Source organism: Photobacterium sp. GB-50 (assembly GCF_003026755.1).
Taxonomy (GTDB): domain Bacteria; phylum Pseudomonadota; class Gammaproteobacteria; order Enterobacterales; family Vibrionaceae; genus Photobacterium.
This window is the reverse complement of the sequence record NZ_PYNX01000004.1, coordinates 1-115,343: the sequence shown is the minus strand read 5'-3', so window position 1 is coordinate 115,343 and position 115,343 is coordinate 1. Positions and strand designations below refer to the sequence as shown.

At 39.1% G+C, this 115,343-nt stretch carries 113 protein-coding genes, 4 tRNA genes and 1 pseudogene (1 of these 118 running past the window's edge); 39 read left to right on the top strand and 79 right to left on the bottom strand.

Annotated elements, in window-relative coordinates; all coding sequences use genetic code 11:
- The 3 genes from C9J41_RS07670 to C9J41_RS07660 all read right to left on the bottom strand — a co-directional run.
- Positions 1-2,404 carry the 5' portion of a glycosyl hydrolase family 18 protein gene (locus C9J41_RS07670; protein WP_107294429.1) on the bottom strand. Its footprint begins 152 nt before the window's first position, so the window shows 2,404 of its 2,556 coding nt (coding positions 1-2,404); the start codon lies at positions 2,402-2,404; its stop codon lies off the left edge, out of view.
- 388 nt (positions 2,405-2,792) lie between these two features.
- Positions 2,793-3,341 (bottom strand): rhodanese-like domain-containing protein, encoded by a 549-nt coding sequence (locus C9J41_RS07665; protein ID WP_107294428.1) that lies wholly within the window; start codon positions 3,339-3,341, stop codon positions 2,793-2,795.
- A gap of 149 nt (positions 3,342-3,490) precedes the next feature.
- Positions 3,491-4,924: a helicase HerA-like domain-containing protein gene (locus C9J41_RS07660; RefSeq protein ID WP_107294427.1), complete on the bottom strand. Its 1,434-nt coding sequence runs from the start codon at positions 4,922-4,924 to the stop codon at positions 3,491-3,493.
- Between the two features lie 722 nt (positions 4,925-5,646).
- On the opposite strand from C9J41_RS07660, the gene C9J41_RS07655 reads away from it, so the two are divergent.
- Entirely contained in the window at positions 5,647-6,492 is an 846-nt protein-coding gene (locus C9J41_RS07655) for a mechanosensitive ion channel family protein (protein WP_107207058.1), read from the top strand.
- Positions 6,493-6,551: 59 nt separating this feature from the next.
- Here C9J41_RS07655 and C9J41_RS07650 read toward each other — a convergent pair whose 3' ends face one another.
- The 5 genes from C9J41_RS07650 to C9J41_RS07630 form a co-directional block, all read right to left on the bottom strand.
- Positions 6,552-7,340: a ParA family protein gene (locus C9J41_RS07650; protein WP_107259872.1), complete on the bottom strand. Its 789-nt coding sequence runs from the start codon at positions 7,338-7,340 to the stop codon at positions 6,552-6,554.
- 88 nt (positions 7,341-7,428) lie between these two features.
- A complete protein-coding gene (locus tag C9J41_RS07645) occupies positions 7,429-7,812 on the bottom strand; it encodes a VOC family protein (RefSeq protein ID WP_107294426.1) in 384 nt (127 codons plus the stop codon).
- 31 nt (positions 7,813-7,843) lie between these two features.
- Positions 7,844-8,365, bottom strand: coding sequence for a hypothetical protein (locus C9J41_RS07640; protein ID WP_107294425.1), 522 nt, complete (start codon positions 8,363-8,365; stop codon positions 7,844-7,846).
- A gap of 37 nt (positions 8,366-8,402) precedes the next feature.
- Positions 8,403-8,618 carry a DUF3820 family protein gene (locus tag C9J41_RS07635; protein WP_107207062.1) on the bottom strand — a complete coding sequence of 72 codons (216 nt, stop codon included), beginning with the start codon at positions 8,616-8,618 and terminating at the stop codon, positions 8,403-8,405.
- A 96-nt stretch (positions 8,619-8,714) separates the two neighbouring features.
- The gene (locus C9J41_RS07630; protein ID WP_107207063.1) at positions 8,715-9,344 is read right to left on the bottom strand and encodes a fumarylacetoacetate hydrolase family protein; all 630 of its coding nucleotides are present in this window, start codon (positions 9,342-9,344) and stop codon (positions 8,715-8,717) included.
- Between the two features lie 276 nt (positions 9,345-9,620).
- On the opposite strand from C9J41_RS07630, the gene C9J41_RS07625 reads away from it, so the two are divergent.
- Positions 9,621-10,031: an META domain-containing protein gene (locus C9J41_RS07625; protein ID WP_107207064.1), complete on the top strand. Its 411-nt coding sequence runs from the start codon at positions 9,621-9,623 to the stop codon at positions 10,029-10,031.
- A gap of 48 nt (positions 10,032-10,079) precedes the next feature.
- Here C9J41_RS07625 and C9J41_RS07620 read toward each other — a convergent pair whose 3' ends face one another.
- The 3 genes from C9J41_RS07620 to C9J41_RS07610 form a co-directional block, all read right to left on the bottom strand.
- Positions 10,080-10,622 (bottom strand): NUDIX domain-containing protein, encoded by a 543-nt coding sequence (locus C9J41_RS07620; protein ID WP_107207065.1) that lies wholly within the window; start codon positions 10,620-10,622, stop codon positions 10,080-10,082.
- Positions 10,623-10,687: 65 nt separating this feature from the next.
- Entirely contained in the window at positions 10,688-12,376 is a 1,689-nt protein-coding gene (locus C9J41_RS07615; RefSeq protein ID WP_107290718.1) for an asparagine synthase-related protein, read from the bottom strand.
- 208 nt (positions 12,377-12,584) lie between these two features.
- Positions 12,585-13,118, bottom strand: coding sequence for a Dps family protein (locus tag C9J41_RS07610; RefSeq protein WP_107207067.1), 534 nt, complete (start codon positions 13,116-13,118; stop codon positions 12,585-12,587).
- Positions 13,119-13,433: 315 nt separating this feature from the next.
- Here C9J41_RS07610 and C9J41_RS07605 point away from each other — a divergent pair, with 315 nt between their 5' ends.
- From C9J41_RS07605 to C9J41_RS07595, 3 genes are all read left to right on the top strand, one after another.
- Positions 13,434-14,354, top strand: a complete 921-nt coding sequence (locus C9J41_RS07605) for a M14 family metallocarboxypeptidase (RefSeq protein ID WP_107207068.1) — start codon at positions 13,434-13,436, stop codon at positions 14,352-14,354.
- Between the two features lie 156 nt (positions 14,355-14,510).
- Positions 14,511-14,990 (top strand): methylated-DNA--[protein]-cysteine S-methyltransferase, encoded by a 480-nt coding sequence (locus tag C9J41_RS07600; RefSeq protein WP_107207069.1) that lies wholly within the window; start codon positions 14,511-14,513, stop codon positions 14,988-14,990.
- Between the two features lie 159 nt (positions 14,991-15,149).
- Positions 15,150-15,671, top strand: coding sequence for a YbaK/EbsC family protein (locus C9J41_RS07595; RefSeq protein WP_233220397.1), 522 nt, complete (start codon positions 15,150-15,152; stop codon positions 15,669-15,671).
- Between the two features lie 108 nt (positions 15,672-15,779).
- On the opposite strand, the gene C9J41_RS07590 is transcribed toward C9J41_RS07595, so the two are convergent.
- The 3 genes from C9J41_RS07590 to fabV form a co-directional block, all read right to left on the bottom strand.
- Positions 15,780-16,997, bottom strand: coding sequence for a hypothetical protein (locus tag C9J41_RS07590; RefSeq protein ID WP_107294424.1), 1,218 nt, complete (start codon positions 16,995-16,997; stop codon positions 15,780-15,782).
- 354 nt (positions 16,998-17,351) lie between these two features.
- Positions 17,352-18,278, bottom strand: coding sequence for an alpha/beta hydrolase (locus C9J41_RS07585; RefSeq protein ID WP_107207072.1), 927 nt, complete (start codon positions 18,276-18,278; stop codon positions 17,352-17,354).
- 41 nt (positions 18,279-18,319) lie between these two features.
- Positions 18,320-19,549 carry an enoyl-ACP reductase FabV gene (gene fabV, locus C9J41_RS07580; RefSeq protein ID WP_107294423.1) on the bottom strand — a complete coding sequence of 410 codons (1,230 nt, stop codon included), beginning with the start codon at positions 19,547-19,549 and terminating at the stop codon, positions 18,320-18,322.
- A gap of 293 nt (positions 19,550-19,842) precedes the next feature.
- Here fabV and C9J41_RS07575 point away from each other — a divergent pair, with 293 nt between their 5' ends.
- A complete protein-coding gene (locus C9J41_RS07575) occupies positions 19,843-20,457 on the top strand; it encodes a murein L,D-transpeptidase catalytic domain family protein (protein ID WP_107207074.1) in 615 nt (204 codons plus the stop codon).
- Positions 20,458-20,685: 228 nt separating this feature from the next.
- Positions 20,686-21,330 (top strand): murein L,D-transpeptidase catalytic domain family protein, encoded by a 645-nt coding sequence (locus C9J41_RS07570; protein WP_107207075.1) that lies wholly within the window; start codon positions 20,686-20,688, stop codon positions 21,328-21,330.
- Between the two features lie 284 nt (positions 21,331-21,614).
- On the opposite strand, the gene C9J41_RS07565 is transcribed toward C9J41_RS07570, so the two are convergent.
- The 16 genes and pseudogenes from C9J41_RS07565 to sodC all read right to left on the bottom strand — a co-directional run bounded on the left by C9J41_RS07565 (position 21,615) and on the right by sodC (position 35,468).
- A complete protein-coding gene (locus tag C9J41_RS07565) occupies positions 21,615-22,253 on the bottom strand; it encodes a MarC family protein (protein ID WP_107207076.1) in 639 nt (212 codons plus the stop codon).
- A gap of 632 nt (positions 22,254-22,885) precedes the next feature.
- Positions 22,886-22,961, bottom strand: a tRNA-Asn gene (locus tag C9J41_RS07555).
- Between the two features lie 7 nt (positions 22,962-22,968).
- Positions 22,969-23,053: transfer RNA gene (locus tag C9J41_RS07550), tRNA-Tyr, on the bottom strand.
- 9 nt (positions 23,054-23,062) lie between these two features.
- A tRNA-Thr gene (locus tag C9J41_RS07545) sits at positions 23,063-23,138 on the bottom strand.
- Between the two features lie 46 nt (positions 23,139-23,184).
- Positions 23,185-23,275: transfer RNA gene (locus tag C9J41_RS07540), tRNA-Ser, on the bottom strand.
- Positions 23,276-23,442: 167 nt separating this feature from the next.
- Positions 23,443-23,676: a hypothetical protein gene (locus C9J41_RS07535; protein WP_107207078.1), complete on the bottom strand. Its 234-nt coding sequence runs from the start codon at positions 23,674-23,676 to the stop codon at positions 23,443-23,445.
- A 121-nt stretch (positions 23,677-23,797) separates the two neighbouring features.
- The gene (locus C9J41_RS07530; protein WP_107207079.1) at positions 23,798-23,989 is read right to left on the bottom strand and encodes a Sec-independent protein translocase subunit TatA; all 192 of its coding nucleotides are present in this window, start codon (positions 23,987-23,989) and stop codon (positions 23,798-23,800) included.
- Positions 23,982-24,290, bottom strand: a complete 309-nt coding sequence (locus C9J41_RS07525; protein WP_233220396.1) for a hypothetical protein — start codon at positions 24,288-24,290, stop codon at positions 23,982-23,984. The genes C9J41_RS07530 and C9J41_RS07525 overlap by 8 nt, the downstream gene beginning before the upstream one ends.
- Before the next feature lie 123 nt (positions 24,291-24,413).
- Positions 24,414-24,740, bottom strand: a pseudogene (locus tag C9J41_RS07520) (winged helix-turn-helix domain-containing protein); the annotation flags it as partial.
- A gap of 10 nt (positions 24,741-24,750) precedes the next feature.
- Entirely contained in the window at positions 24,751-25,026 is a 276-nt protein-coding gene (locus C9J41_RS07515) for a KUP/HAK/KT family potassium transporter (RefSeq protein ID WP_233217718.1), read from the bottom strand.
- Positions 25,027-25,329: 303 nt separating this feature from the next.
- Positions 25,330-26,697: an MFS transporter gene (locus tag C9J41_RS07510; protein ID WP_233217717.1), complete on the bottom strand. Its 1,368-nt coding sequence runs from the start codon at positions 26,695-26,697 to the stop codon at positions 25,330-25,332.
- Positions 26,698-27,260: 563 nt separating this feature from the next.
- On the bottom strand, positions 27,261-30,242 hold the full coding sequence (locus C9J41_RS07505; protein WP_233217716.1) for an HD domain-containing phosphohydrolase: 2,982 nt from the start codon (positions 30,240-30,242) through the stop codon (positions 27,261-27,263).
- Positions 30,243-30,674: 432 nt separating this feature from the next.
- Positions 30,675-30,914, bottom strand: a complete 240-nt coding sequence (locus C9J41_RS07500; protein ID WP_107207082.1) for a hypothetical protein — start codon at positions 30,912-30,914, stop codon at positions 30,675-30,677.
- Between the two features lie 224 nt (positions 30,915-31,138).
- Positions 31,139-33,586: a molybdopterin guanine dinucleotide-containing S/N-oxide reductase gene (locus C9J41_RS07495; RefSeq protein ID WP_107247601.1), complete on the bottom strand. Its 2,448-nt coding sequence runs from the start codon at positions 33,584-33,586 to the stop codon at positions 31,139-31,141.
- Positions 33,587-33,606: 20 nt separating this feature from the next.
- Positions 33,607-34,701: a NapC/NirT family cytochrome c gene (locus C9J41_RS07490; RefSeq protein WP_107207084.1), complete on the bottom strand. Its 1,095-nt coding sequence runs from the start codon at positions 34,699-34,701 to the stop codon at positions 33,607-33,609.
- Positions 34,702-34,946: 245 nt separating this feature from the next.
- Positions 34,947-35,468, bottom strand: a complete 522-nt coding sequence (sodC, locus tag C9J41_RS07485; protein WP_107207118.1) for a superoxide dismutase family protein — start codon at positions 35,466-35,468, stop codon at positions 34,947-34,949.
- A 122-nt stretch (positions 35,469-35,590) separates the two neighbouring features.
- Here sodC and C9J41_RS07480 point away from each other — a divergent pair, with 122 nt between their 5' ends.
- Positions 35,591-35,785: a hypothetical protein gene (locus C9J41_RS07480; protein WP_107294422.1), complete on the top strand. Its 195-nt coding sequence runs from the start codon at positions 35,591-35,593 to the stop codon at positions 35,783-35,785.
- Positions 35,786-35,810: 25 nt separating this feature from the next.
- Here C9J41_RS07480 and C9J41_RS07475 read toward each other — a convergent pair whose 3' ends face one another.
- The gene (locus C9J41_RS07475) at positions 35,811-37,670 is read right to left on the bottom strand and encodes an MFS transporter (protein WP_107294421.1); all 1,860 of its coding nucleotides are present in this window, start codon (positions 37,668-37,670) and stop codon (positions 35,811-35,813) included.
- A gap of 350 nt (positions 37,671-38,020) precedes the next feature.
- Between C9J41_RS07475 and C9J41_RS07470 the strand changes: the two genes are divergently transcribed.
- From C9J41_RS07470 to dcuC, 3 genes are all read left to right on the top strand, one after another.
- Positions 38,021-39,343 (top strand): amino acid permease, encoded by a 1,323-nt coding sequence (locus tag C9J41_RS07470; RefSeq protein ID WP_158259276.1) that lies wholly within the window; start codon positions 38,021-38,023, stop codon positions 39,341-39,343.
- Positions 39,344-39,424: 81 nt separating this feature from the next.
- Entirely contained in the window at positions 39,425-39,985 is a 561-nt protein-coding gene (locus C9J41_RS07465) for a hypothetical protein (protein ID WP_107207086.1), read from the top strand.
- A 192-nt stretch (positions 39,986-40,177) separates the two neighbouring features.
- Entirely contained in the window at positions 40,178-41,557 is a 1,380-nt protein-coding gene (gene dcuC, locus C9J41_RS07460) for a C4-dicarboxylate transporter DcuC (protein WP_105061771.1), read from the top strand.
- Between the two features lie 75 nt (positions 41,558-41,632).
- Here dcuC and C9J41_RS07455 read toward each other — a convergent pair whose 3' ends face one another.
- The 6 genes from C9J41_RS07455 to rbsD form a co-directional block, all read right to left on the bottom strand.
- Positions 41,633-42,640 (bottom strand): substrate-binding domain-containing protein, encoded by a 1,008-nt coding sequence (locus C9J41_RS07455; RefSeq protein ID WP_107294420.1) that lies wholly within the window; start codon positions 42,638-42,640, stop codon positions 41,633-41,635.
- Positions 42,641-42,655: 15 nt separating this feature from the next.
- Positions 42,656-43,576 (bottom strand): ribokinase, encoded by a 921-nt coding sequence (rbsK, locus tag C9J41_RS07450; protein WP_107294419.1) that lies wholly within the window; start codon positions 43,574-43,576, stop codon positions 42,656-42,658.
- A gap of 192 nt (positions 43,577-43,768) precedes the next feature.
- Positions 43,769-44,647, bottom strand: a complete 879-nt coding sequence (rbsB, locus tag C9J41_RS07445; protein WP_107207090.1) for a ribose ABC transporter substrate-binding protein RbsB — start codon at positions 44,645-44,647, stop codon at positions 43,769-43,771.
- Positions 44,648-44,723: 76 nt separating this feature from the next.
- On the bottom strand, positions 44,724-45,707 hold the full coding sequence (rbsC, locus tag C9J41_RS07440) for a ribose ABC transporter permease (RefSeq protein WP_107287338.1): 984 nt from the start codon (positions 45,705-45,707) through the stop codon (positions 44,724-44,726).
- Complete coding sequence (gene rbsA / locus C9J41_RS07435; RefSeq protein ID WP_107207092.1) at positions 45,704-47,209, bottom strand: ribose ABC transporter ATP-binding protein RbsA; 1,506 nt, start codon at positions 47,207-47,209, stop codon at positions 45,704-45,706. Before rbsA ends, rbsC begins: the two co-directional genes overlap by 4 nt.
- A 25-nt stretch (positions 47,210-47,234) precedes the next feature.
- Positions 47,235-47,654 (bottom strand): D-ribose pyranase, encoded by a 420-nt coding sequence (gene rbsD, locus C9J41_RS07430; RefSeq protein ID WP_107294468.1) that lies wholly within the window; start codon positions 47,652-47,654, stop codon positions 47,235-47,237.
- A gap of 674 nt (positions 47,655-48,328) precedes the next feature.
- Between rbsD and C9J41_RS07425 the strand changes: the two genes are divergently transcribed.
- Positions 48,329-49,183 carry a hypothetical protein gene (locus C9J41_RS07425; protein ID WP_107294418.1) on the top strand — a complete coding sequence of 285 codons (855 nt, stop codon included), beginning with the start codon at positions 48,329-48,331 and terminating at the stop codon, positions 49,181-49,183.
- Positions 49,184-49,246: 63 nt separating this feature from the next.
- On the opposite strand, the gene C9J41_RS07420 is transcribed toward C9J41_RS07425, so the two are convergent.
- The 8 genes from C9J41_RS07420 to C9J41_RS07385 form a co-directional block, all read right to left on the bottom strand.
- Positions 49,247-49,564, bottom strand: coding sequence for a hypothetical protein (locus tag C9J41_RS07420; protein WP_233217785.1), 318 nt, complete (start codon positions 49,562-49,564; stop codon positions 49,247-49,249).
- Between the two features lie 110 nt (positions 49,565-49,674).
- The gene (locus tag C9J41_RS07415; RefSeq protein ID WP_233220395.1) at positions 49,675-49,920 is read right to left on the bottom strand and encodes a hypothetical protein; all 246 of its coding nucleotides are present in this window, start codon (positions 49,918-49,920) and stop codon (positions 49,675-49,677) included.
- 94 nt (positions 49,921-50,014) lie between these two features.
- Positions 50,015-50,407 (bottom strand): hypothetical protein, encoded by a 393-nt coding sequence (locus tag C9J41_RS07410; RefSeq protein ID WP_107294417.1) that lies wholly within the window; start codon positions 50,405-50,407, stop codon positions 50,015-50,017.
- Between the two features lie 174 nt (positions 50,408-50,581).
- The gene (locus tag C9J41_RS07405; protein WP_107207096.1) at positions 50,582-51,061 is read right to left on the bottom strand and encodes a hypothetical protein; all 480 of its coding nucleotides are present in this window, start codon (positions 51,059-51,061) and stop codon (positions 50,582-50,584) included.
- A gap of 692 nt (positions 51,062-51,753) precedes the next feature.
- Positions 51,754-52,908: an ABC transporter substrate-binding protein gene (locus tag C9J41_RS07400; protein ID WP_107294416.1), complete on the bottom strand. Its 1,155-nt coding sequence runs from the start codon at positions 52,906-52,908 to the stop codon at positions 51,754-51,756.
- Positions 52,909-52,924: 16 nt separating this feature from the next.
- Positions 52,925-53,860: a porin gene (locus tag C9J41_RS07395; RefSeq protein ID WP_107291157.1), complete on the bottom strand. Its 936-nt coding sequence runs from the start codon at positions 53,858-53,860 to the stop codon at positions 52,925-52,927.
- Positions 53,861-54,398: 538 nt separating this feature from the next.
- Complete coding sequence (locus C9J41_RS07390) at positions 54,399-54,881, bottom strand: YbaK/EbsC family protein (protein WP_107291158.1); 483 nt, start codon at positions 54,879-54,881, stop codon at positions 54,399-54,401.
- Positions 54,882-54,920: 39 nt separating this feature from the next.
- Complete coding sequence (locus C9J41_RS07385; protein ID WP_107291159.1) at positions 54,921-55,544, bottom strand: LysE/ArgO family amino acid transporter; 624 nt, start codon at positions 55,542-55,544, stop codon at positions 54,921-54,923.
- Between the two features lie 161 nt (positions 55,545-55,705).
- On the opposite strand from C9J41_RS07385, the gene C9J41_RS07380 reads away from it, so the two are divergent.
- On the top strand, positions 55,706-56,602 hold the full coding sequence (locus C9J41_RS07380; RefSeq protein WP_107207101.1) for a LysR family transcriptional regulator ArgP: 897 nt from the start codon (positions 55,706-55,708) through the stop codon (positions 56,600-56,602).
- 52 nt (positions 56,603-56,654) lie between these two features.
- On the opposite strand, the gene glpQ is transcribed toward C9J41_RS07380, so the two are convergent.
- Both glpQ and glpT read right to left on the bottom strand, forming a co-directional pair.
- Positions 56,655-57,716, bottom strand: coding sequence for a glycerophosphodiester phosphodiesterase (gene glpQ / locus C9J41_RS07375; RefSeq protein WP_107294415.1), 1,062 nt, complete (start codon positions 57,714-57,716; stop codon positions 56,655-56,657).
- 47 nt (positions 57,717-57,763) lie between these two features.
- Complete coding sequence (glpT, locus tag C9J41_RS07370; RefSeq protein ID WP_107207103.1) at positions 57,764-59,131, bottom strand: glycerol-3-phosphate transporter; 1,368 nt, start codon at positions 59,129-59,131, stop codon at positions 57,764-57,766.
- Positions 59,132-59,774: 643 nt separating this feature from the next.
- Between glpT and C9J41_RS07365 the strand changes: the two genes are divergently transcribed.
- The 5 genes from C9J41_RS07365 (at position 59,775) to drt2 (ending at position 65,933) form a co-directional block, all read left to right on the top strand.
- Positions 59,775-60,785: a glycosyltransferase family 9 protein gene (locus tag C9J41_RS07365; RefSeq protein WP_107292901.1), complete on the top strand. Its 1,011-nt coding sequence runs from the start codon at positions 59,775-59,777 to the stop codon at positions 60,783-60,785.
- A 339-nt stretch (positions 60,786-61,124) separates the two neighbouring features.
- Positions 61,125-61,505 carry a hypothetical protein gene (locus C9J41_RS07360; RefSeq protein WP_107292900.1) on the top strand — a complete coding sequence of 127 codons (381 nt, stop codon included), beginning with the start codon at positions 61,125-61,127 and terminating at the stop codon, positions 61,503-61,505.
- Between the two features lie 408 nt (positions 61,506-61,913).
- Positions 61,914-62,738: a hypothetical protein gene (locus C9J41_RS07355; protein ID WP_107292899.1), complete on the top strand. Its 825-nt coding sequence runs from the start codon at positions 61,914-61,916 to the stop codon at positions 62,736-62,738.
- A gap of 457 nt (positions 62,739-63,195) precedes the next feature.
- Positions 63,196-63,852 (top strand): DUF2268 domain-containing putative Zn-dependent protease, encoded by a 657-nt coding sequence (locus C9J41_RS07350; protein ID WP_107292898.1) that lies wholly within the window; start codon positions 63,196-63,198, stop codon positions 63,850-63,852.
- Positions 63,853-64,649: 797 nt separating this feature from the next.
- Positions 64,650-65,933, top strand: a complete 1,284-nt coding sequence (drt2, locus tag C9J41_RS07345) for an antiviral reverse transcriptase Drt2 (protein WP_107294414.1) — start codon at positions 64,650-64,652, stop codon at positions 65,931-65,933.
- Positions 65,934-66,003: 70 nt separating this feature from the next.
- Here the strand turns inward: drt2 and C9J41_RS07340 are convergent, their stop codons facing one another.
- The 6 genes from C9J41_RS07340 to C9J41_RS07315 form a co-directional block, all read right to left on the bottom strand.
- On the bottom strand, positions 66,004-68,202 hold the full coding sequence (locus tag C9J41_RS07340) for an immunoglobulin-like domain-containing protein (protein WP_107294413.1): 2,199 nt from the start codon (positions 68,200-68,202) through the stop codon (positions 66,004-66,006).
- Positions 68,203-68,703: 501 nt separating this feature from the next.
- Positions 68,704-69,537, bottom strand: a complete 834-nt coding sequence (locus C9J41_RS07335) for a metal ABC transporter permease (RefSeq protein ID WP_107208763.1) — start codon at positions 69,535-69,537, stop codon at positions 68,704-68,706.
- Positions 69,534-70,292: a metal ABC transporter ATP-binding protein gene (locus C9J41_RS07330; protein WP_107208762.1), complete on the bottom strand. Its 759-nt coding sequence runs from the start codon at positions 70,290-70,292 to the stop codon at positions 69,534-69,536. Before C9J41_RS07330 ends, C9J41_RS07335 begins: the two co-directional genes overlap by 4 nt.
- Positions 70,293-70,302: 10 nt before the next feature.
- The gene (locus C9J41_RS07325; protein WP_107208761.1) at positions 70,303-71,193 is read right to left on the bottom strand and encodes a metal ABC transporter solute-binding protein, Zn/Mn family; all 891 of its coding nucleotides are present in this window, start codon (positions 71,191-71,193) and stop codon (positions 70,303-70,305) included.
- Between the two features lie 374 nt (positions 71,194-71,567).
- Positions 71,568-71,765 carry a hypothetical protein gene (locus C9J41_RS07320; protein WP_107294412.1) on the bottom strand — a complete coding sequence of 66 codons (198 nt, stop codon included), beginning with the start codon at positions 71,763-71,765 and terminating at the stop codon, positions 71,568-71,570.
- Between the two features lie 23 nt (positions 71,766-71,788).
- Positions 71,789-72,265, bottom strand: a complete 477-nt coding sequence (locus C9J41_RS07315) for an AraC family transcriptional regulator ligand-binding domain-containing protein (protein ID WP_107294411.1) — start codon at positions 72,263-72,265, stop codon at positions 71,789-71,791.
- On the opposite strand from C9J41_RS07315, the gene C9J41_RS22150 reads away from it, so the two are divergent.
- Positions 72,226-72,447 carry a phytase gene (locus C9J41_RS22150; protein ID WP_369917493.1) on the top strand — a complete coding sequence of 74 codons (222 nt, stop codon included), beginning with the start codon at positions 72,226-72,228 and terminating at the stop codon, positions 72,445-72,447. The genes C9J41_RS07315 and C9J41_RS22150 overlap by 40 nt on opposite strands.
- A 1,232-nt stretch (positions 72,448-73,679) precedes the next feature.
- Here the strand turns inward: C9J41_RS22150 and C9J41_RS21785 are convergent.
- A complete protein-coding gene (locus C9J41_RS21785; RefSeq protein ID WP_158259672.1) occupies positions 73,680-73,928 on the bottom strand; it encodes a hypothetical protein in 249 nt (82 codons plus the stop codon).
- 190 nt (positions 73,929-74,118) lie between these two features.
- Between C9J41_RS21785 and C9J41_RS07300 the strand changes: the two genes are divergently transcribed.
- Positions 74,119-74,772, top strand: a complete 654-nt coding sequence (locus C9J41_RS07300) for a toxin-antitoxin system YwqK family antitoxin (protein WP_107208757.1) — start codon at positions 74,119-74,121, stop codon at positions 74,770-74,772.
- 136 nt (positions 74,773-74,908) lie between these two features.
- Here the strand turns inward: C9J41_RS07300 and C9J41_RS07295 are convergent, their stop codons facing one another.
- The 3 genes from C9J41_RS07295 to C9J41_RS07285 are packed head-to-tail and all read right to left on the bottom strand — an operon-like array spanning position 74,909 to position 78,827.
- Positions 74,909-75,754, bottom strand: a complete 846-nt coding sequence (locus C9J41_RS07295) for a DmsC/YnfH family molybdoenzyme membrane anchor subunit (protein WP_107208756.1) — start codon at positions 75,752-75,754, stop codon at positions 74,909-74,911.
- Position 75,755: 1 nt separating this feature from the next.
- Entirely contained in the window at positions 75,756-76,373 is a 618-nt protein-coding gene (locus C9J41_RS07290) for a DMSO/selenate family reductase complex B subunit (protein ID WP_107208755.1), read from the bottom strand.
- Between the two features lie 9 nt (positions 76,374-76,382).
- A complete protein-coding gene (locus C9J41_RS07285; protein WP_107208754.1) occupies positions 76,383-78,827 on the bottom strand; it encodes a DmsA/YnfE/YnfF family dimethyl sulfoxide reductase in 2,445 nt (814 codons plus the stop codon).
- A gap of 311 nt (positions 78,828-79,138) precedes the next feature.
- On the opposite strand from C9J41_RS07285, the gene C9J41_RS07280 reads away from it, so the two are divergent.
- Together C9J41_RS07280 and C9J41_RS07275 are read left to right on the top strand one after the other, a co-directional pair.
- The gene (locus tag C9J41_RS07280; protein ID WP_107294410.1) at positions 79,139-79,723 is read left to right on the top strand and encodes a molecular chaperone TorD family protein; all 585 of its coding nucleotides are present in this window, start codon (positions 79,139-79,141) and stop codon (positions 79,721-79,723) included.
- Positions 79,723-80,247 carry a 4Fe-4S dicluster domain-containing protein gene (locus tag C9J41_RS07275; protein ID WP_107294409.1) on the top strand — a complete coding sequence of 175 codons (525 nt, stop codon included), beginning with the start codon at positions 79,723-79,725 and terminating at the stop codon, positions 80,245-80,247. Before C9J41_RS07280 ends, C9J41_RS07275 begins: the two co-directional genes overlap by 1 nt.
- 208 nt (positions 80,248-80,455) lie before the next feature.
- On the opposite strand, the gene C9J41_RS07270 is transcribed toward C9J41_RS07275, so the two are convergent.
- Positions 80,456-80,956, bottom strand: coding sequence for a fasciclin domain-containing protein (locus tag C9J41_RS07270; RefSeq protein WP_107262159.1), 501 nt, complete (start codon positions 80,954-80,956; stop codon positions 80,456-80,458).
- Positions 80,957-81,386: 430 nt separating this feature from the next.
- Between C9J41_RS07270 and C9J41_RS07265 the strand changes: the two genes are divergently transcribed.
- The 3 genes from C9J41_RS07265 (at position 81,387) to C9J41_RS07255 (ending at position 84,151) form a co-directional block, all read left to right on the top strand.
- Positions 81,387-82,166, top strand: a complete 780-nt coding sequence (locus C9J41_RS07265; protein WP_107262162.1) for a 3-hydroxybutyrate dehydrogenase — start codon at positions 81,387-81,389, stop codon at positions 82,164-82,166.
- A 97-nt stretch (positions 82,167-82,263) separates the two neighbouring features.
- A complete protein-coding gene (locus C9J41_RS07260; RefSeq protein WP_107247579.1) occupies positions 82,264-83,388 on the top strand; it encodes a patatin-like phospholipase family protein in 1,125 nt (374 codons plus the stop codon).
- 19 nt (positions 83,389-83,407) lie between these two features.
- Entirely contained in the window at positions 83,408-84,151 is a 744-nt protein-coding gene (locus C9J41_RS07255; RefSeq protein ID WP_107294408.1) for an acetoacetate decarboxylase, read from the top strand.
- A 389-nt stretch (positions 84,152-84,540) separates the two neighbouring features.
- Here C9J41_RS07255 and C9J41_RS07245 read toward each other — a convergent pair whose 3' ends face one another.
- Entirely contained in the window at positions 84,541-85,425 is an 885-nt protein-coding gene (locus C9J41_RS07245; RefSeq protein ID WP_107292975.1) for a LysR family transcriptional regulator, read from the bottom strand.
- Positions 85,426-85,531: 106 nt separating this feature from the next.
- On the opposite strand from C9J41_RS07245, the gene C9J41_RS07240 reads away from it, so the two are divergent.
- The 6 genes from C9J41_RS07240 (at position 85,532) to C9J41_RS07215 (ending at position 92,711) form a co-directional block, all read left to right on the top strand.
- Complete coding sequence (locus C9J41_RS07240) at positions 85,532-86,071, top strand: nuclear transport factor 2 family protein (protein ID WP_107292974.1); 540 nt, start codon at positions 85,532-85,534, stop codon at positions 86,069-86,071.
- Between the two features lie 14 nt (positions 86,072-86,085).
- A complete protein-coding gene (locus C9J41_RS07235) occupies positions 86,086-86,616 on the top strand; it encodes a peroxiredoxin-like family protein (RefSeq protein WP_107292973.1) in 531 nt (176 codons plus the stop codon).
- A gap of 262 nt (positions 86,617-86,878) precedes the next feature.
- Complete coding sequence (locus C9J41_RS07230; protein WP_107208606.1) at positions 86,879-88,363, top strand: carbon starvation protein A; 1,485 nt, start codon at positions 86,879-86,881, stop codon at positions 88,361-88,363.
- Positions 88,364-88,467: 104 nt separating this feature from the next.
- Positions 88,468-90,138 (top strand): sensor histidine kinase, encoded by a 1,671-nt coding sequence (locus C9J41_RS07225; protein ID WP_107294407.1) that lies wholly within the window; start codon positions 88,468-88,470, stop codon positions 90,136-90,138.
- Positions 90,139-90,169: 31 nt separating this feature from the next.
- Positions 90,170-90,895: a two-component system response regulator BtsR gene (gene btsR, locus C9J41_RS07220; protein ID WP_107208608.1), complete on the top strand. Its 726-nt coding sequence runs from the start codon at positions 90,170-90,172 to the stop codon at positions 90,893-90,895.
- Between the two features lie 367 nt (positions 90,896-91,262).
- Positions 91,263-92,711, top strand: a complete 1,449-nt coding sequence (locus C9J41_RS07215) for a hypothetical protein (protein WP_107294406.1) — start codon at positions 91,263-91,265, stop codon at positions 92,709-92,711.
- A 331-nt stretch (positions 92,712-93,042) separates the two neighbouring features.
- Here the strand turns inward: C9J41_RS07215 and C9J41_RS07210 are convergent, their stop codons facing one another.
- Positions 93,043-93,246 carry a hypothetical protein gene (locus tag C9J41_RS07210; RefSeq protein WP_107208610.1) on the bottom strand — a complete coding sequence of 68 codons (204 nt, stop codon included), beginning with the start codon at positions 93,244-93,246 and terminating at the stop codon, positions 93,043-93,045.
- A gap of 159 nt (positions 93,247-93,405) precedes the next feature.
- Positions 93,406-93,618 (bottom strand): cold-shock protein, encoded by a 213-nt coding sequence (locus C9J41_RS07205; RefSeq protein ID WP_005363823.1) that lies wholly within the window; start codon positions 93,616-93,618, stop codon positions 93,406-93,408.
- A 464-nt stretch (positions 93,619-94,082) separates the two neighbouring features.
- On the opposite strand from C9J41_RS07205, the gene C9J41_RS07200 reads away from it, so the two are divergent.
- The 3 genes from C9J41_RS07200 (at position 94,083) to C9J41_RS07190 (ending at position 95,077) form a co-directional block, all read left to right on the top strand.
- Entirely contained in the window at positions 94,083-94,289 is a 207-nt protein-coding gene (locus C9J41_RS07200; protein WP_369917488.1) for a hypothetical protein, read from the top strand.
- A 121-nt stretch (positions 94,290-94,410) separates the two neighbouring features.
- Positions 94,411-94,707, top strand: a complete 297-nt coding sequence (locus C9J41_RS07195) for a hypothetical protein (protein ID WP_233217853.1) — start codon at positions 94,411-94,413, stop codon at positions 94,705-94,707.
- 91 nt (positions 94,708-94,798) lie between these two features.
- The gene (locus tag C9J41_RS07190) at positions 94,799-95,077 is read left to right on the top strand and encodes a hypothetical protein (protein ID WP_107208613.1); all 279 of its coding nucleotides are present in this window, start codon (positions 94,799-94,801) and stop codon (positions 95,075-95,077) included.
- Positions 95,078-95,224: 147 nt separating this feature from the next.
- Here the strand turns inward: C9J41_RS07190 and C9J41_RS07185 are convergent, their stop codons facing one another.
- Positions 95,225-95,653, bottom strand: a complete 429-nt coding sequence (locus C9J41_RS07185) for a hypothetical protein (protein WP_107294405.1) — start codon at positions 95,651-95,653, stop codon at positions 95,225-95,227.
- Positions 95,654-95,788: 135 nt separating this feature from the next.
- Positions 95,789-97,513, bottom strand: coding sequence for a class I SAM-dependent methyltransferase (locus C9J41_RS07180; RefSeq protein WP_107294404.1), 1,725 nt, complete (start codon positions 97,511-97,513; stop codon positions 95,789-95,791).
- Between the two features lie 212 nt (positions 97,514-97,725).
- Between C9J41_RS07180 and C9J41_RS07175 the strand changes: the two genes are divergently transcribed.
- Entirely contained in the window at positions 97,726-98,178 is a 453-nt protein-coding gene (locus tag C9J41_RS07175) for a hypothetical protein (RefSeq protein WP_107287317.1), read from the top strand.
- A gap of 84 nt (positions 98,179-98,262) precedes the next feature.
- On the opposite strand, the gene C9J41_RS07170 is transcribed toward C9J41_RS07175, so the two are convergent.
- A complete protein-coding gene (locus C9J41_RS07170) occupies positions 98,263-99,051 on the bottom strand; it encodes an NERD domain-containing protein (protein WP_107247574.1) in 789 nt (262 codons plus the stop codon).
- Between the two features lie 211 nt (positions 99,052-99,262).
- A complete protein-coding gene (locus C9J41_RS07165; protein WP_199188123.1) occupies positions 99,263-100,789 on the bottom strand; it encodes a methyl-accepting chemotaxis protein in 1,527 nt (508 codons plus the stop codon).
- Between the two features lie 466 nt (positions 100,790-101,255).
- Here C9J41_RS07165 and tpx point away from each other — a divergent pair, with 466 nt between their 5' ends.
- Positions 101,256-101,759, top strand: coding sequence for a thiol peroxidase (gene tpx, locus C9J41_RS07160; protein WP_107294403.1), 504 nt, complete (start codon positions 101,256-101,258; stop codon positions 101,757-101,759).
- Between the two features lie 217 nt (positions 101,760-101,976).
- Here tpx and phnP read toward each other — a convergent pair whose 3' ends face one another.
- The 13 genes from phnP to phnC all read right to left on the bottom strand — a co-directional run bounded on the left by phnP (position 101,977) and on the right by phnC (position 112,557).
- Positions 101,977-102,744 carry a phosphonate metabolism protein PhnP gene (phnP, locus tag C9J41_RS07155; RefSeq protein ID WP_107208618.1) on the bottom strand — a complete coding sequence of 256 codons (768 nt, stop codon included), beginning with the start codon at positions 102,742-102,744 and terminating at the stop codon, positions 101,977-101,979.
- A 23-nt stretch (positions 102,745-102,767) separates the two neighbouring features.
- Positions 102,768-103,322: a ribose 1,5-bisphosphokinase gene (gene phnN / locus C9J41_RS07150; RefSeq protein WP_107294467.1), complete on the bottom strand. Its 555-nt coding sequence runs from the start codon at positions 103,320-103,322 to the stop codon at positions 102,768-102,770.
- Positions 103,323-103,335: 13 nt separating this feature from the next.
- Complete coding sequence (gene phnM / locus C9J41_RS07145; RefSeq protein ID WP_107294402.1) at positions 103,336-104,472, bottom strand: alpha-D-ribose 1-methylphosphonate 5-triphosphate diphosphatase; 1,137 nt, start codon at positions 104,470-104,472, stop codon at positions 103,336-103,338.
- 13 nt (positions 104,473-104,485) lie between these two features.
- A complete protein-coding gene (phnL, locus tag C9J41_RS07140; RefSeq protein WP_107294401.1) occupies positions 104,486-105,220 on the bottom strand; it encodes a phosphonate C-P lyase system protein PhnL in 735 nt (244 codons plus the stop codon).
- 5 nt (positions 105,221-105,225) lie between these two features.
- Positions 105,226-106,050, bottom strand: coding sequence for a phosphonate C-P lyase system protein PhnK (gene phnK, locus C9J41_RS07135; protein WP_107291177.1), 825 nt, complete (start codon positions 106,048-106,050; stop codon positions 105,226-105,228).
- Entirely contained in the window at positions 106,050-106,928 is an 879-nt protein-coding gene (locus C9J41_RS07130) for an alpha-D-ribose 1-methylphosphonate 5-phosphate C-P-lyase PhnJ (RefSeq protein ID WP_199194432.1), read from the bottom strand. Before C9J41_RS07130 ends, phnK begins: the two co-directional genes overlap by 1 nt.
- On the bottom strand, positions 106,918-108,051 hold the full coding sequence (locus tag C9J41_RS07125) for a carbon-phosphorus lyase complex subunit PhnI (protein ID WP_107294400.1): 1,134 nt from the start codon (positions 108,049-108,051) through the stop codon (positions 106,918-106,920). The genes C9J41_RS07130 and C9J41_RS07125 overlap by 11 nt, the downstream gene beginning before the upstream one ends.
- Positions 108,036-108,653, bottom strand: coding sequence for a phosphonate C-P lyase system protein PhnH (gene phnH / locus C9J41_RS07120; protein ID WP_107294399.1), 618 nt, complete (start codon positions 108,651-108,653; stop codon positions 108,036-108,038). Before phnH ends, C9J41_RS07125 begins: the two co-directional genes overlap by 16 nt.
- Complete coding sequence (gene phnG / locus C9J41_RS07115; protein WP_107208624.1) at positions 108,650-109,102, bottom strand: phosphonate C-P lyase system protein PhnG; 453 nt, start codon at positions 109,100-109,102, stop codon at positions 108,650-108,652. Before phnG ends, phnH begins: the two co-directional genes overlap by 4 nt.
- Positions 109,103-109,798: a phosphonate metabolism transcriptional regulator PhnF gene (gene phnF, locus C9J41_RS07110; protein WP_107287312.1), complete on the bottom strand. Its 696-nt coding sequence runs from the start codon at positions 109,796-109,798 to the stop codon at positions 109,103-109,105. It lies immediately after the preceding gene.
- A gap of 52 nt (positions 109,799-109,850) precedes the next feature.
- Complete coding sequence (gene phnE / locus C9J41_RS07105) at positions 109,851-110,639, bottom strand: phosphonate ABC transporter, permease protein PhnE (protein WP_107294398.1); 789 nt, start codon at positions 110,637-110,639, stop codon at positions 109,851-109,853.
- 69 nt (positions 110,640-110,708) lie between these two features.
- Positions 110,709-111,704, bottom strand: coding sequence for a phosphonate ABC transporter substrate-binding protein (gene phnD, locus C9J41_RS07100; RefSeq protein WP_107247564.1), 996 nt, complete (start codon positions 111,702-111,704; stop codon positions 110,709-110,711).
- Positions 111,705-111,723: 19 nt separating this feature from the next.
- A complete protein-coding gene (gene phnC, locus C9J41_RS07095; protein WP_107261896.1) occupies positions 111,724-112,557 on the bottom strand; it encodes a phosphonate ABC transporter ATP-binding protein in 834 nt (277 codons plus the stop codon).
- A 911-nt stretch (positions 112,558-113,468) separates the two neighbouring features.
- Here phnC and C9J41_RS07090 point away from each other — a divergent pair.
- Positions 113,469-113,783 (top strand): helix-turn-helix transcriptional regulator, encoded by a 315-nt coding sequence (locus tag C9J41_RS07090; protein WP_107208628.1) that lies wholly within the window; start codon positions 113,469-113,471, stop codon positions 113,781-113,783.
- A 119-nt stretch (positions 113,784-113,902) separates the two neighbouring features.
- Here the strand turns inward: C9J41_RS07090 and C9J41_RS07085 are convergent, their stop codons facing one another.
- Complete coding sequence (locus C9J41_RS07085) at positions 113,903-114,076, bottom strand: hypothetical protein (RefSeq protein WP_233217788.1); 174 nt, start codon at positions 114,074-114,076, stop codon at positions 113,903-113,905.
- Between the two features lie 153 nt (positions 114,077-114,229).
- Between C9J41_RS07085 and C9J41_RS07080 the strand changes: the two genes are divergently transcribed.
- A complete protein-coding gene (locus C9J41_RS07080; RefSeq protein WP_107294397.1) occupies positions 114,230-114,649 on the top strand; it encodes a hypothetical protein in 420 nt (139 codons plus the stop codon).
- 165 nt (positions 114,650-114,814) lie between these two features.
- Positions 114,815-115,288 (top strand): hypothetical protein, encoded by a 474-nt coding sequence (locus tag C9J41_RS07075; protein ID WP_107294396.1) that lies wholly within the window; start codon positions 114,815-114,817, stop codon positions 115,286-115,288.
- The last annotated feature ends 55 nt before the right edge of the window (positions 115,289-115,343 follow it).

Here is a 115,343-nt window from a genome sequence, read left to right as displayed (position 1 = left end):
CGTTATCACATGTATCAACAGGTGGCTCTACCGTTGTATGTTTAGCAACAACAACTGTCGCTGAAGCGCTTGAGCTTGCTTCACCATCAGATACCGTTACAGTAAAGACTACGTTAGTGTCTTGCGTGTACTCAGCCGCAGTAAATAGTACTTGTGAACCATTAACTGTTGCATTAACACCAGCTGGTAATGTCCAATCAAATGTTAGCGTATCACCCGCATCTGCATCAGAAGAAGCTGATGCATCAACAACAACTACATCGCCAGCGTTTGCTGTTTGTGGTGCAGTTACACTTGCAACTGGTGCCGTGTTTGTTGGTGGTACGACAACATCTTTAGGGGTTACAGTGACAACAACAGTATCTGATGACGATGCACCTTTGTTATCTGTTACTGTTAGTTTGAACGTTAATTGCTCAGCTTCTACCACTTCTGCAGCGACAAAACTTGCTGTAGCAGAATCAGCACCAGTTAATGCTACCGCTGTACCTGATACTTGCTCCCAAGCATAACTAGCAATGCTACCATCTGAGTCTTTCGAGCTTGAACCATCAAGTGTTACAGATGCAGGACCTGAAACCGTTTGATCCACGCCAGCTGCTGCTGTTGGTGCCTTGTTTGGCTTATCAATCACCGCGCCCGATACACCTTCATGCATTGCATTTAGGATATCACCGTTATCCGCATCAATTTCCCATGAGAATAAACCAGCAAGGCCAAGTGATTTAACGTAGTTACCTTTAGCTTTAACAGAACGCTCATCATCAAATGTGATCAAGTCACCTGTTGAACGATTCCACACATACGGTGCTTCTGCTTGCTCATCGTAACCATATTCAAAGCCATTGATACCTTGGCTGTTAGCACCAAGCATGTATGATTTAATGCCTTTGTAATCAATAACGCCGTCTTCCCAAACACCTTGAGCTTTGCTGCCCGTCAGTTTGCCAGTACCTGTACCTGTCATTGGATCTGTTGGATCTGTTAGCGTATCAGGTGTTACACCCGTCCAACCACGACCATACATTGCAGCACCAAGAACCAGTTTGTTAGCAGGAACGCCCTGATCTAGCAGTAACTGAATACCAATATCAGAGGTGTATGCAGGTCCTTTGTACGGTTCGCCATTTTCATCTAGACCAGTACCGTCACACTGACCAGGACGCATGAAGTTACCACAGTAAAGTGCTGTTTGGTGACCAGGAACGTTGTTCCAACCGCCGTAGAAGTCGTATGTCATTGCGAAGATGTAATCCATGTATTGGATAGCTTCGCCATAATCAACGTCTTCAATTTTATCGTAACCAACACCGATTGCTGATGTTAGCTCATAAGTACGACCTGTATCAGCTTCTAGCTTATCAAGCATCGCACGCAGTTCACGCATTAACGCAATGTAAGCAGGACCATCTTTTACTACATCACCGCGATCTGCTGCTTGGCCGCCGCCACCAGGGAATTCCCAGTCAATATCTACACCATCATAGAATTTCCATGTTTTTAGGAATTTCTCAACAGAGGCAACGAATGTGTCACGGTTTGCTTTATCTACAAAATCAAAGAATGGGTCAGACAATGTCCAGCCACCGATTGATGGGATAATTTTCAGATCAGGGTTACGCTGTTTCAATGCCATTAGCATTGCGTAGTTACCCTTGATAGGTGTGCTATATTCATGACCTGCTTGCTTAAAGCTCTTTTGGAATGCAGCCCATGGGTCATGGATAACAACTTCGTAATCATTAACACCTTTACACGCAGTTTGTAGTGCGTTGAAGCTATTACCACCTACCGATTTCACAGACTCGTTTGGACCACAAATTGGGATGAAGCCATAAAGAATATGGGTCAAGTTGTCTGCAGGAATGTTATCTACTGTATATTCACGGCCATAGATACCCCACTCAACGAAATACGTCCCCATAACAACGCTTGGGTCGGTATCAAATGATTTGTTGTTTGGATCAACATTCATTGCTAGAGGAGGTAAGTGTGAACCATCTGTATCTGCAATGGTGATTTGTGCTGGCGCACTTTTCGCACATCCTGTTTCGTCACAGGCTTCGATTTCCATTTGGTACAAGCCGCCTTGCTCGTACTCAAAAGAAGCGGTGGTTTGACTACCTTTGATTGGACCAGATGCGACCTTTTCACCATCAAAATAGATGTTGTAAGTATCGCCTGATTTACCACTCCATTGGTTAAATTTCACATTAATCTTAGCTTTGTCATGGTATTTAACCATGTCGTTATAGCCAGATGTTGTTTCCATCGCTAGCTCAATTTTAGAGAACTGAAGGTTGTTAGAACCATACAGATCAATGCTTGGTGCCGTAGGGGCCGCGAAAGCAGCGCCTGACAGTGCAAGGGATATTCCTGCTGCACAAAGGTTAAATCGAATCATAATCTATCTCTCAATCCTTGAATTTATACTCAACATTAAGCATATAATGCTTCTACGTCTGGTACAGGGTATGACTTTTTTTATTAGTAGAAACATGTATTCAGCATTTCAGAGACTGGCTATTTTTCAAAAAAAATAAGTCAGGGATCAATTCTTTTGCACAAATATTCGTACAAGAATTTCTAGATTTCATGGATTTTGCAACAAGAGGCAAACAATCAACAACATTTTGATAACATTTAACCGTATTAAAAATCCCCCTCGAAAAGCTATTTTTAGGCCAAAAAAAGTTTTTTTTAGAAGGAGAAAAACAAAGCCATCGATAACTTTTATAAAAAACAATATCAATAAACATTATTTATCAATGACTTAATTTTATATAAAACAGTTATATATGGCGTTTAATTGCAGAGAATCCGCCATCAATTTGAATAAAATGGCATTGTCGTAGTAATTTAAGCAATGAGATAGCAATCAAAGAACGGTATCCACCCGCACAATGGACAACAAAGTTATCTTTCTCTGAAGGCAGTTTGCCTTGCACAATATCGGATAACGGTAATACCTCAGCATTAGGTAGCGCACCTTTTGCTATTTCATCTTGTTCACGCACATCTAAAATATTTAGATCTGATGCCTTCGTTACTAACGTTTCAGCAGATATATGTTCAACCTGAGACAGTGTCCCCTCAAGCGATTGAAAACGGATATGGGTATAACCTATTGATTGCAATGTTTCTTTTACTTGGTCTTGATTATTAGGTGAAGCAATAACGTCTAATTGAATGTCTTTATCCGGTAGCATTAATTCAAGCCACCATTTAAATTGTTTCCCGCCAAATCCAACAAATACACTACCTTCAACATGACCCGCTAAGAACTCATCAGAACTTCGCGTATCAATCAGGATTTTTTTTCTATCTGTAAAAATATGCACGTCTACTATTATCCTTTAAAAATAGAAGCTTAAGACCTTACGCTTTTCTTATAAAAAAGCCATGGGCTCAGTAACATATTTATCGACAACAATATAAGATTTACACCGTATCTCTTTATCGATAACACAGAAGAGATTTAGTCATCAAATTAACGCCGCTTGAATAACGCTCTTACGATTGCATTCGCAAGTTGCCTTAATAAGGTTTTAATAAACGATTCAGTGTATGTTTGGCGCTGAGAGCGACGAGGCTTTCGAATACTTGCACGTTCATGTTCAGCTTCTTGTGTTTGCTGCTTTTTCTGCTCTGTGCGCTTATTTAATATCTCATGGGCTGACTCACGATTCACTGCTACTTTATATTGCTGAAAATACTGACTGGCGTTTAGCATTTCAATGCGCTTATCAGCACGAATAGGACCAATTTGCGACTCTGGAGGGCGAATAGTGGCATGTTCAACTACCGATGGTACACCGCCCTCTTCTAATACTGATACTAGTGCTTTACCTACGCCTAATTCACCCAGTAAGGTAACTACATCTAAATTTGGGTTATCCCTAAATGATTCAGCTGCAACTTTTACGGCTTTTCTCTCTTTTGGGGTATAGGCACGTAACGCATGTTGAATGCGATTACCCAGCTGTCCTAATACTGAATCTGGAATATCGGTTGGATTTTGACTTACAAAATAGATCCCAACCGCTTTAGAGCGGATCAAACGTACCACTTGCTCAATCTGATCTAAGAAGACCTTCGGTACATCATCAAACAGGAGATGAGCCTCGTCGAAAAAGAACACAAATTTAGGTTTATCGAGATCACCGACTTCCGGTAGGTTTTCATAAAGCTCAGACAACAACCATAATAAGAAGGTTGAGTACAACTTTGGTGATTGGATCAAGGTACTGGCATCCAGAATATTTATAATGCCTCGACCATCTGCGGCAGTTTTCATGAAATCATGGTAATCCAATGCTGGCTCACCAAAAAACTCGCTACCACCTTGGCGTTTAAAGCCCAATAAACGCCGCTCAATAGCAGCAATAGAGGACTTACTGATACGTCCGTACATCCCACCCAGTTGTTTTGAATTATCGCCTAAGTAATTTAGTGCGGTAGAAAAATCATCCAAATCCAACATCGGCATTTGATTTTCTTCTGCATATTCAAACGCTAAATTAATTAGCCCTTCTTGGACATCATTACAATCTAACAAACGACTTAATAATAGCGGTCCCATGTCTTCTAACGTCGCGCGGATTTTTGCCCCTTCTTTCCCAAACAAATCCCAGAACTCAACGGGAAAGGAAGTAAATTGAAAATCATCAATACCAATTTCTCGACAACGTTTTTGAACAACGGCGTTATCAGTACCAGCCTTCGCCATACCTGATAAGTCACCTTTTACGTCAGCAAGAAAAACGGGCACACCAAGGGATGAAAAACCCTCAGCTAAACATTGAAGTGTTACCGTTTTACCTGTACCTGTTGCTCCAGCAATAAAACCATGACGATTGGCATATTTAGGATGGATCCCAATTTTGTTTTCGCCCTTACCGATAAGAATTATGTCACTTTTCATATTCAGAGATTCTCTACATTTTATGATCTATCTTTATCAAACTTAGACTGAAGTCCTTAAAATTACGATAAATAATCATAAACATAGCGTTACTTTTGAGGTTAAATCGAAACTATTAATTTAGGTTTAAACATAAACAACATAGCTATAATGACGAACATGAATGGAATGACAAGAAGGGTAAGCTGATACCAACCAATCATGTTATTAAGCCTGCGATGCTAGCAAGTAAAGAGACGACTGTTACTGAGCTAAACACTACAAACTCATTATATGCTTGTGCTTTATCTTCTGAACTGTGTCCATACTTGTTTTTTCACCATCACATCCGTATAAAAAACACCCAATGAAAACACTAACATGAACATCAAGCTCTAAATAGAATCAGTTAACATGGACTTTTGATGGTTTCACTAATTATCTCCTCGATAATGGCTATTTTTATCAAAAACCTCATATTGCACTCACCATTAACACCCAACTAAATCATCAAAAAATTGCCGTCGCTTACCAACGTTCTTTTACTGAATGATACAAACGCGATAATAAATAAGATCTCATCACATTTTTAAAGGAGCTTATCGCTCTTTTTCTCTGTACTCTATTTTCAAATACCAAGTTGTCTTATACCCAATTCTATAAAGTTTTGATTTCTCTAACACATTCATCTGTTTTTTTTGATATAACTCTTTATTGATGTATTGAAATAAAAAGGAATAACGATGGATAAGGTTACGGAAGTTATTAATTTCCTCATCGCACACAAATTACTGCTAAGTGCTCTGATCATTGTGATTGTTTCACTGATCCGTCGTCTGGTTTTGACCAAAATTCGAGGGGAAGAACTCTTTCTTTCAGAAGAACAACGAAAATGGATGTCTCGAACCAAAAATGGCACCTTTTCTATTCTTATCCTTTTACTCTTTATCCTTTGGCGCTCAGAAATTAATGAGTTTGCATTATCTGTCACAGCGATCGCGGTTGCCATTGTTGTCGCATCGAAAGAAATTATTCTTTGTATTACAGGATCAATTCAACGCGCAAGCTCACGTTCGTTTCGAATCGGTGACTGGATTGAAGTGGGCAAGTTATGTGGCGAAGTCATCGAACACAATATGATGGCAACGGTTATCCAAGAGATCGATCTTCATCATGGCCAGTATCATTACACAGGAAAAACAGCAACCTTACCTAATAGTATGTTTTTCACTTACCCAGTAAAAAACCTCAATTTTATGAAGCGTTATGTTTACCATAACTTTTCTATCGTCGTACCCAATTTCCTCAACCTCTATCCTTTACTACCAACTATGGTCAAAAAAATAGAGCATCATTGTGAAGATTTTATTGACGTCGCTCGTCGCTATAACAGCATGATAGAAAAACATGCGGGTGTTGATTTACCGGGCTCAGAGCCACATATCCATATCAGTAGTGGTGCGACAGGAGAGCAAATTGTTCACTTCATGTTATTTTGTCCAACAGAGCAAGCGACGCATTTAGAGCAAGAAATTCGACAAGATTTTATGGAAGAATACGAAAAGCATTTTCCCAACAAAGATGACTAACCTGAAAAAGAGCGAGCATTAATCTCGCTCTTTTTAATTGTAAGCAATAAAAAATACGGCTAACTTTTGACAGCTTGTTTAGCATCACTTAATTGTTGATGTAATAGCGAAAATTGCTGAGTTAACTTATGCTTTGGTTGGAAATGAATAAGCGGGATTTGTTGAAAATGTGATTCTTTCATTTTGATCGATTGAGGTAGATAAGGCTCTAATACTGGGAAGCCTAATTCTTTAACACTCTCAATAATTTGACGGGGAAAATTTGCCTGAGCATTAAACATATTGACCACAATACCTTCTAATGACAACTCACGATTATGATCGTCTCGAAGCTCTGCTAAATTGTCCATTAAATTGATCAATGCCTGTTGTGAAAAACTATCACAATCAAATGGGATCAATAAGTTATGCGCCGCAATTAATCCCGACTTAGTATAGAAATTTAGGTTTGGTGGGGTATCAATATAAATATGTTCATACTCTTTTTCTAATTCATCTAAAGTTTCACGTAACTTATAAATCTTATAGCGGCGTTCTAATTCTGGCTCTAATTTATCTAATTTGGGGCTCGATGGAATAAGAAATAAATTATCATAATCGGTCGGTTGGGGGTAATCCAATGTTGGTGATGCCATTGAAAACCAAGAAGCGGTTTGATTAAGTAAATCAGCAATGGTTTTATCGCTTTTTTGATTAATATCGAACCCTAAATAATGGCTTGAATTACCTTGTACATCGAGATCTATCACCAATGTCTTGTACCCTTTCGCCGCACTAATAGCCGCTAAATTTACGGTAATACTTGATTTACCCACCCCACCTTTCTGATTAAATATAATCCTGCGCATTACATCCCTTCCAATGATTAATTATTAACCAATACAATATACCCTTATATGCATATCTTTGTTAGCTAAAAACCCACACTTCTCAACGTTAAGATTGATATAACTCAAGTGGTAATCCATCTGGATCGCTAAAAAAAGTAAATTTCTTTCCCGTTAATTCATCAATACGGATCGCTTCTACCTCAATATGATGTTCAACTAAATATGCTGCTACAGATTCCACATCATCAACTGAAAACGCCAGATGACGTAGCCCTTGGGCCTCAGGATAACTGGGTCTTTGAGGTGCATCAGGAAAAGAAAACAGTTCGATTTGGCTATTATCTGGTAAACGGAGATCGAGTTTGTACGATTGGCGTTGCGCTCTATAGGTTTCATTAATGATCTCCAGTTTTAATATTTGACTATAGAAGTGCTTAGAACGCTGATAATCAGAGCATATGATCGCAACATGGTGCATTCCGTTAAACATAAAATGCTTTCCTTATCTGATTTTAACGAGATTAATTAGAGGGGCCATTAGTAATGTAGGCTTTTTCATAAGGTGCTAATAAGTGTGGATTATTCTGAATATCCACATCTTTAATATGATTACCTGAATAATTTAAATACGTGAGATCTTTATTTTTTTTCACATCAAGAGATGTTAAATGATTGAAACTCACATTAAGCACTCTTAATTGTTTATTATGCTTAATATTCAATTTATTAAGCTGATTATTTTCAACACTAAGTAGCTCTAATTTAGGATTCTGACTAACATCAAGCTGGGTTAAATGATTATGTGATAAATCTAACTGTTGCAGATTAGGAAAATTACTTAATTCTTTAATTTTTGATATATGTAAACCGTCACATTTCAACTCGGTAATTTGTTCGCTATATGCTTTACCTTGCAAAATGACGCAACGTTTAAAGTTAGCATCAGCAAACGGAATATCACTGATTGCCACATAATGCTGGGCACAACCTGACAGTGTCAATCCACCCAAAAACAGCAATATAGATGAGAGTACTTTTTTCATTTAAAAATCTTTTCTATTACCGGTATTAAAACGACGCTTAGTCTTTGCGCAATGGTCGAATCACGCTTTCGAGACCTTCAATTTTAAAATCAAGCGCCAAAGCCATCAGCATACCTAACTCACCGTCAGGAAAGCCTTGTTTCTGAAACCACAATAAATACTCTTCAGGTAAGTCGATAAGGATTCGACCGGCGTACTTACCAAACGGCATTTTCATATTTGCTAATTTAATCACATGCTCTTGCTGAAACATTACTTTCTTCACATAGAAAAACAGCTAAGTATTGTAACAATGCTTAGCTGTAAATATGCGAAATTTTTGTCAATTAAAAATCAGTTGATTATCACGCTATGCCGCATCCCATGACTGGGCGACCACTCTTTGCCCATCAATATAAAGGCTTGCAGTGTAATGACCACCAGCATTCACTTCGCCGACACCTTTTGGTGTTCCCGTCATAACAATATCACCATCTTCTAATGTCATGAATGATTGGATTTCCTGCAAAATAGCGGCAGGTTTTGTGATCATTTGAGAGCTAACGCCTCGCTGTAAAACCTCTTGTTGTTGTTCAAACACCACTTCAAATTCCGTTTCAGCAATATTAGGAAGTGGCACGAAATCACTAAAAAGCACGGATCCATCAAACGCTTTTGCTCGTTCCCACGGTAGGCCCTTTTGTTTTAAGGTCGCTTGCAATTCTCGCTTTGTTAAATCTATTCCGACTCCCGCAGCCATAAACTGACCTTGTTGGTACATAAAACAAATTTCAACTTCATAATGTAGGAAATCGTTACTATGCTTAGCTTTGAGTTGTTGAGAAATGGCAGAATTGGGTTTCGTAAACAAGACAAGTTGCGTAGGAATTTCATTATTTAACTCATAGATATGCTCAACGTAATTTCGACCAACACATACCACTTTTGATGGTGTTATATACTTATCTCCAGTGGGTGAACTTAGCGTAATCTTCTGCATCAAATAATTATCCTTAATGATCATGAGTACGTCTATTATTCATATATTTATGAATGAATAAAAACATAAAAATAAAAAACAGATGCCGTTTACATTTTTACGGTTATTTGTCACACTTCATGGCTTGTTAAGTTTTAATGTTCATCTGACTTTTGTAAGCAAGACACAGAATAATATTGCGTTATTTTTGACACATCTGACTATTGACCGTTGCTCTTTATCATCGTCAACACCTGTATCTAACGCACCTTCTTGCTGTACGACATGAGAAAAATAATGAAAAAGATTTTATTAAGTACGCTTTTACTGACATCACTATTAACTGGTTGTAGTTCTTCTCCTAAAGATGCTGCTGCGCTTCCAAGCACATGGGAAGTAATGGCGATTGATGGGCATTCAGAGCCTGTAGATGCATTACCTAAAAAGCCAGAATTAGTGATTGATAATAATTTGACGGTCACTTACCACGGCTGTAATACATTAAAAGGCAAGCTGACACTAACTGGCCAGAATTTACTGACTAAAAATTTAGCGTCAACCCGTAAAATGTGTATTCAAAACGAACAAGCTATTGTTGATGGATTCGTAAAAAGAATGCTAACAGGTCCATCAGATTACCTAGTGAACCAGAACACATTGATTATCAGCTCTGAACGTCACACCGTGACATTTAAGAAAGTAAAATAATTCACCGATTGATTTCAATGCAACGGAGGCTCAATACCTCCGTTTTTTTTATGCATTAACAGTGATGAGCTCTTCTGCTATCAGTTTCAATAAAAAGGTTTCACGCTCAATCGACATCCCCTTTTTCTCAGAATGTTTCATCGTCTCTTCATTATGCGCTATCGCATCAAAAATATTGATCCATACCGGCTTCATACCATTTTTAATTTCGTAATCTTCAAAGCGAGTTGCGCCTAACTCTTTATCAATAGTACAAACGTAACAGTATGATTTCATATAAACCACATCATGATCTGGCTTATACCACGGGCGATATTCGTCATATTGACCAAACGCTTTAATATCTCGAATATTTCTTGCGCCAGTTTCTTCTTGTAATTCTCGGATCAACCCTTCGACTTTATCTTCTCCAGCATCAATGCCACCACCAGGTAAGGTGTAATCATGATAACGCTCTGTGTATAACATCAAAATATCTTCACCATTTAATACAATGGCTCTTGCGGCATCGCGTTGAAATATTGCTAAGTCAGTTGTATTAAAGTCAATATTGGCAAGATCAGGGTGAACAGATAGTTTTAAAAATCGCATATAACACAGAACTCATCACTGTCGATAACTAGGCTGCGTATTTTAGCTAACTCTGCCTATGATTACTAATGAGGGGATTTCAGGACTTGATTCATACGCTTAACAACATTCAATGTTGATTCACCACGGTGTAAGCCTAATGCTGTCAGTATACAATTAGCCCCTAGATAATGACGATTATAAAACTCACCTTTTGCATCAAATAAGGTGCTGACACCTATTTTCAGTAAATCCAGTTTATTTCTAACATTCGACGCTAACTGCCACTGGCTTAACGGCGGTAATAGATTATTTTTTAGCGGACAAGGTAAATGTCCCGGGTAGGTTTGCCACGGCGTAAGTAACGCTTCTGAATATGACTGATTAAGCCATTTCATATAGAGTTGATGTTTTACCGCTGAAGATACCGGTAACGCGAACATCACTTCCAGCATCGCTTTACTGTAAAACGGTAAGTGAAAATCTAATCGAAATTTATCCATATCTTCTAGTGCAGGAGCGATATGTTGATGTTGATCGTTTTCCCATAAAAAGAGTTGAAATGCTTTATCTAATGGTAAGTGTGAGTACTGACATAAGCATTCAACAATATTTAGCTCTAACTGCTGCTGCAATTTCGCCCCTTGTTTTACCATTCGTTTAGGAATATAAGCATGCTGATGTTTTAAATATGCTTTTGCCACAGCAAAAGGATCGCCACTGGCACATGCGGCAAGAATCTGATCATCACAAAACACCATACCAATACATACACTGCCACCATTACCCGACCATACTAGCCTAGGCCTCTCCACTTGCAGATAAAATGGATACTGTGTCGATCGCCAATAATGTCCTAAACGTTGCTCAACAGTCTGCTCTTGAGTATCACTGACATTCACAATATGCAGTGGAAAATCATGGCATTGTGCAAAAACTTCGGCATAAACCTCATCTTGCGACCGTTGATAGGAAAAGTTCATGCATTCTAATTTTATTCCGCGCTTTAACAACTCAGCGACAATAACACGAGAATCTAACCCCCCCGACAGTGTACTGATCGCATGAAGATCATTACCTATTGCTAGGTCGACCGCTTGCTTAAAGGCATGATCCAACTGAAGTGTTCCCTCACTATCATCAATACAATTAAACGGCATATCAGACCATCGAAAGTACCGCTCTTTAACAAGTGAAGTGCTTGTTAAGGTTAATTTTTCTCCCGGTTGGATAGAGTACACTTCGTTATAGTGGGTTTTATTGCCAAGTGAATAACCGATTACCGCATATTCAGTCGCCCCTGCTAAGTTGGTCGTTAACGTCACACTCAATTCATTGAACAAACGTAAACAGGAACTAAAAATTACGCTCCCTTTATATTTCATATAATAAAGTGGACGTATTGCCAAACTATCGGCAAAAATAGTTAATGCACGCCGTTGTTTATTATAATCTAGCACGCAATACGTACCTTGAGCCTTAGCCAATAATTGTGGGAAATTCGAAAGGCTCTGCTGCAAAAGCGTATTAACGTCTTGAGTCAGTGAAGAAGACATTAAGGTATGTCCAAGAACCATAGAAAAGCGTAAATGATTTTCAGCCCAGCTCGATTCGCGATGACAATCAATGGCGACTCGGCAAAAATACAAATGATTATCGAAATACTCATGCCTTATATCGGTTGGATTACGCGATAAATGTTGAGCGATCTCTTTTTTTATGAGCAATAAATCTGAAGTCCAAGCTTCTGAAATCACACCTGCAACAATACTCATTCATCTCTCCCACTGTGAAGAATGAATATCTGCAAAAAATAAACCAACTTTTTTCAAACATAACGCTTTGTTTCATCGTTATTATATGATGCTTCTCTTTTTATTCTTTATTAATCAATGCATCTTGCTACAAATATAATAAAAAAGCTTCTCTATTAAATTTTATAGAGAAGCTTCATTTTCTATCGTAATAGACAGAGATTCATTATCAATGACGATATGATTCATAAAGGAACCAAACACGACGCTCGGTTTGATCGATCCAGTTATCAATCATACTCACTGATGAATAGTCTCCACAGTCATCACATAAAGTATGCGCAGCACGAAGTTCTGCAGCTAATTGTTTGTTATCACTACAAAGTTCAGCAAGCATATCTGCAGGTTCAACATAATCAGCATCATTGTCTAAAATACGCTGCATACGTGATATTTCACCAATAGAACGTAAAGTTTTTCCACCAATTTTACGCACACGTTCAGCAATGTCATCGGTCATTGCAAACAATTGAACACTTTGCTCATCAAGCATTAAGTGATAATCACGGAAATGTGCACCACTCATATGCCAATGGAAGTTTTTGGTCTTCATATAAATTGCATAAACATCAGCAAGGATCGCTGTTAGTGCACCACTGATCTCTTTAGTCGCGTCTACACTTAAATCTGTAGGTGTGGCTAGAGGACGAGTAAGGTGTAATTTTGCATCTTCAATTTGTGATTCATTCAAGATAGTACTCATCGTCTTTTCCTAGTATGTTATTTGTGACAACGAATTCACTATATCCCCTTTAATTTGTATGACAATATTCTTTTGTCGGTTGTTATTGCAACTTAATATTGAGCCTTTAATTACTTGTATCAAAAATCAAAAATATTTAATTTACTGCAAGCTCCTGATTGAATTTAATAAATAATATTCATCTAATATTTTTCGATATAAAATTACCTTATATCTACAGCAACAGTATTCGTTATAAATAAAACCATATTTGCCAAAAACTTAAGCATAATGTAAAAAGTTATTTAATTTAAAAATAAAAATAGGAAGGCAATAATGCAGTCATCTACCTACCACATTGGTGAAGCAGGTAAAGCTTGGGGAAGCGACGAAAAAGCACAATGGTTAGCACAGACAACCATTAAACGTTCTTACCTTGAGCAAGTTGTGACAAAAATTGATGCATTGAAAAATGATTTTGATGTCACTCAGTATGGTGCTCTGTCTTATGCCCCTGATAAATACCCTCTTTTTGCGATAAAATCGCGTAATTGGGATAGCAATAAACCAACAATTTTAATCACCGGTGGTATTCACGGTTATGAAACGAGCGGTGTCCACGGCGCACTTGCATTTGCCGCTTTAGAAGCTAAACACTACAGTGATGATTTTAATATTCTGATTGCGCCTTGTGTGAGCCCTTGGGGCTATGAAACCATCAACCGTTGGAACCCTAACGCTGTTGATCCTAACCGCTCATTCATCCCCAATAGCCCAGCAGAAGAATCAGCGGCTTTAATGCGCTTAGTTCAAGAGCAAAAAACATCATTTCTAGCGCATATTGATCTTCATGAAACGACGGATACCGACGAGTCCGAGTTTCGTCCTGCACTAGCAGCGCGTGACGGTAAAGAATATATTGAAGACAGTGTACCTGACGGCTTCTATGTGGTTGGTGATACTGAAAACCCTCAAGATGCTTTCCAAACTGCAATTATTGATGAAGTACGCCACGTTACCCATATAGCGCCACCTGATGACAACGGAAATATTATTGGTGAAGCGATTACCCAAGAAGGCGTAATTAACTACCCATTAAAAGCATTAGGATTATGTGCAAGCGTAACAGATGCGTTGTATACCTCGACGACCGAAGTCTATCCTGATAGCCCGCGCGTGACAGAAAAAGAATGTAATATGGCGCAAGTTGCCGCAATTAAAGGTGCATTAGACTATTTAAAGCAACACGTTAAATAATAAATAATGTTCAGCTAACCTTGTTATTTTATATGCAAGGTTAGCGTTTTCTATCTTTTGTTTTGTTATTTTTAACATCTAAATACCAACGTTTGAATTGCAGATTTATATTCCCCATAATAAAGCCATCACTCACCTCGAATTTGGCAAGCCGATATGGATATCTTTTTCAAACACATTGATAGCCCATTAGGGAAAATGACTCTCACGGCAAACGATAATGCACTGCTTTCTGTTTGGTTTGAAAGCCATACTATCCCCTCTTTACATCACGCCATACTTAAACCAGACCATGCTATCTTGCTGCAATGTGAGGAACAATTAGCTGAATACTTTTCAGGTGATAGAAAACAATTTTCAGTACCTTTATCGTTTCAAGGCACACAATTTCAAGAACGTGTATGGCAAACATTAACGACAATTCCCTATGGTCAGACATGGCACTATCAACAATTAGCAAATGCTATTGATAATCCAAACGCGTGTCGTGCTGTCGGTAGCGCTAACGGTAAAAATACCTTATCCGTTATTGTACCGTGCCACCGAGTGATCACTAAAAGTGGTAATTTAGGAGGATATGCGGGAGGAAATCATATTAAGCAACAGTTACTCGCACTAGAAAGTCAGTTTAAATAATAAAATGCACCCACTCTGACTATATTTTTCTATTGATAAACTCATCTACAACAGCAGATACCTGCCATACTTACTGTTAAATGTCGCGTTTATGAGTAGCATATAAGTAAAAGAGAATCGGCGTTTTAAAATAAACCAAGGCGAAGATATGAGGAGGCAATGATGGCCACAGCAATCTCTGTCGAACAATATTTATCACACCATAATATTGAACTTAAACTAACTCACCATCGTCCTACCGACTCATCCTTTAATTCCGCAATGTCAGCACACGTTCCCACAACGAAGGTGGCTAAATCTGTCATCTTAAAAGATCAACAACACAACTACCTCATGGCTGTAATACCGGCAAATCGTCGCGTTATGTTAGATAAGGTGAGTAAAATTACGGGTAAAAAGTACTATTTAGTTGGTGAACACGAACTGTCATCGCTATTCCAAGACTGTAGCCCCGGCGCGATCCCCAATCTAGGGCAGATCTATCATCTGGATATGATCGTCGATAACATACTGTTTGATATCGACGACATTTACCTTGAAGCGGGTGATCATGAAAATCTTATTCACCTCACCACCGAGCAATTTAAAAAAGTCATGACCAACATCAGTCATCATACAATTAGTGGCTACAGAATGTTATTTACTCAACAGCATGAAAGTAGTTATTGGGATTGGGACTAGCCCTATCATGCTTCGTTTGACTAGATATAATAAAGCACATCATCACATTGGGTTTTATGATGATGCTTTGCGAATGCTGTTAGATACAACAGTGTTCGTATTTCCTACCTATTCATCAATCATTTCACACCAAGATGTTCCTGTGGGGATCTGCATGGCTTTACGCTCTGGGGTAGAGCTAACGGAGAGATCTCGCTGCAATATTGCTCCAGCCGCTAACACCATTCGCTCATAGACTAACGGATCAAACATACGCCCTGTTTGTCCCCATTCCACGGTATAACGACCACAACCCAGTGCTATACCCTCATTTTGTGAAAGAAATAAAAACCTATCCTGCAAGCCAAAGTGCTCATACATCATGTAAGACTGAAATAACATTGCCATATCTTCTTTGCGGTTACTGTAACCATATAAATCACTTGCACCTTCTACCTCAAAATGCGCACCAGCTTGTAAAGCAGTGAGTGTACTAACCTCATAGCTTGGCGTAACACCGTCATACAGTACATTGGCTGCATCAAACAAAAGCCCATCTTGCAGTGGAAACCGATCATAGAGAGTCTGATTTAATGGGGTCATCGCGTTGATGTTTTGATAAATAGTCCGATGAGGATCGAGTGATGTTAGGGAAGCAGGTGGAATCGCATCCACCGCATGCGCCAATTCATGCACCAATAGCCTAAATAAGGCGGGTAATAACTGATCAGTAGTACGCATCGTATTATTTTCTGCATACTCATTGCTCACCCAAGGCGCATAATTTCCCTCACTATCGACACTTTGCCTTACCGCCAAAAACGGTACATTAACCTGAAATTGATCACGAAAGTCCGGCTTAGCAATAATTGTTAGCCACTCCTGCTCGTTGCGCCATAAATAACGAGGATCAATATAAATGGTTGCAGTATTAGCACTATAAAAAGAAGGACGAATATCATCAGCAATGACGATAGCACTGACGGAGCGAAATAAAGGCAAGACGTCAGACGAAAGCAACGCTAAAGCAGATAAAAATTGCTCGGCCATCCAAGGGTGAGAAACAAAGATTCGTTGCTCAATATCCGTCAATGTCACTGCAGTGTTGAACGTTAACCCTATCGGTGGGAATTGGCTGACTAAACAGCTATTTCGATAATTTTTAGCGCACGCAAGGTACTGTTTTGGTGTCGTAGCAGAGTGTGCGGCAACCCTACTGAGATCAGGGTACCCTTCCGCATGTAGCTCTATCTCTTGGTGATTATCATCACAAGCGGTAAGTAATAGCGAAAAAGCCACGATAAAAAGAAAAGAAGACAGATATCTACAGTTCGAACTCAACCACATTTCGCACCTCCTTATCCCACTATTTTTCTAAGTGTAGCGGAAGGAAAATACTGATAAGTATTACCACTAATGCAAAGTTTCAAATATCGTGATCAAGCTTCACTATCGGAGATATTCCCGCTAACAAATATTGACTAAAAAGCGAATAAATCTATTCTGGAATAGAGCAACAGAGATGCATGTCGCACAGATTACTGTTGCCAATTTTTGACTATGGAAGGTGTTAAATGGATTTACTTCGTGGCTTATATTCACTACTTGAATCGTTCTTTGAATAACGCAAGCAATACAATCATCTCGAGTATCAAGCCGTAATTCAGTATTACGGCTTTTCTTTTTCAGATGTATTCATAATTATTTATTAAGAAAGACTCCTATAGATGTATAAGCCTGCTCACACTCTCTCTTTACTATGTTTTCCATATTTAAGAAGGCATGGATCATTTGGTCAAAATGGATATGCTCTGCTTCTACACCTTGCTTTTTTAACGCTTCGACATACGCGATACCTTCATCTTTTAGTGGGCAAAACTCAGCCGTGATCACTAAGCTTTCAGGCAGCGCCATACTATAGGGTCCCCACACAGGTGATGCTTTACGTCTATCTTCATTATGCTGAAAGTAATTCGAGAAATACCATTCAATACGAGACTGTTGTAGCAAATACCCCATACCGTTTTGATTAACAGATGGAAAACTTAAAGTGTAATCAAGGCTTGGGTAAATGAGTACTTGCTTGGTAATTTCAACCTCATCATCAAATTGTGCCATTCGTGCTAACGTGGCACAAATAGCACCACCCGCTGAATCTCCAGCAATAGAAAGTTGCGGTACAAAATTTAACTCAGCACGGATCAAAGTTTGAAACAGCGATTGTAAAACCAAATAACCATCATCAATCGCGGCAGGATAAGGGTGTTCGGGAGCAAGAGGATATTCAACCGATACAACAATAAACTGACTATGTTGTGCTAATTTCCGACAAATAGGATCGTAAACCTCGACACTACCCGACATATGCCCACCACCATGAAAAAAAACTAATACGGGGAGTGCCGTCTCTGGTTGAGGATGATAAATGCGAATAGGCACTTTATCTTTAATCGTTAAGTTCTCAATTAACGCAATATCGGGAATCTCGGTGACTAGCTCACGAGTAATAGCAGCAAGACCTTCTCTCACCGTTGGTACGGTAAACGGAATACCACTGGCAATGGTTTCATCCATCACTTTATTAAAGCTATTAAGCCATTGTTCTAATAAAGTCGTTAATTGGCGCATATCTATCCTTTATATAGGCATTGACCGTTACCCTACAATAATTAGGGCGTTAATTTTGATAACTCTTCAATATCAACAGGCTGAGTATAATCAACAGATGATAAACCAAAGCCATTAAGGGCTAAAAAAGCTGACTTGTATCCAGCATAGTCGCCAACCTGTCTAAAGTTGTCAGCGTTCATTTCTGCCATTAATTTGTTTACTTGCAACTGTACTTCAGGTTTTAGTTCCCAATCGTCCATTCTGATCAGAGCCTGATCTGATTGCTCGTCTGAATCATTACGCTGTTTTGTTTCAGTATCAGCCGATGAATAAATTTTTTGTGCAAAAAGACGCTGCATTTGCTCAATACACCCTTCATGATTTCCCATTTGCTTCATCACTTTAAATAACGCCAATATATAGGGCGAAAATGTCGGTATAAAGACACTGGCTTTTGTCACTAATGCTTTGCACACCACTACGTTAGCTTGACCATTGATCATCTGAGCTAATTGTTGATTAATTGCGTGCGCGGTTTGATGTAAATGCTGCTTGGCAATACCAAGCGTCCCATGATGATAAATAGGATATGTCGACTCAGGACCGATATATGAGTAAGCCAAAGTTTTAGCTTTTGGGGCTAACAGGTTTTCAGATAACAAAAAGTTTATCCATTGTTGCCAGTCTTCACCGCCCATCACTTTTGTTGTAGCGAAAATTTCCTCGTCACTAGCAGCAGTTAGTTCCGCAGGGACTAATTTATCTTTTTCTAAATCAACACTATAACCAGAAAAATTTTCACCCACGGTTTTTAAACATGAACGCCATACCTTACCCGTTTCAGGATCGGGACGAATACCGGTTGCTAGGCTATAAATCACTAAATCAACATGTCCGCCAAACTCATCACGTATTGTTTGCGCTACGTGTTGACGCACTTCATCTGAAAATGCATCACCCACAATATTTTTGGCAGTATAGCCTTGCTGCTCAGCCGCTTGCTTAAAGAAAATATTGTTATACCAACCCGCAGAGCCTATTCCCTTATCACTTGGACCTCGTTCATAAGAGACACCCAAGGTTTCCGCTTGCGCACCACCAAAGGTCAACGCAATACGTGATGCCAGCCCAAATCCAGATGACGCACCTAAAATTAATACTCGGAGAGGACCTTGTGTGATCGGCGCAACAGACTGTACATAATCAATCTGCTGTTGTACTGCTTGCTGGCAACCATAAGGGTGTGCTGTTCGTGCCACAACACCTTGAATTTCAGGTTGAATCACCATTGAACCATTCCTCTTATCGATTAATACATCATCGTTTACTGATCAGCATGCCATACATGCCAATAATAAAACCTGATGATTAACTGATAACGTCATATTTACATCACCGATAAGTCAAAATTTAAACATTTTATAGATTTCACCATTAAAAATGATTCATATTTGCATCAAAAAATATTAACCAAAGTATTTTTTTGTCTTATTGAGCCAAAAATCAATAGCCATAGCTTTATTTAAAATCCGATCAAATATCAAACTGACGGTCGCACTTTAAATTTTTGCAGGAAGCAATGATGAAGGTATGGACGAGTGTTTTTATAGTTTTACTGTTAAGTTTTAGTTCTAGCGGATATGCAAAGATCTCATTACAACAGCAAGCCAAAGTTATTTATGAAGAAACAAAACTTAAGAAGCACTTAGACTTCAATATTTTTATGACGGCTTATAAAGAACATATTCGTGTTGCAGATAAACCGATTATGTCGATTATTGATTACAGCCAGCCATCGAATAACCGCCGATTTTTTATTATTGATACCGATAAGAAAAAACTACTTTACCGTACTTTTGTTTCACACGGCATCAATAGCGGCAATCTTTATGCTACACAATTCTCTAATATTGTTGACAGTAAACAAACCAGCTTAGGCACCTATCGTGTTGCTGAGGCCTATCATGGTAAGTATGGACTTTCTTTACGTCTTGATGGGATGAGTCCATCAAATTCTAATGCAAGAAAACGTGCGATTGTGCTGCATGGGGCAAAATACGCAGAGCCAAGTACCATTAAAAAATTAGGTATGCTTGGACGTAGCTGGGGGTGTCCAGCCATTCCAATGAAGTTAACCAAAAAAGTCGTCAACTTGTTAAAGGAAGGCGGTTCAATTTACGCTCATGCGCGATCATAATTCGCTTTATTGTTTGCAAAATGCCATTTAGAAAGCTCGTTTTAGCACGAGTTTTCTTTATTCACTTCTGAGATATCTCTTCTTTTCGACCATCACATACTGCAACCAAGCCCACGCTGAGTCGTGTAAACAATGTATTGTCTTTTAGATAATTGGCACAGAATATTCATACATCTCTTCTATATACCATCACCGATCTAATAAGCACGTTCAATATGGGAGGGGGTTATGATGTTTTCACTTTTTTTCCGTCTAAAACTCAAATATCTCATTATCGCATCTTTACTTTTTAGTAGTCCTTACGCTAACGCAATGAGAGCAACACACGCTTGGAAGGTTTACGACCATGCTCAGCTCCAAAATTACGTTGAGTTTGATATATTTCTCAATGCTTATCGTGAGCATTTACGGGTTGCCAACAAACCTATAATGTCGATTATTGATTACTCTCAACCTTCTGACTCTAAAAGATTTTTAATCATAGATATCGAGAAAAGAGCCCTACTCCATCGAACTTTTGTCACTCACGGTATAAACAGCGGCAAACTGTATGCTACCCAATTTTCCAACACGGTGAACAGTAGGCAAACCAGCTTAGGTACTTACCGTGTTGGTGAAGCTTATTATGGTAAATACGGTATTTCTTTACGATTAGATGGCATGAGCCCTAGTAATTCAAATGCGCGAAAACGTGCAATTGTATTACACGGTGCAAGCTACGCTGAGCCAAATGTTATTCATGCTATTGGGATGCTAGGCCGCAGTTGGGGATGTCCGGCGATATCACGAGAGATCACGCCAGAAATCGTAGACCTACTTAAAGAAGGGGGCTCTATTTATGCTCACGCCCATAACAACAGACACAATAAATAAACGGTTCTATCATGCTAGTGACTGAAACACGCAACCACCAGTAACAATAAAAAAATAACGCCAATAAATTTCAGTAATAAACCTAAAGAAGCGCCACCTTTAGGGGCTTTGTTACAACAGCTCATACATTGTCTATTCATAAAATAATAAGAGTCATGAGCATAAAGGTTCCAGTAAAGGGAAGGTCAATACCTCGTCTAATAAAACTAAGCCCATACATATAAAATCTATGTATGGGCTTAGTCTAATAAATCATCACATTCATTTATAAATATAACTGAATCTTACTTAGCGCTAGAGAATAACACGATTGCATCGTGAACCCCTTGGATCCCCATCTGCATCCCAATCACGGCTAAAATTAATCCCATTAAGCGCGTAATAATACTGATCCCACTTTGACCAATTTTTTCTATCAGTTTAGGGCCATAAATAAAGCAAAAAAACGTGATAACACACAGTAAAGCAAAGGCAGAAACCGTCACAAGAATATGAAACATCCCCCCTGCTGCAGAGTAGTTCATAGCTGTCGCAATCGTACCAGGGCCTGCAAGTAACGGTAGAGCCAATGGAGAAATCGCAATATCAGCCCCACTACCAGATGTTTCTTCTTCCTTTGTTTCATGCATACTTGATGTATTACCTTGCAGCATGTGATAACCAACAAGAAAGACTAAAACTCCCCCCGCTAAACGTAATGCAGGTAGCGTAATACCAAATACACTAAAGATCCCTTTTCCTAAAAAACAGAACGTTGTGATAATACAAAAAGCCGTAACCAGAGCCTTAACGGCAATTGCTCTTGTTTGTTTTGCTGGCATTCCACCTGTCATTCCCACAAATACTGCCGTATTCGCAAAGGGATTCATCATCGCGAAAAAACCCATGAATACAGTAATAGCGACTGTTATTAAGTCGTGCATGCAACCTCTCTCTCTATAAGATTTATAATTAAAACAACACATTCCTGAATGAATCATATTTAATAAAAATAAAATAGCAAAAACAACACAGCAACAAAAACAAACAATTTCTCAACCTTTGAGGCATTTTCGCTCACATTACCAACAATAATGCTTAAAACTCATCATTAAAAACACAACTAATTACCGATAGAACAGATTGCAACATAAATATAACTACATGATTTAAATCACATTTAATATTTTTAGATGTGAAATGAAATAGAAATAAGACAAAAACAACTCATTGCATATAAAAGCGTGATAAAGATATTGTGCGCTCTCAAAATTTTGCTTTCATTCTGCTGCAATATCACTCGCAATTGATATTATCTTTATACGGTTGAAGACAACGGAATTCCCCATGGAGGGGACAACCTCAGTAGGCTGATATAGGGATGGTAGCCACATATCTATGGATGGCACAGCTTCAGTAGGTTGTTGAAAGGATTTGTTCAGGAAGAACCAACCGTACAATTCCCCCAGCAAAATTGCTCCCAGGAATTGGAGTGATTGCATAATCTTATTTTTTATAGATTTGTTTAAAATTGCAGAAATAAAAAAGCCCGCAACCAATTGCGGGCTTTTTTATTTGGCTCCTCCTGCTGGACTTGAACCAGCGACATACGGATTAACAGTCCGCCGTTCTACCGACTGAACTAAGGAGGAATTGTCATGGTGGTGGGGGAAGGATTCGAACCTTCGAAGGCAGTGCCGGCAGATTTACAATCTGCTCCCTTTGGCCACTCGGGAACCCCACCGAAATTTAATGGTGCCGACTACCGGAGTCGAACTGGTGACCTACTGATTACAAGTCAGTTGCTCTACCTACTGAGCTAAGTCGGCACTAAAATTTCGCTTTATCATCAAGCCTAAGCTTAACAACTAAATATGGCGGAGAGATAGGGATTTGAACCCTAGATACGCTATAAACGTATGCCGGTTTTCAAGACCGGTGCTTTCAACCACTCAGCCATCTCTCCGTAAGTGCGGCGTATGATAGCGATCACATTTTACATTGTAAAGTGCCTTAAAAACCATATGCGTAACTTTTATACATTCAAACGATAGCGCGAAGAATTACACATCAGCTCATAAGAATTAGTGCAATTTGCTGTTTAAACGCATACTAAAAGCTCGTCGCTATTTTCTATAACTCACTATTAAAATACGCCTGAATTTCAGTTTGAACACGCTCAAACTCAGCTTCAGCGAGATAATAAGCTTGGTCTGATGAAAAATGTAGCTCATCTTGCTTTAGACAAATATTAATAACCGTTTGATCTGCGAAGAACAACATAATAAATGAACTATCAAATTCAACACGCAAGATCGCTGCTTTATTCACTGTAAGATTATTATCAATTATCAATCCACGTTTCATGATAAATACCGATTCAAAAATTCTGCTGTTACCATAACGAATTAATAAAATTTAAACAGAGAGACAAAATAATATTGAGTTTTTCAAGCAATTGACACTATGCACTTACATCGTAAAAATACTAACGAGTCGTTTCATCAACCACGTTTTTATCAGCAGTTTTCTCTTTAGCGGGCTCATCTTTAACCGCATTTTGAAAACCTTTTAATGCATAACCTAAATCTCTGCCTAAGTTTTTCAATTTTTTTGTACCAAATAACAATACGAAAATAACAGCAACAATAAGTAGTTTGCCAATACTGATTTCACCCATGATGTTGGTTCCTATTATTTCGTCGTGGTGTCGGGTTGGTGATTAGGTAAGCATCTGATTCATAGTATTCTTTTAACCCTGAAAGGATAAATACCATAGAAAAGCACACACTAATCACATTTTTCGCAAACAAAAATTCAGGATAAACATGGGTTAAAAATAGATGGATCAGACACCACACAGAAATAACTTGTAGCGCAACAGTCGTCAGTTGCTGCCACGTTGATTTTAAAAAACAAGTACGAGTTAGCATAGCTATAAAAAAGACCACTGCTGCTGTCATTTCAATATAAAAAAACATATATCCACCTTATCTTCAACGCTTTATCCCATGGTATAAAGTTTGATCTAAGGTTTATGTAATAAATACATTACGTCATATAAAGTTTTTATAAAGAACGATATTTAGCAAAATCGACCCCATTTAATCATCAACTATCTCTCCATTGATCAAGCGATACCCCACCCCATTTTCAGTGATGATATATTGAGGCTGAGCAGGTGATTTTTCTATTTTATGACGCAGTTGAGCGATATGAATACGAACATAATGGGCATGTTCAGTATAATTATCGCCCCATACTTCTTTTAATATTTGCTTATGAGTCAAAACCTTACCCATGTTTTTTGCCAGTAATATTAGTATTTTATATTCTTTAGGCGTGAGCTTAATACTCTCACCGTTATACATTACTGTTTGCATTGCCATATCAAGTAATACATCACCAAAACGGTATTGACATCGCCGGAGTAATAAGACTTCACCAAAAAAGAAACCAGCCGCCAACAGACCTAAAACCTTTTTTAAAATGCGGTGGCGCTACGTTATGCGCTAGAGAGGTTAATGTTAAAACACCACCTTCACCTTTATTCGAAGCGCGTGTGACTAACGCTAAACATTTTATACATACCGTTATCACTAAGGTCCAAAAGACTAAAGAAAGAAAAACATTTGCTTGGTTAATGGCTATTGAGTGTTCACCTTCAAACATACCTTTAAAGGTATACAGTGAACTGGTACCAATATCACCATACACAGCCCCAATAGATAGGCACGTCAGTCCCCATAAAGACTGTTTTTACTTTTGTATCGTTGACTATCATGTACATCCCATATTGGGGAAACACTGTACCTTATGACGAAATAGAGGCACACAGGTTAACAAGGCGAAGGGAAATAAAGGGGAATATTTACGGAGAAAAATATAAAGAAAACATAAACTTTGTTTATATTTAAAGCTAAAAATACAGTATTCGTAAATAAAAAAAGAGCGTAAGAAATATTCTTACGCTCTTTTTCAATATCTATTTTTAATGATTATCCAGTTTTAGTAATCAATCTAAATATTTTCGATATTTTTTCCTGATGTTTCAAATCTATATTTATATGTTACCCATGCACCAAATAGTGATGTAGCAACAAGACAAAGTAATAAATTAAACACCCCTATTTCATGCATTAAGATAGGGAATAAGAACGCAGCTAAAATCGCACCCAACTTTGCAATCGATGCAGCAAAACCAGCGCCTTTAGCACGAATTTTAACCGGAAAGACTTCGCCTGAAATTAAATAAGTCTGTGCATTAGGGCCAAGATTATTCATAAAATTGAACAACATAAAGCCTAAAAACAGCAGGTATATTTGATAATCATTACTTAGCTTTATCGACACAGCAGCTAAAGCCAAACCGACCGCACAGCCAATAAAGCCATAAATTTGCAACTTCATACGACCAATCGATTCAGAATAAATAATTGCGCAGATCACCCCAATAATAAGCAAGGAGTCAATCAATGCCGTACCTTTCGCTGAATATACAATGCTTGCTATCGTACTATGAAGCACATCTCCCGTAACAACGACATGTGGGTCAAGCACCGACGCTAAAATAACAGGAGTAAAAATACCAATACCATATGTGCCTAAATCTTGGATAAACCAAGGAGCAGAAGCCAAAATCGTTTTTGCACGGTACTTTTGCTTAAATAATTTCTTGTAACCGCCTAACCATGAATGGTGCTCTTCACCTTCAGGGCATGGCACAACCGTCAATGTCATATCAGATTGAGGATCACGATTTAATAATTGTTTCAGTGATTTTTCAGCCTCTTTCTCACGTTTTTTCGACAGTAGCCAGTGTGCACTTTCAGGAATAAAGAAACGTGCAACCGTTATTGCCAATGACGGAACCAATGCCAATATGTACATTAAGCGCCATGCATTAATATCTTCAGCATAAGTCAGTACGATAATGCCTGTGAGGATCCCTACCAAAACACCAATCGACTGAAAAGCAAAAGCACCAAGTACCAACTTACCGCGATTTTTAGTCGGAATACTTTCCGAGATCATTAAATGCGCGGTCGGGTAATCACACCCTAATGCTAATCCGATACCAAAGTTAAACAGTAAGATAGTAAAGTAAGATTGGCTACATGCCATACCGACTAAACAAACAGAAAGTAATGCCATCTCAATGATAAACATTTTCTTTCGTCCGTAGAGATCAGATAACCCCCCTAACGCACTTGCACCAATTAATATGCCGAACAGTATTGAAGAGCTCAGGGTACCTTTTTGAAATTCTGTTAAATGAAATTGCAGCGTGATCAAGGGCAAAGTTAGCCCCATCATAAACACGATCATTCCTTCGAAAAACTTTCCAAATGTCGCCAATAACCAAATTCGCCACTGTACCTTTGTCATTGACAGGCAAAAGCGGTTTGACCCTTTTCCCCATATTGATGTGTCATCAATATAGTTTTGAATAGTTTTTTGACATTGAATATCTAGATTTTGATTCATGTTAAAAATCAGCAATGCTTATAGTCTTACGACCAATATAAGTATTAAAGGTGCGCGTATATAAACACAGACGAGAGTAAAAATATAAGATATATTTTTCTCTTGACTTAATGGATGAAATCACAATATAAAAATGAATATATCGATATATTTCAGTTAAATAAGAAAAATGACCAGTATTGATATAGTAATCATACAGTTAAAGTTATTAAGATTATTAATAACACTAAGTCCACACTGTTTTTTATTTTAAAGTTGCCGTTATGTATCAAATATAAAATCTAACTTTTAAATTATGACACTCTATCTGTTATTAAATAGCGTTACATCAGCCAAAAAATAGACACCTCTGTTTAATGAGAATAAATATCAAAAACAAAGCCCACATTAAAAATGTGGGCTAATATTCAAAAAACCATCAAAAAACCATCAAAAAACCATCAAAAAAATGTTACATAAAATGACTAACTAGAAAGATACTTATCAATATCAACTTCATCAATTTGCTTAGAAGGTAAAAACTTTTCAGCATATTGCATATAAACGCCACTTGATAAAAACAATTTAAATAGATCCATATCAATATGCTCATCTAATGCCATTTTGTGCAAAATATCTATCGCAACACTTAACGGTTTTGCCTTCTTATATGGGCGATCTGCCGCTGTTAGTGCTTCAAAAATATCAGATATCACTAAAATACGTTCAGGAGTACTGAGATCTTTTGCAGATAGCTTACGAGGGTATCCTGTGCCTTTCATTGTTTCATGGTGGGTTGAGGCGTAACGCGGTACACGCGCGAGATCATCAGGGAACGGTAGACTTTCTAACATCTTAATTGTACTGATCATATGTTCATTGATCTTAAAGCGATCTTCTGCTGTTAACGTACCACGTTTAATCGTTAGGTTATAAATCTCGCCCAGGTTGTATTGAAGCTCAGGTACCTGCATTTTTATTCCAAACGCTGGATCAAAATTTAGCTCATTAATACGCTTGATACAGTGTTCTCGCTTATCGACCAACAAATGTTCTTCAACAGGTAACGTTTCCGATTTTGCTGATACACTCAATTCTTCTAATGGCGATAAACCCAAGTGATCATCAAAGTGGCGTAACCATGTTTTATTGGCGATTTCATGTATACGAGCAATATGCTCATCACTCATAAACTCCCCTCCAACATTGGCGTTAGCCACAAATTTATAGTCATCCTGTAACTGTGTTTGCGTCTGTTTTAATGTCGCCAATGCTATTTCTTGTTCATGCGGATTATCAATAATATGTTGTAAATACTTAAGTTCCGCATCACGCCATAACACTTCAAAACGCATTCTAATTTCATGAATACGATTATAGTTTGCTTCTAATTTCGTTCCTTTATCAACAATATGCTCAGGCGTTGTGATCTTACCGCAGTCATGTAGCCACGCTGCAATTTTAAACTCTCGACGTTCTGCTGCATTTTTAAAACGGAAATCGGCGAATTGACCTTGGTTTGATTTTTCCACTTCACGGGCAAACATCAACGCAATTTCAGGCACGCGATTACAGTGCCCTGCGGTATAAGGGGATTTATCATCGATTGCTTGAGCAATTAACTGAATAAACGATTCGACAAATTCATCTTGACGTTTTTCATGCTCTTGAAGAGATTCAGCGGTAGTGTAAATTGACATCGAAAGATCATGAAATTCTTTGATTCGAGTCGGGATCACAGCGACATCACTATAATGTCGCAGCTTCACTTTTTTATTTTCTTTACGAAGCAGTAAAATTGGCTTAACTATGGGTTTTGCGCAAAATCCTGCTAGCGGAAGTAACACTAGTAATAATAGTGCTGATGTATAAATAGATGTACGAATTCTTTCTTCACTGGCAGCATAAACCGATGCTTTAGGTACCATCGAAGCAAAAAATATTTGATCATGTCCACCACGTCTTACATCGCGTACATAATAAAAATAGTCATCGTCATTACTATTCTTTTCTATCAGTTGGTTCTGGTAAGACTCATCAGCCGCAAAGTCGATTAATTCTACATAAGGTACGACACCCGTGCGATTCACTTCCACATCAGAATTTAACCATCTCTGCTGTAAATAATGTTGCTGCTGAGGCGTCAATGATTCAATCGCGCGATTAATAATATCTAAAAGTGGCTTTTTTTCAGGAGCCAGAACCAATGATAACGGAAAGCTGTTTTCAATATTTAATGTATGATAAGTCAGATCATTAATCATAAATTGTTCAGAAACATAGCTAAGTACAGCTTCTAAATCAATGAAAGCATCAACCTCTCCCTTTTTTACTGCTCTTAAAGCTTGATCAACATGTGAGTACGTCACAATATCAATTAAAGGGTATTTTTCTTTGATCACTGAGATAATTGGCCAGTTGCTTAATAATGCTAAGCGTTTGCCATTTAGATCTTGTAACTTTTCGTAATGCTTACTATCTGAAACCGCTATGGCAAAGGGAGATTTAAATAAAGGTTTACTAAAAATACCTAATCCCTGATTACTTGGAATATCAGGTACAGACGTAAGAATATCTAACCCTCCACTGGAATATGCCTGTTGTAATCCTAGTGATCCCGCACCGTTAAAAAAATCAAACTCAAGTCCTGTAGATTGACCCACCATATAAAGTAAATCAGGGATCAATCCGGCAGGACGCCCCGATATAGTAAAATCTATTGGTGCCCAGTTTTCTTTATTTGATACGCGCAATATAGGGGTATTTTTAATTAATTTTTGCTCTTCTGGCGTTAGTACTAAAGGTTTAGATTTGGGTAATGGCTGTTGTCTAAAAGAAGGCTCACTACTTGCTACTAACTCTCCTGATGGTAAATAAAGGAAATTATGACTAACATCGCTAACACTATTTTCTTGTAATAATTTATTAAAATGCGACAGTGTAAAATCGATACCAACAACAACCTTGCCTTTATCAGTAGGCACTTCTGTTGAGTAAGTTATGCCTGTAACCTCTTCAGGTAAAAATAAATAAGGCTCAGTACGGAAAACTGAACCACGTGTCGCATTTATATACCAAGAGCGTAATGTTGGTGAAAAAACATTTTTACGTTTTATTTTTTTTCGTAAATTAAAATTGGCATCATAAAAAGAATCATATTGTGTCATACCATTTGAATCAGCACTTCGTTCTATAATCAGCCAGCGATCTTGCTTTAATGCATTATTTTTGCGTCTTACTTCAGACATAGAATCTAAATTAATAATGATATAGGCATAGTTTTTATCCGTTCCAATAAAGGCACTATAAAAACTTGGGTTGTCTTTTAAAACATTAGTGAAAATACGACGAATAACATCTTTAGATGGCGAATCAAGAATAGTGCCTAAGTGTGAGAGGTACTTTACCGTTGCTATGGCATCATCACTAACATCTGTTACAGCATCAGAGACAGACTCGGCTAACATTTGATACTTAACCTTTGCCTGATCTCGCGCCATTTGCTTACTATGGTAATATTGTAAACCAATCGCGATCGATGAAGTAATAAGTGCAACTAGTATAAAAAGAAAAATAACAATTGATTTAATGCTTATTGTTCTATTTTTGAAAAACGTCCATCCCTGCATACCTACACTATCCCATACGTTTTCTTGCGGTTACATAAATCATACAAACAACTAAATATATCAATAACAATTATTCGGCATATTTAAGAAGAAGATAACAAATATATGTAAAAATCGTTAGGAATGGCAAAAAATAGTAAAGATATTTGTAAAAATAAGAAGTACAAGAGATAGGACAGCTAAAAGCAAAAATACTTAATACGAATAATGTGAAAATTCTGCTTAAGTAAAGACTTAAGCAAAAAAGAGGTATATTTAACGTTTCTCAAATTACGAACAACGGCATCTTATCTTCAATAATGATTTCGACTCAGCTGTTTTCACAATCTCAATTTTATTATCTTTTATATCAGCCCATTGAGATAGTAGTCTCGATAGCTCATCTTTCATCATTTGAACATTGTACGGAATGCGATTAGTACGCAGTTCACCAAGTAAGCGTTGCTTAGCGATAGATGCGGTACCTAATACAGGCTTATCAATTTGTTGCTTTTTCCATAAATTAAACATAACCAGTATCCCTATACACCTAGTGCTTTTCTTCGATTATAGTTGAAATTTAAATTTAGTTACATTTTTTCGATAATTTCAAGATCTATATCAAATAAGTTCAAATAACGATCTTTATTAACCGAATACCTAAACTATATCGGCCGATCATCAAAAACTTTAACAAATAAAAAAGCCGTAAATAATAGTTACGGCTTATATATATTTATGGCCTTAAACGCTTATTACGCTATCGCGGGCTCATCAAACGCTGTCAGTGGCAATACTGGTCCAGTGTATTTTTCAATCTTCACAACAGAAGAGTTACCTGCACAGCCGTTGGCTAAGCGTGAAGTCGGAATATCTCCCGTCAATACGTTGCAGCCACCATTTTTACAAATCCCAGTTATAGGATCTAAATCAGGCCATGCCCCTTCATGAATACAGACTGAGCCTTGCTTAATGCCATCTGTAATGTAAGCGCCTACTAGTACTTGACCACGGTGATTGTAAGCACGCACTAAGTCTCCCTGCTTTATCCCTCGCTGTTTTGCATCTTCAGGATGAATTGAGATCGGTTCACGATCAGCAATCGCGTATTCTTTACGAAGTTCTGCATAATTTAATTGGCTATGAAGACGGTGCGCAGCATGAGAGGTCATTAACTGTAATTCGCCATCTTTCGCATTACCTACCCACTCCGTTGGCGCAAGCCATGTTGGATGAGGGGGACAATCGGGATAGTTATAACCTTCAATGGTTTTCGAGAAGATCTCAATTTTACCACTTGGTGTACCGAGTGGATTCATAATGGGATTTTCACGGAAAGCTTGATAACGAACAAACTTGGCGTTTTGCGCGTTGTACTTCATTTCAAGCAGTTGGTTTTGTTTCCAGAAATACGTGAAATTTGGCATTGCAACACGGTTTTGACGACCAATGGCTTGTGCTTCTTTGTAGAAGCCATTTAGCCATTCCATCTCTGTTTTATTTTCGCTATACACACCGCGACCGCCCGCTTTTAAACGCTCAGCCATATCAGCAAACACATCAAAATCATTGCGTGATTCAAATTGTGGCTCAACCACTTGTTTCATTGGCACGAGATGTTGATTGCTGTAATCCCCCGTCATGGTTAAATCATTACGCTCAAACGAGGTGGTGATAGGCAAAACAATATCGGCATGTTTTGCTGCAGCCGTCCAATACGGTTCTGAAATAACAATTAATTCAGGCTTCTGCCACGCATCAATTAAACGGTTAGTATCTTGGTGGTGAGTAAAGTTGGCACCACCAGCCCACCAGATCATTTTGATCTCAGGGAACACTTTTTCATGACCATTATGCTGATAAGTTTGTCCCGGATTTTCTAACGCTTCCACAATACGTGCAACAGGGAAACTGTTAATAGCCCCTGATACTGCCCAGTCGTTCCCCGCAGAAGAGGCACCATCAATGGCTGCAGATATAGCAGGTAATACACCAGCATCACGCGTTGGGTTACCACCATTAGAATAGTGGTAAGAGAAACCAAATCCCCCACCCGGTAAACCAATTTGCCCCAACATTGCCGCTAACGTCACCAACATCCAATGACGTTGTTCACCGTATTGCTGACGCTGAATCCCCCACCCAGCCATTAGCATAGTGCGATTTTTACTAAAGATATCGGCCAAAATCGTTAACTGTTTTGCTGGTACACCACAAATATCAGATGCCCATTGCGGTGTTTTAGCAATACCATCTGACTTACCTAAGAGGTAATCTTCAAACTTGTCATATCCTGCGGTGTATTTATCTAAGAAAGCTTTATCGTACTGACCGCTATCAACCAATGCATAAGCGATACCTAACATCATAGCCACATCAGTACTTGGGTGCGGTGCAATCCACTCAGCGCGATCACCGAAGAACTCAATGGTTTCAGAACGCATAGGATCAATCGCAATAATGGTCTTGTTTGATTTTTTCAGTTGGTGGAAAAACTCAAGCCCCGCACCATCAGTCGCACTCCACGCGATCTTTAAGGTATTAAGCGGATTCAAACCCCATAACACCACCACATCACTGGTTTCTAACACCACAGGATAAGTCGTTTGCTGCTCATACACTTCAATCGAGCCCACCACGTGCGGCATGATCACCTGTGCAGCACCTGTTGAGTAATCCCCCATATGGCCTGAGTAACCGCCAGCCATACTCATATAACGTTGCAATAGCGTTTGGGCTTTATGTAATACACCACTTGAACGCCAACCGTAAGCCCCAGCAAAGACGGATTCAGGGCCATAAGTTTGGCGAATTCGCATATGTTGGGCGTGAATCAAATCTAATGCTTGATCCCAGCTCACACGTACAAACTCATCACTGCCACGTTTACCTTGTGGCGCTGTTGGATTGTCTAAATAGCCTTTACGTACCATTGGGTATTTCACACGAGCTTTGGTGTGAACATAATCTTTCGCTGTGGTTTGTAAGCTGTTTTCAACTGTTGCTGGCAATGCGCCTTTCGATGACACAATCTTGCCATCTTGCACTTCAATCAGCATTGCGCCCCAGTGAGCTGCCGATAACACCGCTTTTCCTTGTGGTTCGGTGGTCGTTGCACAAACAGGCATCGCTTTAGCAATCGTCAATGCCCCAATCGAAGCCGTCGCGCCTTTTAAAAAATGGCGGCGTGATAATGACATCATGGTAATTTCCTTATTCATGCTTAGTGACCTACCACATCTTTGGCGTTGTACTGGAAGAACTTCGTTAATATTTCAAGATCTTCTGCTGAAATAGACGTGCGATCGCCCATGCCTTTCGCTATTGAAGGCCATGCGTTTACGGTAAAGTGGTTTGCAGGGATCTTAGCGTGACAGGTTGAACAGAACACGTTATCGAGCTGCTCTGCGTAATCCCAAAGCGGTTGTTGGCTATCAAGCACTGGCGCTTCAATCGTCGCCACAAGCGATACTGGACGCCATTGATTACCATAATCATCGGTTTTAAATTCACCCGTTTTTAATGCTGATTCACCGTCTTTGGTTAAGGTCGCAATAATGGCACGTTGACCTTCGCCCATGTACAGCACTTGCTCGGCACCTTGCATTTGGTAGCCCGAGAGCTCAACTTGGCGCTTACCATTTTCATCTTTAAGGTTTTTCAGTGGTGTCGCTGGGTTAATAGAACCTAAATCCCCCATCGCAATGGTTTGTACTGGATACACCACTTTTGCATCTGCTGGGGTTGTCTGCGCTTCATCTAACAGGTGATCAAGCGCGGTTGAATCCATTTTGGCTTCAGGTGGAAGGTGTGCAACGCCTTTGTGACAATCGATACAGGTTTGATCATTTTCCGCCGCATACAAGTGCATTTTCTGTGCATCTTCCGACTGATCATAAGTTTCCATTGCATCTTCATCATGACAGCTACGGCAAGTCGCAGAATCATTACCGCGCATCTGTTCCCATACCGTTTCCGCCATGGCTGCACGGTGCTGCTCATACTTCTCGTCAGTATCAATCTTACCGGTCACAAACTCATGATAAACATCTTTGGTCGCGCGGATCTTAGTCCATAAATATTCCATTGGTTCTTGTGGAATATGGCAATCAGAACACTCAGCTCGGATGCCTTTCGCGTTACTGAAGTGCACAGAGCCTAAATACTCTTTGTATGGGGTTTCCATTGAATGACAAGAAAGGCAGAACTCAGTGCTAGATGTTTTATCAAGGATGACTTGTGTTCCCCCTAGCGTCAGCCAGCCAATACCGATGCTAGATGCCACAATTACGGCAAGGGTTGTTTTATTTAGTTTCATGATACTCGCATATCCATATAAGCAATAGACACTCAAAGACCGAATGCGAGCGAGAAATTACGCTATTGTGAGATTTTTAAATTTGATTAAGACCACATTTTATTAAAGGTTATGAAGGGAATATTTCAAAATCACCATTAATTTCACATTTTTACATATTTTACAATTGACTGGCTGTCTATAAAAAACTTAATCTGATTAAAATAAAACCAACAGCGACAACCTTGCTGTTGGTTTTCACTATTTTATTGGATCACACCACAGGCAACACGTGCACCGCCGCCACCTAATGCTTTTGGCGTATCAGAGTAATTATCGCTACCCGCATGGATCATAATTGCGTGACCTTTTAGTTCTTTCAACGTTAAACGTGGCGCTAAAACAGGGTTAGTTGCTAAACCATTTGCACTCACAAACAGTGCTGGCAGATCACCTTTATGATTATCATCAGTCCATGGAAAACCGTGTTTATTCGTGTGCTCCGGATCGTAATGCCCACCTGCTGCACCACCTAAAATAACTTTGCCGTCTTTTTCTGATGAAGCACAGCTACCATTTTGATGAATATGGAAACCATGCATTCCTGGTGTTAAATCTGCCAGTTCAGGTGTAAATACTACCCCATATTTATTTTGGCTTAGTTCAATCGTACCAACAGGTTTACCTGTTTGTAGATCAGTCATTTTAACCGTGAGATCTTGTGCTAACACTTGGTGAGATACCCCCAAAGCGAGAGCGGTGAAGAGTAAAGTTTTTGTCTTATTCATCATTTTGTCCCTCTTGTTTTTTATTTCCTAAAAACATCAAACATACCTATAACAAAAAGTTATAAATTATATTTACAATTCTAGTTATAGACTACGCTTGAAAAATTCCATAAGGAGATTAAATGCAGTGTACGTACTTTTTACTCTTACGATTACATCAACACGGCTATCTTAAACAACCGATTCGTTGGCAGATTACGGACACAGATATTGTTCATACCGCGCGTAACTCTCCTAACGTCATTGAAGATAAGAAGCGTTTTTTCCTCGTTAGCTCAGCTAGCTCAAATACCAGCCCTCACTCACAAATGCTTTAACTGAGATACTCCAGCTTGGCGAATACTAATTATTCACTAATTGATAAACCACTTTTTCTAATTTTTCAGCTGATATTTGTTCTGCCGGTATCGGTGTAGAAGCAACAACTTCAAGCTCAGAGCGAAAACGTTTTATCGCGCGCATAATCGTAAATCGTCCGCTACGACTAAAGATAGAACCCCATACCCCTTTTAATCCCATCGGAATAACAGGGACAGGATTACGTTTTACTATATGTTCAATACCACGTTTAAACTCATTTATTTCACCTGTACGTGTAATTTTCCCCTCGGGAAAGATACAAATAATTTCGCCAGATGAAAGCTCTTTATCAATTTGATCAAAAGCTTGTTGATAAATTTCAGTTGATACTTTTGGTGAACAAATAGGGATCGTTTTCGCCCATTTAAAGAAATACTTCATCACAGGTAAATTCGCGATATTTTTATCCATGACAAAACGAACAGGTCGACGACTGGCTGCACCCACTAAGATTGCATCAACAAAGCTAACATGATTACACACTAAAACAGCAGGTCCCGTTTCAGGAATATTATCAAGCCCCGTTGATTTCACTCGATAGAGAACGCGGGAAATAATCCACACGATAAAGCGTATTAAAAATTCTTGAACTTGACTAAATACGTAAATAGATACAATCACATTAAGTAACGCGATAGAAAGAAACAGCTCGAGAACTGATAAATGAACGACTGTTAACATCACAATTGAGAATAACGCACTGCCAACCATAAACAATGCATTAAGAACATTATTACCAGCAATCACTTGAGCACGGTGTTCTTTTTCGCTTCGTTGCTGAATTAACGCATTTAACGGCACAACAAAGATACTTCCTGAAGCACTAAGTAACATTAAATCAAGCAGTAAACGATAATTGTTAAGCGTAAAATCAACCACAGTCATTGAATTTGAGGTGATGATAGTTTGGCTTGAAAAATACAGATCAAAGCCAAACACACTCATGCCTAAAGCCCCAAGCGGGAGAATACCTAATTCAATTTTATCGCCAGATAACTTCTCACAAACAATCGCTCCTAGCGCAATGCCAACTGAAAAAATAGTCAGTAGCATTGTGACATATTGAGGATCATCACTAATAAATGTTTTCGCAAAATGTGGAAGTTGAGTTAAATAGGTCGCTCCCACAAACCAGAACCAACTAATGGCTAAAATTGATAAAAAGACAGTGCGGTTTTGTTTAGTAATACGGATTGTTTTTACAACCTGTTTAATAGGGTTCCAATTAATCGCTAATTCAGCGTTATTCGGCAATGCTTTTGGAATAAAAAGACTACAGACAAAGCCAAGAAGAGATAGTACAACAACGCAAACAGAGGCTGTAAATGCGCGGTCTTCAGTATAAAAAATAAAGCCAGCACATAAGGTCCCACCAAGGATCGCAAGAAACGTCCCCATCTCAACTAATGCATTACCAGCAAGTAACTCTTTTTGTTTTAAGTGTTGCGGCATCAATGCAAACTTTACCGGTCCGAAAAAAGCAGACTGGGCCCCCATCAAAAATAATAGACCCAAGAGCAAAGGGATCGATTGCATTTGTATCGCCCATGCACCTAATGCCATTACGCCTACTTCGATCAATTTTAGCGTCTGAATTAACCGTGATTTTTCATATTTATCCGCTAACTGCCCACCTAACGGTGAAAAAATAAAGAAAGGAAAAATAAACAAACCAGCGGCAAGATTCACCAGCATGGCACTTTCAGCTTGGTTGTACAGTGATGAAAATACAATCACGAGTAATAGAAAATTTTTGAATAGATTATCATTGAAAGCACCCAGTGCCTGCGTAATAAAGTACGGCAGGAAGGATTGATTTTTTAATAAAGATAATTGACTCATACACACCTCGTGTCATTGCATAATTTTATTTTTATTTACCATACAATACAATCGAACACTGTTCAATTGATTGTTTAAAATATGAATAGAGGATCTTATTACATAGATTAATTTTAGTTGCTTTGAATTTAGTCTCACTTCTAAAAGTATATAAAGTTATAATATAAAAATAACATTTTATATATGAAATGTTATATTTTATGTTTTTAATATGTTAATCACATTTGTCATATATGGCCGAGTTTTTTATGTGATATTACTTACACCCTAACCAATAAGCAAAAAATATAATTTAAAAAACATTAATAATATCGGGGAATAATCCATAAAATTAATAACAGGATATTGCAATGATAGTTAATACTTTTCCCCTACCCAATGATATAAATACTCCATTACACCAAAAAGCAAACATGACAAAAGAGGAATGGAAGGAAGCAATAAAATTCGATAATGTAGATATTGGATGGATTGTAATGAGTATTGGAATGGCAATTGGCGCAGGAATTGTATTTCTTCCAGTACAAGTAGGCGTCATGGGGCTGTGGGTATTTTTACTATCATCTGTGATTGGTTACCCTGCAATGTATTTATTTCAAAAGTTATTTATTAATACACTAGCTGAATCAAAAGAATGTACAGATTACCCAGGTGTTATTTCTGGATATTTAGGAAAAAACTGGGGAATATGTCTTGGTGCACTCTATTTCCTTATGCTTGTTATTTGGGTATTAGTTTATGCATTATCAGTGACTAATGACAGTGCTTCATATTTACACTCTTTTGGAATAACAGAACATCATTTAAATCATAATATATTTTATGGTTTAGGGCTTATTTGCTTGTTATGTTTCATTGGTTCAAAAAGTGAAAAAATTCTTTTTAAAATATCTGGTGTAATGGCGGTTACAGTCATTAGTTTAGTTGCAATAATGGGGATATTAATGATCCCTGAATGGGACTTTGCTAATGTGCCTAAAATTGGAAATTGGCAACCATTAATCAAAAATGCCATCATTACACTGCCTTTTACATTAACCTCTATTCTATTTATCCAATCATTGAGCCCAATGGTTATCTCCTATCGTTCGCATGCAAAATCCATCGAAGTCGCGCGTTATAAGGCTTTGAGAGCAATGAAAGTTGCATTTACCGTACTCTTCGTTTCTGTTTTTTTCTTTGCTCTTTCGTTTACTTTTGCAATTAGCCAAGATGAAGCAATGCATGCAAAACAAGAAAACATCTCTGCGTTAGCCATGATCGCACACTTTTTCCCTGGTAGTTGGGCAACAGCTGTAGGTGTCATCATTAATATTTTTGCTGTTGTGACCTCTTTCTTTGGTGTTTTCCTCGCATTCAAAGAAGCGTGCAGTGGTATGGCAATGAATGTTCTGGAACGAAAATATAAGCGAGAAAATATAAACAAACAATTAGTAAGTAAATTAACGATCTTGTTTACTATTTTAATCGCATGGGGAGCCGTTGCGTTAAACTTACCGATTTTATCTTTTACTTCAATTTGTTCGCCTATCTTTGGTATTGTAGGGTGTCTAATTCCTGCTTATCTTGTATATAAAGTTCCTCACCTCCACAAGTACAAAGGATTATCAACAAACTTGATTATCATTACAGGTATTTTACTTTGTATTTCTCCACTCTTAGCATTTATTTAATGAAATAAAAATAGCTGTATTCAAGTAAACAATTATATTGAATACAGCTATCACTTTCACATAGTACGACAGGTAAACGTTATGTTGATGATAAACATTCCTTCTAAAACACTTACTGAAATAGAAGATATTTTTTGTCAATTGAAAATTCCCCTAAAAAAAGAATACTCAGAAGAAAAAGAGTTAGTGTGTAAGTTTCAAATCTTGATCAAGAAAGTAGGTGAAAATTATATACCTATAAATTTTGCTATAGATTTAATAGATGAAATTGAGCAACAATCTTTAAGGCATATTGATAACCAGCAACTATACATTGCGCTAACAAAAATATATCACTTATTATCCACAACCATTGACGAAGAATTACTTAGCCATAAGTTTCGTAATGATAACTCTTATAAAATATTAAGTACTTATAAAGATATTTCTCTTATTGCTATTGGATTTCTTTCTGCATTGTATTTATATCAGAATGCATTCAATATTAAATCTATATATTCAGTGAACTTAACATCACTGATAGTACTGTTTCTATGGCTTTTCATATTAAAGACTACAATGTGTTTTTTAGATCAAGATCAAAAAATAATTAGACAGCATCACCTACACCTTAATCATATAGAAAAGTTTAAAGTTACCTAATAAAAATCATCAGAATAATTTTTTAAAACAAAAGATTATCTAATCTCATACTCTGCTTTTACAAGATTAGTGATGATCATTCCATTTTTAATAACGCATAGTAATAGATATAGCATTAATTATTCACGATCAATATTTATTCTCTTTAAGTATCAATAATATTCCTGTTTATCATCGGACAATGAGATTAAAATGGAATATATATTTACGATTGCAATTGTTGGGCTTGTTGCCTATTCAATGCTAAAAAAGTTTAACCCTCAAGCAACATTAATCACCGCAGGTTTATTCCTTCTAGCTTATGCTTCCCTTTCAGGCATCAACCCTGTTCTTCCTGACGGCCAAACACAAGGTGCTCTATTCTTCGACTTATGGCAAAAATTTACTGAAATAACCAACACTCGACTAGGAAAAGTCGGTTTAACACTCGTTTCTATCGCGGGTGTTTCAACTTACTTAAACCATATTGGCGCATCTCAAGCCCTAGTAAAAGCAACATCTCGTCCGGTGATGGCTGTAAAAAACCCATATATCTTATTGATCCTTGTGTTGCTATTTGTCTCTATCATGTATGTCTTTATTACAGGTGCAACATCGCTATCTTTACTACTAATGGGCACTTTATATCCTGTATTACGAAACGCGGGTGTCAGTGCTAAAACAGCGGTTGCGACCATCGTTATTCCAACTGCATGGGAGTACGGCCCAGGACAAATTAATGCCGTCATTGGTGCCAACACCATTAATGTAGAAATTATGGATTTTGTTGTACACCACCAAACAATTTTCCAAGCGTTACTATTACTTATTATCCCTGTTGTAAATATTGTTTGGCAGCGATACTGTGATCGAAAGGATGGCTATAACCCCGCAGATGATCGCGGTAAATACCTCGAGAAACTAGAACAAGAACACGATAATACCGATGTGGTACCGGGCTTTTACGCATTACTACCCGTATTACCTTTCGTATTTTTATTCGGCTTTTCAAGTATGGTGATGGAATCAATAACGATGACGATTCCAATCGCAATGATGTCGACAATTACAATTTGTGTTCTCATTGAAGCGATTCGTTTCCGTTCGGTTCAACGTGCTTTCAATAACTTTGAAGCTTGGTTGAAAGGAACAGGTATGATCTTTGCGAGCGTGCTAACGTTAATGATCGCAGCTGAATATTTCTCTGCAGGTTTAACCAACATTGGCGCAATTAGCGCCCTAATTAGCAATGCTAAGTCTTTTGATCTTGGTCCTGCAGGTATTGTGATTGTCTTCTCTGGTTTTATTTTATTAACCGCTTTTATAACGGGTTCAGGCAACGCACCAGTAATGGCATTTATTCCAATCGTTCCGCAAATTGCGACAAACTTTGGTGTAAACCCTCTATTACCATTACTTCCAATTTTATTTGCAGCTGGTATCGGTCGAACCATGTCACCTGTGGCTGGCGTTATTATTACCGTTGCAGGTATGTCTGACTTAACACCTATCGATGTCGTTAAACGGACATCTGTGCCTATGTTAAGCAGTATGGTTGTCGTACTCGTGATGGCTGTTATCCAATATTCATAAATAAAAAAACACCCAGCATAAATTATGCTGGGTGTTTTTTTATTCTTTTTCAAAGCGGCGAAATAATCAATCAACTTAACCTAACTTCCGCACACTCTTGCGCTCAACTAAAGTTGGCTCTAGCTCAATCACTTGCGGGAAACTATCAGGGGCATCTAAACGTTTCAGTAACGCCTCAACAGCCGCTTGGCCTAAACGATATTTAGGCTGGTGAATGGTTGTAAGGGATGGAGAGATAAACTTCGCAATATGAATATCGTCATAACCGATAATAGAGAGTTGCTCAGGGATCTGAATACCAAGCTCATTCGCGGCATTAATCACCCCCATTGCCATCATGTCATTGGCAACAACTAAAGCGCTGGGTAATGTTCCTTTTTCATGCAATTGAATAAAAGCGTTATAACCACCTTCACATTCAAAATCCGCTTCCACTACCCATGATGGATTAACAATAAAGCCAGCTTCACCCATCGCCTCTAAATAGCCGTTATAACGCATTTTAGCTTGGTTTCGCTCCAGCGGACCTGTGATACAACCAATATCGCTGTGCCCAGCATCAATCAAATGTTTCGCTGCCATATAACCACCACGCAGCGAGTTATCCTGAATCTTATCGCTAGTGAACAGCATCGGTCCCCAATCCATAACCACGACAGGAATATCAGCATAGTGCTCAAAAATATCGAAACGCTCACCCTCTAGCGACGCACAAACTAAAATTAATCCATCAACACGCTTTTGCAGCAAAGTATTGATTGATTCGTGCATACGTTGGTGATCACCTTCAGTATTACACAAAATCAAACTGTAGCCTTTATGGTAACAATGACGCTCAACCCCTTTAACCACTTCGCCAAAGAAAGGGTTGGTTGAGGTTGTTACCAGCATACCAATGGTTTTAGTACGGTTAACTTTGAAACTACGTGCCAAGGCTGAAGGTGCATAGTAATTGAGCTCTTTCGCCGCTTTATTTACCCGCTCTGCAATTTCATCACTGACAAAGCGGGTTTTATTAATAACATGGCTCACTGTCGAGGTAGAGACCCCTGCCAGTTTCGCGACATCTTTCATCGTTGCCAAGTTATTTCTCCTTAATTAGGCGTGTTGCGCTAAAAACAAATCCACTTCTTCACGAGTAGGGATAGACGTTTGCGCACCAAAGCGAGTGACAGAGATCGCAGCGGCTGCATGAGCAAACTTAATAGCTGATTCTAAAGCCAAATCTTCTAATAAACCAGTCACTAACGCGCCATTAAAGGTATCGCCAGCCGCTGTGGTATCTGTTGCTTCAACACGGAACCCTGAGATAATATCGCCGGAACCGTTTTGGCTTAACCATACCCCTTTCGCACCTAAAGTGATCATTACGGTTTTTATGCCTTTACCATGCAGAATATCCGCCGCCTGCTGTGCTGATTGGTTATCCGTTACTGTTACGCCAGTTAACACTTCAGCTTCGGTTTCATTAGGCGTGATCACATCAACACACGCTAACAACTCATCTGATAATTCGCGAGCAGGCGCTGGATTTAAAATCACTGTCGTATTGGCTGATTTCGCTACTTTTGCTGCTTTTTCGATACCACACATCGGTGTTTCTAATTGCATCAGTAAATATTCAGCCTGACGAATCATGTCTAAATCAGATTCAATCGCTTGCTCTGTTAACTTGTTATTCGCTTCAGCCGAGAGACAAATACTATTTTCACCGCAGTCAGAGACTTGGATCATCGCAATACCGGTCGGTGTGCCCACTTCTGTTTTCACACCACGCACATCTATTCCATCTTTGATGAAATTATCGTGCATCAACATGCCAAACGCATCATCACCTACGCACGCAATAAACCCAATATCAGCATTTAAACGCGCAGCGGCAACCGCTTGGTTAGCCCCTTTACCACCTGGGATAACTTGGTAGTTACGACCATGCAACGTTTCCCCAGGGCGAGGAAATGAAGGTACTTGAAGAACATGATCAGCATTGACGCTGCCTAATACTACTAACTTACTCATTCTTTAATCCTTAGTTCTGTTAACCCTTTAACGTCAAAGGAGTAATGGGTTTAAGATCTATCAAAAACTTAAACCTATTAGGGCTTTGTCATTTATTGTGCAACATTGTTAGCTTTATGAAAGAGCAACCCAAACAAGAGAATGGGTTACTCTGTATCGTGATGAAGAAATAACAATAAAAGGGGTTAGATCTTATTCTGTAACGACTTTAAGTGGCACAGGGATGTTCTTTTCAACCTTTTCACCTTTCAGTACTTTATCAGCAGTTTCCACACCAAGCGCACCAATTAAATCAGGTTGTTGTGCAATCGTCGCCGCTAATTTACCGCGCTTAACAGCAGCAATACCATCTTCAGTTCCATCAAAGCCCACAATTAGGACATTTTTACCTGATGCTTGAACCGCACGAAGTGCCCCCAGTGCCATCTCATCATTTTGTGCAAATACAGCTTGTACATTCGAGTTTGCAGCCAGCAAGTTTTCCATTACGTTCAAACCTTTAGTGCGATCAAAGTCTGCAGGCTGGCTTGCTAAAAGATCCATGTCGTTGTCTTTTACCGCTTTCATGAAACCTTCACCACGCTCACGCGCGGCAGATGTTCCTGCAATACCTTCAAGCTGAATAACTTTTGCTTTCTCCCCCACTTTTTCCATAATGAAACGGCCTGCCATTTCACCACCCGCAACGTTATCAGAAGCAATATGACTAACAACATCACCACGGCGTGCACCGCGATCAAGGGTCAATACCGGAATATTGGCGCGATTTGCAATACGAATAGCATTTGATACCGCATCAGAATCTGTCGGATTAATCAGAATCGCTTTCACTCCACGTACTGTTAAATCTTCGATATTCGACAGCTCCTTACTTGGATCGTTTTGTGAATCCAATACAATCAAATTATATCCAAGCGCTTTTGCTTTAGCTTCCGCACCATCTTTCATTGATACAAAAAACGGGTTATTCAACGTCGATACGACAATAGCCATAGTCTCTTGCGCTTGTGCCGCGAAAGACACCGTAGAAGAAATAAGTGCAGCTGAAATAAGCGTTGCGATTTTTTTCATTGTTCTAGTCCTTTTGTAGGGGCGAGCCAGTTCACGTCATCTGGCTCGTTTGTTTTCTGTAATAATTCGTAGCGTATTATTTGTTTTTGTTATCCACTAACACCGCCAGCAAGATAACAACAGCTTTAGCAATCATTTGATAATAAGAAGAAACATCCAGTAGGTTCAGTGCGTTATTCAAGAAGCCAATAATAAGAGCACCAATTAACGTACCCATGATACGTCCCTTGCCTCCCATCAAACTCGTACCACCTAATACAACAGCTGCAATGGCATCTAATTCATAACCCATACCTGCCGTAGGCTGCGCAGAAGATAAGCGAGAAGTCACGATAATGCCGGCTAGTGCTGCTAACATACCGCAAATGGCATACACACCAATTTTTACACGATCAACATTGATACCTGAAAGACGAGCCGCAGATTCATTGCCTCCAAGAGCATAAATATAGCGACCAAAACGAGTGTGGTTTAAAAGGTACCAAACACCTGCAAAGACAAACACCATCAGCCATACAGGAACAGGAATACCTAGCGCATAACCTGTACCGAACCATGCAAACACATCAGCAGTATCAGTAAAACCTGTAGAGATAGGACGTCCATCGGTATACACCATGGTGACACCACGCAGTAATGTCATTGTCACTAAGGTTGCGATAAAGGCTTGAACCTTACCTTTAGCAATGATTACCCCACTGATCCCCCCCAATAACGCGCCGGCAAGCAAAGCCGTTGGCACCGCAATTAAGACAGGAACTTCTAAAGCAATCATACTGGCAGCCAATGCGCCACATAGCGCAAGCACTGAACCGACACTTAGATCGATACCTGCGGTTAAAATAACCAACGTCATACCGACAGCAATAATCGCGTTAACAGAGGTTTGACGAAGAATATTGAGGATATTGTCGACGGTAAAAAAGTTAGGGTTTAAAAAGGACACAACAACAATCAAGAAAAGTAATGCAATTAATGATTTTTGTTCAATTAACCACTCTTTGCTAAACCACTTTTGGCGATTTTGTTCAGTGGGTTTATTCATCGTATTCGTGCTCATGCTGCTTCCTCATTCATATTTTTGCCAACGGCACACGCGAGTAATTTTTCTTGATCCGTCTCTTTAGCATCGAATTCGCCAGTAATTCGTCCTTCATGCATAACAAGGATGCGATCACTCATACCGAGCACTTCAGGCATCTCAGAAGAGACTAAAATGATACTCATACCTTCACTTTTAAATTTGTTGATGAGTTGATAGATTTCTTTCTTAGCACCAACATCAACACCACGTGTTGGCTCATCAAGAATAAGAACTTTAGGCTGGGTCATTAACCCTTTTGCGATAGCAACTTTCTGCTGGTTACCACCGGATAAGTTACCGATAATTTGGTTGTGTGTTGGCGTCTTGATATTGAAAATTTTAATAAAGTCATCAACGGCAATCACTTCTTCTTTATGCTGAATTTGCACACCTTTTGTGAGTTTATCCAAAGCACAAAGAGACATATTTTCTTTTACAGATAAGCCCAGAACAAGGCCATCGCCTTTTCGGTCTTCAGAGATATAGGCAATACCGTTATTTAAACCGTCTTGTGGTGTCACAGGCTTTATAACTTGGTTATTCAGCTTAATAACACCAGCTTCAATAGGTAGCGCGCCGTAAATCAATTTCATCAATTCAGTACGCCCCGCGCCCATTAACCCTGAGATACCAAGAATTTCACCACGTTTTAGAGAAAAACTAACATCATGAACACCAGAGCCTGTGAGTCCCGATACTTCAAGGCAAGTTTCGCCATGTTTTACGGCAATACGTGGGTACTGCTCTTCCAACTTACGACCCACCATCATCTCGATCAGCCCATCTTCATTGGTTTCTTTAACTTGGCATTCACCAATGAACTTCCCATCACGCAATACAGTGATATCGTCACAGATTTCAAAGATTTCTTTTAAACGGTGAGAGATGTAAACAATGCCGCAACCTTGCTCACGAAGTTCATTAATGACGGTGAATAACGATTCTGTTTCTTTGTCAGTCAGCGCGTCTGTTGGCTCATCCATAATGATGACTTTAGACTCAAACGAAAGGGCTTTGGCAATCTCAACCATTTGTTGTTCGCCAAGGCTTAAGTCACCCAATAAGGTTTTTGAGGAGTGTTTCACGTTAAGGCGTTTTAACAGCTTATCAGCCTCATCATACATTTTTCCCCATTGAATCCGTCCCATCATGCCCGTGAATTCACGCCCAAGATAAATGTTTTCGGCAATGGTTAATTCAGGGATCAAGTTTAACTCTTGGTGAATAATACTAATGCCGGCTTCTTGTGAATCACGTGGGCCGTTAAATGCAGCAGGTTGACCTTGATAATGAATACTTCCTGCATCCATTTGGTAAATCCCAGTAAGCACCTTCATTAAGGTTGATTTGCCCGCTCCGTTCTCGCCCATAAGAGCCATTACACGACCCGCATACACAGAAAGGCTGGCTCTATCTAACGCTTTCACACCGGGAAACGCTTTCTCGATATCATTCAATTGTAGAATGGCCTGAGTCATAATTTATCCTCAACGTCGCTCTTGACTAAAACACCACACCGGATTGAAAAATCACATTGGCATACGGAGTACATTCGCCCGTTCTGACTATCGCTCGGCTTTGTTCCGTACGCTGTTTAAACTGCTCGTGGGTAACGTATTGAATATGAATTTTTTTATCCGTTTTCGCTTGCTCTAGTTCAAGTTCAACCAGCAAGACTTGGTAATGTTCAGGGCTCACTTGGGCAAACTCTTCTGCCATGATCACCCCTTCAATTTGCATTTCAGAGAGCATCACACGCACCGTCTCTAAAAAGCTCGGTACACCATGCGTTAATGCTAAATCAATACGTTGAACGTGATCTGGAATAGGCAAGCCCGCATCACAAAGAGTGATTTCATCGGTATGTCCTAGTGTGGCAACGAGGTAAGACAATTCTGAATTAATGAGGGTACTTTTTTTCATGTTATCGACCATTCGGTTATACGTTTTCTTACTAAAAGCATCTGCTAATCGGTTAAAATTACCGCTTTAGAAAACACCATCGAAACGTTTCGATAGCATGATAATCCGACTAATTTTTTTGACTATCCCCGGTTCGATAAGATGTGAGAATGATCGGTCTTGATCATCAATATAAAGACAAAAAAGAATACTAGGTCACACTTTAGCCATCGAAACGTTTCGATAAAAATAAAAAAACGGGTAACTCACTTATTCCCCCTCTTTTCTATTAACTAAAACGCAACTAAAGCATCGATATCTAAATCTTGCTTTTATCGAGCCTTTGGCCAAAGTAAACTCTCAGGTGACAATGTGTAATAAGAAACCTTAGGTTAATAATCAACCATTAAAACGATAATGCATTGTTTATCAATACTATCGGTTATAGTCGGCGTTAATCTCTTACAAAATCCAAACGAATAACATTCAATTGTTAACATGTATTACTTATTACAAGAGCGTATAAAATGGCTTATTTAGCCCCTTTCAGTTGTTCTATTTTTCTAATTACCTAGGTTTGACTTTCCATATTTAGCTTATTAACCTGTTACCTGAAGCATATACTTATTACAACAATTCGCTTTTAACTTAAGATTTGCATAATAGAGCGTGTCAACTCATCAGGTTACGCAATAATGACCCAAGACAATAGCAAGACAGAGCAAAAAAACGCACAACTTCAACGTAAAGAAAGAAATGTAAAAACAAAATTAATGGATTGGTTTTCCTACAACATGAATGCTAATGGTGTTTCAAAAACAGCGTTGGCAAACTACTGTGATGTATCAAGACAAGCCGTCCATAAATGGGTCACCACAGGTATCGTCTCTAAAGAAAACTTAATTATTTGTTCTCGTTTTTTTAAAACCGTACCACCATTAGATTTGATCGCAGATAAAGAAAACCATGCACCGGTTAACCCTTTATCATACGCATGGTCTTCTAACGCGCGTAAAGCCGTAGAAATCATAAAAAGATTAGATGATGAAAAGACAAACCCTATTCAAATAAAATTGATCACAGGAATGGTCGAAGCGGTTGATGCATTATCTTACGTTGAAAATGCGAACCTGAAAGATGAGCAAAATTTCGAGTGGGAGTGTAATAATAAAACACGATCCATGTTAGCCCGTATTGATGAGCAATTTTATAATGCCGATCTCACTGGCGTTACCACAGAATATATCGGCAATATATTAATCGGCTACATGGAATTAATTGGGGACACAAAACTCGATATTCGCCCTTATAGCTTTATCGCCTTGCCAGATCTCAATGACGGCAATGCAGAAATGTGCATAAAACTATTAAAGAATCTTCTTGAATACCCAACCCGATCTCGATTAGTCATCGCTATTCATTTACCAGAAGAAAATCAACAAGCAGCGCGATTTAACCAGATTGCCGCCAATACCTCTTTTCTTATTATGCCGCCGTCATCCGTCCCTTCAATTGTTGCGGAAAAAATAGCAAAAATGACAAAAGATTAGTGTGAGCATACCGTTATGGGACATCAAATGTCCCTTTACGTTATCTTTTTTAATCACTTCATTTCAAAAGTTAGCCGCGCGTTGTTCTTTCTGTCCAAGATCAGCAAAGCGGATACAATCTATCAATGAAATATCGCGACGAGAAGAAAAAATAAAACCTAGTTGACTCACCAGTTCATCATTCCCTTGTTCACGTGCCATCCCCATTAAAGCGCAAACCTTGTCCGAGGTTTGGTGGTGAGCCATCTCTAATAACGTCGGTGGTGGTACTGATAACGTAAGCATCGGTGGCGCTGCATTTTTAGGATAAGCTTTGTTATCGGCAGAGCACCCCGTAGCTAACAGTAATATTATTGATATCGCTAAAAAACCGTTTTTCACGACACCGACTCCTGCTGATAAAGTGTAATCGGTGCACTAAATAAATAAGGCATCACTACATTACCTATAAGCGCATCACAGTGAGCTTTATCAATAACAAACGTTGAGTTTTACTCTGCGGCAGCATAAAACTTTTCGACCTTGTTATAACCAATTCGTTTTGCTGTTTCATCAAGGACATCGACAGCAAAATTAAACAAACCAATCACTTCATTTTCAGGATATTCGATAATTTTATCAGCACACTGTGCAGCATTAACAACGCTATGCATCGTCACAATAGGACGAGAAAATGCTAACGAATCAGCATGAGTGATAGGTGAAACCAATAGTGCAGCAATGAGCAGTTTTCTCATACACACCTCTTTAAAATTAACTCAACATAATATTTAAATGACGTAATAAGCCCCTTCCTTGGAGCCTGTCAAATTTAGAAAATTAGAAAGGTAATTATTTACAGTTTGCAGTGAAGCCATTTTCAATACGATCTTTCGCCGTTTCTTTACCACTTTCAATAATCGCTTTACGCTGCTCTGCAAACGTTGTTGTATCTGACATATTCGAGATCTTTTGCGCCATAGTATCTACTGCACGCATGTTCCCATCAGCAGCAAAATGTGCACCCAAAACAAGTAAAGCCGCATTTTGAACAATCGGGTTTTTATCATCAGCTGCCGCACTTTTTAAATACGTTAAGCTAGAAAGATCACAATGATTTAATTGCTCATTAGCTTGTACAAATTTATCACCTAATACCATGCCAGCCGCTTGTTCTTTAATAGCGTTACAACCAGTTAATAAAGTTGTCGATGAGATAAGGCTGGTGATAATTAATTTTTTCATTATATTTTCTCTCTTTCATGTAATAAAAGCGATCCCTGCAGATATAACAGTCCATAAATAAGTTAAATAGATACGCATGACATTATTTCTAATATCAAAAATTAATAATGTTTTTAAAAATAAAAAGAATAATAAATATTTAATATATTAACTTTCTATTTAACAGAAATATATTTAGGCATAATCACAAAGGCCTAATGTTTGAAAAGGCATTACGTGATGATTCAGACTTTCATGTCGGCTTTGTACCGCTTCCATCTGTCGCCCTTCTTTCTTAAAAACAATAGTTGTTGAGACCATATTTCCCATTGCGGTTTGCTCTAAAAGCGTAATGTTATTAAACCCATAAACCTTTTGCGCTAACGATTGATGCGAATCATCCACCACTATCACTTGTTCTTTATCAACGTCAAACTTATAAGATTGAAAAAATGGCTTTCTAAAATCACCATTTTTATTCTTCGCACCATCAAACACACACTGAATACTATAATTAGGGCTATCTGCTCGACTTGCACCAATACCAATAAAAGCAGGAATAAAAAGTAAAACCTTGGCTAATTTAAGTAGTTTAAATATAGACTTATACCGTTTTAGAAACGGTTTTTTAGTGCCATACACTTTGGGTAAAACAACCACAGATGAACACAGCACACATAACCTTGGATCTTTACATGTATGCCCATAAACATTGGTTCGTTTAACTCTTGTTCCACACTTAGCCATAATGCTTACCCAATGCCAAAAAGAACAACATCACATTCGTTTTACCATCAATAGCTCGCTTTAATCTCACTATTATTCTGTAACTTTTCATATTAACGCTCGTCTTATAAAAATAGATTTATCGCTAATCCGTAGCGTGATGTTTTCATCCCCAATCAAAAAATCAAACCACAATGGTTTACTAAAATAACCTTGATCATTTTATCGCGCCTAATTGCGCTTGGATCTAAACACTGTAAATCAAAAACCGTAATAGTCGCAACAAATGGTAATTGGTAAACCTATAGTTTACAACCGTAAATGTGGAATTTAGCCCCTATATCTCTTACAAAAAAGAGGGTTTATAAGGAATTACAGTAAGTTATAACTATTCTCATTTACGACTGATTGCTTATTATTTAAACAACAATAATGCTTTGTAGGATTATTATTCTCTTAAACTGCTCGTTGAAAATGATTTTTAGAAAGATTTTCTCTTTGTCACAGGAACAAAATTACTGAGAGATATCGTCAATAGATGCAATCGTATAGAGTTACGTGGTGATGTTCAAAAAGTGGCAGTACAAAGTAAACATTGCTGAACGGAAAATAGAAGGGCGATAAACGCCCTTCTGTTTTTATTATTGAATAATATCAACGTTATCAATACCAAATAAACCGCTTACGTTACTGTTAGCTAAAGTCTTATTCATTTCAACGAAGGTTTGTTCTGGGGTTAAATCCTTAAATAACTCAGGTCGGATCCACTTCGCAAAGTGTTCAAGCGCCACAAGGTTATACGGCGAGTTATAAAACGGCTTATAAATAGAGAAAACATTGCCGGTTAAATTTGCGTTGGTCGCTTGCAACCAAGAACGATCCATCAAGGTTTTCGTTGCCGCTTTGATCGCAGCGTCATTAGCCGCGTAACCTAGAGGAATCCCCTTCATAGAATGACCTTTTTTATCAACCCAGCCAGCCGTTTGCATGATGTAAACATCAGGGTTTTCCGCAACAATAGTTTCAGGTGACATATTACCGGAATGAGCACCACCTAACGGTTTGGTCGCAATATTTGTCGCTTTTAGCAGCGTGATAAAATCATCCATATTGCCACCAGCATAAGTGTTGCAACAGGAATCTAGGGTGTAGCCTGCCGCCGTTTCCATAAACACGGTTTTGGGTTTTAAATCTTTCGCCTTAGCAATGCGATCAGTAATAACGTTTAAATGTTGAGTGTAGTAATCCGCAAATGCTTTACCGCGTTCTTCATAACCTAATGCTTTTGCTACAGAAGTTACTGATGTCATTGTGTTTTTGATGGTTTGCTCGCGAAAATCTGCCGTGATCACCTGAATACCGGCATCATTAAGCTTCTTCACTAAGCCTTTCTCTTTGGCAGAGTTCATACTGCTAGTACCGATGATCAGCACATCAGGTTTAGGCTTCATTTGAATGAATGATTCAGCATCAAACTGACCTTTACTGATCTTGCCAATCTCTGGCACTGTTTTAAGATTTGGGTATTTATTGGTATAAAACTCATACATAGAAGGGGCTGAAATCTTCATATCATCACGCATAGCAACAACATGTTTACCAGCATTTTTTCCGTAAACGATTTCTAATAATGGGAAGTTACGAGCAGTACCAAGTGCAATATGTTGAGGCTGATGATCAAGCGTGATTGTTTGGCCTGATACATCCGTGATTGTCATCGGGTAATCACCAGCAAGTGCAGAGCATGAAGCCATTACACCAACAGCAAGAGTAAGAAGTTTAAATTGCGTTTTCATATTAGACCTTTTGAGATTAGAAATCGTAACGAGCGCCAAGCATGGCTTGTGTATCATCAATTACCGTGTCGTAATTCACCGCAGCATAGGTTCTGAAATGTTTATTCCACTTGGCGGTGATGTCGCCATTCACAGCTCGAGTGTCATCTCCACCTTCGACATGTAACTCACCAAAACCAAGCGTGGCTTTATAAATACTGTTGATCTTATAAGCAGCCACTACGTCATAACCGTCAGCATCCTTACCGCCTAATTTTTGATTGGTGTATAAAGCACCTAAATAAAACTGCTTAATTTGGTATCCCATACCGACATCAAACTGTGACTTTTCTTTCTCTTTGCCTTTTTTGATCATGGTTTGATCGGCATAACCCGTTGCCAAAGTTAACCCTGTATCACCAATAGCTTGGGATGCCCCAACAGAGAAACCCTGTTTAAAGGTATCTTGTTTGATTGTATGTTTACCCGAGTAGTTAATGCCTAATGACGTACCCGAATCATTGGTATAAAAAGTGGCAATACTGTTCGCAATACGTTTGCCGACTTTAAACTTGTCAGCGGCAATTGCGCCGTATGCTGCCTGAATATCAGTCATATCCGTAACAAGGCTCATCGCTCCCGCCGTTTTACCATAAACGACTTGCGCTTCTCCCTCTCCTAACGCCGCTTTAATACCGGCATAGAGATAGCGTGTTTTATTTTCACTTGCTTTGAATTCCTGCTCGAAATAACCAATGCCGCTAATACCATCACCGATCAGTGTTTCACCACTAATATTCACTCGCGCACGGCTAAGATCGGTGATGTCACTATCACGATGCTCAGCGCGAGCTTCAACACGCCCGCCAATAGCAAGACTTGTTCCCTCATCAGCGTAAATGGATGCCGCATTTACAACACTTGCAAACGATGACACGCATAACGCGCCATAGAATAAAGCTGTCCTTTTCATTACCGACCACTTTTGATTTAAAAAATAGAATGGTAAACCTACGGTTTACCGTTAATGAGAATGGTAATCATTAAGGTATTTATAATCAAGACATTTATATACTTAAATGGAATTTATATAACCTAAAGAAAAAGGGATAATGATGAAATGTACCTGCGCAATGCATTTGCCTTTAAAAACAAAACATTTAAAATCAATGTGTTATTGATTGTCTAAAATAAAATATCGAGATTTTTTTAAATATTGAAGTAAGCCCATAATCTTTCGTTGTTAAATTGCCGACACTATTTTATCGCTTAAAAGGTATACACTTTTAAATAACTAAAGAATATTATTCATAAGCTCAGGATATGAGAAGCAATATTATATTGAGTAAGCTAATACACTCTCCAAGTATTACTTTTAGGGAAATTAACGATGTTATATAAAAATAAATCACACACTTAAACATCAATCACTCTCCCTTTTTAAAATAAAGCAAAAGGGCTTTGAATATTAAACTCAAAGCCCTTGGCATTTATTTATCTTGGTCTGTTATTTACAGTTCATAAATAGCATTAGATTCCGATCCTAATAACTGTTTTAAATACTTACCCGCCACGCCAAACGTAATTTCCGGTATACCGGGCGTATACAGTAACTCTTCACACGCATACAAGGATGAATCGATAATAATAGCGACATGTTCAGGTAGCCCGACAGGACAAACGGCACCGGGTAAACACCCTAACTGGGCAGTCATCTCTTCACCAGTACAAATAGAGGGACGCTTACCGATTAACGTCTTTATTTTTTTCGAATCCATTCGCGAATCTTTATCCGTCAAATACAACGCATAGCCATGATCTTTAAATTTCATAAAGATGCTCTTCGTATGTACTCCGATCCAACCCAGTCTCGCTGCCACTTTTTGATCAGTTTCAAAATCAAGAATACTTTCGTGTTCCCATTCTCGATAAGGGATAGCCAATGACTTTAAACGTTGGGTATTAAACGCATAAATTTTTTGTAATGATTGCATATATCACTATCCCTTTTTCTTTTACTTTTACTTTTACTTTTACTTACCCATCAGCTCTTTGGCAAGAATGATCGCAATAGTAAACATCATTGCAGCCACTAACAGATCAATGCCTTTTTTCACTTTTGGCTGTGATAAAACAGGCCCAAGCTTTGCCGCGCCTAACGACAGGCTATAGAACCAGACAAACGATGCCATGATGGTACCAACAGCAAAAGCAATACGGTCATTTCCTTCAAACTGACCACCTAATGAACCAAGAATCACCACTGTATCAAGGTATAAATGTGGATTTAACACCGTCACCGCCAATGCCCCTAAGATAACAGCACGACGACCGCGAGCAACCACTTCACCATTTTGTTCATCAGCATTGTGCTTTTTAAACGCGCTTTTTAATGACAACAAACCGTAGAAGGTTAAAAAAGCAATACCGCCTACTGTGACAGCGGTAAGTAACATGTCATGTTGCGCCAAAATGGCACCACCACCAAAAATACCGATGGAAATAAACAGCGTATCTAGCAAACTGCAAATCGTTGCTGTCGTTAAATGGTGATTACGCTTTATACCTTGATTGAGAACATAAGCATTCTGGGCGCCAATCGGGATGATCATTGATGCCCCTAAGCCAAACCCTTGTAATAAAACCCAAAAACTCATCATTCACCTCAGCAGCATCAAAATAATATTCGTAAAGAGCCGAGAAGATAAAAGGTTTAGATGGATAAGTATAATTAATGATTTTAATATAACATTAGAGATACTTATAACTGTGGTGTTACCTATATAACGTGGTGAGACTCATAAGCAAGGAGAGTGAAGTGCGAGGATTGGATTACAAATGGATTGAAGCCTTAGATGCGATTATTCATCAAGGGAGTTTTGAACGTGCCGCTGAATACCTCTTCATTTCACAGTCAGCCATTTCACAACGGGTAAAACAATTAGAAAAGTTTCTAGCTCAACCTGTACTGATAAGAGAGCAACCGCCAAAACCCACAGCAATAGGCAAAAAACTGCTGGGGTTATATCGTCGTGTTAGATTACTTGAACATGAAATATTGCCAGAGTTAGAAAACGATACCAGCGCACGCCCTATTCAACTTTCACTTGCGACCAACGCCGATAGCCTAGCGACATGGTTATTGCCGTCACTGCAAGATGTGATGAAACAAAAACAAGTTGAAATCACATTAAGCATTTATGGTGAAAACCTCTCGATTGAGAAATTGAAAAGCGGAGAAGTGGCTGGCGCAATTAGCCTCGAATCGCAACCGATCCCGTCTTGTCGAGCCGACTATTTAGGTTGTATTGATTACGTGTGTGTCGCGAGTCCTGAATTTACCCAGCGCTACTTCAAAAACGGTGTCAATAACCAAACACTCGCCAAAGCACCAGCGGTGTCTTACGATCAGTTTGACGATCTACACCAGAAATTTCTTACCCAGCACTTTAATGTAAATCTTGATAATACCGTCCATCATAAAATCAGTAGCTCAGAAGCTTTTATCAAAATGGCTCTTGCCGGCATCGCCTACTGTTTAATCCCCAAATTACAGATCATCGAAGAATTAGAAAAAGGCACACTGGTGAACATAACACCGAATTTTTCCTTATCTAACCAAATTTATTGGCATCACTGGCAATTAGAAACGGGCGTGTTAAAAGAAATATCACAAGCGATCATTCATTACGCACAAAGCCATTTGCCACAATAAGATCAGCAAAAAAAAGCCCTCTCATTTGAGAGGGCCAATCCCTTATGTAGCACTAGTTATTATTATTAAGAAACGTCACGGCTTTATCAGGAAAATCAGTAAATACACCATCGACTTTTACCTGATTGTAGAACACATCAAGCATGCCATTGAAGTTCTCTGCGTATGGCGGAATACGGCCTTCATCAACACGGAAAGTATAAGGATGCACTGTTAACCCCGCCGCTTTTGCCTGCGCCATTAACGGTTTAATAATAATGTTCGATGGGGTTGATTTATCATCCACTAACATCGGTTTCCAAGGGCCAATCCCTTCCGCATATTGCGCCACTTTTGCCATACCATCTGGTTTGAACATCCAATCGTAGCTATATGGCGTTGCTTTATCACCGTCATAAACCATGGTTTCGTTCCAATCGGTGTAAGCCATTAATTGGATAAGTTTTAAATCCATGCCCATCTCGGGCATTAAGGTATCATTAATACGCTTTAGCTCATTGGCATCAAAACATTGCAGGTATACTTTGTCGCTTTGCGAGGTATAACCGTATTGTTTTAATTCTTTAAGTACCGCTTTAGAGATGTCTTTCCCTTCATGGCGATGGAACCAAGGCGCTTTGATCTCAGGATAAATACCAATGTCATAACCTAACGTCTTATTTAAGCCTTGAATTAATTCAATTTCTTCCGCAAAAGTAGGCACAGTAAAGTGTGATTTCCACATTGGGAATCGTTGTGGGAAGCCCGCGACTTTCTCGCCTTTATCATTGATATTAAACCCTTCCGTCACCCTTAATGATTTAATTTCAGCGAGCGTAAAGTCAATCGCGTAATAACGTCCATCTTTACGCGCGCGATCAGGAAAACGTTCAGCAACATCAGTCACACGATCCAAATAGTGATCATGCAGTACCACTAATTGATCATCTTTCGTCATCACCACATCCTGCTCAATAAAATCAGGTTTCATGGCATAAGCGAGCGCTTTCGCTTCAAGTGTATGTTCGGGTAAATAGCCTGACGCGCCACGGTGAGCAATAACCAGCGGCTTTGCAATCGCCCCTGCTGATAAGCTAAGTACTAAAAAAGTGAAGCCAACTGAGATTGTTTTCATCATATATCCTTGATAAATAGTGAGGGACAATCCGCCCCTCAATACGGTTATTGTGCTAATGCTGCTTTTTCTTTTGCTTTACGTTCATGAAGTGCGCGCTCACCTAATAGTGCATAAACAAAGCACACAATAGATGTCACACAAGAACCAACCAGAATAATAAAGCCGCCATCCCAGCCATAAAGATCAACGGTGTAGCCAAGCACAGCATTTGCCGCAACCGCGCCACCAAGATAACCAAATAGACCTGTTAAACCTGCCGCAGTACCTGCTGCTTTCTTCGGTGCAAGCTCAAGCGCATACAAACCAATTAACATAACAGGGCCATAAATTAAGAAGCCGATAGCAATAAGCGCCAACATATCAACCGTTGGGTTGCCTGCTGGGTTAAACCAGTAAACCAATACCGCCAGCGTTACCAGCACCATAAACAAAATACCGGCTGGCGCTCGACGTCCTTTAAAGAACTTATCGGAAATCCAACCACACAATAAGGTGCCCGGAATACCAGCCCACTCATACAAGAAGTAAGCCCATGATGTTTTATCGACAGAAAAGCCTTTCGCTTCTTTTAGATATACTGGCGCCCAATCTAACACCCCGTAGCGGATCAGATAAACAAAGGCATTAGCAATCGCGATTGACCAAAGTAACTTGTTATTAAAGATATACTTAAAGAAGATTTCTTTCGCCGTCATTTCCGTTTCAAACGACTTATCATATCCATCAGGGTAATCATCTTTATATTCTTCAATTGGTGGTAAACCACATGACTGAGGCGTATCACGCACGGTTAACCAAACAAAAAATGCGACCAGCAAAGCAAAAAGAGCGGGAACATAAAAAGCAGTTCGCCAGTCGTCATTAAATGCCCAAAGGCCAAGAATAAACATAGGGCCGATTAAACCGCCACCCACGTTATGAGCAACATTCCACACCGACACTATTTCGCCACGTTCTTTACGAGACCACCAATGCACCATGGTACGTCCACACGCAGGCCAGCCCATTCCTTGGAACCAACCATTTAGGAATAATAAAATGAACATGGCAGCCACACTTCCCGTCGCCCATGGCATAAAGCCAAAACAGAGCATGACCAACGAGGACATAACCAGTCCCGCCGTTAAAAAGTATCTTGGGTTAGAACGGTCTGACACATTCCCCATTAAGAACTTCGATAAACCATAAGCAATAGACACCGCAGCCAGAGCAACACCAAGCTCTCCGCGGCTGAAGCCTTCATCAATTAAATATGGCATTGCCAAACTAAAGTTCTTACGGACGAGGTAATAACCTGCATAGCCGAAGAAAATACCGAAAAATAACTGCCATCGCAGGCGAGAATAGGTGCTATCGACCTTACTATTTTCTAAAGGTGCGATATGCGCCTTCGGTTTGAATATCCCAAACATCAGAGCCTCATTGTTATCCATACATTACTTAAAACGAACATTTTCGCTCACAAGCGAAAACAAGTGGATTGTATGGATATCAAATTAAATTTCTGTGACAAAGGTTTAGTTAGTGTTAATAAATGGAATATATTGCCAGTAAAATATACCTATCAAGAACAAAATCACGCTTTCAACATATAAGGTAATCATGATAGCTTTATTAACAACGAAATATTTCGCTCATAAAACAATCAAACGTATCGGATGGAAGTCGTATTACAGGAAAGAAATAAACGAAGTAAAGAGAAAGAAAAATGCAGCTAAAACGTCTAAAAATACAACTCTATAAATGTGTCAACAAACTTTAATATCAAATTTAATCAGCAATCTTCGCAGTACATCACAAATCATCTATATACTTAGAGCGAATTGATGATTTTATGCTTAGAATCATAGCGTTAAAATAGCGTATTTTAGAAGTGCAGATAAAAGCGTGGCCATCATGATCGTATGCTGCTAAAAGCTGGCTGATTTAAGCCCAAATTGGTAAAACGTAATACGCTTTGAATACGCCTAAATTTCAAAGCACAATATATACATTAGTAAGGTAAAGTCATCAAAATGGAAGTAGATAAATATTTACTACGGGCGGTAACATTTTATGCTTAAAAAGCTTATATCTAGCATACTAAATAGAAGAGTAAACAAATTATCATCAATAAATAGCCTTCCAGAAAAACCGAATGTATTTATTAATGCCACATTTCAGATAGGCGACTACTTCGCAATGTCACCTATTATTGAAGCAGTTAAAGCCAAGTGGCCAGAAGCCAATGTGGTTGTTTTATGTACGAAGAAAAATGAAGATGTTGTAAAATATGACACTCGGGTTAATTACATTTGCTTACCCAAAGAAAGAGAATGGTATAAATACCCTAAGATATTAAAAGAGAAGATCAATTGTAATGTAGATTTACTAATAGAAGTGTCTTCTATAGAAAAACCCCACCGGAGCATCGTCGGTTTTACATTAAAGCCCGACTTAACTATCGGTCACGATTGTTACCAGCATAATTGTATACAGAACCCACCGATACAATTTAATAACGATAACATAAGTAAGCCTGAATGCTGGTCAAAACTAATGGCCGCATATGGTTTTGCTCAGCCCCCTGCTCTGTTTAAGGTTTTTGCTAAAGAAAACGATAAAATGGACATGCTGATCAATAGTAAAAACCTTAAAGACTATTTGGTTTTTAATCCATTTGCTTCTCGTAACAGTAGATCACTAAGTATAAAGAAAAGCATAGATATACTTACAAAATTAAAAAACGATGGATTTAACTGTGTCTTTATTTTGCCTTCCTATATAAAAAATAAAGATGAATGGGAAAGCCAATTAGCGCCCGTTTCTCGTGTTTGCTGTGTAGATTCTATACAAGACGCGATTTATTTGATTAAACAATCAAAAGGCGTGATCTCTGTTGATACCGCGATTATTCACATAGCGAGTGCTTACAATATACCCACAATAGGTTTATTTAAGGAGTCACAACTTGAGTGCAAGCTTTGGCATCCTCAGAGTGCAAAAAAACATGTGGGAGCATTAACCGGCAATGTTGAAGATATAATTAATAGTCAAATTTTCACGACTAATGAACAATCTCATTAAGCTATGCTTCTCAATATAGCCTTGTTATAACGCAGGTAATTTATAAACCGATTCAGCGCTCTCAAGCTATGAATCGGTTTACCATTTCTTCAATACACATTGAATTTTTCATCAAAAGCGATTCAACCTCATCGATTCACCCCCACCGACTTATCATCAAAAGACAACCAAAAGCCTAAGCAACATAGCACTCATCAATCGTTTTGCTTTAGGGTGTCTCATTTTTTCTACAAATATAAAACCTAAACATATGTTTTATATACCATTTATGTATTATATCTATTGCGTATATTTGACACATGTCGCCCATTCTCTAATCTTGATTAAGGATGCTACGTGATGAAAAAACTTCTTTTTGTTGCACTCTCTTTTTTACTATTTTCAGCTCCATCATTCGCTGCTTATACAAACTATACAGTGCTAAACAGTACGCCAGGTACGGTTGACCTTGTTTTAGAAGGACCATTTTGTGAACAGCACTTTCTCGGCGAGATACAACCTTCTGAATTAAGGCAGGATAATATAACCAGAGGAATTTGCATGCTTGCAAGGATCGATGGCGCGATTCATATGGATGATGGTGTTGTCGTCCCCTTAAAATACAGATCACCCGGTACAACATATGGTCAGTTCATTGTTGTCGCAAAACAAGAAGAGGGGAAATGGAACGGGAAAATAATGCCGTTCGATGATTTGGATGGGTTTCCAGCCCCTAAATAGTTCAAATATTAATAACTAAATAATGCTTAATAGAACATCACAAAATATAATTAAATGGCCCATACAAAATGGAGCATTTAATTTAAGGACTGATAAGGCTTGGTTTCGATATTAATACGAAACCGAGCCTTTAATTTGACTTTATTTAATATGGAGGTATCGCTGCTTATAAAACATAAAACAGCTGAACTTTCTGAGTATATATAAAATCGAGGATCAGATAATGCTCACTTCCGTTAGTGATAACTGGAATCACGTAATGTCTGTCAATCTACTAAATACTATAGGAATAACTACAATTTAAGCCCACAAGATTACCGAGACGCAATTGGTTCACCTGATACAACGGGTGATACTTATTACCGTTACCCACGCCAAGTTTCCTTTTATATCGACCAATTATTCGGCGTGAATATTGAAGATGCAGGATTAAATATTAATAATCAGGTGTCATTATTAGCAGGGCAATTTAATCGAGTATTTGCATTCGCAATGACTAAGTTGTCATACAAGCCAAATAAAGACAAAGAAGCACTGACTTTTGTCACGGCATCTCAAGCTGACAAAGCATTTAAAGATGCGCTAACGCAGTTAGACATTAAGTCTACAGACTCATTTACGTTAAGTAATGATTCTGATCGTAAAGCTATTTACCAGTTACTTGATGTTGCGATTGGCAATGTTGAAAAAGCGATTGGAAGTGATTTTAATGCGGTAACGGATAAAGGTCCTATTGATCCAACAAGTGAAATCCAGATTTATACTGATGCAAAAATACAGGGTCAGATGTTCCTTTCTGCTTCTAAAGCAGGAGCAAATATCGTTAATAACTGGATGACACCAAATACCCATATTTCACTACCCGTTGACGCAAGTATCGACCAAATGAAAGACAGCGGCGTCGACTGTACAGCGCAAGCACAAAGTGCTTTTGCTAAGCTTGCAAGCGAGGCTGATCCAGAACATCCACAGCAAATTAATGTTAATTTCCAAAACAATAGCTGTATGATTTCTATTGGCGATTACACACCAGACGTTCCAGTACCACCGGTACCTGAAGGTGAGTGGGATCCAGCTAAAGTCTATGATAAGCCATGTGAAAAAGTCATGCATGATGGCCTGTCATACCATAACCAATGGTATACCACAGGTGAAGAACCAACACCTGAAGCATCTGCTAATTGGGGTGTATGGCGTATAGTGGGTAAAGATAGTGATATGTGTACAAATTAATCGTACTGAATGATTACTTCGTAAGTTCAAATAAATAGATTTACTATTTAAGCGAAATTACCCTCACAAAAGCCAGCCTATACCATGCTGGCTTTTTGTTTATTTCGCTGTTGGTGACTTAACCGTTACCTTGCTCTTATCGCGTGAAATAATGTTTTTCAAAACATATATTTATCTCTTTTAATCGTCTAACCACTATCTCTTTTTAAACTATCCATATCGTCAATAATAGTGATTTACAAGTCAAAACCGCTACCACCGCGTTGGATAACCTCTTTTTTTATAAAACCTGACATATCTCTAAAGTTATAGACAAAGCACTGTGAAATGTCTGTGCTATCGGCTAAAACATTAGCAATTCGCAGAGATTAAATTGTTAATGGTAACAACACAAAAACAACGCCATTAATAGCGGTTATGCCCTCGTTTAAACCCAGCCTAATCAAAGGAGTATGATTTGGCAGTAAAAATTACAATACTTAACGCATCTGGAAAATTAAGCCAATACTCAGACTTATTGGAGCACACGATTGGATGTGCCCTTATTAAAATTGGTGAATTCCTTGAAGTATCAAATATTGATATTACTGTTTCTCCATTCCAAACAGGGGAAGAATCCCCGTCAGGCTTAGGCGGTTACGCTCTTAGTGAGCATAGAGTCGAGCTGTTAGTGGACAGCTCTCGAGATGATATTGCTGAAATAATAAAGACAGAGCTTCTTGAAGTTCTAGCGCATGAACTTCACCATGCAGTGAGATTAAGTTTTCACATGCCAACAGGCACCTTGTCACAGCAGTTAATAATGGAAGGTTTAGCGTGCCATTTCGAAAATCTGGTGACCAACGGTAAGCCATCGTCATTATTTAAAGAGCTCGATAACTATGATTGGCGCAACGGACTAGAACAAATGAGCCATCTATTAGACACAAAAGACTTTTCATTAGATAAATTGTTTTTGGGCTCACACCCTGATGAGTTCCCGAAATACGCAGGTTACTGGATTGGATACAATTTAGTTGCTGAATATGCGAAGAATCATAATGCAACCGACGCTGAAATGATAAAGCTAGAACCATCCCACTTTTTAAATGATAAAGTGAAAGCGGCTTGTTAAGCGACAGATAAGAATTATGTCGCGTAGCCGATGCCTATCCGACATGTTGGATAAACCCAAGCACTCTGTAAGCAAATATTGAAAATATATAGAAACTGCTCTCACAAAAAGCCAGCCTATACCATGCTGGCTTTTTGTTTATTTCGCTATTGGTAGCTTAATCGTTACCTTGCTCTTATAGCGTGAAATGATGCTTTTCAGATAAGGGCTTTATCTCTCTTGTCATTGCCCTGCCACTCACCTTTCCAACCATACAGACAGTAACAACTTATAACGCATAATACGATCCAATTTTTAAGACAACAGAAGGTTGGAATATAAACAGTTAGCACACAGTGACAACTAGATTTAATTCTTAACTACTTATATTTAAATACGTTTTTGACTCATTTCATTTTGGCAACGCATGTAAAATACGATGCCTACATAACAAGACAAAAGACATATCATTAATAAGGTTATTTTCATTGACATTCTTATAGTTATTACAGAAACTAACACCGCTTTTAATATTTGCGTAAGCAATTGATTAAAAGGTGCTTAACAGGCTGTCAAACCTGTCCAACAAGCTTGTTGTGCAGAATGACAGCAATGCATAGATGAGTGTCTTCATAGATACCTCCAGTGTTACTGTTACAGTGATAGCATATTCGATATTGAACATACCGCGGCTATTGGTAGTTTTTAAGGCTACGAATGACGGTCTCTGTACCTGTTAATATCCGAAGGAGCGCTCTGATTTTTCAGATGGAGCGCCGCAGTCCTAGCTCCTTCGGTTTTGCCCCTCTAAGGTAACAATGAAAATTCTAATTAAAGATTGGTTTAAACCTCGTAAGTATCTACATTTCGATCTACCTATAAACTCAAAAAAAGCATCAAAAATAGTTACAGACTCGGAAGTTGTTGCAAAACATGCTTTTTATCCTCTTATTAATTACGATATTGTAATTAATAAGATCACCAAAAATCCCATAACTAAAAATATTATGGTATTAGAACCTAAACTAAGACCGATTTCATATCCAGCTCATATTGATAGTCATATATATTCTTATTATTCTAAAATGTTAAACTATAAATATGAAAAAATGATAAAAGAAAATGGGCTAAGTGACTCAATACTTGCTTTTAGAACACTCGGTAAAAGTAATATAGATTTCTCTTTAAATGCATTTGACGAAATTAAGAAATTAGGTGAATGTAGTGCTGTTGCCTTAGATATTACTAAATTTTTTGACACATTAGATCATGAGATACTCAAATTAAAATGGTGCAATCTACTTGATGTTAAAAGACTTCCTAATGATCATTACAATATTTTCAAATCAATAACTAAATATTCTAAAGTAAAAAAAGAAGACTTATATAAGGCTCTAGGAATATCGTTAAATAATCCAAACAAAAAAAGACGTAGAATTTGTGAACCTCATGATTTCAGAGGGATTGTAAGAAAATATAAACTTATAAAGGTACATAAAGACTCATTTGGCATACCTCAAGGGACACCTTTAAGTGCTATGCTATCAAACATTTATATGTTTGATTTTGATTTGAAGATGAACTTTTTTATAACTCAATTAGGTGGTAAGTATTTTCGTTACTGTGATGATATTCTTTTCATCATCCCTAATGAATATAAAAATATAGTTGAACAAACCGCGTCCATTGAAATAAAGCACCTAAAGTTAGAATTAAATAACAAGAAAACAGAAATTAGAAACTTTCAATTTAAAAATAATAAATTGAAATCAGACAAACCTTTACAATACTTGGGATTCATCTTTGATGGAAAAGAAGTATATATACGCTCTTCATCTTTAGCTAGATACTCAAACAGAATGCATAAAGGTGTCAGATTAGCTAAAAAGACAATGATAAAATATAACAAAATAAGAATAGCTAACCAAGAAGAAGAAAGATTGATTTTCAAACGTAAGTTATATAGCCGATATTCTCACTTAGGTAAAAGAAACTTTATAACATACGGACATTCAGCAGCTAAAAAAATGAATAGCACTTCAATTCGTAAGCAATTAGCTCCGTTATTCGAAAGACTGAATTCAGAAATAAACAAAATATAATGTCTCTTTCACCTACAAAAAAGCCAGCACTTAACATGCTGGCTTTTCGTTTATTTAGCTATTGGTAAGCTTATAGCTTATCCCATGCGTCAGCCCAGTATAGGCTTGAACCCGGTGCGTATGAAGCGTTTGCACACCAGCCCGTGTAAGGCCATGGTTTACATTGGTATACGTTACCGTCTGTACCTAATACTTGGTCGCCCGCTTGGTACGCTTTACCCGCTTCATAAGCAGGAACGTCGGTCACTGGTGGCTCAACCGTACCTTGATCTTCTAATACAAACTGGTGACGAGATTCTACTTGCTCACCTTTTGATTGGGCGATCATGCGTAGTGAGTGTTTACCTTCCACTACGTTATTAAGTACCAGTTTAATCGCGCTGTTAGCGGCAAAATCAGCCGTGAAGTTACCGCCGTTTACTGGGTAACCCATTGCGTCAATCACATCAATCTGTACAGAACTTGCTTTGTTCGCGGTGTAATTCAGGTTCAGTGTCGCTGTGCCGTTTGTGATCTTGTAGCTGCTGTTTACGCCCGATAGAGATGCGGTGAAATCTGCTTCTGGTTGTGGTGGTACAACGCCGCCACAGTCGCTATCGCCTGCTTCACGCCAAACACCCCACTCACCCGTTGTGCCTGGTTCTTCACCTTTCGTATACCAACCCGCTAACCAATCTTTACCGTTATGGCTTACTACATCGCCTTCAACGTAAACAACATCTGATTGCCACGGATTAGTACACACGATAGAGCCATCGTTAACTACCACGGTACGCTTTACAGTTACCGTCTGGTTTGCGCTGTCTGTGATTGAGTAAACAAGTTCGTATTGACCCGCAACCGCAGTGTTTACAGTGCCAGATACTGTGATGTTTGCTGTTAGATCGCCATCTTCTGCATCCGATGCTGATACGCCAGCCATGACATCGAAGTTTTCACCGATTTTCACAACTGCATTTGCCACACCAGCGAAGGTTGGTAATGCGCTAAATACGGTTACTTTACGTGGTGATACGGTTTCATTGTTGTCTGAATCTGATACTGAGTAAGTTAGTACATACTCGCCTACACGTTGTGTATCTACCGAGCCAGATACGTTAATTGCTGATGTTAGGGTGCCGTCTTCTTTGTCTGTTGCTGTTACGCCAGCCATTGCATCAAAGTTTGTGCGGTGCTGAACGCGAGCATCCGTTAAACCCATGATCACAGGTTTACCCGGTTGAACAACCGGTGGCACTTGGCTGTGAATGAACGGGCCGTAAGTGTTAATAAAGCTGCTGTTGTACGCTTGACCTGCTTTATTCGTGCCGATATCCCAGTTGATAGACCATGTCATTACACCACGTAGTGGCTGAGATTGTGCTTCAAGGCGTTTGAATGCATCAAACAAATCTTGTGGGTCTTGTACGTAACCTGTTGCTGCGGCATCGATGTTGGTTGGAATACCAAATACAAGTTTATCGTGTGGGATCTTAGTGAAACCACGAGTACCGTTGATCAATGAATCAGCCATGTAGTAGATGAACTCTTCTTTTAGCGCATCATTATTTTGGGCAATCCAACCAATGCCTTCAATGTAAACGCCGTCACCACCTTGGTTGTAAAACTGTGGGTTGATCCAGTCGTAGTAACCTTCAAGACCTGTGATGTAAGGAATGTATTTGCCCGATTCTGTTAGGTACGGGAATTCTGGCGCCATGGTGATAAGGAAGTTTTTACCTTGTGCACGGTAGTGATCTTTAACCATACGCAGTGCCGCTGGAATAACGGTTTGGTTATCCGCCGCATCAATCGCTGCTTGCTCAAGGTCGATATCTAGACCATCGAAACCGTATAAATCTGTTAGACGAATGATTTCATCAGCGAATGCTTGCTCATCGCCTGTTTTCATTTCAACGTGCGCATCAGCGCCACCTAGTGCGATAAGCACAGAGCGACCTTGATCGTTAAGCGCTTTAATTTGGTCGATGAATTGCTGCTCGGTTAAACCCGTTTCCGCATCTAAATGAAACGTCGGAATACGGCCTTCAGCCACGTCGTAAACTTTCATGAAAGAAACATCAACCACGTTATACATTGGGTTAATGTCTTTTAGTGACATCGCAGGTGCATTACCCATTTTATAACCTTGGCCGTCAGCCCAGTTATGCCAGTAACCCACAACAACCCCGCCTTCAGGGTTAACCATTTTGTCACCCGCGTGAGCGGTAAAGCTAATTGCGCAAGACAGTGCCACTGCACTCAATGCAAATAGAGATGTTTTTTTCATGTTATTACTCTTAAAACGACATTGGATAGGCATGTATCTTTAATAAAAGTGCCTAAGATGCGTGGAGCATAACGGAGCTTGTGAGAATCCACAGTGGTGAGATGTAACAGAACATTATTACGGCACGCGGGATCGGTCTTTGATTGGTTCAAATTTGTGACATAGCTATCGTTATTTTTTTGGCGACACCAATATAGAACAGCGTTCAAAATTTAGACCTGCTTTCAGAAAAATATTTTTTTTGATTACCAACGATACTTTTTTGACGCCAAGAAGATCAAATCAGCTGATGACTAATAACCTAAAGAAATTAAAAACAATAACTTAATGCTCACTACGAATATTTACTCGTTACACTTTGTAACATTTACCGTGCAATTACGCAGAAATCTACCAATCATAAATGTAAAAAGCGTGGGTGACATGGGAAAAACAGGAAGAGGATAACGAGGGTATAGAAGTAGGTAGCAAGTAGAAGGGGCGCTTCTACTTGCTGTACCATTACGCGGCTTGAACAGCGCCTTTTTTGAAGAATTTCAGGATTTCTTTAAGCCCCAGTTGCAACGCTAAACAAATAGACGCGGTAACAACAATGGTGGCCCCTGACGGTAGATTCATCTGGTAAGAGAAAATCAACCCCGTTAACGTAAAGCCAAGGCACCATAAAATACTGTGGCACATCATGGATAACATCGATTTTGTATATTGCGCCGCCATGTACGCTGGCATGGTTAGCAGCGCCATCACCAATACAATACCCACCACTTTCACTAAGATAACGCTGGCAATTGCCACCAGCACTAATAATGATAAGTACATGCGTTTTACTTTAACGCCTTTACTCTGCGCAAAATCAGCATCAAAAGACATTAAGACTAGCGAACGATAGTTATAAATCGTGTAAGCACCAATGATGAGTACACTGCCCCCCATCAGATATAACGTCGAGACTGGAACAGTGAGAATACTACCAAACAGGTAACTGCTTAAATCTGCCCCATATCCCGGCGTTAACGCCATTAAGATGATGCCGATTGCCATGCCTAGCGACCAAATCAGACCGATAAAAATATCTAACTGCTCTAGTTTACGCTGACTTAGCACCCCTAATAACAAGGCATTAATCGAAGTAAATACCAAGGTTGTTGGCATTACCGCAGTGCCTGCATAGAAAGCTAACCCCACACCGCCGTATGCTGTGTGAACAATACCACCAGAGAGAAATACTAATCGATTGGTCACGACTAATACGCCAATAATGCCGGCAACAATGCTAACCAGCACTGCTGCAATTAATGCATGTTGAATAAAGTTATATTGTAAGAGCTCGATCATACTAAAGCAGGACTTGTTTTGTGATTGGTTGTAGTTGGCTGAACAAGATCTTGAAGAAAATGGCTGTTCACGCCGTATAAGTGTTGCAACATATCAGACGTTAATGCCTTACTCTGCTGCACTTTCATGGTTTGGTTTAGCCCTAAAATCACATCAATCTGATACTCTAAAATCCCCATATCATGGCTTACCACTAATACTGCAACATCTTTGGGCAGCGCTGATATCAAGGCAAAAAATTGTGCCGTCATGCTTGGATCGACATTACTGGTTGGCTCATCAAGGATTAATAACTTAGGTTGGGCAATCAACGCCCTAGCGACTAATACACGTTGACGCTGCCCGCCGGAAAGATCTTTAAACAGCGTATTTTCTATATGCTCGATATGCATTTGTTGTAATGCTTGGGTTAATAAGGCTGGCAGCGATGCCTTATCTTTTAGCTGCTCTGCATTGGCCCCCATTAATACTACGTCTTTTACTGTGACGGGTAATATTGGATTCAATTTATATTGTTGAGGAACATACCCAATAAGCGCTGGATGGCGACCGGGACGGTCACCAAACAGTGCGAGATTGCCCTGATAACCCGATAATATGCCCAGTAGTAGTTTGACTAATGTCGTTTTACCACCGCCATTGGGTCCAAGTAATGCACAACGTTGACCTTCGTAAAGCTCGAAGTTTATGTCAATTAATGCTTGATGGTTCTTATAAGCAAAACTGACATTCTGTACATCCACAATCTTTTTCATTTTTTCGCTCTTAATGATTCACGTTAGATTCAAACGCGTTCGCAACCGTTAGCAAGTTATTACCCCAATCTTCTGCAAGTGGGTTAATTGCCACCACTTTGCCGCCAATTGCATTCGCAATAACTTTTGCTTGTTCTTTTGAAAACTGCGGCTCAATAAAGATAACTTTAATGTGCTGTTTCTTTGCTGTATCAATCAGTGATTTTAGACGTTGCGCACTGGCTTCTTTACCTTCATTTTGAATAGGCAGTTGACGTAAGCCGTAATCTGTCGCGAAGTAACCCCACGCTGGGTGATACGTCATAAATTGATTATGTGCTGCAGGGATCTTCGCCATAATCGTAATTAAAGCATCATCAATTTGATTGATCTTTTTAGAGAATTTCAGATAATTTTCGCGATATTCTTGCTGGTGCTGAGGATCAATGTTAATTAATGCATCACGAATGTTCATGGCTTGAATACGCACAAGGGCTGGTGATAACCAAATATGTGGGTCTTTAATGCCTGATGCCTCAGGAATACGCTCACCATCGTCGTTATAATCCATTGGCATACGCTCAATACCTTGCTGGGTATCAACAATCGTTAGATCTTTTGCTGAGCTTTTAAATTTGTTTAACCAGCTTTTTTCAAATGGCACACCGATAGAAAAGTAAAGTTTACTCTTGTTAAGTAACACAACTTGGTTTGGTGTTGGTTCGTAATCATCTGGCTCAGCGCCTGCTGGCACCATTACATTGACATTAACATTATTCCCGCCAATTTCTTTCACAAAATACTTTTGTGGGGCAATACTTACCGTTACATCAATTGGCGCTTCTGCAGCCATTGCTTTTGATACTGATAACAAGACGCACAGCGTTGTCATCAATACTATAAATGAAGACTTCTTTTTCATTGATCTATTCCTAATCACGACATGAATAATCCTGAGGTAAACACTCAGAATTGTTATGTTATAACATTTCTTTGTTTTTAATAGTTCGAATATTTATAAAAGAAGCAGTATTAGTTAATTAATAACAATTAACTACCATTAAATATAATAGCATTAAATAACAACCAACCTTCCCCTCTTTTATTTTTTAATTAAATATCATAAAGATATTTAATTAAAAACGTTAACTCTCATTGTTTAATGTTATTATTCTTATTATCAGTGAAATCTTAATTATCGATATTGCTGGTTATTAATAAGTGCTAATTTTACGTGGTCGTGAAATTAGTACACCTTACTCTATATTACTAGACATTATAGAATAATTGACGTGATTAATTTGTCTTCCAACGGCGGATTGCACGGCGATAATTACTGACATCAAAAAATTGCATCTCTTGCGCAATTTGGTGATCATCCCATTGTTTTATCTGTTGTAAATATAAAGCATGCTGCTGGTTAACCTCGCCCAATAATGAACGGTAAGTATGATGATGTGCTTTTAATCGACGTTTTAGCGTGGCAGGGCTCATTAACATCATTTCAGATAACGCATTTAACGACGGGACTTGAACAAGGTTGAAGAGCTATCTTTCAAAGTGACATCCAGATACTGCTTGGGTAAATGCAAGGCAATCATCGGCTGATTGAAATTGACCTTCTCCCAATACATCTGATAATGCTCTTGCCATGGTGGGCATAACCAATCCACCATAACAGACCAAGGTAATTGGGTATCAGCTCGCCAATTAACTAACGATATAACCGAAGTAAAGACATACTCTGTTAACCAACGAAAATAAGCAATACGATCTCGGGAACTCAATGAAGCCTCAATCCCATAAGGATCTTCGACGAAAACATAAACGCCCGAATCATCAAATTGTGTGGTGAGTTTAGATAAAGGGAAGTAGCTCTCAGAGTAAAGCGCTATATTATTCATCAAGGTGTTGACGGTCGGGGCATGGATCAATATATGGCTAGTCGTCGGAAATACACTCGGGATCAATTGCTGCCCAAACAGAAAGCTCAATTCTGGAAACTGCTCTAACTTCGCTACATTACTATGCTGTTTCTGCCACGATTAGTGATCGTTTCCCGCAAGGATTATTCCTTGTTCAAGATGGCTATAACGTTGATGCCTCGTATGACGATCAAAATCAAAACTTCAAAATGGCAGACTGGCGTGACATCGCCAACGCATTGAAACAATAATGAATATAAAAAGGGCTTTGAATTCATCTTCAAAGCCCTTTAAGTATTGTTATTTACTAATAGTCCTATCAAATTATTTCACCATGTTGTTGCTTTTGTACATTGGTGAGAAAACAGGTACGTATAATTTGATAATTTTATTCATGATTGTAGACATGGTTAATTCCTCTGAAAATCAAGTATTAATAAAGTTAAAACAGCATACAAAGTCAGGTTTTATAAGCTTCAACCTTGCTGCTATGTGAGGAATTATAATCAGGCAGACTTAATTTAAAAACGAGAAAAACACCAAGTAAACATTAGATTAACTAATGCGAATAAGTTTTCATTTTGGCGTTATTTTTATTTAAAAAAGAGTCACAAGATTCACACTTAACCTATTGAAAACTTAAGTTCACCAGCAAAAAATCGCTGCTCACTGTCATTATAAGAGCGAGCATAAGTGCAAAATTTCAGGCAGCATATATTTATACTCACCCCACTCGATAGTTGGCACACCAGGTTTTGCTCATGGGCAACATTGCTAGAAATTAAACGTCCAATAACTAATGCGATATATGAGTTCTTCAATATAAACGTCTTTTTATTTATTATTGAATTAGCTTTTATTTTACAATTATTATTTTGTAAAAACATCGCAACCTTATATTTTCCATATCAATAAAGCCACAAATAAAAAATATAAAACCATTTATTTAAATAATTAAAAAATGACACTTATTAAACATATATTTAATTTTTAAGTTTAATTAAAAATAATATTAAATTTAGTTTTATTTTTTGTGACAAAGCTCAAATTTGTTACGAGAGTATAATATGGTTTTATTAAGAAAAAGCGCATGAATGCGATTTAAAATACGTAAATTTACGTTTTATACTTTAAGAAACACTACGAAAAACTAAGAAGTAGCAATAAAACGCTATGAAACTAATAAAAATACGGCTATATATTGTTCACTTATTATTAGCCGAATGAAACATATACTCGCTAAAACAAAATAATGAGTTATTTTTGTCTTATCTGTTGTCAGATATATCTATTAGTAGATCCAGATCGCTTTCATCATTTCTTTATATATTTATCACCAGTCCATAATATATAATGAGTTAAAATAATAATGAGTTTTAAAGTCTGTAAAGGTTTAGCAATGGAAATTCGTGAATTTAAGATAACAGGTATAATTCAGCAGGGAGCAAACCATCGAGAAATTGATTCGGTCATTAGCTCGACATCAAGCATCGAAGCTTTCAATACTTTCATTAATGAGAACCCAACGATCAGAGATGGATTCAGACTTGAATGCCATAACAATAGTGATCAGTCTGATACCGCGATATATAGCAACGCCAGTAACATGACCAAACTGACAATTTGTTTGGGCTAACATAGCCGGTACTGAGATAAAACGACCGCCTATATCATAAAAACTGTATCGTCGTGGATAGCCTCTCATAACGTTACGGTTTTTATTCATCAACACGTTAAATACTTCCCTCTTCTTATTGTGGTCGTTCTCGGAATATTAACAACAGCATTAGCGTACCACACCAACCTCAACGCTTTTATTTAGATCAAGCATTTCTTTCTTCTCTCTCACTTATTTACCGCTCAAGATTAAATGCTATGCATATACTCACGTTATAACTCAAGGTTCAACGTGGAGTAGCACCATGAAAATAACAACGCTGATCGCCTTATTCATGCTACTTTTCTCGCCGTTATCATCCGCTGCTATTCACAAAACATACTACCCCACAGGTGAACTAAGAAGTCTAGATAACTATGTGAACGGTAAGCTCGAAGGGCTACGAAAAGGCTTTTACAAAAATGGCGTGTTAAGAACTGAGGGCTATTTTAAAAATGGCAAACCCGAAGGCATGGTAAAGAGCTATTACGACAATGGAGCACTTCAGCTTGTTGGCTATTTTCGTAACGGCTACCCACATGGCCCCAGCAAAATTTATTATAAAAGTGGCGCACTCAAATACGAAGAAAACTATCTTAATGGGCAAACGCATGGGCTGTTAAAGGCTTACTACCAACATGGTGGGATCAAACTTGAAGAGAACTATGTTAATGGCAAACCTAGGGGAAGTTTAAAAGGCTACTATGATGACGGTACGCTAGAGTTTGAAGAAAATTACCGTAGAGGTAAGCTCAATGGCGTAGCAAAAAGCTACTTTAGAAATGGGCAATTAAAGGTTGAGGAATATTATGTTGATGGCAAAAAAAATGGGGTGGTAAAAATATACAACAAGCAAGGTGAGCAAATTGGTCGATTACGTTATAAGAACGATGAATTAATTGACAGCAATAAGCCATAGCTCATAGCTCATAGCTCATAGCTCATAGCTCATAGCAGCGTGATAGTTTTCCTATCATCCAAAATAAAAAATGGATAGGAACTCTCGCCCCTATCCATTTTATTCTTCATCAATATTTCGCTTATATGGCAGCGTATTACATACCAGCGCTTAAGTGCATGCCATAGAAGAAGCCACGGCCGATTAGCTCTGCTACCACAATCATGGTAAATGCCATAGCCATCGGTAGTACTGTTACATTTTTACGCTGAACCACAGGTAATAACCACAGCACCATTGCAGCGACGATTAAGACAATACGGGCTATCTGCAAGCTTGTGTGCTGTGGCACTACCGCTAATGCCGTCGTCACACTGGTTTCAATACTCGCTAGGTGCGATGAAAGCAACATCACAACCATTACTACCGCGAACATCCCCACCAACCCCATAACAGGTAGCAGCTTGTTCGCTACTGTGCTGTCATGTTTTGCCACTGATAACAGGAGTTGTGCCAATGCTGTACCGCTGATCAGCATAGTGATCACAAATGCTGCTGGCGTTAACGGTGTGTACCACGTAGGCACAGTATCAATCATGTATACCATGGTCATCGCATACATAAAGGCAACGCCCACCAGCATCGCACCGATCATTAGGGCTTTGCGGATTGCTACACTGCCAACGTTTAATACCGACAATAACCAGAACATGCCACCTAAAGCGAAGAACGCACTCCCCGTTGCAATTTCATTTGATAACCAAGAGCTACCCAGCATATTCAACGCATTCATTGCGCGCAGTGGGCTACCAAGGTGCATAATCGATGCAAGGAAACCCAATCCCATTATCGCCCATAAACCGAACATCGCTTTATGAAGACGCTTTTCTGCAGCGAGTGACAGTTGCTTTGTTAACATCATGGTAGCTAACACTAAAAATGCACCTACCGATGTTTGTGCCAATACCGTAAAGACGATAAGCGGCCATTCATGCCATGCCATATTACACTTCCTTCGGGTTAGCCAAGTGACCTGTGGTGTCTCCACAAGGACGCGCATGGCGGTTCGGTTTAATGATGATGTTTGGTTGCGTTAATGATGCTTTTGGTAGCGGTGCCACTTCTGCATGACTGCCGTATTTGGCACGTAGCTCTGCAATAGGGCCAAACTCCAACGCACGTAGCGGACAAGAATCAACACAAATAGGCTGTAGCCCTTGACCAACTCGCTCATAACAACCATCACACTTGGTCATGTGACCTTTTTCAGCATTGTATTGTGGTGCGCCGTAAGGACATGCCATGCCACAGTACTGACAACCGATACATTTTTCAGTGTCGACAACCACAAAGCCGTCTTCTTTACGCTTGTGCATCGCGCCGCTTGGACAAACTTTGGTACAAGCAGGTTTAGTACAGTGATTACACGCCATCGATACATAGTAAGAAAACACGTCTTGACGCCAAGTGCCGTTATCTTCTACCCAGTTACCACCCGCATATTCGTATACACGACGGAAGTTAACCCCAACATCTAAATCTTTGTTGTCTTTACAAGCAAGCTGACACGTTTTACAACCGGTGCACTTACTTGAATCAATATAAAAGCCGTATTGTTTCATGCTTTAACCTTATGCCTTTTTCACCAGTTGAACTTCCACTAAGTTAGTGTGCTGTGGGTTACCTTTCGCCAGCGGACTCGGACGCTGAGAGGTTAATACGTTGATACAGCCACCTTTATCGACTTTACGTTTATCAGGGGCATACCAAGCACCTTCACCCAGAGCAACTACACCCGGCAGAATACGTGGGGTGACTTTGGCTGGAATTTGAGTTTCACCGCGATCGTTGAAAATACGGATCAAATCGCCGTTTTCGATACCACGTTGCTGGGCATCAATCGGGTTAATCCACATTTCTTGACGTGCCGCTTCTTTGATCACATCAACATTGCCATAGGTTGAGTGACAACGGGCTTTGTAGTGGAAACCAGTTAACTGCAGTGGGAATTGCTCACGCTGTTTTGAATCCCAACCATCAAACGTTGACACATAGATAGGCAGTGGATGGATCACTTCGTCTTCTTGAAGTTCCCATGTTGCCGCTAGGTGTGCTAAACGCTCAGAGTAGATCTCAATCTTGCCCGATGGTGTGGTTAACGGGTTTTTCTCTGGATCTTCACGGAAGTCTTTGTAAGCAACAAAGTGGCCGTTTGGATCGCGACGCTTGTAGATACCTAGCTTACGCATGGTTTCAAAATCAGGCAGTGATGGATCTTGCTCACGAGTTAACGCATACAAGTGACGTAGCCATCCTTCTTGATCACGACCTTCGGTAAACTGCTCACCCACGCCCATGCGTTTTGAAATTTCAGAACACATTTCGTAAATACCTTTGGCTTCAAACTGCGGTTCAATCGCTTTATCGGCAAAAATGAAATACGGCATGTTGGCTGCTTTAGTATCCATACAGAAATCAGATTGCTCTGAGGTTGTAAGATCAGGCAGGACGATATCGGCATATTTTGCCGATGACGTCATGTGGTTATCAATCACCACAATCAGCTCACAGGCTTTGTCATCTTGTAAGATCTCGTGGGTTTTGTTGATATCAGAATGCTGATTGATCAAACAGTTACCCGCGTAGTTCCAAATCATTTTAATTGGTGATTTGAGCTGTTTAACGCCACGGACACCATCACGTAGATCGGTCATTTCAGTGCCGCGAACAATCGCATCTGTCCATAGGAACATAGGGATCGACGCTTCAATCGGGTTCGTTAAGGTTGGGAAACGGACAAACGGAATGTTGTAGTCAGATTCACGCGCCCCCGTACCACCACCGTTAATACCCACGTTACCTGTAAGCAGTGCTAACATTGCGATCGCACGACAGGCAATTTCACCATTAGCGGTACGCTGTAAGCCCCAGCCTTGTAATACCGCACAAGGTTTGGTTGAGCCAATTTCACGGGCGGTTTTAATAATGGTATCAACCGGAATGCCGGTAATTTTTGCTGCCCACTCAGGGGTTTTCACAATACCGTCTTCGCCTTCACCTAAGATGTAAGACTTGTAGTCACTCTTCGCTGGCGCTGATGCTGGTAAAGTTTTCTCATCGTAACCGACACAGTATTTATCCAAGAATGGCTGATCGACCAAATCTTCTTTGATCATCACATACGCCATTGCCGCAACAAATGCTGCGTCTGTACCTGGACGAATTGGGATCCACTCATCTTCACGACCACCCGCAGTGTCGGTATAACGAGGATCAACCATGATCATGCGCGCTTTTGAACGCTCTTTTGATTCCATTAAGTGATGGATCAAACCGCCGCCAGACATACGAGTTTCAGCCGGGTTATTACCAAACTGTACAATTAACTTGGTGTTTTCAAGATCAGAGAACGAGTTACCCGCCCCCCAGCCACCATAGGTGTAGTTAAGGCCTTCTTTGATTTGTGCTGTTGAGTAGTCGCCGTAATGATTTAAGTAACCACCACATAGGTTCATCATACGTGCCACAAGCGAGCCTGCTGGCGGCCATGATTTAGTAACGGTGCCGCCAAGCGTACCTGTACCATAGTTCAGATAGATCGCTTCGTTACCGTGATCTTTGATGATTCGCTTCATATTGTTAGCGATTTCATCATACGCCTCATCCCATGAAATACGTTTGAATTTACCTTCACCACGATTTCCGACACGTTTCATTGGGTACTTCAAACGATCAGGGTTGTAAACACGGCGACGCATTGAACGGCCACGTAAACACGCACGCACTTGGTGATTACCGTATTCATCATCACCTGTGTTATCGGTTTCAACCCATTTGATTTCACCATCAACCACATGCATACGTAATGGACAACGGCTACCACAGTTAACGGTGCACGCACTCCAGACGATTTTTTCATTCACCGCTTGCTCTGTCGCGGCAGCAACAGGGCTTGATTTAAATGGCAGGGTCATGGCGCTGGCAGTCGCAGCCAATCCACCGACAGCACTCGACGTTTTCATAAAATCACGTCTTGATAGGCCACCGGAAATCATTGCTTTCAGTGTGTTTTTCATAGGACAACTACTCATAAAAAATGCGAAAAGACTCTCGCGGTCTTTTTCTGGGCGTTCTTTTACACTGAAATTACAGAGAGAATTATTGCGCTAAATCAACAAATCGTATTTGCAATATGAAATTCCATAATTGTTAAATCACAACTGAGAAGTTAGTCACAAATTTATACAACATGAAATTTTCACCAATATTTAACAAACATTTAATAACATAATTAAATGCAATTGCTTGTTTTGTTTTTTTGACCAAGCGCAATTTTTTCCGCTTATGAACTCGGTATGCTCCGCCAAAAATTTATCAAGTATTCTCTATGCATTACGAAGCTACACTTTTTCGCCTTCTTGGTGGTCTTTTGTTCTACTCACCAACATCAAACAATGGCACAGCCATCTTGCAAGCCTTCACAGATCAAGATGATGATTTATTAAAAAATATTGCAGAGCTTGCCCGTGTTGTTAACACGGAAAATCTCGAAGCTGATCACTTTCAATTACTGCAAGGCAGTGGTGATATGCCATGTCCACCATGGGGATCGGCGTATTTAGATAAAGAAAATGCCTTATTTGGCTCATCAACATTGGCATACCGTGAGTTTACTCGCCAACAAGGTTTAGCCTGCGATACGGGTATGCGAGAGCCAGAAGATCACATCGGTTTAATGCTAATGCTGGTGTCGTTATTACTTGAGCAAGATAATCAAGCAGCAGCAAATCAGTTGCTCAGTGAGCACCTAATGCCCTTTGCGCCTTTCATGCTTGAAAGCATGCAGCAACATGCCCAAACCGCTTTTTACCAACAACTGGCCGCTTATACACAGGCATGGTTAAGCATCTATTGTGAAGAGCAACAGTTACAAATCGCATCACACCGTAACTACTGGCAAGAGAGCGAATAATGAAAACCGATAGCACCGAATCGATGCCTAACGAACATGAAATAAACCACAGTCGCCGTGGTTTATTTCGTGCGCTGTCGCGCGGTGTATCGCAATCTGCCAATACCCTAAAAGCTGACAGTATTAATACAGGAAGGCCACTCGGTGCTGTCGAAGAAAGCCTATTTTCTCGTTTATGTAATAACTGCGAAAAGTGTGTCGCGGCTTGCCCACAGAATATCTTGGCAATGGGAACAAGTGGGCCTGTAATGGATCTGAGTTTTAACCATTGCACCTTTTGCCAAGCCTGTATTCATGCTTGTGATACTCAAGCACTGAATACTCTTAACACCACAGATACAGGCTGGCGTCCAACTTTTAGTAAAAGCTGTAACGCTAAGATTTTTGATAATTGCCAAGAGTGTGTTGATGATTGCCCCAAACAAGCACTCAGCCTTATCGCTAACAGCACGCCAATCTTAAATGATGATTGTAATGGCTGCGGTGAATGTCTATCGAGTTGTTATATCGGGGCGGTGTCTTAATTATATTCTGCGCTCGAATGTTCCTTTTACTCTAAGTAACATTCGTTCTAAAAAGATAATAATGTAAGTTAATTTATTGCAAGAAAAACACTTTATTTATCAAATAACAAAATGGATAGCAGCATTAGCTCCTATCCATTTTTATATTAAGGCTAAACACATTTATCAAGGGGGAATCAATACAGTGATATTATTTAAAATATGTTATCTAGTTACTTGACGGTATTAATACGCTATCAATTACGTGAATTACACCATTACTGGCTTTCACATCGGCGTTAATAACCTTTGCATCATTAATCATTACGTTGCCGTTATCGACAGTAATATTAACTTTCTGACCTTCAAGTGTTGTCGCGTCATTTAATTTAACCACATCATCTGCCATAACTTTTCCAGATATAACGTGGTAAGTGAGGATATCAATCAACTTTTGTTTATTCTCAGGTTTTAACAATGTTTCAACAGTACCAGCAGGAAGTTTACTGAATGCTTCATCTGTTGGCGCTAATACGGTAAATGGCCCCGTTCCCTTGAGTGTATCAACCAGACCCGCGGCTTTTACGGCAGTAACAAGCGTGTTGAATGATCCATTTCCAACGGCAATATCAACAATATCCTCTTTCTCTCCATGATGCCCAGCTTGAGCATTAACACTGACTAAACTTCCTACTAGAATTGATGCTGAAATAAGTACTGTTTTTAACATGGTTAACCCTCTAACGACTAAGAAATTAAATGGTTCAATCTCATTTACGTATTCATTTTTTAGAAGGATCAACAACGGGTGAGATAAATTTTACTTCGTAACGAATCTATCACAAGAAACTAGCAATAATTAAATGAATAAACGGTAGTCCATATTTTATATTCTTAAATCAACCCCTTTAAAATAATAACCACTTCATCAACCACTGTTATTTATTATAAAAACTTTTCTTTATATTGAAATTTAGGCATCACTTAATACTGACGCATTAATACTTAATCGATGTTGAACAAATTAAAAACAAAATAATTATTACACTTTTAATTAATTGAAAGTTTACATTACTTTTTTGATCGCTTTTTAATTCTGTTTCTTATGTATATTAAATATAACACCGCTTAAAAATTACACAATATAAAAGGGGTTATATATGAAATTAGAAAATAAAGTCGCTATTATTACAGGTGCAGCAAGTGGAATTGGTCGCGCTATTGCTTTTGAATATGCTAAAGAAGGCGCTAAAGTTATTGTTGCTGATCTCGATATTGATGCTGCTGAAAAAACGGTCGCTGAAATCAAAAATAACGGTTCAGAAGCGCTCGCTATTTCAATGAACGTGACTAATGAAGAACAAGTCAATAATGATATTCAAACGGTTATTGATAACTTTGGTCGAATCGATATTTTAGTTGCTAATGCAGGATATCAACATATCGCGTCTGTTGAAGAATTAACTTATCAACAATGGAAAGATTTACTCTCAGTACACTTAGATGGTGCCTTCTTAACAACTAAAGCGTGTTTAAAACACATGTACAAACAAAAATCAGGCTCAATTATTTATATGGGCTCAGTTCATAGTAAAGAAGCCTCCAAATTAAAAGCCCCATACGTTACAGCCAAGCATGGTCTGATTGGCTTATGTGAAGTTGTTGCCAAAGAAGGCGCTGAATATAACGTGAGAGCGAATGTTATTTGCCCTGGTTACGTTAAAACCCCCTTAGTCGAAAAACAAATTCCAGAGCAAGCAAAAGAATTAGGCATCACTGAAGATGAAGTAATTAAAAATGTGATGTTAAAAGATACGGTTGATGGCCAATTTTCAACAATGAAAGACATCGCGCAAGCCGCTGTTGTTTTTGCTAGCTGGGAAACTAATGCCTTAACAGGGCAGTCTCTTGTCGTTAGCCATGGCTGGTTTATGCAATAACACTATTCACTGTTTAATCCCCCTCTGACTTTGAATTTTAATTTGACGGTTCAAAGTCAGTAACACGTATTTAGCCATTTTCTATAAGGCATTACCCATGCAGAAAAAAACCAATAAAAAGATTGTTTATGTCTTCCAAGGTGGCGGAGCGTTAGGCTCTTACCAATTAGGGGCATTTCAAGCGTTAAATGAAAAAGGTTTTGACCCAGATTCTATTATCGGTATTTCTATTGGCGCGATTAATGCCGCCATTATTGCGGGTAATAAACCAGAAAATAGATTGAAAAACCTTGAGATATTTTGGGAAAGAGTGACCTCTTCTATTTCTTTTTCAAATCTCTTTTTTAACGTCGATAATAAAATGAAAAACTGGGCAGATGCGCAACAAGCAATATGGCAAGGTCAACCCGGATTTTTTAAACCTAAATTATGGCCCAGCGAATTTGAAACGTATAAAACATCAGAGTTAAGTTACTATGACACCTCACCGTTAAAAGAAACACTCAATGAACTGATCGATTTTGATTATTTAAATCAAAAGCAAATTAGATTAAGTCTCTGTGCGGTCGATCTTGAAAGTGGTGATTTTAAAACATTCGATAGTTTTCATGAAACCATCACAGCTGAACATATTATGGCAAGTGGTGCGATGCCACCGGGTTTTCCACCTGTTGAAATTGATGGAAAATATTATATCGATGGTGGGTTATATTCAAATACACCGATTATGTCGATATTAGAAAGAATATTAAATAACCCTGATGGTCGTCGAAATAAACTGTGCTTCATGGTCGACTTGTTTTCAGCCAAAGGTGAATTACCAACCAACATGAATGCATTAGCTGAAAGAGTGAAAGATATTCAATTTTCTTCAAGAACTCGAAGAGCATCTTATCTTTATTCAACCTCTAAAAATCTGTGTTCTGCTATTACTTACTTAACGCAATTTTTATCGGAAGAAGATAAGAAAGATCCAAAAGTTCAAGAAATATTAAAATTAAGTCATACCAATAGCCTCGAGATTGTTCATTTAATTTATAAGTCTCAACAGGCTGAACTTGAAAGTAAAGACTATAACTTCAGCAAAGAAAATTATTATCGCCATCGAGATAATGGTTACAAAGACACTCTCGCACTTTATCAAAAAGATCATAAACAATGGTTAATCGATGAAAATGACAACGATATCCATATTTATACACTAGATGAAGATCTTCTTTAAAAACAGATAGAGATAAATTATGAAAATAGAACAAATAAAAAGTAATGCTTTTTCTATGCCGATCACAACCCCTTCGGCACCTCTCATCGATTATAAATTTAAAAATAGAGAGTATCTGATCATCTCTTATGAAACTGACATCGAATTATTAAAAGAAGTGGTACCAGAGCCCTTAAAAGTGATCAGTAATGTGGTGCATTTTGAATTTATGAAAATGCCAGATTCAGCTGGGTTCGGAAGCTTTAAAGAATCAGGTCAAGTGATTGAAGTTGAGTACAATGGTAGGAAAGGACTTTATAGTCACCTGATGTTTGTTGATGATGTCGCCTCTATTGTAGCCGGCAGAGAAATTTGGGGCTTTCCTAAAAAATACGGTTTTCCCTCACTCGATGTCGATGTTGACACCCTCACTGGGCGATTAAAATACAATCAAACCGACGTCGCTATTGGCACAATGGGCTATAAATATTACGAAGGTGATACTGCTGCAACAAAATCAGCACTCGAAACCACACCTAATTATATTTTAAAGGTAATCCCCAGTGTGACAGGAAAAGGCACTGACGTTTGCCAATTAATTGAATATTACATGGCAGATGTAAACGTTAAAGGCGTGTGGACAGGCCCAGCAGCGCTTCAGTTATTCGAACATGCCTTAGCGCCAGTTGCTCAACTACCTATCAAAAAAGTCGTTGGGGGTAAGCATCAAATCGTCGACTTTACGCTTTCATACGGTAACGTTTTGTTCGATTATCTTAAATAGTTTTATTCTATATTCATTACTATAAATACATTTATCCCTAAGAAAATCATCAGATAATACTATCGTTATCCTCATAAATAAGAACAGGCATAACGACATAGCTTATGCGATGATTTTCTTATCTTACTTTAAAAGATTCATGCTTGTGATACTCAAGCACTGAATACCCTTAACACCACAGATACAGGCTGGCGTCCAACTTTTAGTAAAAGCTGTAACGCTAAGATTTTTGATAATTGCCAAGAGTGTGTTGATGATTGCCCCAAACAAGCACTCAGCCTTATCGCTAACAGCACGTCAATCTTAAATGATGATTGTAATGGCTGCGGTGAGTGTCTATCGAGCTGTTATATCGGGCCGGTATCTTAATCTTTTATCTTCTCTGACTGTTATTGAGTTAAGTGCTGCTTTAAAAAATCAATAAAGCATTGAATGCGATAAGGGATATAAACATCTTTTGGGTACACCGCATACATAGGTAGTGTTTGCTCTTGGTATTCAGGTAACACTTCCACTAATTTACCCTGTGCTAATCCTTGAGATGCCATCCAAGGCGGAAAAATCCCAACGCCTAAACCACATAATGTCGCTTCTAATAACACATCACCATCATCGCATTTCAATGCCCCACTGACAGCCACCGCATGGGACTGTCCATTGCCTGTTAGCGTCCACGTTTGCTGTGCGCTTAAACGTGAATAAAGCAAACATTGATGCTTGGCTAAGTTAGCGGGTATTAAAATTGGCTCCGATTTATCAATATAACTCTTTGATGCATAAAGCTTGAGTGGGTTATCCATCAAGTGGCGCGCAACCAGGTTCGAATCTTCGAGTTTGCGGGCACGAATGGCTAAATCTACCCCTTCAGTAATTAAATCCACATGACGATCACTGACTAATAGCTCAACCGAGATATTCGGATATTGCGCAAAAAACGTTGGCAGTAATGGGGTTAATAAAATACGCCCGAATGCAACAGGTACTGCGATACGAATATGTCCCGCCAATTGCTGAACATCATCATGAAGGCTGGCTTCTGTTTCCTCAACTTGCGCCAAGATCCGTAAACAACTTTCAAAATAGCGGCTCCCTGCAGGTGTAAGGGAGTGATCTCGACTACTACGTTTAAGTAACTTAACGCCTAAGCTCGTTTCTAATGCGGCAATCCGTTTACTGATTGTCGTTTGCGTCGTATTTAACTCTCGTCCTGTGGCTGAAAAACTGCCCGTTTGTACCACTCGCACAAACGCTTTCATGGCTTCAAATCGATCCACTTAATTATTCCAAAATTGAATAGATGGTATTCACATTATCATAGTTCTCAAACTTTTTTGCATAACTATACTAAGCCTCAACAACACAAAATACGAGACTAACCCAATGGATATGCAACAAAAACTTCAAGAACTCCTCGATAAACAAACCATTACTGAAGTGATGTTTCGCTTTGCTCGCGCCCTTGATCGTGTCGATGGGACTTTGATGAAAGAAACGTATTGGGAAGATGCGATTGAAGAACACCAAGATCCTATTTTCCCTGAGCTATTCTTTTACAACGACAACGCACACAAATTTGTCGATCCTGCAATGGAAGGTTTTAAGCAGCTTAAGGCAACTCAACATCGTATCAGCAACCCGTTAATTGAAATTGAGGGCGATAATGCGACCGCAGAATGTTATGTCTGGGCATATCATCTCCATGAAGAAAATGGTGTCGATAAAGAAGGTATTTTAGGTGGTCGTCATCATTTCAAATTTGAACGTCGTAACGACATCTGGAAGATCAAACATCGCTCAACCGTCTTTGACTGGAACCAAAACCAAGTAGCAACTGCGATTTGGTCGGAAAATTACGATAATAAATACAAAGGCAAACGCGATAAAAGTGATGAAAGCTATCAATATCTAACTCGTCAATAACTAAGGAGTTTACCATGACACAGCAAAAGTTTTTGGCTGGTGCAACATTTCCAGATATTCAAGTACCAACGCTAGAAGAAGAAACCATCACATTAGGTAAACCCAATACGCCATTTGATTGGAAAATGGTCGTGGTTTACCGAGGACAACACTGCCCATTATGTACCCGTTATCTGAACGAGTTAGAAACGTTAGCCGCTGAATATAATAAGATTGGCGTTGATGTGGTTGCCGTTTCTGCCGATAGCAAAGCGCAGTTAGAGCTGCATAAAACCAAGTTAAATGTGAACTACCCGTTAGCCTATGGGTTAACCGTAGAGCAAATGCAGCAATTAGGGCTATATCTATCGGTGCCACGATCTGAAAAAGAAACCGATCATGTCTTTGCCGAACCCGCTATTTTCGTGATTAACGCAAAAGGTAAAGTCCAAGTATTAGATATGTCTAACGGCCCATTTGCACGTCCAGATCTTAAGGTACTGTTACAAGGTTTAAGCTTTATTCGTAACCCAGAAAATAACTATCCAATCCGTGGTACTTATTAACCCTATCTCCAAGTATTCACCAAATCACTTAGGTGCAAGACGAGACTTAGGTATCTTTATTAAAATAGCTATCTGGTTGTCTAATATCATTAACCATGATAGCTATTTCTCGCTGCTGCTTATTCTCCCCTTAAACCACTCATTCCTCATAACGACCACTCATCGCACTATCCTGCCACTGACCTATTAACTAAATGCAGCTAACTAAAAAGACAAATACCATACACCCTAGCTTCCCCCTACAATATTAAGGACAATTGCTATGATGTGGTTTCTGACCTGTGTTGCCGCGCTTATTGGTGGCTACTTTATTTACGGTGCTTTCGTAGAGAAAGTATTCGGTATAAAAGAACACCGTAAAACCCCTGCACATACCAAAACAGATGGTGTCGACTTTGTTCCTATGTCGACAAAGCGTGTCTACCTCGTCCAGCTACTCAATATCGCCGGTGTTGGTCCTATTTTTGGCCCTATCATGGGTGCGCTGTATGGCCCTGCTGCCATGCTCTGGATTGTGGTTGGCTGCATTTTCGCAGGTGCTGTTCACGATTACTTCTCTGGTATGTTATCTATCCGTAATGGCGGCGCATCAGTACCGAGCATTACAGGTCGTTACTTAGGCAATGGCGCAAAACACTTTATGAACCTTTTTGCCATTGTTCTACTCTTGCTTGTCGGTGTGGTCTTTGTTTCTGCTCCTGCCGATATGATCACTAACCTTATCAACGACCAAACCAGCCTAAGCGTTAATGTAACTACTATGGTTGTGCTTATTTTTGGTTACTACATTCTGGCAACGATTGTACCTGTCGATAAGATCATTGGTCGCTTCTACCCATTATTTGGTGCTCTTCTCATTTTCATGTCTGTGGGCTTAATGGCAGCCATTGCGTTCTCTAGTGAACATACCGTAATGGGTGATTTCAAAGTGAGCGAAATGTTCACTAACTTAAACCCGAATGACATGCCACTATGGCCTGCATTGTTCATTACTATCGCTTGTGGTGCTATCTCTGGTTTCCATGCGACACAATCGCCATTAATGGCGCGCTGTATGCACAATGAGAAAAATGGCCGCTTCGTATTCTACGGTGCGATGATCGGTGAAGGTGTGATTGCGCTAATTTGGTGTGCTATTGCTCTGTCTTTCTTCGGCTCACTTGAATCACTATCAGAAGCGGTGAAAAGTGGTGGTCCGGGTAACGTAGTTTACAGTGCATCCTTTGGTTTACTGGGTACGTTTGGTGGCATCTTGGCGTTCTTAGGTGTTGTGATTCTACCTATTACCTCTGGTGATACTGCGTTTCGTTCAAGCCGTTTGATCTTAGCTGAGTACTTCAATGTTGAGCAAAAAACATTGCGTAATCGTCTACTTATGGCTGTTCCATTGTTTGTATTAGGTGGCATTTTAACCCAAGTCGATTTCGGGATTATCTGGCGTTACTTCGGCTTTGCTAACCAAACCACAGCTGTAATGATGCTTTGGACGGCTTCTGCTTACTTGCTTCGCCATAATAAATTGCACTGGATCACGACAGTTCCAGCCATCTTTATGACAACGGTATGTGTGACCTTCATTTTAAATAACAGCACATTAGGTTTCGGCTTACCAATGCAGATCTCAACCATCGTAGGTATTGTATTCTCGCTATTCGTAACAGGTTACGTAATAAAGATATCGAAAGGAAAAGGTGATACTGACTTTGCCGATGAGGAAGAAATAAAAGCAACGTCAGAAATAGCATAATCACAAACATTAATTTGCTTGATTCCTCAATCTAAGAGCCTGCGCACCGCAGGCTTTTTTTGTTTGCCTTACAATCGCGCATTATTTTTATCATGAGCTCCAATATGGAATTGATAGTCTCTTTGCTACAGCAAATGTGTGTTTACTTAGTACTGGCTTATATGCTGAGTAAGACCCCCATTATTTTGCCTTTGTTGAGCATTTCTTCTCGTTTAAGCCATAAGCTAATCTGTTATGTGCTATTTTCTGGTTTTTGTATTCTCGGTACCTACTTCGGCTTACATATCGACGATGCAATTGCGAACACCCGTGCTATTGGTGCCGTTATGGGTGGGCTTTTTGGTGGCCCTGTGGTGGGTTTTGCCGTTGGTTTAACGGGCGGTATTCATCGCTATACTCTTGGTGGCTTTACCGATCTTGCCTGTACCATTTCGACCACTGCTGAAGGCTTAATTGGTGGCTTATTACATGTCTACCTGCTTAAACGTAACAAAGGCACATTGTTATTTAACCCTTGCATGGTATTTGGTGTCACCTTTGTTGCTGAAGTAGTGCAGATGATCATCTTAATCACTGTCGCCAAACCTTTTGACCAAGCCTATGAGCTCGTTTCTACCATTGCCGTTCCAATGATCATTGCCAATTCCGTAGGTGCGGCACTGTTTATGAGTATTCTGCAAGATCGTAAAACAATCTTTGAAAAATACTCTGCGGCCTTTTCTCGCCGTGCTTTAACCATTGCAGATCGCTCGGTCGGTATTCTTAGTACTGGCTTTAACAGTGACAATGCCAATAAGATCGCCCGTATTATTTATGAAGAAACCAAGGTCGGTGCCGTTGCGATCACAGACCAAGAAAAACTTTTAGCCTTTGTGGGGATCGGGGATGATCACCATAAGCCAAACACCCCTATTTCTTCACAAAGCACCTTAGATTCGATAGAACAAAATGACATCATCTACCTTGATGGTCGTGAATCCCCATATCAATGCTCTCTCGCCCATGACTGTAAGCTTGGTTCGGCGCTTATCATTCCACTACGCGCAGGCAATCAAGTTGTCGGCACTATTAAGTTATATGAGCCAAAACGTAAACTGTTTTCAACCGCTAACATGTCAATGGCAGAAGGTATTGCACAGCTACTATCCAGCCAAATTCTTTACGGTGATTACTTGCAGCAACAAACCTTATTATCACAAGCCGAAATTAAACTGCTACATGCGCAAGTGAATCCTCACTTTTTGTTTAATGCCCTTAATACCATCAGTGCCATCACAAGACGCGATCCAGATAAAGCCCGAAAGCTTATTCAAAACTTATCGCAATTTTTCCGTAGTAACTTAAAGCAAAATATTAACACCGTAACGCTACGAGAAGAGTTGGCACACGTAAACGCCTACCTCACTATAGAAAAAGCCCGTTTTACGGATCGTCTTGATGTCGACATTAATATTCAACATGAATTACTTGATACCAAACTGCCCAGTTTTACGCTTCAACCTCTGGTAGAGAACGCTATCAAACATGGTATTTCTACACTGTTAGAAGGTGGAATAGTGAAGATTTATAGCCAACCTCACCCATTGGGCTACGAAATCACGGTTGAAGATAATGCAGGAAGTTATCAGCCACCAGCAGATACCCATGTCGGATTGGGAATGGAGATAGTAGATAAACGCTTATCCAATCAATTTGGTCGTGATTCAACGCTAAAAATCACATGCACACAGCACCAATTTACCCAAATAAGTTTTATTATCCCCAACGCACAATAAGTACAGCAAATCACATAAAAGGTAAGCTTGGATGTTAACTGCTCTTGTCATTGATGATGAACAATTTGCCCGTGAAGAGCTGGCAGAACTATTGGAAGAAACAGGCTATGTTACGGTGATTGGTGAAGCGCCAAACGCTATCATTGGGCTAAAGAAAATCAATGAGCTAAAGCCAGATATTGTCTTTGTTGATATTCAAATGCCACAAGTAACAGGTATTGAACTATTAAGCATGCTCGATCCTGAAACTATGCCCTATGTAGTGTTTGTAACCGCTTACGATCATTATGCTATTCAAGCGTTTGAAGAGAATGCTTTTGATTATTTATTGAAGCCAGTTAATCCAAGTCGTTTAACCAAAACAGTGAGTCGTTTACATAAAGTGATACAACAATCAACGCCTCAACAAGCCATCTCCGCTATTGCACCGAATAAGCTCGATCAAATCCCCTGCATTGGTCATAACCGTATTGTGATTCTTACCACCGACACCGTGGAATGTGCCTATAGCGATATCAGTGGCGTACAAGTACGTTCCTATGATCAAACTGCTAGCACACAACTCACCTTAAAAACATTGGAAGAAAAAACGCCATTGGTGCGTTGTCATCGTCAGTATCTGGTGAATATCAAAATGATCAGTGAAATTAAGTTATTAGAAAATGGATTAGCTGAAATTATTACAAAAACAGGGTATGAACTTCCCGTTAGCCGTCGCTACCTTTCAGCACTTAAAAAGCTACTTGGTATATTGTAAATCACATTGCTTTATTGAAAATAATGGTCTTATAAATCAATTTAATTGACCTATAGGGCTATTTCTATAACTTGATTTTATTTATAAACGTTAAGAAAAATATTTTTAAAATAAACACTTATTACATATAGAATTTATATAATAGACGCAATTTTCTATTAGAAAAAACAATGAAGATTAAATCCCCATATAAATATGAAATAATTATAATATTAATACACTTACATTAATGTCTTTATTTTATGACAATATACATTTCAATTTTCAGATTAATAATTAATTTTAATAATTTTTGAAATTATATTTTAAAATCTACGGTCTCATTTTTTGGTGCATTTAATTTTTCTATCTTAAGGCTGGAGATATTATGCTTTTTAGTTTACGTGGTTCTTTCATTGCAATTCCAATACTCGCCCTATCTTCTTTATCTTATTCTCAATCATACGATTCTTTTAAAAACGAACCTGCCGGAACACAAATCACAGAAGTTGATTACTCAACAGATTTTATAGGAGATTCTTTTTCATATTCTAAGGGCTGGGCTGGTCAAGGTTTTGGTTTATCAGGCACTCAGAGAGGTGCTCCTGAATATATTGTTTCTCAAACAGTTCCGAACACTGAACAACATGCGTTAGTGTTTGCAAGTAAAAATCGGAATGAGGCATGGTATGCCTTACATCCTGGAGCGGCAGAAAGCAATATATATGCTGTTTCTGATGATGATGGACAAGATGATTTTTTCTTTTATGGTCAACCTTGGGTAAAAGAAGACAACCCTTACTTTTATGGACAACTCTATTTAGGCGAGGCTTCTCAAGTTACATCATTTAGACTAACAGTGAAGAGATTAAATAATAATCAACTAAAAGATCATTATCCGGGGCTTTGGATTTATCAGGATAGGCTTCATGTCCGAATACCTAAAAAAGTTAACTTTGATGTGAGGTTTCTAAATAGCTATCAACCATTATCGGGATGGATAACTGCAGGAATACATATTTCTGACACGGGTGAAGTAACTTATTATTTGAAAAAAGGCATGTATGATGAATATACTTTGTTTACATTACCTGATTTTAGAATTACAGCATCTGATGCCGCAAAATTATTGGGCTTTGAACGTTACTCGCCACGAGTAGTTGAAAGAAATGATGCTGCTATTATGTTATCTCAAATCATCTCAAAAACTCATTTAAATGATTTCTCAGATGGAAAGTTCAGTGCGATTAAAGAACTGAAACAGGGAATTAATTTTGAATTAGGATGCGGTAATTGTGAAAAGATTAATAATTTAACTGAGGCGACTACTTGGGCACAAGTTAATTCATTCAGCCCCGAACAATATGACATTTCATCCTATGAATCGGTCAATCTAGAAGTTTCTGTTGATGGTCGAGTTTATTCAAACGTACTTTATTACTTTGATAACGAAAACTGGCAACACGATTTGTGTAGCTCACTCGATAGAGAAAATGATCCACTCGATATTCTACGATGTGGGACACTGATTGATAACGGGGAGGTGGTTACCTTATTGGGTCAAGAATATAATTATTTATTCAGTGATAGACCCGGTGTTGTGGTATCAGTGAGCTTCAATCAACCTATTGAACCTGAAAACAATAGTGAATCTGTTACGCCAAATGATGAACAACCTGATACGACTGAAGATATCAACGAATCGTCTGATACCGACAACAGTGAAACAACGACATCTCATCCAAATAATGAATCTTCATCAAACCCAGTTTCATCTTATTTTATGATGTTATTGACTTGGTTAATAAATCTCATTAATAGTATTTTTTCTCGATGATATATTCTAACAATGATGACTAGTGGTATTACACCCCATAATACCACTATTTTTTAATGGTATTATGGGTATCAGCAAGCTCGATATAATGTCATTATTTTAACTGGCTAGTAACGCTAAACTACAGCGAAATATAAGCAATTTAAAATAATGGCTTATCCGAATTAGGCGTTGGGAATAGCGATATTGAATGTTAAATTTTAATTAGAAAATACATATCAAAGGAATGAGCCATGAAAGCAATAGCACTATATTACTTACATCTTAAATTCTTCTTCTAACCACACCTAAGTGATGTGCTTTTTCTAACTCTTTTTTAGTTATTTTTTGTCTATTTATCATTATTAACCCAAGCATTATTTTCTTTAGTCGCTAATAATTTTCCGACAATATCTCTCAATTCAATTTTTACCGTGAAAAAAGGAGCATATGAAGAAGATGATACTTTCGCACCTCTTAAACATTTCATAAAAACAGTTTCAGATTTAATTATTTTATCTAAATCATTAATGTACATAATATTATATACTGACATTTATATTTCCTATTTATTTTAAGTTATTACTATGATTATTATTTAATTATTATCTAAACTTTATCGAGAAATAATAGAAACAAATAGAATAATGATAAAAGCAATATTTTTAAGTTTTCGATAATGGGGCAGCAATAAAATGCTACCCTTTAGAAAGTCTTATAAAGCAACGACATTTGAAGCTTGAAGACCTTTTTGACCTTGTTCGACATCAAAAGAAACCTTTTGACCATCCATCAATGTCTTAAAACCTTCAGAAACGATAGCTTGAAAATGTACAAATACATCTGCACCGCCATTGTCTTGGGTAATAAAACCAAAGCCTTTATCTTCGTTAAACCATTTTACTAAACCAGTATTTTTATTAGACATAATGTGTCCCTTAAATAAATTCATAAAATATCGCAAATGCGAAGTACTAAGAGTCTGAATTATCGATGTGACGAAGAAGCTAAGGGAAACACAGAGGATGGCAACAATAACGAAGATATTCTGAGGGTTTTACTTTTACTTGATGTTTCATTAATAACTCTGAACAACAGAGCCATTACAGTAGAGCACTAAATCGATAGGCTGTATATGTTTATTTTATCAAAATAAGAAAACAAAAACCAAGTAATTGATTTAAAACACATTTTTTTGTTTAATTTATTTTTATATCTATTATTTGAATAACCTGTACAATAGCCGATGCAAAACAACGATTAATTAAATATTCCATTAAAAGCTTCTCTGTTTCTCTTCCATTTAATTCATCACATCTATTCTGCAATATCTTTTCTTCATTACTGAGTTAGATGATTGTCTTTGCACTACACCTCTAATATAGCGAGATCATGATGCGTAAATCTGGAAAGAAACCTGGAAAAAAAATAAGAAAAAATGCTTTTGAAGATCGATTTGCTCTTATCGTTGAAGACTACCACAAAGCCAAAGAAGTACTGGATTCCTTAATAGTAGGAACAGCTGAACATAACAAACAACAGACGATATGTAATAACCTTTTTGCAAGTGCAGAGCGCTGTATAAAATCAGGATCATAATAAAAATTAACTATCCTTAATTGTTACTATCTTTCAAAGCCGTAAGCTTCCTATCCACTCTCTATACAGCGTTTCAACATTCGACTGACTTTTACTTTTGAGTACCGACACCATGAAACTAATGACTTTTCGATCTGAATGTATTTGCGGTACTGCGACTATGCCAGCCTTTTTGTCAAAGCTTGGTGTCAAAATTCACAAAGTAGAAATAGCTAATGAACCTTCAAAAAAGGCTAAACAGCGCATGGGTGAAACAGGTATTTACACGATAGAAGTACAAGATAACCACACGTTAGAAAGCTTACGAGAGCTAATGACGAAAGAGATTGAGCAGGAAGGTATGTTTTTAAATCTACACAAATGCTACCAAACATTAAATCTTGGTATGTCGCCAGATGAAAGACATTTCAACAGCTAGTGCGAAATTTATCTCTTAAACATTACCTTACTCAATCAGCCAATCTCTACGTTTATTCATATCCCAAATAACGTAAAATTTAAGGACACTTATGATCACTATTAACCTTCGCCTACCGCATGGCAGCACAGAAGACTATACCCAACAATTTATCGCTTACACGAAATCGGGTGCTTTTCTTCAAGATCTTGATGGTGCGAACAAAGTCACTATTCCAGCCTACAGCATACTGTCTGTTATCCTAAAAGACGGTACTTTCAGTACATCAATGAAAAAAGATTTGAAATTAACAGAGCCAACAAAATTTGGCGATTACAAAGACTCGATGAAATTAATGGAAACAGCCGAGAAAAGCAGTAAAGAACAATAATAAACATTAGTGATGGGGTAAATATTTTCCATCACTTGTCTTTTAATCATTTATTCTCGAACTAGTTTTAATTATATAAATATGTGTAATTCCTCTTACACATATAACGACTAAAATATTCAAACTCTGAAATCAAATAAAAAATCGTCATACTTTCTTATAGTATTTCTTCCATGGTTTTTCTCCTATTTCAGTAGGAAGCCTATTTGTTTGAACCACTCTGCCATCAAGAATCAGCAGTAATCGCCAAGCAGGATAAGGAATTGACGATTCTCCATCTATCCAGCGGTTAATTGTTCGCATAGGGTTCGATTTCCCCTTTATACCCAGCATTTTTGTCACGATGCCTTTACTATGCACATGCGCTAAATGTTCAAATACCTCGCGTATTTCACTCGGTGTCGGTTCTCGATATTCAGGATCATCAATAGAACGGTAAGAATCAGGTTGATTGATGCTTTCTGCAATAAAATGAACGTAAGAGCAATGTCGACGACTTAATTCTTGCTCATACTCATGACGCTCATTAATTTCAGCCTGAACTTCTGCCGATAAACTAAATAAATTTGTATTCACTCTCAAGGTATCTTCCTAAAGTAGCTGTAGAGCAATTATTTAAAATGACGTTTTTTCTAGGTAAGTTAGATAAAACTTCCATTAAGCTCATTGATCATTTAGCTAACTCAAAGTTAATACTTATATCCATAAGTTTTACCACTCGCCGACCAGCAAACGACTTTTAACACCATTAACTTGCAAACCCATCGCTTCAAAAACATCATCAAAGTTACGGCACGCTAACGGTAAATGAGGCAGTGATAATACCGCTTCATCAAAAAAACGTTTTTGCTCTTGCTCTGTTTGCCATGCTATTTGCCACCAATTAACGATACGCTCTCTCGAATCAATTAAACGGCGTCTTGTCGGCACTCGTGCCCTTTTTTGGTTATTCTCATTTTTGCTGGCAGGCAATAAATTCCACTTATCATTATTCGGCCAATAAGCAAACGGTAAGCAATGATCTACCTGATAATCAGGCTGTAAGCGTTTACCACTCCATACACTTTCCAGTTCTACACCGTTTTGCTGTAAAGCAATGATCTTCTGGCGTACACCTCGGGTGTCATGACTTTCATCAATCCATTTTAGACAGTCGTAATAAGTTTGTAGCGGAATATCTCGCGCTTCATTTAACTTATAACGACGCATTTCCGCTATCCATTGATTCACGACTAATGGCTCTATCCAGCTACTGTATAATCGCAAACATTCCCACAAACTTTCGTCTAGCACGAAATAGCCAAATTCAGCTAACGCTTCTAGTTCAAGTACAAAGCAATCTGCTGTACGTACTTTTTCACGCTCCATTTGAAATAACGTATTATTTTTATCTCCCTGATAAATAAACGTAACAGGGCCATCTTGAATTGTTTTCAAACTATCTCGGATCGCTGTTTGGAGTGCTTTAGCTTCATCACCCGTAAACATCGCCCCAATAGATAAATCATCTGCACTAAGGTGTGTCAGTTTTTTCCAGCCTTGCTCTTTTACAAAGCCTAAGCCTTTTTTACTGTCGCTACTTTGTTGGATACCAAAGCCATCAATATCAATATCGATTAAGCGTTTAAATTGTCTTATCCAATAAAGTGCCACTAAGCCCAACGGCAATCGAACTTTATTATCTTCACGGCTGAGAACAGCACCGGGATGAGCGTCAGCGATATGTAAAAGTGTACGAAGTAACGCAAGCTTGTACGTGGCAGACTTAGCATCATTAACAATGATTTGCCTAACCTTGATCAGATCACCCGTACCATCATCAGGCAACTGCATCACCACGGTTTGCCATTGCACACTGCTACGACCTAATTCATCGGCATCATGTTCAGAAATGAAGTTAACTTGTAAGGCATGTTTATTGGCTAATTGTTCCAGTTCTTCAACACTGACATCATAGGCTTTGCGAGAATCAGAAAAATCACCATAACGCAGCGAGATCACTAGCTTTCCACTCGGTGCCAGTAGGTTAGATAATTTGCGAAATGCTCGCTCACGCGCACAAGAAGAAAGGTGCATCCAGACCGCAGATAACAAAATACAATCAAAGCGCATACCAAGCTCTACAATACTGTGTAGCTCGGGTAGCTGATCATCAAGCCAAGTGATTTTATCATCATACTGCCGAGTATATTTTTCACCTTGTTCTCGTAATGCTTGTGCTGGCTCTATTGCATAGACATCACAATGATGCTCCGCAAACCATAGCGCATCACGTCCAGCCCCTGCACCAATATCAAGCACTTTTAAGGCATCTTTCGATGAACTGACAGGCCAATGCGCTTGCCAATTTTTATGTACTTGCTCAAAGGTTAACGACTGATATTGCTCACTCAGGCTTTGTGCATTTTGGTGATAAAAATCAATGGTTTTAGACATGATGATAGCTCTGAAAACAAGGTGAATTTATCATACTGTAAGTTATTGATATTCACGATTGAAATTTCAGTAATATTCTAATTTTTCTAAGGTTTTAATAATGTTTAGGCATTATTCTAAAAACATCCTTTATCAAAATACTTTACGATAATATGAAACAGTAAAAGAACTGGTTGATTTACGATTAGTGCAATATGTACAAAGGGAAAGGAATGCAAAATAAAATTAAATTTAGCCCAATATTTCGTTTTTCTGATTGGCCAAATACGGCAATTCCATCTGTAGCTGCTGGCGTTTATGCTATCTGGCAAGATAATAATTTAATTTATTGTGGAATGTCAGGCCGTGAAATTGAGAAGAACCAGCATAAAAAGAAATATGGATTAGTTACTCGCTTACACAGCCATGCATCTGGTCGATTAAGTGGTGATCAATTTTGCGTATATGTAGCAAACCGTATTGTGATACCCAAGGTTTCAAAAAAACAACTACCCCTATTTGAAGCTGGCACTCTAACACTCGATAAACTGACTAAAAGCTTTATCCATGATTCTTTGCAATACCAATATATTGTTGTTACTAGTAGTCAAGAAGCCTACGACATAGAAAAACAAGCAAGGCTAGGATTAATATTTAATCAAAAACCGTTACTAAACCCTTTATAAATTGATATTAATAACAAAATGCCATGATGATTATCATGGCATTTTTATCATATATTCAATCTGATTAATGACTTTAAACTCTTCCTACTTAAAGTTCATTGTATCAACGGCTTGTATTGAGCGGCATTTAGGAAATGTTGAACATCCCCAAAACTGCTGGCCTTTATTTGCACCACGTTTTGTTTCACGCAATACCATCTCTGCACCACAACGAGAACAGCACTTTATAGAAGATTTCAATGTTACAAGTTGCTGTACATGTTGGCGGTGTTTAATGTTAGTGATAACACCTCGTTTTAATTTAATATTCTGTAATTGATCTAAAATTTTCTCATACTCGGACTCAGAAAAGACCTGTTGACTAAATTGTTTTATATAGTGAATACAACCACGAGAATAGGTAACATTTTCAGGCATTTTTGTTTTAAATGTACTATCGCCGATAAATACAATTACTGAGTGTAGATTCACTAAATCAATACCTAATAAAGACTCCAGAGTTTTTACATGCTTATAATTTTGGTGAAGTGGATTCTGAAATTTAGAAGAATGACGATATATTTTTTGAGTCCATTGTTTTTGACTTTTTGATCCAAAGATCCAACCTTTCATATTTTTGGTTTCAACTACAAATATACCAAATTTAGATACAACAATATGATCGATTTGAGTTGTGCCATCAGAAGTAGGCAAGGTTACATCTTTTATTAATGTGTAATCTGACTTTGGTAATTGAGATAATAATTTATTTACCAAAAACTCTCCAAAGACACCTTTAAACCAAGAGCTCTTTAAAAGAGAAACAATAAGTATTAGAGGTATTAAATACCAAACTTGTTTAGCCGTACTAAGTAATAGTTCAAATATATCCACTGATTTATTTTACCTTTGAAAAGCATTACGCCTTTAGACACCATATAAAGGCAGTATTATGCAATCAAATGCGTTTATTCGTTACTGTTTATTTTTGAAATTTGAAGAACATCGAGAATTTATAGGCTAACAAGTACAAGTAAGTATTACTTACACTCCTATCTATTAATAAAAAAGGCGACTTAACGTCGCCTTTTTCCAAGCATCATTATTATATTTTGAATGTCCCTACATGCTTATCCAGCGTTTGCGATAAGTCTGCTAGTTGCTGGCTGGATGCCTCTAATTGTTCGCTGGCGTTCAAACCAAGTTTAACTAAGTGACTCACCGTATCCATATTCAAGTTAATCTCATTCGCCACTGTTGATTGCTGCTCAGTGGCTGTCGCCACTTGGGTATTCATATCTAAAATAGTGGTGACTTGCTGTGAAATAGATTCAAGTGCTTGTCGCGCATGTTCTGTTTCGGTTGCCCCTTCGTTAATCAGTGCCTTACTGTTACTCATTGAGCCTACCGCGCTCTGGGCTTCTGTTTGTAACTGGTGGATCATGGCATCAATTTCATCTGTTGATTGGGCTGTTTTCGTTGCAAGATTACGTACTTCATCAGCAACAACAGCAAACCCGCGCCCAGCATCACCCGCTCTTGCTGCTTCAATCGCGGCATTCAATGCCAGTAAATTGGTTTGCTCTGAGATCCCACGTATTACTTCAAGAATCGTACCTATAGATTGCGTATTATCCGCCAAGCTAACAATGATATTTGAAGTACTGTTCATCTCATTTTCAAGGTTAGAGATGGCCGTTGTTGTTCGTTGTAGTGTTTTATACCCTTCTTGGGTTTCATTGGTTGCCATGCTTGCTGCATCTGCGGCACTCGCGGCGTTAGACGCAATTTCATTAACCGTGGCAATCATTTCATTCATTGATGTCACAACGAGCATAGTTTGTTCATTTTGCTCTTGTCCTCTCGCGAGTGCTTGCTGTGACTGTTCACGTAGTGCAATGGCAGAACCATTTAATTCCACGCCAGAATTCACCACTTGGGAAATAATGCCATGTACTTTTTCAACAAATACATTAAACGCTGACGAGATCTGGGCAACTTCGTCATTACCTTTTATTGGTAAGCGCACCGTTAAATCACCATCACCTTGCGAGATATCATGCAATGCATCTTTAAGTACCGATAGTGGGCGCATTAATTTATTAAGCAGTAGAGATAGCACAATTAAACAAAGTACGAAGATCACAATCATCGAACCTAGTTGGTAAGTGATAATGCCATTGGTTGCTTGGCTTACTTCGGTAATGGGAATGCCAATATCAAATGTGCCGTAAAGCTGACCATTCACATAGATTGGCGCCATAATGTCGAACACCCATACCTTTTGTACGTCGGCATACCATTTGGAATATTGTTGGACGCCTTTTGTCGCACCGTCTACGGTATACGCATCATCATATTTTTTGTTTAGCTTTTGCTTATCGCTATGTGCAACAGCTGTAACATTATTATCGATAACAATGGCATAGCTAACATCAGAACGTTGTTTCAAATCATCGACTAATGCTTGAAGATCTTTTTTAGGGGTATCGGAATTTTCTAGAATATATCCTGCATTTTTGGCTAAGAATTCCGCCTGTATTTGAGATTTATCGAGGATGATATTGTCTATCTTTTGGCTAGATATAAAGTAGGTCGATGCCATACTCGCCATAACGGCAATGCCAAACATGGCACAAACGGCTAATAGGATTATTTTTTTCATTCTTATTGTCTCAACGCAAGTTGTGAATCTCTATCAACAAATGTTGTCAATCTCATCATTGATAGCTCGAACTGAATATGTCATCTCGCAACACAAGATGTGACCATTCAGTTACGTTATCTGTAAAAGTCGCAACAACTTTAACAAATACGCTCAAACTTATGCTGTTATCACAATTTCAACAAAGCGCGACATCTGATGCACTTACAAAAAAGTAATTAAGTCAGCATCGCGTTTTTACTTTTGAATTGTGGCGATTAAATAATCAGTTTTATCCTCGATGTAAATGCAACTTAAAAGACAATAAAATCACTTAGTGGTATGACCTTGGTTAAATATGCTACTGACCACTATTAATTTATTCTTTTGTGTATATAGTGTGTGAATAAAAAGTTGCACACCATTTGCGTGCTATATAAAAGGAAAGTAAAAAATGACTCAAGTAACATTCCAAGGCTCACCTGTTCAACTTGCAGGTACATTCCCTGTTGTAGGTACTCAAGCACCAGCATTTACCCTTTGCGGCGCTGATCTTTCTGACATCACGCTTGATTCAGTAAAAGGTAAAAAAGTTGTTTTAAATATCTTCCCAAGCATCGATACACCGGTTTGTGCACTTGGTGTAAAAGCATTTAATCAAAAAGCCGCAAACACTGAAAATACAGTTGTGCTATGTATCTCTGCTGACTTGCCTTTCGCTACAGGTCGTTTCTGTGCAGCAGAAGGTATTGAGAACGTTAAAACGGCTTCTCTATTCCGTAGCCCTGAATTTGCAGAAGCATACGGCGTTAAACTCGCTGAAGGCGCACTTCGTGATTTAGCTACTCGTGCTGTTGTTGTACTAAACGAGGAAGGTCTTGTGATCCATGCTGAACTTGTAGCAGAGATTACTGATGAGCCTAACTACGACGCAGCAATCGCAGCGCTACAAAAATAAGATAAATATAAAAATTGAAGTGGCTCTTAAGGGGCCGCTTATCTCTTTTTCGCAAATTCTGTATGCATGACATTCACGGTCAAAAGAGTCGCCCCTTCTTCCTCTACCCTCTTATATATTGTTCGAACTCTCACCGCATTGAGCAATAGTCTAACTCGATAATCCTGATACAAAACACTAATAAGAAAAGCTATGCTCTATTTTATTAATCAATCAGTTACATCAAATCCACTTTGTACCCATCACCACCAATAACTAACGAGCTAGGGACTTGGTTATCTTGCAGCCAACAATCTAATTCATGCCCTATATGGGTAATGATAAATTGCTTTGGTCGTAGGCGTTCATAAACATCAAAGGCTGTATCAATATCGCTATGATTACCTCGTGCTAATGTCGGTGGAAAAGAGCAATCTAGCACTAATGCATCAAGTTTATTTACTGACAATAAGTACTGCTCAGTCTCCAGAGGTAAACCATCGGTATCTGTTAAGTAAGCGACTGTCTTTCCATCACACTCAAACAGATACCCAAACGTAGGTTTGGAGTGTTGCATCGACAGTGGTGTAATTTTCAACCCTTCGACATTAAAAGGTACTCCATGCTGAAGATACGGACGAAAATCTAAACAGCCAGAATGCTTCAGTAGATCAGCACAGCCTAAAGGATCATCAGGGCACCAAACAGGAATTAATCCACCATTACCCCAACGTAAATGGAACAAACCTTGAACATGATCTACATGAAAATGAGTGAGCAAAAAGCCAATATATGAACCAACAGAAAAACGCTTATGAAGATCCATGATGCCTGCATCAATAAGCAAACGCTTTTTATTCTGCTCATTTCCCCACTCTATCATCGCCGAACAGGGTTTTCTTTCGAGGTGATGATCATGGGTTGCAGCCTCACATGCAGAACAATGACAACCATATAGGGGAACACCACCAGCGGCACCTGTGCCGAGTAATGTCAGTGATAACATAATTACCCCACTACGTTTTTTGATTAAGACTCGTATACAGCATATTTCATTTGAGCAAGAAACTGCTCAGTACTGCTTTGAAGAGAGCCACTATTATCAACCACAATTGCACATAGTGGTCTTACAGCGTCATAAGCCACTGCGCGCTCCAACCGTTGTGTTATCTCTTCTTCACTTTCTCGCCCTCGAAGCTGTAACCGTTGCTCTAGGGCTTCAGGGCTAACTGAGATCCACACCACTTGAAGTTGTTCACCAAAGCGTGCCTTGGCGGTTTCTAAATAAGCTCTGGAGCCATTAACCATGACATCCAATCCCTTATTGAGCCAATCATCCACTTCATTGCCAACGCCATATCGACAACCATTCGCCTGCCAGTGCATGACAAATAGCCCACGATTTATACGTAAATCAAATTCGGTATCCGATAACGCTATATGATTTTCGTTCCCCATAAATGCAGGTCGAGTAATATATCGATGTGCGATCATCAATCGTTCACTTAAACTTTCTCGAACCGCATTGATAAGAGAATCTTTACCCGCGCCAGATGCACCTAATATATAGAACAACCTAGCCAACACTGTTTCTCCTCTAGAAAACCCGATTGCCTTGGCGCCATACTTGTTCAATCACGGCTTGATTGGCTTTACGACCAACAAGCATTACGTCAGCTCTCAACCCTTCTTTTATAGCCCCTCTATCCGTCAAGTTGAGTGCCGCCGCTGGATTAGCCGTTGCTAGGCGCGTCGCTGATGCTAAATCAAGCGCGTTACGTTCATCGCTTGCTAACTTAAAAACAGCATCAAGCAAACTGCTAGGAAAGTAATCAGACGACAGCGCATCCAATACACCCAGTGTTGCTAATTCATGTGCCGCAATATTTCCTGAGTGCGAGCCGCCACGTACAACGTTTGGTGCTCCCATCATCACTTTTAATCCAAGCTCATGAGAGCGTTGAGCGGCTTCAACCGTCGTCGGAAACTCAGCTAATACCATTCCTAGTGAATGTGATTCTTCAACGTGTACAGACGTTGCATCATCATGACTCGCTAAAGGTATATGTTTTTCACGACACAATTTGGCTATCGCTTTTCGATTAGTACCTGACCACTGTAGAGACTGAGCTCGCTGATATTGCTCAAACTCTGCCATTTGTTGATCACTTAGGTTGTATTTACCTTGGTAGTATTCATTGTATTTGTTGATATTGACAAACTGACGTTGGCCGGGAGAATGATCCATCAACGACACCATGTGGATCTGTTCTAAGTCGAGATATTTTTCTGCCAATTCCACTGTCGCTGAATGCGGTAACTCACATCGTATATGCACAAAATGCTCGGCCCTATTTAACCCCAACTTTCCACTTTCGATAATGGTATCAATCATTTTGTCGAGGTTTTCCTGTCGGTGTCCTCCATCACGCACATCACCAACCGCAATCGCATCTAAAACAGTCGTAATACCAGAGCCAATTAACTGAGCATCATGCGCTGCCATTGCTGACAATGCCGGCCAATTGACTTTCGGTCTTGGGGTAAAGTATTTTTCTAAATTATCGGTATGAAGCTCAATCAGGCCCGGCATTAAAAAACTTTGATTTGCATTAATTGCTTCTGGTCGCTGGCTGCTTGAATCCGACATTGCTCGAATCAAACCATCCTTGATCTCAATCGAACCATTAATAACTTCATTTTCCAATACCAGTTGTACATTGGTAATAATCATCATGACTTCCTTTTTAATGATCAATTTCACTCAATTGTGCCGTGGACATATCGTAAATCTTATCTGCTACGCGTTTACGAACTGACTCATCATGGAAAATACCAACAATCGCGGCACCACGATGCTTAGCCTCTGAAATTAACTCGACAACAACTTGGCAGTTTTTCTCGTCCAATGACGCGGTAGGTTCATCAAGTAAGAGAATAGGCGATTCGACAATAAACCCTCTTGCGATATTAACGCGTTGCTGCTCTCCGCCAGAAAACGTCGCTGGAGCAAGGTGCCAAAGTGCTTCCGGTACATTTAACCGACGAAGAAGGACCTGTGCTTTTTCACGCGCCTCATCTTTATCGACACCTAAATCAATCAAAGGCTGGCTGACCACATCTAATGCACTGATACGAGGAATAACCCGTAAAAATTGACTCACCCAACCTACGGTATGCTTTCTTACCTCAAGAATCGATTTAGGTGTCGTATTGGCGAGATCTACCCAGTCATTATTATTTCGATTTTTGCGAACAAGAATGTGCCCAGCATCGACTAAATAATTGGCGTAGAGTGCTTTAAGAAGTGTACTTTTACCTGAGCCTGAATGCCCAAGTAACACCACACATTCACCACTTTCTACCTGAAAACTGCTGTTATCAAGGACAGATATTCGCGCGCTACTTTGATTGTGCAATACGAACGTTTTGCTGATGTTTTCAACCCGAAGCATTACTTTGTTATTGTGAGTATTCATCATACTTCTTATCCTTGTAATACCGATGAAACGAGTAATTGCGTGTAAGGATGCTGTGGATCATCTAACACTTGATCCGTTAACCCCGTTTCAACAATGCGGCTTTCTTTCATCACGATTAATCGATGAGCAAGCAAACGAGCAACGGCAAGATCATGCGTTACAATGACGACAGACAACCCTAAATCAACAACCAGATTTCTAATTAAATCAAGGAGTCGGGCTTGTACCGATACATCTAGTCCACCTGTTGGTTCATCCATAAATACCAACTTTGGATGCGTCACTAAATTTCGTGCTATTTGTAACCTTTGTTGCATACCGCCAGAGAACGTAATAGGCATATCATCAATTCGGTCTAAGGGGATTTCAACTTGCCCAAGCCAATCAATCGCTTGTGCTCTAATATCCCCGTAATGTCTGTTACCAACAGCCATTAAACGCTCGCCAATATTGCCACCAGCAGACACTCTAGAACGAAGACCGTCCATTGGATGCTGATGTACCACGCCCCACTCTGTGCGCAACAAACGACGACGTTCACTTTCAGACAAACCAAACAGGCTAACACTATGATTAGTGTCAATTTGATACTGAACATCGCCACTATCAGGTACTTCACGGCCTGATAGAACGCGGAGTAAGGTACTTTTCCCCGAGCCTGATTCCCCAACGATCCCCAATACTTCACCTGGCCAAAGTTCAAAATCGATCTCTTGGCAGCCTTTCTCAGCTTGATACAATTTCGTCAGCTGCGTCACTTTAAGCAGAGGTTGTAATTCATCACAGGTTTGATTCACAACCGTCTCAGTCTGACTCTTTTCAATATCCATTAAAGACACAATGTCGTCTCCTTACTCTTTTGCATTGCTTGTTGTTCACGGCAATAATCCGTATCTGAACAGACAAACATTCTCCCTCCTTGATCGTCGGTTACGACTTCATCTAAGAAGCTATCCGTCGAGCCACAAATACTGCATGGTTCATCCCATTGCTGAATTTCAAAAGGGTAGTCATCAAAATCGAGGCTTTTCACATCGGTATAAGGTGGAATGGCATAAATCCGTTTTTCTCGGCCAGCCCCAAACAGTTGTAGAGCAGGCATTTGATGCATTTTAGGATTATCGAACTTGGGGATCGGAGAAGGATCAGTAATATATCGACCATTCACTTCAACAGGGTAAGCGTAAGACGTTGAAATATGGCCATATCGTGCAATGTCTTCATACAGTTTTACATGCATCACACCATATTCTTCCAATTCATGCATTTTCCGTGTTTCTGTTTCACGTGGCTCGATAAAACGTAATGGCTCAGGAATAGGAACTTGATAAATCAATATCTGCCCTTCATTCAACGGTTTCTCAGGAATGCGATGACGTGTTTGAATCAAGCTCGCATCACTGGTTTTTTCGGTCGTTTTAACCGCTGCCACTTTTTTAAAAAACTGACGAATAGAAACGGCATTGGTCGTATCGTCAGCGCCCTGATCAATCACTTTAAGCACATCTTGCTGTCCGATTATCGACGCTGTAATTTGAATACCTCCCGTCCCCCATCCATAAGGCATCGGCATTTCTCGGCCACCAAACGGAACTTGATAACCCGGTATCGCAATCGCTTTTAGCAGTGCTCGACGTATCATCCTTTTCGTCTGCTCATCTAAGTAGCCATAGTTGTAGCCACCGGTTTGGTTTGAATCAAACATCATGAAGGCCCTCTTTGATGATTTCACTCTGTTGCTCGTCATACTCTTTTTGTAGTTTTCGAATCAATTCAAGCTCAGATTGAAAATCAACATAGTGAGGAAGTTTCAAATGGCTAACAAAACCGGAGGCTTCAACATTATCGCCATGTGACAGAACAAATTCTTCGTCCTGAGCGGGGCCTTGTGGCTCTTCATCGTACTCTTTATGTTGTAGTGAACGATCAACCAATGCCATCGACATCGCTTTGCGTTCTGAAAAGCCAAAGCTAATTCCATACCCTCGGGTAAATTTGGCTTTTTCAGTCTTACTCCCTGTAAATGCGTTTATCATTTGACACTCTGTCAATTCGATATCGCCAATTTCGACAGCAAAGCCTAATTCTTCAGGAATAATTTCTAATGTCACTTGGCCTGAACGGATCTCACCTGCGAAAGGATGATTGCGTCCATAACCGCGTTGTGTCGAATACCCCAGCGCAAGTAAAAACCCTTCATCACATCGTGATAATTGTTGTAATCTTGCGCTTCGATTAGCAGGATAAGCAGGTGGGGTTACGGTTATATCTTCCGGTAATTTCCCGTTATCTGACTCTTGTACTGCCAACTCTAATTTCTCTAAAATTTGTAGGACTTGGGGGCTTAACGCTGGTGTTTCAGTGTTATTCAGCGGCTGTTCTCTATCATCACTTTCGCTACAGATATGCGCCTGTTCACCGCCTTCTGCCAGTAGCGTGAAATCAAGTAAACGGTGGGTATAATCGTAAGTTGGCCCCAGTATCTGCCCCCCAGGGAGATCTTTATAAGCCGCTGAAATTCGACGCTCAATACGCATACTTTCGGTTTGTAACGGCTCAGTAACAGCAAATCTTGGCAGTGTTGTGCGATAAGCTCGAAGTAAAAATATCGCCTCAATTAAATCGCCTCCGGCCTGTTTAATGGCAAGGGCTGCCAACTCTTTATCGTAAACACTGCCTTCTGTCATCACTCTGTCTGTTGCGCCAGCTAACTGTTCAGCTATCTGAGCGACCTCAAGTGGTTGTTGCGAGGTTGGACCGCGACGTTTTTTCTCTTGAAGCCGATGTGCGGCGGCAATGGCTTTTTCTCCACCTTTTACAGCAACGTACATAGCGCATCCTCTTTATTATTTAATCGAATTTGCGTTGTTCTAGGTAGCGCCATAACTTGGCGGCCACTTGTTAAATAAAGATCCACGCCATGCGGAAATACCCCTCTCCCATTCAATACCGCTGCAAGTAATTCGCTTGATAATCCATTGATATAAGCGGTGGTCTTTTCTTGAATACCGGGGCCTATCAGTGAAAGCTCTACGCCTGACTGTAGCGAGTCCACTTCTATAATGAGGGAGGCGCTTTTGTCTGGATAATTCTCTTCGCCTTTAGAAAAACCGTTTAACGTTGTTATTTCGTTACCTGCTAACAACCCGAAATCGGCGTGCTCTCTTATTTGTGTTAAAGAAGCGGCACAATGAAAACGGACATTCTCAATGAAAGACGGATCATTTAAATAGTGCGAAGACATAAATACTTGCGTCGAGTTATCCACCAGAGTAAGCATTAACTGTGTTGCGGCTTTGCTAACACCACCAAAACGTACATCACTTGGTAATTCAACCACGAGACCAGGTTTAGCCATTGCGTCCATTAATAAACGAAAAGTCTGCTGAGCGTCATGAACTGGACAATCAAATCCTTTTACTAGCTGGCTCATTCATCTTCTCCTCTCACCATGGTGAAAAAGTCCACCTTGCTGGCGGAAACCTGTTGAGCCCGAGACTGTTCTTGCTTCGCAATGTCGGCATTTAACGGGTTAATGAGCCGATGATGGAGATCGCTTTGCATCGATGTTTGCATTAGGGCATCAATCACAGCCGCTATCTCAGAGTGAGATTTATCACGACCTGTGATGTAGCTATACCCTAGCTCTCCACTATCAAGTTGGATCACTGTTCGCGTCATCGTAACGTCACCGATATTAAACTGGCTCCCTGTTGAACCCATTCTTGCGCGAACTTGGGCTAGACCAATCTCAGGTTCTCGAACAAAGTGATAACTCGGATCTAAACCAAGTTGCTGCCAACCGTTAGCTAAGGCACGATGATCGCATCGAGCTAACACAGCCATCCACTTTTGTCGTTGCGTTCTTTGTTCCGTTTCCATTTAGTGCTCCAAAACAATTTCAACCAAATCCGATCGCGTATGTGAAGATGAAAACTCCACGATCCGATCAGTGCCCTTTAAGGCATTGGTGGTTTTAAATGCCATAACTGGCGTTTTGCTAGGAAGTTGTAGTAGACGACAATCCGTTTTGGTGGGCATAACGGCCCTCAACCGCGTCGAACGTCTCGTCAGTTGAACGTCTAGTTTGTCTCTCAAATAGTGATGAAGCGATCCCACTTCAAAATGTTTTACAGCAGGCCACCAGTTCACATCAGAGAGGTAATGGTCAATCACACTGGCTGGTACACCATCAATTTTTCTTAATGTGGTGAGTTTAATAATCGATGACTCAGGTAAGACACCAAAGAGAGCTGCCACCTTGTCGTTTGCACGAGTTAAACCTCGTTCGATCACTCGACTCGTTGGTAAACTGCCCTGCTCCAACAAATTATCAGTAAAATGCGCCCCGGCATGTAATGGGTACTCGAATGGTTGGCTAACCACCATATTGCCTCGTCCTTGTTGGCGTTCGATCATCCCATTAAACACCAGCTCATCTATCGCACGACGCACGGTATGACGATTTACATTAAACCGTTTAGCAAGTACTGATTCTGATGGTAAATAGTCACCGGCTTGAAAATAGCGGCGAACATCCTCTTCTAAGTGTTTCGCAATATTCAAATACACTCTCATCATCAATCTCTCAGCATCACGGGTGACTTATCTAGACAAGTTATGAAAAATATTAAATAAACATTTTTCGGATATGTTGTGAGGCAAAATCAATCAAACTCACAGTGACAATGACGATCAACATAATGCAAGCGGTCTGTTGGAACTGAAAACCTCTTATCGCTTCCCATAACAGAACCCCTATACCACCAGCACCCACCATGCCTACCACAGTGGCCGAACGAACGTTCGACTCAAGTCGATATAACGTAAAAGAAATCCAAAGCGGTAATACTTGAGGAAGAACACCATATAAAATCTCTTCAATTTTATTGGCACCTGTCGCACGAACGCCTTCTACTGGGCCAATATCAATCGCTTCGACCGCTTCAGAAAACAGTTTTGCAAGTACCCCTGTGGTATGTACAAATAACGCAAGTACGCCGGCAAAAGGTCCTAACCCAACAGCAACAACAAATAGCATTGCAAATACCATTTCATTGATGGCTCGAGCAGAATCCATCAAGCGACGCATTGGCTGATATATCCACCAAGGGGCTATATTTTCTGAGCACATCAATCCAAATGGGATAGAAATAACGACGGCTAATATCGTCCCCCACAATGTAATTTGTATCGTTATCAAGGTCTCTTCGAGGTAAAGTTTCCAGTAAGTAAAATCTGGCGGGAAAAAATCCGCCCCTAGCTCAATCATGTTTCCAGAATCTTTTATTAATTGAACTGGATTCATTTCTGCACCTTGCCAAGACCAAGCAAGAACAAACGCAACCAATAACATGATTGCAAAGCGCTTCCATTGAGAAGTGGGACCCATTGGGATATTTTGAGTTGAACTGCTCATTGCATCTATCCATTAAAAACTGTGTGGCAGCAAAGGGCTGGAAAACTCGCGCCTCCAGCCCATGCGACGCTATTCCATTGCTTCAAGAGCACTCATTTGGCGGTTTAGAACAGCAAGCTTACTCTTCGCTGATTCTAATTTTGACGCTTGCTCTTTGGTTAAACTTGTTTGTTTATTCAAGCTATTTAACTGTTTAAAGAGCGCTAGCTGGCGAATGGGTAGCAGCTGTAAGTCACTCGATGGTTTAAAAGGAGCCCAACCGAGTTCTTTTAGAACGGCTAGCTCTTTCTCATCACCAGAAGTACCGTAATCCATGAAAAAACTGTAAATTTCATTTTTTGCTGAATCAGGGAGATTTTTACGCCACACAATAGGATCGGATGGAATCAGTGGTGACTGCCAAATCACTTTGATATTGGCAAACTTTTCTGGATTGGTAAGCTCGAAACGGCGCATGCTTTCGGTATTATTCGTCGCTACATCCACTTGCTGATTTGCAACAGCAAAGAGATTCACTTCATGACTAGAATTCAACGTGCGCTTAAACTCTGACGGTTGAATGTTATTTTTTGCAAAGACATAGTATGACGGTACAAGAAAACCTGATGTTGAATTGGGATCGCCATTACCAAACGCGAGCTCCGAACGCTGAGAAATCATGTCTTCAACACTGTTAATTGGGCTGTCTTTATGGGTGATCAATAAACTCCAGTAACCAGGATTACCTTCGGAATCTACCGTTTGCGCGAAAACCTCGCCCCCAGCTCGGTCAACCGCTTCCATCGCTGATTTGTTACCAAACCAAGCGACATCAACTTTATCGAAACGCATACCTTGAATAATGCCTGCATAATCTGGCGCAAAATACGCTTTCACTTCCATGCCCAGCTTATCACTCATATCTTTTAGGAACGGGTCCCACACTGTTTTGAGATTTTGCTGTGATTCAGTCGAAATAATACCGAAATTAAGCGATTCCAATTGCTCTTCAGCAGAAACGGGGATCGCTGTTGCAGCTGTAAGTAGTCCAAGACTACAAACCATCGTCTTTAGTGCTCGTAACATCTTCAATATCCTTTGTGTGTTAACGTAGTAAAGGGGTGGAATGGGTTTCTATTGACGCGAGTGGTAGAGGTTCACTCTCATCAATATTGACTTTGGGTTGATAGCTATAGAGCTGTTCAAGCTCTTGTTGGCTGATGCTTGCGCTTTCACCTTGATAAAAGACTTTGCCTTCTTTTAACGCGATGACATGTTTACAATATTTAAGGGCATGCTCGACTTGGTGCAAAGTAACAACCACAGGAATCCCTTCCCGCTGGTTAATGTCTGTCAGTAATTCCATCACAATACGAGAAGACTCTGGATCTAATGAAGCAATGGGTTCATCAGCGAAAATGATCTTCGCTTTTTGCATCAAGGCACGAGCGATGGCTACACGTTGTTGCTGCCCACCAGAAAGAGTCGAAACACGTTGATAGGCAAAATCACTCATCCCAACTCGCTCTAAAGCAGCTAACGCTTGCTGTTTTTGCTCTACACTGAATCGACCACTTAAAGTACGCCACAACGGTGTATGGCTCATGGCACCAATTAATACGTTAGTTAGGACAGTGAGGCGATTAACAAGATTGAATTGTTGAAAAATATACCCCGCTTGGGCGCGTCTTTGTCGAATATCAACCGTTGCACGACCATGCGCTTGGACCACTTCACCTAAAACACGGATCTCACTGTTTTGATCTTTATCGCCATAGACTAAGCCACTTAAATGGCGCATTAATGTTGATTTACCCGATCCCGAAGGGCCTAAGAGCGCCGTCATTTCTTTATGATGAATACTGAAATCGATCCCATCTAAAGCTTTTTTATTTCCAAACGTTTTTGTCAACGCTTTGACTTCAATAATGTTATCCATGCTATTGAGTCCTAGTTAAATAATGCTCATAGCGTGGCAATTTTTTGTGTCGCTTTTATAAAAAAAACATTTCAGGAATGTGGCAGAAAAGCGCATTCAAAAAAGGTATAGCAGGTAAGATTCAAGCAGAATAAAGGAGCAGAGAGATTATCTAGACGAGAGCACTAACTTGTCTAGATAACGCCTTAATGAAAAGTTAATAAATGAATCAATAGCGCGGCTATATATAGTAGAAAATAAAATAGCCTTTAGATTTCATCGTATTTAACCCATAAACAAAATATACCCTTTAGGTATTATCTTGAATTTAAGTTCTATATAATCATAAGGTTGATCATATTTCTATTATAATAAGCAATATCTAAAGTAAGGCGTCTGAATTGAAAAAAGTAATAACGCTAACCACATTAATATTGGTGTTAATGGGTTGCAGTAGCCATAGTGAAAAAGACTCAGTAAGCGATAATGAGCATTGTGTTCTCGTGAGTAACCCTGCACTAATGAGCAATGATAATGGAAATTGTACTAAATTCGACTTTAGAGCATTTTTTGAAGAAAGAAATAAAGATAAAGGATAAAAGATAAAAGCGTTAAATTGCAGAAAATCAGAAACGTTAATCCAATACCACTGCGTTTTTCTTAAATCATTTTCCGAAAGCCTTGAGTAAGCAACAACCTACTCAAGGTATGAACAGGCTACTCTGTACCTCAAAAACGAGTCAAAATCAAATCGCGATAGATGATTACAAAGAAAAATCATAATCAGTCGATTAAACATGAAACTTTTACATTCTGATTAGTGCCCCCCCTTCCAAACTCACTTTGAATGACACAAAAATCACTTTCACCTATTTTTCAACTTATCGTTTATCTATACAATCTTGGCGTTTTAAATTTAGAAGAATAAAAGAATGAATGAGCTCCTAATCTTTCACCACCGGCTAAAACAAGCCCGTGAAGAGCATGGCATGACCCAAGTCGATGCTGCCAAACACCTTAAGATAGCAAGACAAACCTACTTAGACTTAGAGAATGGTCGAACACAACCACGCTTAGATACACTTTTAGAATTATCAAAGATGTTTAATAAAAGCATTATGTTCTTTGCTGGTGATCGTCCTTCTTTAGATGAATTTGACACCTTGGAGTTACTGGCGGAGCTGCAACAACGCTATGTGACGCTTTCCACTGACAGGACTGAAGAGGCGACGGCTCAACCGGAATAAAAAAGTCTGGGAGATAGCAACCTTTTGGGAGGGTTTTGCTAATGACATCCATGCTTTAAAGATTTCTACGATTTCCTCGAAGCTCACTTTGTATGGGGTGGCCAAACAACACGCATCGTTTACGCCATGAACGCTAGCTTGTCTTCAGTTACACCCAAATCTGCTAGGCGTTGTTTCCTCCCTACCTTTTCAGATAGCACATCAATGACTTCAAGGGCTACATTCACTGCTTGCTCTTGTGTCATTGCTGCCGTGTCGATACCCATCGCTTTGGCTATATCAACAAAAAACATAGATTGGTTCAAAAACCCAATATTGGGTGTCTCACATTCGCAACAAGGGTTTATTTTGAACGATCGCTTATTTACCGATCACATAGTATGTCTTTCGCGCATATATAGCGCGTGTCACTTATTCCATAATCGACATTAAGGATACACTACGTGATGAAAAAACTTCTTTTAGCTCTATTTCCTTTTTTACTATTTTCAGCTCCATCTTTCGCCTATACAAAATATACGGTTTTAAACAGTACTTCAGGTACTGTTGACTACCTTATCTTTAAACAAATGAGCGGACTTTTTTGTGGTGAGCACTATATTGATAATCTAACACCCTGGTCATTAACGCCTGATTCTGATGGCAGGGGAGCTTGCCTGCTTAAGAGTATCCAAGGAATACTTCACATTGATGGCGAAGATATACCATTGGAATATCATTCATCAGGTACGTCATATGGCCAATTCGTTATTGTATCGAAGCGTGTTGATAATAAGGTAACAGCAAAAATAGTATCCGCCGATATTTTGGGTAACTATAACAATAGTGATGATACCCCTCAATATGATGATACTCCCTCGGTGTAAGGGTAATCCTCAAGAACTAAATAACGACAAATAGAAAATAAAAAGCCGCTCTTTGGCGGCTTTATATATGTACTTATAAGCGACCAGATCACTTGAGAGATATACTTTTTACAAATACATAGCGCGTGTCACTTATTCTATAGTCGATGTTAAGGATACTACGTGATGAAAAAACTTCTTTTAGCAATACTCCCTTTTTTACTATTTTCAGCTCCATCCTTCGCCTATCCAAAATATACGGTTTTAAACAGTACACTAGGCACTATTAATAAACTTACTTTTTATCAAATAATTTCAGAATGTAGTCCTAATTATATTTATAATATAGGTCCCCAATCGTTAAAGCAGGAGGACTACCCTTATGACAGAGGAGATTGCCTGCTGAGGTATATCAAAGGAACACTTCATATAGACGGTATGGACATCCCTCTAGAGTACCATTCATTCGGTACCACATATGGTCAATTCGCTATTGTAGCAAAGCAGATTAATAATAAGTGGAACGCTAAAATAGTGTCTGCTGATATTAGGGGAGACTATCAAGAGCCTAACATACCTAAAGATGCAGAGTGTAGTGGTACATTAAATTTGGCCACCTACTCAGAGGTGATATCATCACCTCTTAACATGGATAGGTGACATCATGACAAAACGAACAAGACGATTATTTAGTGCTGAATTTAAATTAGAGGCA

Bases quoted from the DNA above. Each gene is read 5' to 3' on its own strand.
- C9J41_RS07660 (WP_107294427.1), bottom strand. From the start codon at position 4,924: ATGAAAAGTGACATAATTCTTATCGGTAAGGGCGAAAACAAAATTGGG.
- C9J41_RS07655 (WP_107207058.1), top strand. From the start codon at position 5,647: ATGGATAAGGTTACGGAAGTTATTAATTTCCTCATCGCACACAAATTA.
- C9J41_RS07650 (WP_107259872.1), bottom strand. From the start codon at position 7,340: ATGCGCAGGATTATATTTAATCAGAAAGGTGGGGTGGGTAAATCAAGT.
- C9J41_RS07645 (WP_107294426.1), bottom strand. From the start codon at position 7,812: ATGTTTAACGGAATGCACCATGTTGCGATCATATGCTCTGATTATCAG.
- C9J41_RS07640 (WP_107294425.1), bottom strand. From the start codon at position 8,365: ATGAAAAAAGTACTCTCATCTATATTGCTGTTTTTGGGTGGATTGACA.
- C9J41_RS07635 (WP_107207062.1), bottom strand. From the start codon at position 8,618: ATGTTTCAGCAAGAGCATGTGATTAAATTAGCAAATATGAAAATGCCG.
- C9J41_RS07630 (WP_107207063.1), bottom strand. From the start codon at position 9,344: ATGCAGAAGATTACGCTAAGTTCACCCACTGGAGATAAGTATATAACA.
- C9J41_RS07625 (WP_107207064.1), top strand. From the start codon at position 9,621: ATGAAAAAGATTTTATTAAGTACGCTTTTACTGACATCACTATTAACT.
- C9J41_RS07620 (WP_107207065.1), bottom strand. From the start codon at position 10,622: ATGCGATTTTTAAAACTATCTGTTCACCCTGATCTTGCCAATATTGAC.
- C9J41_RS07615 (WP_107290718.1), bottom strand. From the start codon at position 12,376: ATGAGTATTGTTGCAGGTGTGATTTCAGAAGCTTGGACTTCAGATTTA.
- C9J41_RS07610 (WP_107207067.1), bottom strand. From the start codon at position 13,118: ATGAGTACTATCTTGAATGAATCACAAATTGAAGATGCAAAATTACAC.
- C9J41_RS07605 (WP_107207068.1), top strand. From the start codon at position 13,434: ATGCAGTCATCTACCTACCACATTGGTGAAGCAGGTAAAGCTTGGGGA.
- C9J41_RS07600 (WP_107207069.1), top strand. From the start codon at position 14,511: ATGGATATCTTTTTCAAACACATTGATAGCCCATTAGGGAAAATGACT.
- C9J41_RS07595 (WP_233220397.1), top strand. From the start codon at position 15,150: ATGATGGCCACAGCAATCTCTGTCGAACAATATTTATCACACCATAAT.
- C9J41_RS07590 (WP_107294424.1), bottom strand. From the start codon at position 16,997: ATGTGGTTGAGTTCGAACTGTAGATATCTGTCTTCTTTTCTTTTTATC.
- C9J41_RS07585 (WP_107207072.1), bottom strand. From the start codon at position 18,278: ATGCGCCAATTAACGACTTTATTAGAACAATGGCTTAATAGCTTTAAT.
- fabV (WP_107294423.1), bottom strand. From the start codon at position 19,549: ATGGTGATTCAACCTGAAATTCAAGGTGTTGTGGCACGAACAGCACAC.
- C9J41_RS07575 (WP_107207074.1), top strand. From the start codon at position 19,843: ATGAAGGTATGGACGAGTGTTTTTATAGTTTTACTGTTAAGTTTTAGT.
- C9J41_RS07570 (WP_107207075.1), top strand. From the start codon at position 20,686: ATGATGTTTTCACTTTTTTTCCGTCTAAAACTCAAATATCTCATTATC.
- C9J41_RS07565 (WP_107207076.1), bottom strand. From the start codon at position 22,253: ATGCACGACTTAATAACAGTCGCTATTACTGTATTCATGGGTTTTTTC.
- C9J41_RS07535 (WP_107207078.1), bottom strand. From the start codon at position 23,676: ATGAAACGTGGATTGATAATTGATAATAATCTTACAGTGAATAAAGCA.
- C9J41_RS07530 (WP_107207079.1), bottom strand. From the start codon at position 23,989: ATGGGTGAAATCAGTATTGGCAAACTACTTATTGTTGCTGTTATTTTC.
- C9J41_RS07525 (WP_233220396.1), bottom strand. From the start codon at position 24,290: ATGTTTTTTTATATTGAAATGACAGCAGCAGTGGTCTTTTTTATAGCT.
- C9J41_RS07510 (WP_233217717.1), bottom strand. From the start codon at position 26,697: ATGACAAAGGTACAGTGGCGAATTTGGTTATTGGCGACATTTGGAAAG.
- C9J41_RS07505 (WP_233217716.1), bottom strand. From the start codon at position 30,242: ATGTTAGCCGAGTCTGTCTCTGATGCTGTAACAGATGTTAGTGATGAT.
- C9J41_RS07500 (WP_107207082.1), bottom strand. From the start codon at position 30,914: ATGTTTAATTTATGGAAAAAGCAACAAATTGATAAGCCTGTATTAGGT.
- C9J41_RS07495 (WP_107247601.1), bottom strand. From the start codon at position 33,586: ATGATGTCATTATCACGCCGCCATTTTTTAAAAGGCGCGACGGCTTCG.
- C9J41_RS07490 (WP_107207084.1), bottom strand. From the start codon at position 34,701: ATGAAACTAAATAAAACAACCCTTGCCGTAATTGTGGCATCTAGCATC.
- sodC (WP_107207118.1), bottom strand. From the start codon at position 35,468: ATGAATAAGACAAAAACTTTACTCTTCACCGCTCTCGCTTTGGGGGTA.
- C9J41_RS07480 (WP_107294422.1), top strand. From the start codon at position 35,591: ATGCAGTGTACGTACTTTTTACTCTTACGATTACATCAACACGGCTAT.
- C9J41_RS07475 (WP_107294421.1), bottom strand. From the start codon at position 37,670: ATGAGTCAATTATCTTTATTAAAAAATCAATCCTTCCTGCCGTACTTT.
- C9J41_RS07470 (WP_158259276.1), top strand. From the start codon at position 38,021: ATGATAGTTAATACTTTTCCCCTACCCAATGATATAAATACTCCATTA.
- C9J41_RS07465 (WP_107207086.1), top strand. From the start codon at position 39,425: ATGTTGATGATAAACATTCCTTCTAAAACACTTACTGAAATAGAAGAT.
- dcuC (WP_105061771.1), top strand. From the start codon at position 40,178: ATGGAATATATATTTACGATTGCAATTGTTGGGCTTGTTGCCTATTCA.
- rbsK (WP_107294419.1), bottom strand. From the start codon at position 43,576: ATGAGTAAGTTAGTAGTATTAGGCAGCGTCAATGCTGATCATGTTCTT.
- rbsB (WP_107207090.1), bottom strand. From the start codon at position 44,647: ATGAAAAAAATCGCAACGCTTATTTCAGCTGCACTTATTTCTTCTACG.
- rbsC (WP_107287338.1), bottom strand. From the start codon at position 45,707: ATGAGCACGAATACGATGAATAAACCCACTGAACAAAATCGCCAAAAG.
- rbsA (WP_107207092.1), bottom strand. From the start codon at position 47,209: ATGACTCAGGCCATTCTACAATTGAATGATATCGAGAAAGCGTTTCCC.
- rbsD (WP_107294468.1), bottom strand. From the start codon at position 47,654: ATGAAAAAAAGTACCCTCATTAATTCAGAATTGTCTTACCTCGTTGCC.
- C9J41_RS07425 (WP_107294418.1), top strand. From the start codon at position 48,329: ATGACCCAAGACAATAGCAAGACAGAGCAAAAAAACGCACAACTTCAA.
- C9J41_RS07415 (WP_233220395.1), bottom strand. From the start codon at position 49,920: ATGAGAAAACTGCTCATTGCTGCACTATTGGTTTCACCTATCACTCAT.
- C9J41_RS07410 (WP_107294417.1), bottom strand. From the start codon at position 50,407: ATGAAAAAATTAATTATCACCAGCCTTATCTCATCGACAACTTTATTA.
- C9J41_RS07400 (WP_107294416.1), bottom strand. From the start codon at position 52,908: ATGAAAACGCAATTTAAACTTCTTACTCTTGCTGTTGGTGTAATGGCT.
- C9J41_RS07395 (WP_107291157.1), bottom strand. From the start codon at position 53,860: ATGAAAAGGACAGCTTTATTCTATGGCGCGTTATGCGTGTCATCGTTT.
- C9J41_RS07390 (WP_107291158.1), bottom strand. From the start codon at position 54,881: ATGCAATCATTACAAAAAATTTATGCGTTTAATACCCAACGTTTAAAG.
- C9J41_RS07385 (WP_107291159.1), bottom strand. From the start codon at position 55,544: ATGAGTTTTTGGGTTTTATTACAAGGGTTTGGCTTAGGGGCATCAATG.
- glpQ (WP_107294415.1), bottom strand. From the start codon at position 57,716: ATGAAAACAATCTCAGTTGGCTTCACTTTTTTAGTACTTAGCTTATCA.
- glpT (WP_107207103.1), bottom strand. From the start codon at position 59,131: ATGTTTGGGATATTCAAACCGAAGGCGCATATCGCACCTTTAGAAAAT.
- C9J41_RS07365 (WP_107292901.1), top strand. From the start codon at position 59,775: ATGCTTAAAAAGCTTATATCTAGCATACTAAATAGAAGAGTAAACAAA.
- C9J41_RS07360 (WP_107292900.1), top strand. From the start codon at position 61,125: ATGAAAAAACTTCTTTTTGTTGCACTCTCTTTTTTACTATTTTCAGCT.
- drt2 (WP_107294414.1), top strand. From the start codon at position 64,650: ATGAAAATTCTAATTAAAGATTGGTTTAAACCTCGTAAGTATCTACAT.
- C9J41_RS07340 (WP_107294413.1), bottom strand. From the start codon at position 68,202: ATGAAAAAAACATCTCTATTTGCATTGAGTGCAGTGGCACTGTCTTGC.
- C9J41_RS07335 (WP_107208763.1), bottom strand. From the start codon at position 69,537: ATGATCGAGCTCTTACAATATAACTTTATTCAACATGCATTAATTGCA.
- C9J41_RS07330 (WP_107208762.1), bottom strand. From the start codon at position 70,292: ATGAAAAAGATTGTGGATGTACAGAATGTCAGTTTTGCTTATAAGAAC.
- C9J41_RS07325 (WP_107208761.1), bottom strand. From the start codon at position 71,193: ATGAAAAAGAAGTCTTCATTTATAGTATTGATGACAACGCTGTGCGTC.
- C9J41_RS07320 (WP_107294412.1), bottom strand. From the start codon at position 71,765: ATGAGCCCTGCCACGCTAAAACGTCGATTAAAAGCACATCATCATACT.
- C9J41_RS07300 (WP_107208757.1), top strand. From the start codon at position 74,119: ATGAAAATAACAACGCTGATCGCCTTATTCATGCTACTTTTCTCGCCG.
- C9J41_RS07295 (WP_107208756.1), bottom strand. From the start codon at position 75,754: ATGGCATGGCATGAATGGCCGCTTATCGTCTTTACGGTATTGGCACAA.
- C9J41_RS07290 (WP_107208755.1), bottom strand. From the start codon at position 76,373: ATGAAACAATACGGCTTTTATATTGATTCAAGTAAGTGCACCGGTTGT.
- C9J41_RS07285 (WP_107208754.1), bottom strand. From the start codon at position 78,827: ATGAAAAACACACTGAAAGCAATGATTTCCGGTGGCCTATCAAGACGT.
- C9J41_RS07280 (WP_107294410.1), top strand. From the start codon at position 79,139: ATGCATTACGAAGCTACACTTTTTCGCCTTCTTGGTGGTCTTTTGTTC.
- C9J41_RS07275 (WP_107294409.1), top strand. From the start codon at position 79,723: ATGAAAACCGATAGCACCGAATCGATGCCTAACGAACATGAAATAAAC.
- C9J41_RS07270 (WP_107262159.1), bottom strand. From the start codon at position 80,956: ATGTTAAAAACAGTACTTATTTCAGCATCAATTCTAGTAGGAAGTTTA.
- C9J41_RS07265 (WP_107262162.1), top strand. From the start codon at position 81,387: ATGAAATTAGAAAATAAAGTCGCTATTATTACAGGTGCAGCAAGTGGA.
- C9J41_RS07260 (WP_107247579.1), top strand. From the start codon at position 82,264: ATGCAGAAAAAAACCAATAAAAAGATTGTTTATGTCTTCCAAGGTGGC.
- C9J41_RS07255 (WP_107294408.1), top strand. From the start codon at position 83,408: ATGAAAATAGAACAAATAAAAAGTAATGCTTTTTCTATGCCGATCACA.
- C9J41_RS07240 (WP_107292974.1), top strand. From the start codon at position 85,532: ATGGATATGCAACAAAAACTTCAAGAACTCCTCGATAAACAAACCATT.
- C9J41_RS07235 (WP_107292973.1), top strand. From the start codon at position 86,086: ATGACACAGCAAAAGTTTTTGGCTGGTGCAACATTTCCAGATATTCAA.
- C9J41_RS07230 (WP_107208606.1), top strand. From the start codon at position 86,879: ATGATGTGGTTTCTGACCTGTGTTGCCGCGCTTATTGGTGGCTACTTT.
- C9J41_RS07225 (WP_107294407.1), top strand. From the start codon at position 88,468: ATGGAATTGATAGTCTCTTTGCTACAGCAAATGTGTGTTTACTTAGTA.
- btsR (WP_107208608.1), top strand. From the start codon at position 90,170: ATGTTAACTGCTCTTGTCATTGATGATGAACAATTTGCCCGTGAAGAG.
- C9J41_RS07215 (WP_107294406.1), top strand. From the start codon at position 91,263: ATGCTTTTTAGTTTACGTGGTTCTTTCATTGCAATTCCAATACTCGCC.
- C9J41_RS07210 (WP_107208610.1), bottom strand. From the start codon at position 93,246: ATGTCAGTATATAATATTATGTACATTAATGATTTAGATAAAATAATT.
- C9J41_RS07205 (WP_005363823.1), bottom strand. From the start codon at position 93,618: ATGTCTAATAAAAATACTGGTTTAGTAAAATGGTTTAACGAAGATAAA.
- C9J41_RS07200 (WP_369917488.1), top strand. From the start codon at position 94,083: ATGATGCGTAAATCTGGAAAGAAACCTGGAAAAAAAATAAGAAAAAAT.
- C9J41_RS07195 (WP_233217853.1), top strand. From the start codon at position 94,411: ATGACTTTTCGATCTGAATGTATTTGCGGTACTGCGACTATGCCAGCC.
- C9J41_RS07190 (WP_107208613.1), top strand. From the start codon at position 94,799: ATGATCACTATTAACCTTCGCCTACCGCATGGCAGCACAGAAGACTAT.
- C9J41_RS07180 (WP_107294404.1), bottom strand. From the start codon at position 97,513: ATGTCTAAAACCATTGATTTTTATCACCAAAATGCACAAAGCCTGAGT.
- C9J41_RS07175 (WP_107287317.1), top strand. From the start codon at position 97,726: ATGCAAAATAAAATTAAATTTAGCCCAATATTTCGTTTTTCTGATTGG.
- C9J41_RS07165 (WP_199188123.1), bottom strand. From the start codon at position 100,789: ATGTTTGGCATTGCCGTTATGGCGAGTATGGCATCGACCTACTTTATA.
- tpx (WP_107294403.1), top strand. From the start codon at position 101,256: ATGACTCAAGTAACATTCCAAGGCTCACCTGTTCAACTTGCAGGTACA.
- phnP (WP_107208618.1), bottom strand. From the start codon at position 102,744: ATGTTATCACTGACATTACTCGGCACAGGTGCCGCTGGTGGTGTTCCC.
- phnM (WP_107294402.1), bottom strand. From the start codon at position 104,472: ATGATTATTACCAATGTACAACTGGTATTGGAAAATGAAGTTATTAAT.
- phnL (WP_107294401.1), bottom strand. From the start codon at position 105,220: ATGATGAATACTCACAATAACAAAGTAATGCTTCGGGTTGAAAACATC.
- phnK (WP_107291177.1), bottom strand. From the start codon at position 106,050: ATGGATATTGAAAAGAGTCAGACTGAGACGGTTGTGAATCAAACCTGT.
- C9J41_RS07130 (WP_199194432.1), bottom strand. From the start codon at position 106,928: ATGATGTTTGATTCAAACCAAACCGGTGGCTACAACTATGGCTACTTA.
- C9J41_RS07125 (WP_107294400.1), bottom strand. From the start codon at position 108,051: ATGTACGTTGCTGTAAAAGGTGGAGAAAAAGCCATTGCCGCCGCACAT.
- phnH (WP_107294399.1), bottom strand. From the start codon at position 108,653: ATGAGCCAGCTAGTAAAAGGATTTGATTGTCCAGTTCATGACGCTCAG.
- phnG (WP_107208624.1), bottom strand. From the start codon at position 109,102: ATGGAAACGGAACAAAGAACGCAACGACAAAAGTGGATGGCTGTGTTA.
- phnF (WP_107287312.1), bottom strand. From the start codon at position 109,798: ATGAGAGTGTATTTGAATATTGCGAAACACTTAGAAGAGGATGTTCGC.
- phnE (WP_107294398.1), bottom strand. From the start codon at position 110,639: ATGAGCAGTTCAACTCAAAATATCCCAATGGGTCCCACTTCTCAATGG.
- phnD (WP_107247564.1), bottom strand. From the start codon at position 111,704: ATGTTACGAGCACTAAAGACGATGGTTTGTAGTCTTGGACTACTTACA.
- phnC (WP_107261896.1), bottom strand. From the start codon at position 112,557: ATGGATAACATTATTGAAGTCAAAGCGTTGACAAAAACGTTTGGAAAT.
- C9J41_RS07090 (WP_107208628.1), top strand. From the start codon at position 113,469: ATGAATGAGCTCCTAATCTTTCACCACCGGCTAAAACAAGCCCGTGAA.
- C9J41_RS07085 (WP_233217788.1), bottom strand. From the start codon at position 114,076: ATGTTTTTTGTTGATATAGCCAAAGCGATGGGTATCGACACGGCAGCA.
- C9J41_RS07080 (WP_107294397.1), top strand. From the start codon at position 114,230: ATGAAAAAACTTCTTTTAGCTCTATTTCCTTTTTTACTATTTTCAGCT.
- C9J41_RS07075 (WP_107294396.1), top strand. From the start codon at position 114,815: ATGAAAAAACTTCTTTTAGCAATACTCCCTTTTTTACTATTTTCAGCT.